Source organism: Neobacillus sp. 204, assembly GCF_046562815.1.
GTDB lineage: Bacteria > Bacillota > Bacilli > Bacillales > Cytobacillaceae > Neobacillus.
Map to the genome: position 1 here is coordinate 288358 of NZ_JBJORY010000005.1, position 90489 is coordinate 378846.

The following is a 90489-nucleotide window of genomic DNA, read 5'->3' on the forward strand; positions in this document are numbered from 1 at the left end:
CCTGACATTGCAATCCCCTAAACCACTTAAACGCAAACATCACAAAAAACAAATAAAGAAGATAATAAATCACGGTAATAAATTGATTCCACTTTTTAAAATTATACAACTCACTATTCAAATTAATTTTATCGATGCCGATGATAATTAGGCAGTACATCAAAACAAGTGCTAAAGCTTTTTTCAAAGTATTATTAGTAAGATGCAATGTAATATAGGAAACAAATAATGGGATAAAGAGGCTCCGAAAAAGGATAAATGCGATATATAATTTCGGAGTTGTTGTTGTTTTCAACCATTTAAATGTTTCAAAAAATCCTAAATAGGTATGAGTGTTAATCAAACAAGAAAGGAGGACAAGAAATAAAAGGTCGCTTCTCGAGATCTGGGAATCTTGGCGATTAAAAATAAGCAATCCCATCATTAGCCAACTTATAGTGAAATAAAAGGTAATTACCATGATATCTCCTCTTCTAAACCTCTCAGGGTTTGTTCCTTTCTCTATCTTTTCCTTCTTTTTCAAAAAATAGAATGATTTCATAATTTCAAACCTCTAAATATTAAATAAAAATGACGAGTGAATTGGTCATATCTAGAGTTATAAATAAACAGGCTATTTTATTAGGACTACAGCTCCCCATGAAGTTTTTTAAGATCCTCACGCTCAGCGGTTAGCAAATTAGTTGCATGAGGGGACCCTTTCAAGAAAAGCGCTTGATTGTGTCCCCTTATTGCATTCATATCAGATTGAATAATCACCCAAAATTTCCATGTAAGTTATGGTATACTTAACTATATTTATTTTTCTGATAATTCACTAAACAATCTGATAGTTTCATAGGAGGGGGGAAATTAATTTGAATTTTGACGTGATAGTGGTTGGCGCGGGCTTAGCTGGTTTAGTGGCAACAGCTGAACTTGCAGATGCAGGAAAAAGAGTTCTGCTTTTAGATCAAGAACCAGAAGCCTCTCTAGGTGGGCAAGCGTGGTGGTCATTTGGAGGTTTATTTCTCATCGATTCTCCCGAACAAAGAAGAATGGGGATCAAGGACTCACGTGAACTCGCCTGGCAGGACTGGTTAGGGGCTGCTGGATTTGACCGAGAAGATGATGAGGATTATTGGGGGAAAAAGTGGGCAGAGGCTTATGTTGATTTCGCCGCAGGTGAAAAACGTGAATGGCTACAAGGAATGGGAGTTCGATTTTTCCCTGTTGTAGGTTGGGCAGAGCGTGGCGGCTATACGGCTGAAGGACATGGAAATTCAGTACCCCGTTTCCATATTGTCTGGGGAACAGGCCCCGGTCTTGTTAAGCCATTTGAGGATCGAGTTCGTAAAGCGATAGAGAATGGACTTGTTGAGTATCGTCCCCGACATCGCGTAAATGAATTAATCAAGGAAAATGACGCTATTATCGGTGTTCGAGGTGACATCCTCATTCCAAGTACCGCGGCCCGTGGGGAAGCAAGCTCCCGCGAGGTAATCGGGGAATTTGAGTTTCATTCTTCGGCTGTAGCGGTTACAAGCGGCGGGATAGGTGGAAACCATGAGTTAATTAGAAAAAATTGGCCGGATCGGCTTGGTAAAGCTCCTCAAAATATGATCTCAGGAGTACCGGAACATGTGGATGGTAGAATGCTTGGCATAACGGAAAAAGCCGGCGGACGGATCGTCAATCGTGACCGAATGTGGCATTATACCGAAGGAATCAAAAACTGGGACCCAGTTTGGCCTAAACATGGTATTCGGATCCTGCCTGGTCCATCCTCGCTTTGGCTTGACGCAAAAGGGAAGCGTTTTCCCGCGCCAAACTTTCCCGGATTTGATACTTTAGGGACACTGGAAGCTATTATGAAGTCAGGATACGACTACTCTTGGTTCATTTTAACTCAGAAAATTATCGAAAAAGAGTTTGCCTTATCAGGATCAGAGCAAAATCCTGATTTAACCGGAAAAAGCATTAAAAAAGTGTTAGCCCGGGTCCTACCTGGTCCAACTGCACCTGTTAAGGCATTTATGGATAAAGGTGAGGATTTTGTTATTGCGAATACCCTGCCTGAACTTATAGATGGGATGAACAAAATTTCCGGTGATAACTTGTTATCGCTTGATGAGATTGAGCGCCAGATCCTTGCAAGAGACCGAGAAATAGAAAATAAATTTACAAAGGATCTGCAAATCACCGCCATGCGTGGAGCCAGAAATTATCTTGGTGACAAATTGATCAGAGTGGCTACCCCACATAGAATTCTCGATCCCAAAATGGGTCCATTAATTGCAGTTCGGTTAAACATTGTCAGTCGAAAAACACTTGGCGGACTGCAGACTGATTTATCCGGCAGAGTCCTTGATGCAGCTGGCAAACCAGTTCCAGGTCTTTACGCAGCTGGAGAAGTATCAGGTTTTGGCGGAGGCGGAATTCATGGCTATCGCTCGCTGGAAGGAACATTCGTCGGGGGCTGTCTATTTACTGGAAGGGAAGCTGGACGTGCAATCGCAAAAGAATTAATATAATGATTATAATGATGTGAACCTTAATTAAAGGAGGTGAAATAATGTCATCCTTAGTGTTCATGGCACTTTATCGTCCAAAACCGGGCAAAGAGGGAGAATTAAAAGAAGTCCTTAAAGTACATATCCCCACCCTCCGAGAAGAAGATTTAATCACAAATCGAGAATTATTGACGCTTCAAGCAGAGGATGGAACGATCATCGAGATTGCTGAGTGGAGGTCAACGGAGGCGATTGAAAAAGCACACCAATCCGCGAATGTAATGGCCGTTTGGGATAAAATTGGTTCCTTAGCGGAATTAACGAGTCTTTCCACACTCACTGAAGCCCAACACCCTTTTCCTAACTTTAGGCCATTATAAGGTTACAGATCGTTGAAAATACAAAAAGCAGTGAGATTTCAGATTAATGAAATCCACTGCTTTTTTGCGTTCGGGTAAGAGGGTCTCTTTCTTACCGTCAGACGCCTTTTTCCTGTTTAAGAGTAATTATAAGCTCCTCTTTCTTACCCGACGGCTCTTTTTTCATGCTCCAGGGTAATTATAAGCTCTTCTTTTTTACCCGACTGTCCTTTATTTCCACTCCAGGGGAATTATAAGCTCTTCTTTCTTACCCGCCTATCCTTTATTTCCACTTCTAGGGAATTATAAGCCTCTCTTTCTTACCGTATGGCTCTTTTTTTCTGCTCAAAGGGAAAATAAAACACTCAATACCCAAGATCTAAACTTTTACAAACTACTGAACCACTAATTTGTAAACACAAATTCCGTTCTACTTCCGGTCTGATCTGCCATGACTTCGAGTCTGATATCAATTCGCTCTTTCAACTCCGGAACATGAGAGATAATACCAACCAAGCGGCCGCTGCTTTGAATATCCATTAATGCTTCAATTGCCTGATCGAGTGACTCAGGATCCAGTGTACCAAAGCCCTCATCTATAAACATCGTTTCTAACGATACCCCGCCGGCATAATTTTGAACGACATCAGCCAGACCGAGGGCGAGTGATAAGGAAGCTTTAAAACTTTCTCCGCCCGATAAAGTTTTGACATGACGTTCTTGGCCCGTATACTGGTCAAACACGAGCAATTCCAAACCGCTTTGTGCATTTCCTTTGGACCGATCAGTTTTTCTAAGCAATTGAAAACGGCCGGAAGTCATTTTTCTGAGGCGACCATTTGCTTCTCGTAAAATATCATCCAGGAATGATGCTAGAACGTACCGTTCAAAGGTAATCCGGAAGTTATTTTGGCCTTTAGCAATTTCATAAAGATGTCCAATTAACTTGTACCGTTCTTCCATAACCTTCATTTGTTCATTCAAACTTACCACACGATTATATATTTCTTCGTTATCCCGCTTTTTAACAAATAGACTCGTGTGTTGTTGAGTAAGAGCCTCGATCTCTCTAGTCATTTTCACTAACTCAAGTTTCAATCCATCGACATCAGGTGTTTTTACGTCCATTAAACGATCTGTTAATTCTTTCAAACGGTCAGAAACCGATCGTAACTCTTCACGATAACTGCGGATCTCTGCTTCAAGACGGTTAATTTCTTCTTCCGTCCGTTTAGAATCAGCATAGGTGCCGTATTTTTCAAAGCCCTGCTCTGACAGTTTGTTAATAAAGATTTCTCTTTCCGATTTCAGTTCTTGTTTCTTGCTAGTATGGTGCTTCTGGGCATCTTGTAATCTCGCTGCTTCATTTGAAAGTTTTTCTTTCACATTCTGTAACCGCTGCTGAGCTTCTTCCAATTGTTTAACCAGCAGTTCCTGCTGGTTTTTAGCAATCAAGAGGGCTTTTTCGTATTCTACTTCCGAACGAAGATTCTCTGGAATGACTTTCATCATCCGTGCAAGATTGGTCTTCTTTTCAGTAAATTGTACCGTTAACTCATTTATCAGATCGGAAACCTGGAGAATCGTTTTTTGCGCCTTTTCTTTTTCAACTTCTCTGTTTTCAATTTCGCTCTTCACTTTATCGAGCATCTTAATCTGCTCCGCAAGCCTTGCTTGAGACTGAACAAGCTGGTTCATAGCAGTAACTGCCTCAATTTTTGCATTAGCTAATTGATCTGCTGTAAAATCTGCACGGTACAAACGAATTTCGTTAATGATCTCTTCAACAGCTTCCTTGTGTGTTGCCTCAGCTGACTGACTTTGGTAAAAAGCTGCTTCATCCGCTGACTTTTCTTTTTCCCACTTGGCACTTTGAGCCTTAGCCGCCTTCATTTCCTCTTCAGTCGGAATAGTGTCACCCTGTTGGACTGCTGGAGTTGGATGGTGTTCCGACCCACAAACAGGACAGGCTTCACCCGATTGGAGTCTTGCTGCTAATATGGACGCCTGACCATGCATCCATTTTCTCTCTAATTGTTCCACCAATGCTCTTGCGTCTGTAAATCTAGCAGTAGTATTTTCATATCTAGAAGTTATCGACCTTAGATTTTGCTCGGCTTTTTGATGACGGTCCAGCAACATTTCGTATTTTTCCAAGCGATCAAACTCAGACTTCAGTTTATCTATTTTACCTGCATTTTCTAGATAGAGGAGTTTCCCTTTCTCAATTTCTTCCTTTTGCCGTTTAAGGTCAACTATTTTCGCTTCTAGTTGTTCAAGGATTTGTTCTGCCTTTCTATGCTTTTGTTGCGCTGCTTTTAATTCAGCATCCTTGTTTTGTGTTTCTTTAAGCAGTGCGGAAAACGAATAGACATCCTCCCTCATATTGACTAATCGATTTACCTCATCAAGGGCTGTTTGACGTTCCCCTTCTCGTGCAAGTTCTTTTTCTAGATCTTGTTCATGTTGTTGTGCAAGTCCTGCCAATTTCTCTATTTCCGTCTGGATCGATTTTAAATTTCCATCAAGTTGATCTACCTCACGCTTTAAACGGTGGCATAGCTCTTCCTGTTTTGCTAAAAGGGCAGCCTTATGGGCACGTTGCACCTGCTTTTCTTTCTCAGAAATCACTTCTTCTTGAGATAAAAGTTGTGCCTTTTGCACTTTTAACTCCTCTTGCATTTGCAGCTGTTTTAACACTCCCTCTGCTTCAATCAGCTGGCCCTTTAATTTGTCCTGCTCCTGGCCCTTTTCTTTTAATTGGAGGTTCAATTGTTCTAACACTTCACCCATACCCATAATTTCTTTTTGTAAAAGCGGCAGGATGATCGTATCATTCAGACTATCTGCATCCAAATATTCTCGTAGTTCTTCATTGGTTACGGCCTGAATGCGTCGAATCTGCTCATTTCTTGCCTGGACCTTGTCCTCAACTGACTTTTTCAGGTCTATAGCCTCAGCTTTCAGTTTCTCTTCAACCATCTTATATAATTGTGTATGGAACAGCCGCTGTAAAATTACTTCTTTATCCTTACTATCTGAGGTGAGCAGTTTCCGGAATTCCCCCTGGGGAATCATTAATATTTGCCGGAACTGATTTGCATCAATCAGCATAATTTCCTTAATTTTTTCCTCAACATCATTGATTTTAGAAGCCAGCAGCTTCTTTTCGCCATTTTCTGTCCACATATATAACTCAGCTTTGGCACCTATTTGTGTATAGCCGTCACCTTTGTCTTTCTTCTTTAGTTGCTGCGGTGACCGTGTAATTGAATAAGCCTTGTTACGAAGGGAAAAATCAAGAGAAACCTCGGTTAATAACTCATCATTGGCAAACTGGCTGCGCAGATCGGGGCCATTGCGGTCCTCACCACTCGCTTTTCCATATATCGCATAACTGATTGCATCAAAAATGGTTGTTTTTCCGGAGCCGGTTTTACCGGAAATAACGAACATTGTCCGATTGCCTAGTGCGGTAAAGTCGATTTCTTCATGTCCGGCATAAGGTCCGAACGCTTGCATCGTCAGTTTTAACGGTTTCATTTCATTCCCTCCTCCCTCAGGACTTTTTCAATTACCTCTGTCATGGCCCCTTTTTTATCAAGCGAAAATTCCGAGGTTGTCATTTCAGTGTAAAATTGTTCAAACAACTCAATCTCGGACTTCTTCTCACTTCGAATCGATTTGAAAGATTGCTTTTTCTTTAAATCGGTAATATCGAGTTTTCGTTCCAGATGGAGGACGTTCGGATACACTTGACGCAGCTTATTTATTGGGTCGATCAAAGCCCCTTCATCAAGAAGAGTAATTTTTAAATAATCATGAACTGTTTCTTTTTCATAAAAAAAAGGGTCAAGTAATTCTTCTAGATGCCCTTCTAATTCACGCATATCATGTTTTGGCGTCAGCGAGCGGTAACGGTGCGTAAAGGTACCATTATCGTCCATTTCAATAATTGAAATCGACTTTTTTTGTTTAGCTTCCGAGAAAGAATATTTTAAGAGGGAACCTGAATACTTCACTTTGTCATGGTTAATGGCGTCCGGACTGTGTAAGTGACCAAGTGCTGTATAAGAAAAAGGTTCGAACAATTCAGCACCCACACAACCGGAACCTCCTACAGATAAGACTCGTTCAGAATCGGACGTTTGCCCTCCTAGTACAAAGGCATGTCCAACCAAAACATTGGGCTCGTTAGGATTAATAGTTTCCTCCATTTTTCCAACTAGTGCTTTCATCGCTTCTTGATGGGAATGGATGGAATCATCTTCGAGTAGTTGACGGACTACCCCTGGTTCTGCATAAGGAACCAGATAAAAATTAACCCCGTTTATTCGCACTGGAGTAAAATTGTTTGTTAATTTTCCTGATAAATAAAATTGGCTGTGCTTATACCAGGAACTGCCAAATGAAAGTCTCTCTGCACTATCATGGTTCCCAGCAATCGCCACTACCGGTGTTTTCAATTCCACATTAATTTTAAAGAGAATTTCATCGAGTAATTCCACGGCATCAGTTGGCGGCACCGAACGATCGTATAAGTCACCTGCAATAACAACAGCATCCGGCTTTTCTTCCGCGACGATGGCCACAAATTGCTCAAGTACTTCGCGCTGATTTTCTGTCATATAGACCCCATGAACTAGCTTCCCTAGATGCCAATCAGCTGTATGGATAAATTTCATCTGCTCACCCCAATTTATCATTCTGCATTTTTCTAATACTACTATTATAGCAAAATACAAATAGGAATGAGATTGGAAATGCAAGCAGATTACTGGAATATTGGGTATTTTATACTATAAAAAAGTTTAAAATAGCTATTAAAATACAAAAAACAGCCCGGAGCATAGTCCGGACTGTTATAGTAGATTACAAAATTATTTTTTAGTTACGTTAGCAGCTTGTGGTCCACGAGCTCCTTCAACAACTTCGAAAGATACTTCTTGACCTTCTTCTAAAGTTTTGAAACCTTCTGTTTGGATTGCAGAGTAATGAACGAATACGTCGTTACCGTCTTCAGCTTCGATGAATCCAAAACCTTTTTCTGAATTAAACCATTTTACTTTACCGTTTTTCATGAAAAAAAATCCTCCTATTGGCTTATAAATGTAAGCCATGTGTAAATTCACCAAATTACAACGTGATAGCTTTACCTTCATTTCCTCATCCAAACATCAGTTAAAACTTTGAACAAGCTTGTAACATAAATCTAATCTCGTGCAACGGCTGACTAAATTTTAGCACTCTTTTCGCTTAAATGTCAATAAAGGACAAACCAACATAAACCTACATATTTCTACATTCTCACACTGTTTTCATGGTTAATTCGACAAAAATCAACACCCTTCTTTTTGGGCCAATTTTATAAAAAACGATGCCTATTTATTCTCTGTTGTGCAATAAATTTGCTACTTTTTATTATTACTATTTTACGATGTTGGAAGAACTGCTGTATTCCGATAAATCTTTCCGATCCGACACTTTATCCCCTTAACAATATCCTTCACTAGTAATTCCAAACCGATATACGTTAAGGATGGAAAATCAGCAAACAGCTTTTTAACCTCCCACTTTAACTCATTTTTTCCGCAAATACTATGTCGATTAATTTTGTCGACTTCTTCTTTAATTTTGGCCATTTGAAGAATTTAATTCTTCGGCATCGACGGCTCTTCCTCATCTTCTTTAAATTTGTCTAATATCGTGATCGTATCCACAAGATGATTGTTAAAGATTTGTCTTGCAACGGCTAACAATTCGATAATCATCGGGTCCTTTAGTGTATAAATGACCTTGTTACCCTCTTTCGTTCCAGAGACAATATTCTTCGCTCTTAGGATGGTTAGCTGCTGTGAAACAGCCGACCCTTCACTGCCAACAATGGTTTGAATTTCATTGACATTCTTATCCCCTTCAGCTAAGAGTTCTAAAATACGGATTCTCAATGGATGTGCTAGTGCTTTGAAAAATTCCGCCTTAAATTGCTGCATTTCAAGATTCAATTTGTCCACTCCCATGCTTTTTAGAAAGTAGCAGTAAGCTTTGTCCTGCTGCCCTCTACTGCCTCTGCTGCGGATAGTTTTTTACATTCCCTAAAGGCGAAATGCTTACAACCGAGGCACTTATTTTTGTTAATATGCTCAAGGGCATATTGGATGGCTTCTCCGGTATGTTCAAAGAAATGTTCCTCGCCGATCATTTGATATAATCCTGTCTTTTTCAAGACACTTTCCGGCTGCGGATTTAAACCTGATATCATGATTATACCATTTTTCGAAAAATGGCGAACAATACTTGATAAAGTTGCTTCTCCCGTTGTATCCATTAATGGAACCTTACTCATGCGCAACAATAGAATCTTCGGCCGATAATTGATGGTGCTCATGATTGTTTTTTCAAACGTTTCCGCAGCCCCAAAAAATAATGGACCCTCTACATTGAAGATACTAATTTGGGGGCAATCATTTGTATCAGAGACTATTCCTGACTCTACCTTCTCATGTTTATGTTTTCTATTTGGTAATGCTTTTGCCGTAACCATAACGTCACTCATTCGTTTTGCAAAAAGAATCGCGGACATAACCAACCCAACTTCCACAGCCATGGTTAAATTCACGAAAACTGTTAATAAAAACGTAACCATTAAGACTAATGAATCTGTCGATTTTGTTTTTAAAATATGTGAAAAAACTTTTCTTTCACTCATATTCCATGCTACGACCATCAAAATTGGTGCCATACTAGCTAAAGGTATATAAGATGCATAGGGTGCAAAAAACATCAGGACTAACAAGACAACAACTCCATGGATTATTCCAGAGAACGGTGATATCGCTCCATTCTTAATATTTGTTGCTGTACGTGCGATGGCACCTGTTGCTGGAATTCCGCCAAATAAAGGGGTAATCATATTGGCAATACCTTGCCCGATTAACTCTTTATTACTGTTGTGCCTGCTATTCGTCATTCCGTCTGCGACAACGGCTGATAACAATGACTCAATCCCACCTAACATCGCAATGATAAATGCTGGCTTTAGCATTTTAACAATCATTTCTACATTCAGGTTGGGAATATGGAGTTCAGGTAATGTACTTGGAATTTGTCCATAGGCTGTTCCGATCGTCGCAATTTGTGTTGGATAAAACAAAGTTGCAATGACGGAGGAAACAACTAAGCCAATCAACGGGCCTGGAACTCTTGGTGCTATCCTTGGCGTGATGATGACAGTTCCTAGGCAAATGGCCGAAGTTAAAATACTAAACATATTAAAGGTGTCTAAATGAACAAAAATTTCTTGAACATTCCGAACAAATTCCTCGTGTTTTTTAATTCCTACTAAACCTAGGAAACTAGCAATTTGACCAGTAAATATCGTGACTGCAATGCCTGTGGTAAATCCAATCGTTACTGGTCTTGGAATATATTTAATTAAAGATCCAAGCCTGAAGATGCCCATCAACAACAGAATAACTCCGGCGAGAAAGCCAGCGATGAGGAGATTTTCATAGCCATAAGTCATCACAATACCAAATAAAATCGGAATAAACGCTCCGGTAGGTCCTCCGATTTGATACTTCGATCCACCAAATAAGGAGATAAGAATCCCTGCAACAACTGTTGTATAGATTCCATACTCTGGCTTCACCCCTGAAGCAATCGCAAACGCCATCCCAAGCGGAATCGCGATTACCCCGACAATCAATCCTGACAGGAGATCTTTTGGCACACTCCTTAAGGAATAATTATGGAATCTCTTATCCTTTAACATATTAACCCTTCTTATCTTCTTATTTTTGTATATCTGATTATTTGAATATATGGTAATTTATCTTCCAAATCAAGCATTTTGTTTAAAAATATATTTTTAAGAAATCACTTGTTAGATTGATGAGACCGTGTTACAATAGCTAAGCGATGAGCTGAGTTGTGTAAGTCGAGAAACATTCCTTTTGGAACGCACTATGTGGAGTGTGGTTTTTCGCCTCAATACGCGAAGGACGTCTGTGTAAACAGGCGTCCTTTTTTATTTTTGTTAAAATTAGCACTTTTTTCCTAAATTTTTTATAATATATATAGATTTGCCAATATTAAAAGTGGAGGGAAAAGTATGAATAACCACGAAATTGATTATAAAATCTATGGGGATGACATGCAGTTTGTTGAAATTGAGCTGGATCCACAAGAGACTGTCGTTGCTGAAGCAGGAAGTTTCATGATGATGGAAGATGACATACATATGGAGACGATATTTGGTGATGGAAGCGGCCCAGGTGGCGGAAGCGGGCTGATGGGCAAACTGTTTAGTGCCGGAAAGCGAGTGCTTACTGGTGAAAGCTTGTTTATGACAGCCTTTACTAATAATGGCATCGGCAAGAAGCGTGTTTCGTTTGCTTCCCCTTATCCTGGAAAGATCATTCCAATGGACTTAAGCCAATATGGAGGGAAAATAATCTGCCAAAAAGATGCCTTTCTGGCTGCGGCTAAAGGCGTTCAGGTTGGGATTGAATTCCAACGTAAAATTGGTGCCGGCTTCTTTGGCGGCGAGGGATTTATCATGCAAAAATTAGAAGGTGATGGTCTTGCTTTTGTTCACGCCGGCGGAACGATTATTAAAAAAGATCTCCTGCCTGGTCAGTCCTTGCGAGTGGATACAGGTTGTTTAGTGGCGATGACAAGTAGTGTTAATTACGATATTGAATTTGTAAAAGGAGTTAAAACAGCATTGTTTGGTGGTGAAGGCTTGTTTTTCGCGACACTGCGCGGACCAGGTTCCGTCTGGATTCAATCATTGCCATTTAGCCGTCTAGCCAGCCGGGTATTTGCTGCAGCGCCTTCTCGCGGCGGGGCAAAAGATGAAGGCAGTATTGCTCGAGGAATCTTTGATATGTTTAATGGGGACTGATTTTGGGGCGGGATCATTTGATCCTGCTTTTTTATTTGACCAAAAAAAAAACCGAGCAATTGCCCGGTTTCTCCGAAAAGCCAATTAACTTAAGATATTTTTCAACCAAAACAAAATGCCTATTACTTTTGAATAAACTCAAATTGATTAGAGGTATAAGTAAGCATTTTCGGATCTAGGGCCTTCTTCTTCCTCTTAACTGCCTTTATCTCATATAAATTTTCTTCTAATTCTTTCTTTATTACATTCACGATGACAATTACTACAAAAAAACCTATCACAGGACTTAAGATAGACCATGGAGCAGGAACAAATTCGCTGAAATTTTGACCAATTAAACCAGCCCATTCATTCGATATGGTAGCTGGCTTTGGCGGTTCATCATACCCCATTACCCCCGCTCTATTACTCCCTCCAAGAAACATCCCAAACAGACCAAGCTGCATCGTAATGTGGAGTGTACTAATAAATTGCTGAACAGTAAATAATATCCCGTAAGAACGGATATACGGCATCAATTGTTTTCTTATAATATGTAGTTTCCCTGCCCCCATTAACTTAGAGCTTTGCACAAAAGACGTTTTTAATAATTCATCGATTACATCTGAAGCGAAAATGGTCACAGAGGGAAATCCGATAAAAACAAGAATAATCATTTGACAGATAACAATGGAAGAAACGGCCACATCATTAAAATCACCCACAATCGGAAACATTAAAATGTAAGCAATCAAAATCGATGGGACGTAACGAAAAGTTAAGAAGAAGTCTTTCACATAACTTTTTAAGAAGGGAGCCCACAGAGATAGGAAAATACCAAAAATACCTCCAAGAACAACTCGTAAAAGCGCAACTCCAAGTGTGGAGACTAAAGTATATTTAGCCCCATATAGAAGGAGCCAGTGCATATCCTCACCATTTCGATTGGTACCCAATATATGCTGTTCTGATGGAGGAAATGGTGCCCTGCCGAGTATCTCGCCCTGTTCATTTTTTACAAGTACCTGATGATTAAAATCTTGGGGTCCATACAAAGGGTATAAAATACTCACTATTAATAGGAGCAATAGTAAAGTGGAGCCTATTATTGTTTTTTTATATTTTCTCATAGGCTTACTGCCTCCTTCCCTTTAATCAACTTAGAAATCAACCATCCTGCTGCCTCCATAACTAACAGTGGCATGGATAACATGAGCAAACAAGCAACAAGTGAAGGGAAATCTCCACCCATATTGACAATCTTAATAAATTGTTGATTAAACCCATTTATGTTAAACAAAACTTCTACTAGATAGATATTAGATAATAATACCCAAACGATGGTTCTAAACTGGAAGATTAAGAGCGGAACAATGTTTCTCATGATATGGACAAGCAGTGTTCTAATCCTCCCCATTCCCTTTGCCCTCGCATAAAGAACATACTGTTGAACTTGTTCCTCATCGATAACTTTGATTAGAAACTGCAGCAAAAAGAAAAAAGGCAGAAAAGAAACAGTCATGATTGGCACAAAATAAGGCTTATGGCCAAATAAACCATAGAGTTGTAAAAACTTTAAACCCGTAGATTTATATAGTGTGATAACAAAAAACTGAAATAAAAAGATTACTAGTAAATCAGGAACCGCTTCAAAAAAATTAATCCCGCTTTTTAAATGTTTTCTTACTTTTTCAGGAGAAATAATGATCAATACAGCCGAAACCGTGGCAAGACAACTGATAAAGAGGAGGCTGACCAGGAGAATAGTCATAGTGTATTGATAACTCTCGGCAATTTCTAATTTCTTGAAAAAATCTAAGTAACCAATCCCTTTAATATCCACTAATAAATGAAAATCCGCCTTTACATTGATCCAGAGTGTTTTGAAATTTAACACCACATGATTTTTTCCAATTCCTAATAAGGATGGAAGATTAAAAATAAAGAGAATGCCAGATACTATTAATATAATTCTGATAAAAACACGAAAAAACCGTTTCATTCTATCCCACCTACTCATTTTATCCGAAAAAATACAGTCCATTTCCTTTGTACCATTTAATTGCTATTTTAGCAAATTTTCCAATTTATTTAAAAATAAAAAACGATTCGGAGTTCCGAATCGTCTTTCAACTAATTAATATCCAACTTCCTAAGTTCAGAGAATGCCTGCTCTCGTTTAAGATTATAGGATTGCCATTGGCTGTCTTCAGCAAGTGCTTGCTGCTTTCGCTCGATGAGAATAGTTTTTAAATCCGGTATAGTCTGATCTTTATCATATAGATCGATTAATCCTAGAACTCCTGTATAAGACAAGTTATTGAGGTAGTGAACATCAATTTTCCCGCTCAGTTCGTACCGGTTCATATTTTCATTCACGACCATCTTATCTAAGTCAATCAACGTGATTGCTGTATAATAGATTAATGAGGTTATAAAATAAAAATGAAATAACGACAGTTTCTCAACCCAAATTTTCACCAGGGTGTACGTAAAAATGACAACAAGAAAAATCATAAACGAATGGACAAGAACTCTTGTGAACGTAAATCCGTATGCATCTTCATACATACCTAACCGCAGGAATGCGGACGTAAGCATAACAGAGCTTGCGAGGACGAGGATGGTTAACATCAATTGTGTTGCTCTTTGAATAAACCTTGTAGCACGATTTACGAAGGTTAACACGATTACTGTGATCGATAAATTGATTAGTGTAACAAAAAGGAGTTCAAAAAACCCCTTTCGTGCGTATTCTGCATAGGTAAAGTCCACTTGTAATGCTCCGCTGAAGAAATACCGAAATTGGACGAGAGTAAACAATAGATACACTACATTAATAATAACAAGAACGGTAATTGTGATAATCCCATCAATTTTATAGGGTTGCTCGTTTGCTTGCTGTTTTATCACGTTCGTATGTCTGCTGGAAAGGATTTGCAAAAAGCCAAAAAAGACTACAGTTAAGATTAGAATGACAATTACTCTCATGATCCGCTCAATATTAATGACTTGGAACCATTGTGGAATCCCGCCAATTAATTGTTCAAACTGAGAGTCTGCCGATATGAGTAAGTTTAAAACAACAAAAAGGATAGGCAGTGAGATCGCAATCCCGAGGATTATCTTTTTCCATATTAATAATTTGTCTTCATTGACGCCAGATTTAAAACTCTTCCCAAATAAGGTAACGAAGCCAATATTAAATTTAAGTGATTGGAGGAGACGCGTGAATATGAACTTTACAAATGCTAGTTTATTCCATTGAAGATTTTTGGGACTTGTGATTAACACTAAATGAAAGATTACCAACCCTGGTATTACCATGATATTTAAACCATAAAATAAAAAGTTATTATTTAGGAAGTAGTTGGCCGACATCAGCCAGATGCAACAGAGAATCAAGTATCCTAACCGTTGATGGGAAAATTGATAGCGGCGGTACCTCCAAAAAAATACCGAGTAAAAAGCAGAAATAAACACGAAGTAGGATATCCCTATCTCACTGCGAAAAAATGCCTCCTCCGCTAAGATCCCCAGTAATAAACATAACAATAAAAAGATCCAAGCAGATTTACCAATTTTCGTTTCTATTTTCGTTTCCATCTTCATCCCTCTTTCAGTATAGATTTTCTATATATATAGTTTTACTAGGTATATATCCAAAAAAAATGCTTATACCGAAGCTTTTCTCCCCCATCGATAGCCAATCCAACTGACCGGATATAAGATGATGGTAAAAATGATACAAGCAATTATAAACGTCTTCGTTAACAATGGGGCAAACCAGGAATGCGGAATAATTTGAAAAACCGTTAAGACCATTAATAATAAATTGGGAATAAGCGAAAGTAAAAACGTTTTATTAAGAAGCACCTTTCCGTTATGACCAAAGCCCTTTCCAATTTCATAGCCTAATAACGCCCAAAAAAACATATACAAACAGGCAATTAAGGTTGGAATTGCGGTTAAGTGATTCCAAGTAACCGAAAGCCATTCCCATTGATAGATATTATGTGCCAAGGTTAGTAAACTGCCCCCTCCAAAAAATAAAACATTTAAAAGGATAAACAGCCATTTCATATTGCTGGGGGTAACAGAAAACTCTTCTCTCCAAATTTGAATGATTTCTTCTGGACTGCCTAGGCGGGATACAATCAGATCATAAACTGTTTCCTCTTCCTGACTTTCCGATTCAATGAGAATTTCATCAATATGTGACTCATACTCACGGAGAATTTCCTCTTTATCTAACTGGTTTCCTAATCCCTTTGCCAACTCTTTAAGAAACCTATTCTTCGGCCGTTCCATGTTTCGATCTCCCTATCACTTTGTTCATTACTTTAACAAAGTCCTGCCATTCACGCGTTTTCTCACCCAATAATTCTTTTCCTGCTTTTGTGATCTTGTAATACTTACGGGCTGGGCCCTTTTCTTTTTCCTGCCAATAACATTCAATGTACTCTTGCTTTTCAAGCTTGTGAAGTGCTGGATACAAAGTTCCCTCTTTAACACTTAAATCATTATCACTGCGTTGTTCCAGTTCTTTCACTAATTCATAGCCATACATATCCCGTTCGTTTAATAACTGAAGGAGGATTAATGAAGTACTGCCTTTCACTAATTCACGGTTGAACATTTTCTCACCTACCTAGATATTTTAGGTACATAGAAATTCTATACCAAACACATTACATTGTAAATAGCTAAGGCTCTTTTCGTAAACTTTGTTGCATTTGGAGCTTAATAAGGGTCATTAACTAAGTTTCAATGCAATTTTCGCATAAGTTTTTACGAAAAGATGCCACGAAGAATATAGCTATACAGGTTGACTTATATGAAAAACAATAATCTATGCGAAAATAGCCATAGCGAATAAAAAATAGTGGCAATATTTTCATCGCCACTACCCTTTACTTTATTTTACCCGTCCATTATTTCTGAGCACCTTTATATTTTGATCACGCTCGCCACCGTCAGATAATTCCTCTGAAAACTCATGTTTTGCTTCGTTTCCAACTAATTCCCCTTGCTTGATGGTCCTCGCTGATAAATTGTTATTTGGTGCTGCTTGTTCATTCCATTTTCCCATTATAATCACCTCAGGTAGTAGTATTTGATTTTTGTTATTTCTTATCCACATACAAAAACGCATGGAAAAACCCATGCGTCTTCACAAAAATATTAGATAACCATTTTTTTATTTTCATGCAATTGTAATTCTTGCTCGGCTGTTCCATCTTCTTCGCGGTTCTTTTTTATTCTAAAATGATAAATTAAATAACAAATAGCTACAAACGGAACCCCAAGATATAGTGCCAAACGTTGTGCTGAATCAAAAGCTAAGCTCACGAGAACAAAACAGTTTAATGTTAATGCGATAATCGGAAGTGCAGGATACAGAGGTGTTCTGAATTTAAGATCTTCAACCTTGCCGCCTTCACGGATAAATTTTCTGCGGAAAGCCATTTGCGATGCTGTAATCGAAATCCAACCTACCTGAGCACCTAATCCCGCGACAGAAAGCAACCAAACAAAAACAGTTTCTTCGGCAAAGAATCCTGACAATAATGATAATAAAGCAATCCCCATTGTCAAAATTAATGAGTTGATTGGGACGCCTTGTTTATTTACTTTCCCAAGTGCAGGTCGAGTCATTTTCTCTTTAGACATGGCATATAACATCCGTGTAGCGGCATAAAGTCCAGAGTTTGCAACAGAAAGTAATGCTGTTAGGATAACAAAGTTCATAATGTCGGCTGCATATGGAATTCCGATACTATCAAAAACGACAACAAACGGACTTTCCACGACTCCAGCTTGTTTCATTGGGATTAAGCTAGCTAACACGAATATTGCTAAAACAAAGAAAAATAACGTACGCCAGACGGTTTGTTTGATTGATTTTGGAATCGTCTTCTCTGGATCTTCACTCTCACCAGCTGCTATCCCAATTAATTCTGTCCCCTGAAACGAAAAGTTAACAGCAATCATTGTAATAATTAAGGCTGTAAATCCATGTGGTAACAATCCATGTGCTGTGAAATTCGAGAAAAATGGTGCTGGTTGTCCACCTTTTAAGTGAATTAAACCAAACATCGCCGCTCCCCCAAGGACGATAAAGGCGATAATTGCGAAGATTTTAATACTAGAAAACCAAAATTCAGTTTCACCAAACGCACGGGCTGAAAGTGCATTAAGTGAAAATAAAACGATTGCAAAAATCGCACACCACATCCAAATAGGTGAACCCGGAAACCATCTTTGCATAAGCTGTCCTGCAGATAATAACTCCAATGCTACTGTTACGGACCAGCCTAACCAATAAAGCCAGCCAAGCGCAAATCCAGTTCCTGGGCCAATAAACTTCGTTGTGTATGTTTGAAATGAACCAGATACCGGCATTGCGACAGATAATTCACCGAGACATAGCATCGTTAAAAACATAATCAAACCGCCGACAATATAAGAAAGAATCGCACCAGTTGGTCCTGCTTGGCTAATCGTATAGCCAGAACCTAAGAAAAGACCTGACCCGATTACCCCCCCTAAAGAGATCATGAATAAATGTCTCGTCTTCATCGTTCGTTTTAATTCATGATTTGAATTGTTTTCCTGCAAATTCATTAAATTTCCCCCTTCTCCACCAAAAAAGAATACGCTTCCAGAACTTTTAGTGCCAAATAATAGGATAATTTTTTTAAAGGCTGCTGATGAAGAAACCTTCGCATTAGAAATTATACGGAAATAGTAGTCTATTAACAAGAAATAATAATTTCTAAATTATCACTATATTTTTAAAATATTAAAATGCAAGTTTCATGCCAAACTTAATTTGCTTATATGTGAACATTTTTTGAACAAAAAAGCAAAAAATCTTTGCATATTGAAAAATTATTTTGCACCTAAACTGCAAAAATACTTTTTCCACAAAAAAGGAAGAGTAATATTCTTCAAATTTATCTAAATAACGGTTTAATCTTTCTAATGCCAATTTTCTTTGCTAATTTCTATGTTATTTCGATAAAACTGCAAATTTTTTTTGCATTATTACGATTTTTTTGATTAAATAAGTGAATAAAGGATTAAACAAAGGGAATGAATCAAGAATGGAGAAAACAAATACAGTTAGTCATTTACAATTTCTAAATCAGATGTATAAGCGGATTTTAGACGAGGTCGATGTGGGTGTCCATGCCGTTGATGAAACCGGGAAAACGATTATTTATAATAAAAAAATGATGCAAATGGAGTCGATGGACCTTCAAGACGTCATTAATAAGAACCTTCTTGATGTGTTTATGTTTAAAGACGACCAATCTAGTACACTAGTAAAAGCGCTTCAGGAAGGCAAAGAAGCTAGTAACGTAAAACAAACTTATTTCAATAATAAGGGCCGTAAAATTACTACCATTAACAATACCATTCCTATTTATCAGAACGAAAAACTTCAGGGTGCTGTGGAGATAGCTAATGATGTTACTAAGCTGGAGCGACTCATTAAAGGTAATTTGAATAAGGGGACTACCCGATACACGTTTGATAAAATTATTGGGGATAGCCCCGCCATTAAAGAAGTGATTGAATCGGCTAAGCGAGCGACCCGAACCTCTTCTTATGTTCTGATCGTTGGAGATACCGGTACCGGGAAGGAACTTTTTGCTCAAAGTATTCACAATGGAAGTAATCGTTTATCTGCTCCGTTTATTTCACAAAACTGTGCGGCTTTACCTGATAATCTTATCGAAAGTCTACTGTTTGGTACAAAGCGCGGTGCCTTCACGGGGGCTGTTGATACCCCAGGCTTATTCGAACAGGCCAATGGTGGAACACTGCTTCTTGATGAGATTAACTCCTTGAATTTAAATCTTCAGGCAAAATTACTTCGTGTTCTTCAGGAAAAAACGATCAGACGAATCGGTGATACGAAGGATACCCCTGTAGATGTTCGAGTTATTGCCAATATGAATGAGGATCCAATCGATGCAATTGCCAATAATCGCATGCGCAAAGACTTATATTATCGACTTGGAGTCGTTACCATTTTTATTCCAGCGCTAAAAGACAGGAAAGAAGATATTCCATTATTAGTCCAGCGTTTTATTCAAAAATATAATGAGCTATTCCAAATGAATGTAAAAGGGTTGTCCGAGGAGGTTCAACAATCTTTCTTTGAATATGACTGGTTGGGGAATGTTCGGGAACTTGAGCATATTATTGAAGCAGCTATGAATATTATGATGGATGAAGAATTGATATTATACTCCCATTTACCCTATCAATATCGAAGCAAAATGCAGATGAAAGAGAGAATGATTCCCTTATCGACCGTTGACACTTTTATAAAGGAAAATTCGGATGTCGCTGTACCGCTAAAATATCAAATGGAATTATTTGAAAAATCCTATATTGATCATGTTTTATCTAAAAATGATTTTAATATTTCTCGAACGGCTAATCTCCTTGGACTGAGTCGACAAAGCCTGCAGTATCGAATGAAAAAATTGAACATGAATGGAAAATAAGATTTACGAGGATAAGAGTGGGAAGCGATTAAGCTTTCCGCTTTTTTTATTTGATTCAGCACAAAACGAAGAGAATTCACATAAAATTATTATAGAAAAGTAAATTAGTTTGATAAATGGAATCTTTTATTCCAACGATTTTCCCATAAGCAATTAAATAATACAAGCATAATAATTCCATTTTTTCTCCATACTAAGAAGAAAAAAGCTGAGGTGAATAAAATGGGACTACTCAATACTTTTAACCAATGGAAAGAGACAAAATACCAAAATCATGTCTCTAATATGAAAGACCAAGGCAAATGTCCTGATTGTCATGGTCGGGGCTATACCGTGTACCCTTATAATGAATTTGCCTACTTTAATTCGCTCGAATGTCCAGGGTGTCAAGGCACAGGTCAATATACAGATTGGGAAGAAATGCAGTAACAAAAAGCGGTGGCTCCCGTTTAGCGAGTCTGACTGAGCGCTCCAACAAATCCCTTTACAAAAATAATAAATCCCTTCATTATTACCGTAGATTCGGACAATGAAGGGATTGTTTTTATGGCATCATTTCATTTGGGAAATTCACAACTTACTAGTTAGATTCGTTTCTTAAGTTGACTTTGATAAGTTTTTGACGTTCTTACTTCAACCGTGAGTGACCCTCCGTTTACAATTGCTTTTAATAGTATAGGTACACCTGTCGTATTTTGAAACCTAAAATCTTTACCTCCATAAGAAACAGTCGCATCTCTGCCTTTTGGCACGTAACCCACCGTTAATGAATGATGATGTTTTTCGATATATTTTACTGCCAATTGATCGATAGCATTATACAAAGTAGAAGAAGTTTGGCAGATGCCTCCACCATAGCCCTCGACTAACTTCCCGTAATTGATCTCAGGGGCTTTTTGGTAGCCGTGCTCGGCATCACTCGGGCCAACGGTAGTATTATATGAGAAAGAATCATTCACGCCAAGGATGACATTATTTATCGCCTTTGCCGATAATTCAATATTTTTAGTTCTTCCCACCGTACTACTATTAAAATGAGTGGTATATGTGGCGACTACAACATCATCTAATTGGGATGCTTCCTCAGCCTGATATCCGCTTGCGTTCACATATAAAGGTAATTCCACATTGCCGCCTTTTTCTGATACCAACATAATTTTTTCAGCTAACTCTTCTTCATCAAGGATTTGTTGAGGAGTACCCTTGATAATCTCACCATTTTCATCGAGTTTATCAAGAACCATTCGTTTGTCGTAACCCGGTTTCGATTCGGTTCCCCGAGCCAATTCTCTTGTCAATTTGGCTATTTCATTTTTATAATCGTCAGAATTCGTTATATATCCTAAATCTTTCGTATTAAATGTTTTAATTATATCTTTCGTATTCGGATCAATAATATTTACGTATATAGGTCTTGCTTCTTCCCGTTTTCGTTCTTCCTCTTGTTTCTTTGCTTCTGCCAGTTTCTTTTCTTCTTGTAATTTTTTCTCTTTTTCGGTTTTTTGCTGCTGTTCGGCTGCCTTAGCTGCTTTTTCTTTTGCTGTAAGTTCCGTGCATCCAGTTCCAATTAAACAAATTGCGACTAATAGTAAAATTACCCAATTTCGTTTCGCCATTTTCTCCTACTTTACTCCTTTTTGTATAGCCCTATGCCCTTTTATATTGTTAGACGATATCCAATGATTTTTGTTTCATCTGACTCTATTATTCTATTCCACTTTTAAGTCCAATTTCCTGCAAAAAAATGGAAATCATTATTAAAAATAAAAAACAGAGTGCCTGACACCCAATACGTGGAAGTATCGGGTGTCAGGCACCACTTTAATATATTAATCTTTATCTAGAAGAGCCGCACCTGATATTCCTGGTTTGGTCATTTCATAGATATTTAAAATGATATCTAACTCTTCTTCGCTAAGAACATCATACTTTAAGCAAAGTTCGCGAACTGATTTCCCTGTTACCGTTGCTTCTCTTGCAATCCTCGCGGCCACTTCATAGCCGAGATGTGGATTAACCGCAGTTATAATCCCAACGCTCTTTTCGACATTTTCTTTTAAGCGTGCCTCATTTGCCTCAATACCTACTAAACAATGATCAGTAAAGGAACGGAAGCCGTTGTTCATAATACTAATAGATTGAAGTAAATTAAATACCAATACTGGTTCCATAACGTTTAATTCAAGTTGACCTGCTTCTGATGCGAGGCAAATGGTATGATCATTCCCGATTACTTGGAAGGCAATTTGATTAATCAATTCTGGCATGACAGGATTCACTTTCCCCGGCATAATGGATGAACCTGGCTGACGAGCTGGCAGTGAGATCTCCCCTAGTCCTGCACGTGGACCTGAGGCCATTAATCGAAGGTCATTGGCAATTTTTGACATATTCATCATACACACTTTAAGTGCAGCTGAAACCTCAGTATATGCATCCGTATTTTGAGTAGCATCCACTAAATGTTCTGCATTGACTAATGGTAGTCCACTTATGACTGCCAGTTGTTTGACGACATCTTCAATATATTTTGGATCTGCATTTAATCCAGTTCCTACCGCCGTTGCACCCATGTTAACTTCAAATAAATTTTCACGGGATAGATTGATTCGCTTAATATCACGTTCAAGGACACGGGAATAAGCTTCAAATTCTTGACCAAGACGAATGGGAACGGCATCCTGGAGATGGGTACGCCCCATTTTAATCACTTTTTCAAATTGCTTCGCTTTGTCCTTAAATACCTTATGCATATCCTTCATAGTCACTAGTAATTTTTCCAATAATCTTAGTGTTGCAATATGAATAGCTGTTGGAAATACATCATTGGTCGATTGCGACATATTTACATGTGTATTAGGACTCAAATGCAGATAGTCACCCTTTTCATGTCCAAGCAATTCTAGCCCTCTGTTGGCAATCACTTCGTTGGCGTTCATATTCATAGATGTTCCCGCTCCACCTTGGATTGGGTCAACGATGAACTGATCGTTCCATTTCCCTGCAATAATTTCATCCGCAGCCTCGCTAATTACGTTACCAAGGCCACTATACAACCTCTTCGTATTCATATTGGCAATCGCTGCTGCTTTTTTGATCATTGCAAGGGCGATTATCAATTCCTCATGGATTCGATAGCCTGTAATTGGAAAATTTTCCACTGCCCTTAGAGTTTGAATACCATAATAAGCATCTGCTGGTATCTCTTTTTTTCCTAAAAAGTCTTGTTCGATTCGTTTAGTGTCCATGATCATCTGTCTCCCACCCTTTTTAAAAACAGTCGATATAAAAATGTTTATTACACAAAGATAATACCAGTTTAGAGTACCAATGTCTCTCTTTTTAAAACGATTATTCTGTTGATATAATATTCACACAAAAACCCTTTCGATCCATACAAAAATGAAAACGAAAAATATCCAATCAAAAACTTACATTTTTTATAAGATTGGTAGACAAAGCCTGTTTAATCATCACTGTTTTCTGTTGACTTTTATTCGTTCCATGCCGAAAACGAAAAATATGAAGAAAATTGTCTTAAAATTTTGTCTTCTCTATCTTATATAAACAATCTATTCGTGTTATAATCTATCTTAATATTATTTTAATATTATAAATTTTATAATCATTTTGATTATGAAAGGAATTTAATCAAGATATACATACCATGGTATCTCTTGTCGTCCGGATTATTGAAGAGCGTAAATTAGGTGAGGACCCTGGGGCAGAGGACCTTCTTTCTCGAATGCTTAAAAGCGCAGATCCGGTAACAGGTGAAAAGTTGAGTGATGAAAATATCCGCTATCAAATAATTACCTTTTTAATTGCTGGGCATGAAACAACTAGCGGTTTACTCTCATTTGCTTTATATTTCCTAATGAAACATCCGGATAAGCTTGAAAAAGCCTATGCAGAGGTGGACCAGGTTCTAACGGATGCAATTCCAAGTTACCCTCAGGTTCGAAATCTAAAATACATTCGCATGATTCTGAATGAATCACTGCGACTATGGCCTACAGCCCCACTTTTTTCGCTATTTGCAAAGGAAGACACACTGCTAGCCGGAAAATATCCGCTTAAAAAGAGGGATGTTGTCAATGTGTTACTTCCTAAACTGCACCGCGATCGAAATGCTTGGGGAAATGACGTTGAAGAATTTAAGCCTGAGAGATTCGAGGATCCAAGCAATATCCCACACGATGCCTTCAAACCGTTTGGAAATGGACAGCGTGCGTGTATTGGGCAGCAATTCGCTATGCATGAAGCAACCTTACTAATTGGGATGATCCTTAAACACTTCCATCTTATTGACCATACAAATTATCATTTAAAAGTGAAGGAAACCTTAACCCTAAAACCAGACGGATTAAAAATGCAGGTTCGGCCCCGTGAGACTTTTAATAATGTTCCCCTTGTAATGAATGAAACAAGTACAACATTAGAGCCTACTAAAGAACAAGCATCACAGGGGAGTCCATCGATTATTGGTGCACATAACACACCACTTCTTGTCCTATACGGTTCTAATATGGGTACAGCAGAGGGCATCGCACGTGACTTGGCAGTAACCGCTCGGTTTAAAGGATTCCGAAGTGAAGTTGCACCATTAGATGAATTTGCAGGAGGACTACCAAAAGAGGGAGCAATCCTTATCATTACTTCCTCCTACAATGGGAATCCGCCAAAAAATGCCCGTAAATTTGTAAAATGGCTAAAGGAAGATGATGCGGATTCTTTGAATGGTGTCAAATTTGCTGTTTTTGGCTGTGGTGATACCAATTGGGCTAGTACGTACCAAGAGATTCCAACTTATATTGATGAAAAGCTTTGTGAAAGAGGTGCCACACGGTTGTTCCACAAGGGTCAAGGAGATGCGAGCAGTGAATTTGAGAAGCAGTACGAAGAATGGCATGCCCAGGTTTGGCCAAAGGTATTTGATGTTTTTGGGTTAAAGAGTATGAACCATAGTAGTTCAGTGCACAACACCTTAACGGTTCATTTTGTTAATGGTTTATCAGGTAGCCCGTTACCACGTGAAGAGGTTCCCAATCAAGAGGATTACACGATTGGATTCATTTCTCAGAATTCGGCAGAACTGGTTGAACGAGTCCTTAATCGTTATGGTCTTGATAGAAATACGCAAATTATCTTAAGCGGAAACCAGGTTGAAGTTAACCATCTTCCACTAGATTTTCCTGTTCGTGCGTGGGATTTACTAAGCTTTAGTGTCGACTTGGCGGATACTGTCACCCCTGACCAACTCCGTGTCCTTGCTGAATTTACCGTCTGTCCACCACACAAGCTGGAATTAGAGTCACTCCTTAGCAATGAAGCCTATCAATTGCAAATTGCTAGAAAAGGAATTTCGATGTTACATCTATTAGAAAAATACCCAGCCTGTGAACTTCCATTTGAGAGATTTATAGAACTTTTATCACCTTTGAAATCCCGATAAAAAAAGAGGTTGATCCAGAAAGTTGTTTTCACAACTTTTCGGATTACCTCTTTTTTTCCAATCCATATACAAGTTATCTAAATGACCGATTAAATTTCTTTAAAAGTTTCGCAAATTGTTCGCGGTCATCATCTGACCAATCTTCTACTAGTTCGGTAATTCTCTCTAAACGTGCCCGTTTATAATCGAACAATTCCTTTGTACCCTGTTCAGTTATCTCAAGATAGTATGCCCTCCCATCCAAAGGATCAGGGATTCTGTATAAATAACCTTTATGCTCTAAAGCGGCTGCTTGTCTACTAATTGTTGATATGTCTAACTGAAATTCTTCAGCCAACACTTTGACCCCTACTGCCCCTTTTTCGACGATTCGCCGAAGGATGAGATAAGCAGATCGATCAAGATTACCGAATTTTTTATTAATCGAATTTGAAGTGGTTCGGCGAATCAGAATGGCCAACTCCAGTTCGATCATCTCTAAGGAATATTTATCCATTTCTTTCCTTCCTCACTGTTAACCTAATTTCTTCATATATTTATGATAACATACGAACTTAATCAATTGTAAACACTGACATAGCCTTATTGCAAAAGGACTATTGACGTAGTGGAAATTGATTGTATAATACAATTATATACTTTCATCATACAACTAATTCAAAAAGTTGGAAAGACTCAGGAGGGATTGAAAAATTAATTGACCTCAAGAGAAATTTTACAAACAATAGGGGGAATTTAAATGTCAGCAACACCAGAATCTAATATTGGGACTCCACAACCGATATTGGAGATAGCCGATAAAAAGGCTGGTTTACTTAACCAACCCAAAGCAGTTTGGGCCGTTTTTTTTGCGAGTATTATTGCGTTCATGGGCTTGGGTCTTGTAGATCCTATTTTGCCGGCAATCGCACAACAATTAAATGCCTCTCATAGTGAAGTTACCTTGCTGTTTACTAGTTATAATGCTGTTATGGCAGTAGCCATGCTTATTACGGGAGTAATTTCGTCAAGACTTGGCATCAAATGGACATTACTCACTGGAATTGTGATTATTGCGATCTTTTCAGCCCTGGGCGGGTTTTCAAACGGGATTTGGACACTCGTTGGACTTCGAGGAGGCTGGGGCCTTGGGAATGCGTTGTTTGTAGCAACAGCTTTATCGGCAATCGTGTCACTTTCTAATAGCGGAACAGCAAAAGCGATCATTCTATATGAAGCAGCAATTGGTCTTGGAATTTCAGTGGGCCCACTATTAGGCGGCTGGCTTGGCGCAATTGTCTGGCGAGGTCCATTTCTTGGCGTTGCCACATTAATGATAATTGCCTTCATTGGTCTCTTCATCCTCATGCCAAAATCAACTGCTCCAAATGGGATAAAAACTCGATCTTCAGTATTGGATCCATTTCGCGCCTTAAAACATCGTTCTCTTCTTGTTTTCGGGATTGCAGCAGCACTCTATAACTTTGGCTTCTTTACCTTGCTGGCCTATGCACCATTCGTTATGGGCTTGGATGAACACGGTTTAGGCTTCGTATTCCTTGGCTGGGGAATCCTACTAGCTCTCACCTCTGTTTTTATGGCTCCAAAATTGACTGAATGGTTTGGAACCATAAAATCAATGTGTCTAATGTTAATTTTGTTTGCACTACTTTTGGTCGCTATGGGTGTATGGACCTCCACCCAATGGGTAATCATTGGAGCTGTTATTTTAGCCGGCGCCTTATTAGGAAATAACAATACCCTAATTACTACAGCCGTAATGAATGCAGCCCCGGTTGAACGATCGACGGCATCTGCTGCCTATAGCTTCCTCCGGTTTATTGGAGGTGCAATTGCACCATTTACAGCGGGAAAACTTACTGAAATATATAATCCAAGTGTTCCATTTCTCGTCGGAGCAGGTTTTGTCCTTATTTCGGTACTCTTTATCTGGGTTAACACGAAACATATAAGACATGTAGACAATCCCGGCCTGGGCCACTAATTTTGATAGAAGGATCTGTGATTAAAATGGCAGATCCTTTTTTCTGTTAATGGATGTCTTTTTTCTTAAATCGGCCTCCACGAACTTCTGATATGTCACCAATTGCTAAAAATGCAGAAGGATCTATATCTTGAACAATCGTGTTTAACTTAGACTCTTCCAACCTCGTAATAATACTGAAGATGACCTTTTTATTATCTCCAGTGAATGCACCTTGACCTTTAATGTATGTTACTCCCCTTCCGAGTCTAGCATTTATGGCATCTCCAATCTCCTCTGCTTCATCACTAATAATCCAAACAGATTTTGATTCTTCTAAACCAGCTACAACGGTATCAATAGCCTTTGAAGCAATAACATAGGCTAATAAGGAATACATTGCGCGATCCCAACTAAACACAAAACCTGCTGCTCCTAAGATAAAGATATTAATGAACATGATGATTTGCCCAACTGAAAATGGGACTTTTTTCGTTATCAAAAGTGCCAGGATTTCTGTTCCGTCCAGCGCACCGCCATTACGGATAACAACACCTACACCGGTTCCTAGGATCATCCCTCCAAAAACGGTTGCCAGAAGAATATCGTCGGTAAAAGCGGGAATGGGGTGAAAAAATGAAGTGAAAATCGATAAAACGATAATTCCATACACGGTTGATATAGCAAAGGTTTTTCCCAGCTGCTTATATCCCATATAAACAAATGGTAAGTTTAAAATGAGGAGGAAGAATCCTAATTTCCAACCTGTGATATGAGCAAGCATAATTGAAATACCGGTGATTCCACCATCAATTACATGGTTTGGAACTAGAAATATTTCTAACCCGGTTGCCATAAGAATGGCTCCAATGGTGATGGCGAATGCTCGGAGAATGATCTTCCTGAGTGGTAACTTTCGGTGTTGGACTTTTTCTTGAATGAATTCTGTCACATAATCACTTCTTTTCGTTAGAATTTAGCCATTAATTATTTCCGTTTGAATATAAAATAATCTATATCTATATGATAATTATTTCATTTTTACAACTAAAGATGAACTCAAGTTCATCTTTTTTATCATTACTTTGCTTAATCTCCCCATTTTTTCCAAAAAAATAGCTAAAATCATATTGATTTTAGCTAATGGTTAGAATTTATTCACTTTTTGTTGCTCGTTCAATGATAATATCTTCAATTACACGATGTTTGCTTAGCTGACCAGTGTGAATAATTTGCTGACCTAGTTCAAGTCTCTGTCTGACCATTTGGTCCACTTCCTTTAAAAGGAGACCGGAAAATAATAAATAGGGAATAACGATGATTTTTCCAGCAGCATGTTTTGAAATGGTTTCCACACCTTCTTGAAGCCGCGGCTCAGTTGCCGCTAAAAAACAAACCGCACAGTTTTCTATTTCAAGGCGTTCACTAATCCCTTGGGAAATCGCGGCGAAGGCAGAATGAATGCTCTTGTCACTACTGCCCCTTCCGACAATTAAAATCGAATCATGTGGCGATAGATCAAAGACCGTATTCCTAACCAACTCAGCAATCCCATCAAGAATTTTCCCCTGAACGCCAAATGGATCCCTTATATTTACATTGATATGCGGAAACCTCTTACAAAGGTGTGAAAGTGCTTGCGGAATATCCTCTTTAATATGACCAGCAGCTAACAAAAATAAGGGAACGACTGTAATTTCCGTCGCTCCCCTATCTACACAGCGCAGAAAGCCCTCTTCTATACCTGGCTTGGTCAGCTCGAGAAAACTGATTTCCTGAATCTCCACATCTATTCGTTCCATCACTCTATGTATAAAAGATTTGGCTTCTTCAGCCCCCTCTTTTGAACGTGTCCCATGGCCAATGTATAGAATTGCTCTCACCCTCACTGCTCCTTCCTAGATTTCTTTCAGATCCTTTACTAATCGCAACATCCCATACCATCTCTTCAAAGAAGAGATGGTACCACGATGAATTTAGATGATATTCTTCTCTCTTAAATAAGCAAAGACTTGTCCCACTGCTTCTTCCACTGTGACTTGATCAGAGTGAAGAGTAATTTCCGGCTGTTCTGGTGCTTCATAAGGAGAGTCGATTCCTGTGAAATCCTTGATCTCCCCACGGCGTGCTTTCGCATATAATTGCTTGGGATCACGACGTTCACATTCCTCGATTGGACATTGAACAAAGACTTCAATAAATTCACCGTCTTCAAACAAAGCGCGCACTTGATCTCGATCAGATCGGAAGGGAGAAATAAAGGCAGTCGTCACTACTTTTCCACTGTCAACAAACAATTTGGCTACTTCACCAATTCTACGGATATTTTCAGTTCGGTCAAAATCAGAAAAACCAAGATCCTTATTTAATCCGTGGCGAATGTTGTCCCCATCGAGAACATATTCACTGATTCCTTGTCGGAATAATTCGTGGGAAACAGCATTTGCGATGGTTGATTTACCAGACCCCGAGAGTCCAGTAAACCAAAGGGCGCAGCTTCCATGCCCATTTTTTTCACGTCGATTTTCTTTTGAAATCGATGTTTCATGCCATGTAATATTCGTTGGTTTCGTCATAGATTTATTTCCTCCTTACACGGTTGCTGTTTCTTTCATTCCTTCGATTAGTACTTCTACAACCTCTTTGCGGCTAAAAGTAGATGGTGGAAGTACGCCTGCGCGAAGCATCTCTCTTACCTTTGTGCCAGATAGGATTACCCTGTCTTCCTTGCTATGCGGGCAAGTTTTATCAGAAGCCATTCCTTCGCATTTAGTGCAATAGAAGCTATGTTCAAAGAACAACGGCTTAATTCCAAGCTCTTCTTCGGTAAAATTACTAAAAATGTGCTGTGCATCGTAAGTTCCATAATAGTTTCCTACTCCAGCATGATCACGGCCTACAATGAAATGGGTGCAGCCGAAATTCTTACGGGCAAGCGCATGGAAAATGGCTTCCCTTGGTCCTGCATAGCGCATTGCAGCTGGATAAACACCTAACTGGACGCGTTCGCTAGGGTAATAATTCTCAAGTAAAACACGGTAGCTTTTAAGACGAACATCCGCCGGAACATCATCAGACTTTGTTTCTCCAACAAGGGGGTTTACAAACAAGCCATCGACTGTTTCAAGAGCAGCTTTTTGAATGTATTCATGTGCGCGATGAATTGGATTTCTGGTTTGGAAGCCAACAACTGTCTTCCATCCCTTTTCTTCGAAAATAGCCCGAGTTTCCTTTGGCTCAAACCATACATCACCGAATACGCCTTTTTCTGATTTTTTTACTAACACGATTTCACCTGCCACATAGACAGGACCTCTTTCATAAAGTCGTTTCACACCTGGGTGGACAAGTTCTTCCGTCCTGTAGACTTCAAGTGCTTCCTTGTCTAAATCGGGTTCATACCACTCAGAAACCTTAATAACTCCATAAACCTCTTTGTTATGGACAAGTTTGAATTCTTCTCCAACAACTAGTGTACCAGCTACTTCATAAGAAACTGGGAGTGTTACTGGGATGGACCAAATCGTATTATCTGCTAAGCGCATATTGCTTACAACGGATTCATAATCAGCTTTGCCAAGAAACCCTTTTAAAGGACTAAATAGCCCGATTCCGATTAGTTCCAAGTCACTTAAGGCAATCGCATCAATTTCTAGTTCTTTTTCTACAGATGTTAGATCGTAATTAGGGTTAAACGCTTGAATAAGTTCTCCCCCATGTGGTTTTGGTAAGTATGACATATTTATCAACCTTTCTTTACTAGTTTTAATTCATTCGTAACCTTCGAGTTGGGTACTATTACCTTCGGAGGTGTTTTCTTCATTAAGAATAACACGCCAAAAACAGAGATTAGCACACCGGCCATTGCGATAATTGGATAAAAATTTCGTTCGATGACTAATTGGATGATGGTGTAAGAAAGAACCATCGATAAAACAGGTGATACAATCCAAACTGTTAACAACTGCACGACAATATCTTTTTTCAGTACTGCCTTCCCATATTTAGCAAAGCCAATTCCTATTATAGAGGAGGTGGTAATTTGCGTTAAAGGGACAGGAATACCAAAAATAGAGGCAGCTGTTACAATACTTGCTCCTGTACTAGAAATGATACAACCCTCTTCTAACTTGAGAGTAGTTATCTTTTTCCCATTTGTTTCAATGACACGATGGCCAAGAAAAAATGCACCTGCTGCAACGGCCAGACCGCCCCAAAGGACTGCATCTCCCTTATGCATTAATCCTGCTGCAACCAACGGCCCGACCGCGTTAGCCACATTGTTCATTCCTGCTGAGAAAGCCTCAAACATTCCCATGAAAACAACAATAATCACTAAAACAGGACCCGCTTTTGATTTCTCCATCCATGTTTTGATGATTGGCTGTTTCAAAAGTAATGCTGCTAAAATGGCAATTACAAATGCAACAAAAGGAGTGAGCAGCCAAAACATGGCAATCCACAAAATTTTTGAAAAAAATACTGATTGGTACACAACACCGGCACCAATAACAGAACCTACTGCCACTTCACTCGTAGAAAGAGGAATCCCAAAAATATTAGCTAGGAACAAAGATAATGCGGCTGAGGCTAAGACAATCAAAGCAATAGCAACAGTAAAGGTACTACTCGGGACAATCCCGCTCCCAATGGTTTTGACGACTTCCTCTCCTCCGAGCCAAGCTCCAAGGAAAACAGCAATCGCACAAAGTGCTAAGGCCCTTCTTTTCGTGATTACACCGGCTCCGTAGGATATTCCCATAGATGCAGCAGCTCCACTAGCCCCAATATTTACTGCAAAAAATAATCCTATTGAAACCGCAATGATTGTAAGCGTTGGAATGACCTCCTTTACTTAGAGTGCAATCCGCACTCTGTTTTACTACTGCCTGACCAACGTCCTTCGCGGGAATCACCATTAGTTCCAACCGCTTGAGTACAAGGAAAACAGCCAATACTTGGATAGTTTTGGTCATGTAATTGGTTATAAGGAAGATCTTTATCCCTGATATACTCCCAAACCTCATCCCAGGTCCAGTGAATTAAAGGACAGATTTTAATATTTTGAAATTTATCATCCCTGTTTATAAATTGAGTATCCTTTCTTGTTGGCGACTGCTCCCTGCGAAGACCTGAAATCCATGCCTCTCTTGGGGTTAGTGCCTCACGTAAAGGTATAACTTTTCTAATTTGACAGCATTGGTTAGGATCCCTTTTCCATAATGCTGAACCGTATTCCGCTGCTTGCTCGTCTAAACTCAAATTAGGTGTTTTTCGCTCAATTTGTAACTCTGGGAAACGTGCTTCAATTTGATCGATTACCTCATACGTTTCAGGAAAGTGAAGCCCTGTATCTAAAAAAACGATTTGCGCATCTTTTTTGACTTGATAAATTAAATCAATTAATACTATGGCTTCGGCACCAAAACTTGAGGCATAGATTATTTTCTCTTCAGGATACTGGCTGTATGCCCATTCTAAAACTGACAGTGCACCCTTTGTCTTGTCTTGAATGGAAAAAGTATCCGAAATTTGATTCCAATTTTCATAAGTTACAGCTTTTGTCATCCTATGGACCTCCTTTTAGTAAATGTGGCAGGCTTTCTTCCCGCTTAGGCGCAGACTGCCTCTAGTTTGTCTAGTCAGGATTTATATTTGATTGAAGACGAACTTTTTCGTTTATTTGATAAAATTAATCCTACCATACGCATAGGAATTGTCAAGATGATTTATTATAATATTTTAAAAAGTCTTGGAGAATTCAAAAAATTTAATCACTTGAGGAGAGGAATAACGAAACCAGGCAGACATTTTATCATGTCTGCCTGGTTTCGTTATTTTAGTTAAATTTTTAGTGCCTGACACCTTATACGGCTTTTTTCTTAATCAACATCATTGCAATGCATAGGAAAAATAGGGGAAAGGCAGCACCCATGATAATATTTATAGGTACGTAAGACTGGAACAGAAATTCATTTATCTCGGAATAGTTTTTTGCGAAAAAGAACGCTCCCACGCCGATTAACCATGCAAATGGGATGACAAAAGGTTTGTATGTATTTGTCTTAAAAAATTGTGCAGTCCCTAGACACAATCCGTAAAAGAATAATGAGATACGAATCATTAATCCCACAGTCCAAAAGAGAATGGCGATTGCATCAAAGCGATTAATTACATCACCCGCTTGAATATATCGTACTTCAGAAAAAGTAGGGAAGGCCATTTTAGCGGCTTCCTCTGGCCCAAATAAGGCAATAGGCCCTGTAATTGGCCCTAAAAAGAAAATCAACGTAATAAGCGCACTATAAATCCCCGTTTTAACTAACTTTGCAGGATGTTGAACATATGGCAATACCATGCCCATAATCGCAAATTCACCAAACCACCCCATAACTGCGAGTGCTCCTAACGACACAGGATATATTCCATTCCCGAAAAAAGGTAATAGATTAGAATAATCCTTCTTTTCATCCATAGTTAGGATCACAACAGCGATGGCGAAAAGGACTAAAACAGGTAACATCACTTGGTTCAATCTCCCGAGTGTTTCCAGACCGTTATAAACAATATAGATCGATAATAGAAGGATTACTGTTATCACAGCCCACATAGGTGTTTCCATCATTATTCTTTTATAAGCCTCAGCATAAAGTCTGGTTGCCAAACAGGCCATGATAAAAAAATAAACTAAATAGAGGATACCCACTAGTTTCCCAACCACTGAAAAATGTTTGAAGAGAATTTCAATTAAAGTTAACCCTGGAAACCTCTGAGACAACTTAACTAACGAGACTATTCCTATAAGCCCTAGTGCACTCCCGACTATTCCTGCAATCCACCCATCTTGCTTACTATGTGCCATCACAACCGTCAAAATAATTAAATGGCCGATGATCGTTAAAGAGGTGATCGCTAACATTGATGCTTGAATATTACTAATTCTTCCCTTTTCAATCATAGGAATTTCCCTCCAATTATTTTAAAACGGGCTGATTATGTTAAACATTTTTGATATAGAAGGAAGCTGGATTTCGTATATAAGCACACCGCCTAATACAATAGCTAAACTAAGGATACTAATTTGAATAAACATCACTTTTTTATCTTTCTTTTTCCAAGAAGAATATAGTTGAAAACTTGATGTTATACCTATGAGTAAGAGAAATAGTAAGAAGAATAACGTCTTCATTTTTGCCCTCTATTCTTATGTTGTTCCTTTCTGTAACCCAAATCTCGTCGTTGAAAAATCAATGGTAATATCAATGTCTGCATTTTTAAAACCATCCTTACTCCAGAACGAAGCCATATCCCGCCAATCTTCAGGATACTTACGGTTAATCCGTTCACCAAAACCAACTAAATCGGTATTCCAATCATATTTAATCTTCCTAAATAAAAGATCAATTTCAGTTCTTATATTGTCCTCAACCCGTCGATTAAGTTTTGCTAAATCACTACTTGATATGGAAGGCGTTGAACAAGTCATCTCACTTATTTCACCGTCCGCATGAATATCAACATGGAGGGTAATCTTAGAATCACTCTTTACAGGTGAAATTGTCGTGTTAACCTTTCTAATAATAAGACTCGTGTTTCCTTTACTTGAACCGTCGCCACAAGGAATTATAATAACCTCTTTAACCAACTCTCCTTTAAGCCAAAGCAATCCATTTGTTTCTTCCTTATCCAAGTATCCAACTAATTTTCCTTTTTTAAACACAGCAGTTTCATTTAAAATCAAGGAAGTCTCTACATTTTCCTGTGGTTCTATTTTACCGCTCTCTTTTTTAGATGTGCCTGAAGGTTCTTTGGGAACATCCTTATCTCTCCCGGAGGATGAAAGGACACCTGTATATGGGTCAGTTGAAACGTTGCTTAATGAATCTGAAAATTTACTTATGTCCTTTACCATGGCGGAGGAAACATAACGATTTGACTGAAACATGCCTCTTATCTCCAATCCAAGTGTAGGCTTTAATTCTGGTTTAGTTCTTACGATATCCTTTGCCTTCCCCTTGGTTACAAAAAGTTGAATATTTGGACGAAAATCATTTTCTCTTCTAAAAAAATCCAAACTTGACCTCATATCTTCCTCAACTGTAAAAGTGTTGCCTAAAACGAGAACATTCATATGGCCAAAGTACAGTCGTTTCGGTAGTGTGCTTGCTAATTTTGATATAGCTTCGCCAATACTTCTACCACTTGCAGAAATAATATAAGAATTCTCTCCCTTTCCATCTGAACTATTTTTCGATGTTAGCGAAAATATCTGGTATGTCTTTACAATGGATGCAGTCAGTTCATATTCTCCTTTTTCATTTTTATCAACTCCCATGATATCAATGACGGCATTCTCTTCGATCTCATGTGAACTCCAACAGGCTGTTAAGGAAAAAAGCATAAGAACATAAATAACGAGTTTTAATAAAAATTTATTCCGATTCATCTTCTTTTTTCTCCCGACTTCCTATAGAAAATGGAGGACCATCTCCACTTCTATGAAAATTGTTGATATTCATTCCTGGAATACGCGTCTTCATTCCCCACCACGGAGCCCGAATAAAGACATCCTTCCAGCCTTGATAGATAGCTGGAGATACAGGAGTAAAATAAGGTACACCAAATGAGCGCAAACTAATGATATGAGTTAGCCCGAACATCAGACCAATCAGAATGCCCATGAAACCAAATAAACCAGCCAATATAAGCAAAGGAAGGCCCAACATTCTTATCACTTGATGAAAAGCATAATTTGGCAAAATAAATGAAGTTAAAGCCGTAACTGAAACTACAATACTCAAAACAGAACCAACGATCCCAGCTTGCACAGCTGCCTGACCAATAATAACTAGTGCCAAAATGATAACAATGGGACTTCCAAAGGTTTTAGGCAACCTTAAACCGGCTTCACGAATCAGTTCAAACGTCATGATCATAAAGATTGCTTCAATTAGGACTGGGTACGGGAGACCTTCACGGCTGCCTGCAATCCTTAAAAGCGTTGTTGTTTGCAATAGATCGGGATGAAAGGTTGTCATTGCTACATAAAAGGCAGGAAGAATTAAGGTAACAAAAAGGCCTAAAAATCGAACCCAACGGATCATCGTTGCGGCGAGTGAATGATCATAATAATCTTGACTCGTATGGAGGAATTCTACAAACAGGGCAGGCGCGGTCAGAGCAAAGGGTGACCCATCCATGATAATGGCTACCTTTCCATCTAATAAATTACCACACACTTTATCAGTCCGATCGGTATTATAAATAGTTGGAAATGGAGAGTATTTAGAATCTTTAATAAAAGACTCGATATATTGACTCTCAAGTATTCCGTCGATATCGATTCTTGAAAGTCGTTCTTTGATTTCTTGTACAATATGTTCACTTGCAATGCCAGCCATGTATACAATCCCAACTTTTGTATTGGTCTGGCGTCCAAGTGTAAGAAAGTTTACTTTTAATTGTGGTGTTTGGATTCGTTTTCGAATAAGTGCTAGGTTTGTGTTTAAATCCTCGACAAACCCTTCTCGCGGCCCACGGACGGTTCGTTCTGTAACAGCCTCTTCAATAGCCCTTCCCGTATATTTTGCTGTTTGCAGTGAATATGCGTGGTCCTCATTATCTATTAGTAAAATCGTAGTCCCTGATAACAGCAATTTGACAATCGAATCAATACGATTCGTTTGTTTTACACCAAAGGGTGAAAAATTCTTTTTTAGAACATTTTGAGTGTCTTGTTCTGTTCGAATGGTTTGATGATTATTCATAGCTAGGACATGGCCTTCGATGTCGTTTAATAATCCTAAATCAATCATCTCTGGTAGATAAATTAAGCATCCCTCAACATTCGATATCTCAATAGTTTTATATTCCATATCTTCACAGGAGTCGAATAAACTCCGGATGGCGGCCATATTTTCTTCAAGTGAAGAAGACAAGAGACAATTATTACGATTGATTAGTAGTTGCTCACTTTCCACAAACTCCACCTCCATTAGTTACTAGTGTTTATTTTTGTTTAGATAATATACGCAAAAACTAATCCGGCAAATGAAAAAAGCTTATGTCCATAGATGAACCAAAGCTTAGAACTTTTATCTCGTCCTACGGAATAATCTTAGATGTTCTTGCCTTTTCTTCTGCTTGTTGAATCCGTTTACTTAATGGTTTTTTTAAAACTAGTGCTAAAAGGAGGCTTAATCCAATAAAGACCACCAAGGCAATACTATCTCTTATCACTACATCGACAATCATTCCTCCTACCGTTTCACGGAGCATACTCACTGCATAAGTAAATGGCATAAAAGGGTTAATCGTTTGAAAAAAAGGTGAGGTCAAGCTTACTGGAAACGTTGCACCAGAACTTGAGATTTGCAGAACTAAGAAAATGATCGCTAACCCTTTTCCAATATTGCCAAATACCGAGCACAAGGAATAAGTGATCGTGACAAATACCAGGCTGATAAACATACTCAATAGTACAAACCAGAGTTTGTCCACCGCATAGGTATGAATGAAAAACAAATCACCAATAGACACGATGGCAGCTTGAGATATTCCGATAGTTATAAACGTAAAAAGCCTTCCTAAAAAAAGCTGGTACCCTTTAAAACTAAGGTCCGGATTGTCCACATCCACTTTGAGTGAAGCAATTAAAAGTGTTGCCCCTACCCATAGTGCAAGTATGGTGTAAAACGGTGTCATTGCCGATCCATAGTTCGGAATAGGAAATAGCCGCTTAGTTTGTAATAAGATCGGATTCTCAAAGAAACTACTTTCCCTTTCTGGATCATGCTTTAGAAATTGGATTAAATCGTACATATTGACACTGCTCTCGAACTTTCTAATTTTATCAGCAGCACTCCTTACTTTCTCTTCAAATCCTGGTAAATCATTACGAGCCAGGTCTGCTGCTTTATGAACAGCTTTCACTAAGTCTGGAAGTCTTGTTCTAATTAACTCGGATCCTTTTCGAATGTCCTCTTCAAGAATTGGTAAATCGGTTCGCACGAAGTCAGCCGCTCTATGGATTTTATCCTCATAGTTTGCAAAATCGTTTTTAAAAAAATTGGCGGCCGAATTAATGTCCTTATTCATATTATCTACATTTTCTTGAAAATCTGACTGTGCTTCATTTACATTACGATGAATTTTTACTAATTCATCGTATAGCTGACTAAGCTGTTGTTGATTTCCTGAGAATCCACTCTGAGCTTCTGGTGCTTCCTTCATTTGGTTAAGTGTCTTTTGAATTTCGTTTTCAATTATAGATAAATTAGTGACACCGCCTGCGATCAGTTCCTTGGCTTCCTGCAGACTTAAAATTTTCTCTTGCACGGTTATTACTTGTTCGCCTGTTTCTTTAATAAGCGGTAAACGCTCTTCAACCTTTAGGATATTGGTACCAGCCTTCTGAATCTCTGGTATTCTCTGCTCCAACAGGATAATCTTCTGTCCTTTTTCCTGTATATCTGGTAACTTCCCCTCTAGTTCAATCGCTATTTTTCCAATTTTCTCAATCTCAGGCAAAGCCTTTTCTAGTTCAAAAATCTGTTTTTCTACATTATGTATGGATGGCAGTGCTTGCTCCAGTTCAATACCTGCTTTATAAAATCCTTTGAAAATTGCTTCACTGACTGTTTTTATAAATGCCTGGCTAATTTGGGTGGTTACGCTTGAGGCCCCTGAACTTGCTATTTTCGGAGCTACAGCATTGATTTTTTCATTTACAGCGAATTCGATTTCTGGTTTTCGGGGATTTACCTCTAAAATACTGGACAATTTCCTTGAAAAATCATTGGGAATGATGAGATAAGCATAATACCTTCCTCTTTCCACTCCACTTTCAGCTTCCTCCCGATTAACAAAGACCCAACCAAGCTGATGATTCTTTTTAAGGTTTTTGACCGTGTCATTACCTACATTTATTTTTTTCCCTCGTATTTGCGTTCCTTCATCCTCGTTACTAACAGCCACACGAATCCCTGATGTATTGCCGTAAGGGTCCCACATGGACTTAATGTTAATCCAAGCATAGGCAGAGGGCAGGACCATAAGTGCGCCCACTAACAACACAACAGTAGGAACACTAAAAATATTTTTCCAATCTCTTTTATAAACGTACCACACCTTCCAGATCATAATCCCCCCTATACAGACATCCCACTTCCTATATCTTTACACTATTTGAAAAGATTGATTCAAAGTGAATATGAGGATTAGATAAAAAGGTATATACAAAAAAACTGCCTGAGAAATTTTTCTCAGGCAGTTCATATTTTTAGATCTATTTTTTATCGCCACTATAGTTGTATTGTGAACGGTCAACTGGAGTAAAGTTTTCAGGTTTGTAGAAACGTAATAAATCTCCATTTACGACTTTATCTGAAAGCTTTAATTTATATTCAACGATTTTCTGATCTTTTTTAGCTTCTTGATTTTTAGCTGGATCTAATTTCATTCCCGTTTTGGAATCATAGAATTTCCCATCGATAGAAGTGATGGTGGAACTTACAAAGTCTCCATTTCTAAAAGGCACCAAATCATCATGTTGCTCAGATAATAGGTCCGTTCCAAATTGGACATACTCTTTGGTGTCTGTTCCTAGCAAGTGAAGAAGTGTTGGCAGAAGGTCGATTTGACCGCCGTATTCGTGGTTCACTCCACCTTCCATTCCTGGGACTCGAATAAATAATGGTACACGCTGCAAACCAGTATTTTCAAATGGTGTAATTTCTTTTCCCATTACCTGTTCCATTGCTTTATTATGATTTTCAGAAATTCCATAATGGTCACCGTACATGACGATAATGGAACGATCATATAAACCTGATTTTTTCAGGTAATCAAAGAATTGCTTCAATGCTTCGTCGGCATATCGTGCCGTTTGAAAATATCCATCGACGGATTTATCACCAGTTGTCCCTGGTGCAATCGTTGCGTCTTTTTCATTAATTGGATACGGATAATGATTAGATACAGTAATAAATTTGGTATAGAAAGGCTCTGGTAAGGATTCCAGAAGTGGAATGGATTGTTCATAGAATGGCTTATCCATTAGCCCATATTCAGCAAGATCTTTAGAATCTATATTATAGTAATTTGAGTCAAAGAACTTGTTGTAGCCAAATGATTTATAAATTTCGTTACGATTCCAGAAGCTTCCTGAATTTCCGTGGAACACTGCTGAAGTGTAGCCTTGCTGACCTAAAATTGCGGGAGCAGCTTCATACGTGTTTAGACCTTTTGTGGTATAGGCTGAACCTTGTGATAATCCATATAATGAATTTTCTAACATGAACTCAGCATCCGACGTTTTACCTTGTCCAGTTTGATGGAAGAAATTATCAAAGTAAAGCGTATTTTGATCCTTCGTTAATGAATTTAAAAATGGTGTTACCTCTTCCCCATGTAATTTGTAATTAATAAGGAAGTTTTGCATGGATTCCAGGTGTAAATAGATGACATTCATTCCTTTTCCAGCACCAAAATAAGCTGGGTTAGGCTCAGCATAATTAGATTTTGTATAGTTAATGACTTCAGTACTATCATCACTGCTGGCCATTACCCTTTGAGCTGATGCTTTCGTACTTTGAAAGGCATCATAAATAGTATAATTGTACATCCCTAAATATTTCACGATATAATTTCGGTCAAATCCTCTTGTTAATAATTGAGGCCGGTCTGTTTCAGCTAGTGCTAAATTTGCACTTGAAATCGCAAGCGCCATTGAAAATAGTGCCGCGACTTTTCTACGATTCATGTCATAAGTTTCGATTTTCACAAAACGAGTACCAAGCAACCCGATTAAAACAATGATGTCAAGGAAGAATAAAAAATCATATGGTCTTAATAAGGAAGTAATACTACCGCTAACATCGCCAAAGTTTTGTGTCTGTGTTAACGTTGGTAAGGTAATAAAATCACTAAAGAATCGGTAAAACAATACATTTGCATATAAAAGAAATGATAAAAGAAAATCTATGACAATCAGCCCAATATACTTTTTTCTTCCTTTAAGAAAGAAAGAAATACCTAAGAAAAGTAGGGCAGATCCAAGCGGATTGATAAATAATAGAAACTTCTGAAGAGAATTTTCTATTCCTAAGTTAAATTGCGTTAATTGAACGATATATGTTTTGATCCAAAGAAAAAATACTGTCAAAAAGAAAAAGCCAACATATTTATTAAAAATACTTTGACCTCTTTGTAATAAGTTATTCATAAAGCACCTACCTTGTAATCTAAGATTATATAATTTCAGTCATAATTTTTTTTAAATGATGGATACTGCTCTCATTAGACTAACATCAATAGTATCAATTAAATATGAACAATCTATGAATAATTCAAGAATAAATCAAAATAACCAACACAAGTATATTACTATACTCTTTTTTAAAAAAATGTCAAGGTCTCAAAAAAAATAAAAAAGCTGATTCTACAGTTAAAATGCTTTAACGCAGAATCAGCTTCTATTCATTTTATTTTACTTATAAAACTCTCTCTACCTGCTTTTTTTCTTTTCGCTTCATTTTCATAAGCGTTTCATAAACAATCGGTACGATGACTAAGGTAAGCAGTGTTGAACTTGTCAGTCCACCGATGACAGTGACACCCAATCCCTTCGAAATAAGTCCACTACCTTCCATCCCAATGGCAAGTGGGATAAGTGCACCTATGGTTGCAATGGCTGTCATAAGAATTGGACGAAGTCGTGTCCCCGCTGCCTCAAGAATGGCCTCTCTAGTTGATAATCCATCATTCTCTTTGTGAATTACACGATCAATGAGTACGATCGCATTCGTTACAACAATACCAATTAACATCAAGGCTCCAATCATTGCGGAGACACTTAGGGTTTCACCAGAGACTAATAAGCCTACTAATCCGCCGATGATTGTAAATGGTAAAGAGAATAGAATCGCTAGTGGAGCCAACCCTCCACCAAAAGTAATCACGAGAACTAAATAGACAATCGCAATCGCTGCAAGCATTGCTAAACCTAACTGTGTAAATGATTCTGCTATATCCTCCGATACCCCTCCGACTGATATGTCAACAGATGAAGGAAGTTTAAGTTTATCTACTTTCTTTTGAACTGCAGTTGAAACTTTTGAGACATCTTTGGTTGTAATTTCAGCACTTACACTTGCATAAATACGACCATCACGCCTTGTAATCGTATCCGAGGTATTCCCCTTTTTAATATCAATAACGTCCTTTATAGGGACTGACATACCCATAGGGGATTGGATTGTTTTATCCGTTAGTTCATTAATATCTTCATACTCATCTTTCTCGACCTCTAAATAGACATTCATTTCTTTGCCGTCATTCTCAATGGTGGTCAATACTTGACGTTGGCCATTACCAGCAAGCTCCATTCCAACTTGTGCAGCTGTAAGCCCTAATTGACTTAATTTTTCTTGATCAGCAACTAAGGTGTACTCCTCATAAGTATCAGCAATACTTGTCTTCACATTTCGAAGTGAATCATTCTTTTTGAAAATTCCCGCTATATTATTTACGACTGGTTCAATCTCATCCATATTGTCACCATAAACATTATACGAAAGAGCATTGGATGATCCCATACCTGAGAAGTCTTGACTTGCCCATTCACCCTTATCATTTCGTTTGTTTAAATCATTGATGACTCTTTCTGTTTCTTTTGAAAAGTTTTTGGTATCTTTATCATATTCAACAAAAAACATAGCCGAATTACTCTCCCCTGGATTCATTGGATTTTCTCCGCCGACAGAAAACTGAATTGTTTTTACGCCTTCTCTATTCTCAAAAAATTCCTCTGCTTCGGTTGCTATCCCTTCCACTTCATCCAAAGTTTGCCCTGGTGCAGGTTTATAAGTGGCAACCACCATTTTTTGTTCATCACTTGGAAGAAAACTTACCCCAATGACCGGAACAAGGAACAAGCTGCCCACTAATAAAAGAATAGCTAACCCGAAAGTTATGATTTTATGGTTTAATGACCAATTCAGAACCTTTTTATATCCCGATGCTAATTTACCTGGTTTATTTTCAACATGTTCTTGTTTTCCTGTAATGCCCTTTTTAAATAATGAATGGGCCATCATCGGAACAACAGTAATCGCTACTAATAGTGATGCCAGTAATGCAAATACGATTGTTAATGCAAAAGGTAAAAACATTTCTCCAACTGGACCTTTCACTAAACTTAGTGGAAGGAACACAGCTATTGTTACAATCGTGGAAGAAAAAATGGGCATAAACATTTCTCTTGTCGCGGCGACAATTAATTCTCTGCCACCTAATGTTTCATTTTTTAGAGACATCCTTCTAAAAATATTTTCGATAACAACAATCGAATCATCAATGACACGCCCGATAGCAACTGTCATTGCTCCAAGGGTCATCATATTAAGAGTAATATCCATTTGTTTAAGCAATAAAACCGCAATTAAAATGGATAATGGAATCGATATTACCGAAATGATAGTTGTGCGGAAATTTCTTAAGAATAGCAATATGATAATCATAGCGAATATCGCGCCGAAAATGGCTTTATTAAGCATCGTTGATACGGACTCTTCGATCGGTTTTCCCTGATCAAAAATGGTAGTAACCTTTAAACCATTAACCTGATCTTCAAAATCACTTAATTTTTCCTTAACAGCGTTCACAACGTCCACTGTATTTGCGTCTTGTGCACTGGTAATTTGCACTCCGATGGATTCTTCTTCATTTGTCCGCGAAATAGATTCTGCTTTTCCAACTACTTCAATTGTGGCAATATCTTTCAGTTCGACACTAGGGATAGCTGCAGTAGCCTGTGATGATGGTTTGCCTTGGATAACTTGGCCTCCGGTCATTCCTGGTTGTCCCTGGTTTTGTTGTGCGGCCGCCGCTCCTTGCTGCGATCCACTTGCAGATGGGATGACGGGAATTTTAATTGCTTTTAAGTCGTTTATCGTAGAAACATTACCATCAATGACAACGGATTTTTGTGTATCTTTGAACGTGTATAATCCTAATGGAATGGTAACATCTGAAGCTTTAATTAAATTCTTTACCGTTTCTTCAGATAGGCCATATTGCTTTAATTTCGTTTGATTAAATTTCAATTGAACTTCGTCAACTTGTTGACCGGAAATCTGAACGGTGGAGACTCCTTCGATCCCTTCAAGTTCTGGGACAATATCCTCCTCAGCCGTTTTGGTTAATTCAGCCAAAGATTGTTCAGAATTTGTCATACTTAATGACATGACTGGGAAGGCAGAAAAACTCAAGCGGGAAACTTGTGGTTCCTCTACTCCATCTGGAAGTTCAAGATTACTTAAGGCTTCCTTTACTTCATTTTGGGCTTTTTCCATATCTTTATCAAAACTATATTCTATTTGAATAGAAGAAGCGTTTTGAAACGAAGAGGAACTAACAACCGAAACCCCATCTAAATTCTCCACACGTTTTTCAATTGGTTCTGTCACTTTGTCAGCGACTTGTTCTGGTGTCGCACCTGGATAGACAGCCAAAACTGAAACAAGTGGTGTACTTATATTTGGAATGGTTTCAAGTTTCATGTTCATCCCTGAATACAATCCAGCAATGGTAACAATAATGGTTAACAACCATACAGCAAATTTGTTCTTTAATGAAAATTGAATGACTTTCTTCATATTTCCTCTCCTTCTTATACCTAGTTGACATTTTGGTCTGATTCGAATAGGATTGACTGTGCGGTCATAACAAATTTAATCATACTGACCAGCCAGTCATAAGTCAAGGATTATATATACAACATAGGTACATTTTGTAATGGAGGGTTTATGTTGACAGAAAAGGAGAAAGTAATTATTAAATCAGGGATGAAACTTTTTGCTCAAAAAGGTTTTTCCTCGACGTCGATCCAAGAGATTGCTACTGAAAGTAATATTTCTAAAGGAGCTTTCTATTTACATTTTAAGTCAAAAGATGAATTATTACTCTCAATTTTGGAATATATATTTGAAACGATTGAATCTAGTAGGTTAGCTTTTGAAAACCAAGATTTATCCCCTCGAGAAAAATTCATCAAGCAGATCACTGCTTTTTTCAGAACTTTTATTGGTCATAAAGAATTTATGATTATGCTCTCCAAAGAACAGGCGATCCCAAGGAATGAAGATATCAAAAAACTTTTCTTCAAAAAACGTTTTGAATCTCATTTATTACACCGCAAAGGATTAATTGCTATTTATGGTCAAAAAATGGAGCCTTTTTCGATTGATTTAGCCTTGATTCTTGAAGGGTTGTTTCAAACGTATGTAGGATTATTGATGCTCGAACCAGCAGAGTTTGAGATTGAGAAACTATCCCACTATTTAATGAGAAGGTTGGATAGTATCGTAAAAGAAATTGCAAGCGAAGAACCCTTCTTAACTGAGAAAAAGATGGAGAAAATAATAAAAAACTCCAAGCAATTTTTTGAACCTGCAAATGTTCATAACATTGTCCAACAAATGAGAACTGAAATAGATCAAATGGAAAATAGCGAAGCATTAGAAATCTCATTAGAGGTCCTTGAAGAGGAAATTAACAAACAAAGTCCTAGACTTCCTGTAATAAAAGGAATGCTTTCAAATTTTAATGGAATTGCAACACTTGAAAAATATGTAAAGGAATTGGCGACGTTTTATCAATTTGAAATATAAAGGATATCTTACCAAATATCCTTTACTATAAAAACGATTGACTGACCGGACAGTTATCATGTATATTTTATACCGGTACTTAATTAATAACATCTAGATAGGAGAAATAGATATGGTGATAGAAGAGAAACGGATAAACACAAAATTAGTCATAACTGGGCTGATTATCGGTATGTTTTTTAGTGCTTTAGAACAAACCATCGTGGGAACAGCCATGCCTACGATTATTTCAGAATTAAATGGCTTTACTATTTTTGCTTGGGTTACAACAGCCTATATGATTACCTCGACAACGGTTGTCCCGATTGTCGGAAAATTATCTGACCTTTACGGAAGAAGGTTCCTCTACTTACTCGGAACGATCATCTTTATTATAGGATCTGGTTTATGTGCAACTGCCACATCGATGGAACAGTTAGTCATCTATCGCGGTCTCCAAGGAATCGGAGGCGGAATGATTATGCCCCTGTCTCAAACTATTATCGGGGACATCTTTACCGCTGAACAACGAGCGAAATGGCAAGGTATTTTTGGTGGACTCTTTGGGTTAAGTTCCGTTATCGGACCTTTCTTAGGTGGAATTATTGTCGATAGCATTAGTTGGCACTGGATTTTCCTAATTAACGTTCCGTTTGGACTACTTTCCGCGATCTTAATCTTTATGGGATTGAAGCACGAAACAGTTGAAAGTAAAGGCAAAGTGAATATTGATTATTTAGGGATTATTACCTTAATTCCTGCGATTGTTTTATTATTGCTTGGTTTAACTTTCGGCGGGGATAAATTTGAATGGGCCTCGGCCACGTCTTTCCTTATTTTTGGAGGATCCATTGTGCTGCTTATTGTTTTTGGGTTTATCGAACGAAAAGCCGTGGAGCCAATCTTGGATCTTTCTTTTTTTAAAAATCGTATTTTTGCAACGATGAATGCCTTAGGCTTTTTACTTGGGCTTGGTATGTTCGGAGCGATTATGTTCGTGCCAATGTACATGCAAGGCATTCTTGGTGTTTCACCAACTCAAGCTGGTTCAACAATGACGCCAATGATGATAGCCATGATTGCAGCCAGTATCATTGGAGGGCAATTATTACTAAAATTTAGCTTCCGCTCAGTATTAACAGCAGGTATGCTTCTTGGCGCTTTAGGATTCTTTTTAATGAGTACAATGGGCATTGATTCAAATGAATATACTGCCTATGCATATATGGTTGTTCTTGGTTTAGGGATGGGTCTAGTTATGCCAACCTTAATGATTGCCATCCAAAATGAATTTCCGAAGTCTCAGCTTGGAACCGTCACATCAGCCTCCACCTTCTTTCGATCAATTGGTGGAACAATTGGGATTACGATTTTAAATTCAATCATGAACCATACACTAAAAGGGGAAATGATGAGTGCTGCAAATGGCGCTGAAAATCCAATCGCACATCAAGCATTAAAAGCTCTTTCAGAAAAAACGGATTCATTATTTAGTTTGCTGCTTAATCCGAGTCTTTTAAAAATGCCTGAAGACATTCAAAATAGTGTTATTCATTCCATTCAAATTGCATGGTCAGATTCATTTTCTACAGTTTTCTTGACAGGTCTCATTTTTATTGGAATCGGAGTCTTGGTCGCTTTAGCTGTAGGCAAAGGTCGTATAAAAAAAGATAACGAACTTAAAGAGGACAGCGAGAAAGAAATCACCACATTCGGACAGAATGCAATTGAATAATAAAAATCGATAATTGTAGAGGGATTCTTGGAATCCCTCTTTTTGCTATGAGAAATATTCTATTTTTGCATAAGGAAGAAGAATAAAATTTTGGATTTAAGGGAAATTTACTTTTACGTTTGTAAAATCTATCTAGGGGATGCTGCAATGGCAATTTTTGTTTATCAGACATTTGAAATTAAACAGGATAAATTTAAAGAAGGTATTGAAAATTTAAAGGAAATTAAGACATTCCGGAATGAAAATTATGATCATCATGTCGAGATTTTAACTCCCGTTTCCGGAGAAGATCATACATATTCCCTTCTAACCAAATATGAAGGCTTAGCTGAAATGGAATTACAAAACAAAAAAATGTTTGAGGATGAAGAATACCTAACATTGATCGGAGACTTTTTCCTTCAAAATATTGTTCAAGGCAGTATGTATACGCAAATCTATCGTGCTCTAAGTGAGAAGAAAACGGACAAAAAACAATCATAAATATTAGTAAAGGGGCCCAGTTAAGATACTAAACAAGAAAATGATATAAGAATAGATGTGTGAATGGTCACACGTCTTTTTCTAATTGTAATTTTTTAGGTATTTGCGCGTAAATTCAATTTGATGGTTAAAACCCCTATTGACTACCGTATCCTTTCCTTTTTCTCACTATCGGTAGTCAATAACCCCTATTGACTACCGTACCCTTTCTTTTTTCTCACTATCGGTAGTCAATAACCCCGATTGACTACCGTATCCTTTCCTTTTTCTCACTATCGGTAGTCAATAACCCCTATTGACTACCGTACCCTTTCTTTTTTCTCACTATCGGTAGTCAATAACCCCTATTGACTACCGTACCCTTTCTTTTTTCTCACTATCGGTAGTCAATAACCCCTATTGACTACCGTATCCTTTCTTTTTTCTCACTTCCGGTCGTTAATAACTTGGAACCTATTTTTCCCACTCAAACATCAGCAGTTTTCTCACTAAACATTCCAAGCAGATAGCCCACTATTAAACCAAGTAGAGCCGGGATGATCCATCCAATACCTTCCGTATAAAAGGGTAGAATTTCAAGTGCCCCACTCCATTGATTGGAGAGGAATGTTTTACTAATCGTATCTATAATACTAAAAAGAGCAACAAAGATGACTACAGTGATATAAATCGGCCGGGATTTCGAAAGAAAATTATCGACGAGGCCTAATAAGATCATCACAATCGCAATTGGATAGATCATGCCAAGGATTGGCACGGAGATTTGTAAGATTTGTGTTAATCCTAAATTAGCAATAGCCGTACTAAGAACTGCTAAGATCATTACCCATGTTTTATAATTAATTTTTGGAATGGCATTTGCGAAAAATTGACTGCAGGAAGTAACCAGACCAATCGATACACAAAAACAAGCAATTGTAAAAACTAATCCTAAAATAAAGGTCCCACTTTGACCAAACAAGTGAGTCATTACATTAGATAATATTTGTGCCCCATTCTCCGCTTGTCCTAAGGAGGAGCTTGCTGCTCCTAAATACCCGAGGATAAGGTAAATCACAGTTAATAGCAATCCTGCACCTAATCCGGCATACATCATATATACTGATCTTTTTTTGTGATCCAGTACCCCTTGTGATTTAAGTGTATTGGAAATGACAATCCCAAATGCTAAAGCCGCCAGCGCATCCATTGTTAAGTACCCATCTAAAAACCCTTGAAAGACAGGAGTTGAAACATAGTTTTCCTTTGCTGCTTCGAAGGAACCGATTGGGTCTATTAAGCTTTTCACAAAAATAATTGCTATTAGGGCCAATAGGATTGGCGTCAATAACTTCCCAAAAAGGTCGATTAGCTTTGAAGGATACATACATAACCAAGCTACTAATCCAAAAAAGACAATACTATAAACAAGCAATGACAGCGGACTACTGACCAAATTTTCTGGCAAAAAAGGAGCTAATCCCATTTCATATGCAAGACTTCCGGCACGGGGAATCGCCAGTCCAGGTCCGATCGCGATATAGATGAGAAATGGAAAGAGACTAGCAAAATAAGGATGGACCCGTTGGTTCAGCTCGTTAAAGCTGCCAGCCTTAGCCACCGCAATCACTCCTAAAATCGGCAGGCCAACGGCTGAAAGAATAAAACCTGCAAGAGCGGTCCAAAGATGATTCCCTGCGGCTTGCCCCAAAAATGGCGGAAATATCAGGTTTCCAGCACCGAAAAACATTGAAAATAACATAAAACTAATAAAGACAATCTGTTTTGCTGAAAAATTCATTAAAAATCTCCTTTTTATATTAAAATAGTATTCCATAATAATAAACCAGAATTACCCCATAATGGAATATTTATTTTAAACATTCAGTAATTAAATAATAAAAATTCCTCTTCCGAATTTCGAAAGAGGAAAAAAACGTCAAAAATAATCGGAGAAATAGGGTGTTTCCCGTTCAATTAAATTTTCTAATATTTCCACGGTTTGTTCATTACAGGAAAGCCGACCAATCGCCGCCAAATAGGACGGTCGTTTGTACCCCAGTAACATTGTTGTCAGTGTCTGGATAGTAATAGATATTTCTGGCTCCCCCTTACTAGGCAAAAACTTCCCTTCACCTACTGCAGATACTTGTAGTGTAAAGACCCCTTGATTCCACTCTAGGATTGGATCCTCAACCTTAAAGGTCATGTGAACTTCAGTGCCTGGTGCTCTGAATGGGAATTGGTCGATAAACTGTGTGACATCCACAATTCTTGCCATGAAATAAGGAGCAATGGTTTCTTTAATATCTCCGTCTTCTAACCAGAAGGACAAGGGATCATTTGTAAATATATTACCAACAACTTTAGTAACCATGGAGAAATGGGCACTAATAAAATTCCAAAGGCCATTTCGTGCCTCTTCATTCATATAGATCATTTCTTTGATGTGCAGTACATCTTGAGAAATCCAATATAATAGATACCCTTGGGGCTGATGGGACCCATCATAATATACTGCAGCGGTTAATTCATCTAAATCCCAACGCCAGAATTCATCCCAAGCTAGATTATTTCGAATCATCGCAACATGCCGTCTTCTAGAAAAAAGGTGATAAACAGTTTTAATATCTGGATGCTCTGTATTTAACCGATCAACATATCCTGAAACTTTCTTTACTTTTGGCAATTGATAGTCTTTGATTTCAAAGGTCATCTTATCCGAAATAATCTCCCAGCCCCTTTTTCGATAAAAAGGCAATGAATAAGGATATAAATATGAAATCGATTGTTTTCTATCCTTCATATCGGAAAGTGCTTGCCAAATCAACTTGTTCATCAATCCAAGATTAGCGTATTCTGGATAGGTGCCAACACCTGTCAATCCGCCCATCTCAAGGGTCCGTCCGAAAATATTTACTTGAAAAGGATAAACAGCTATTTGTGAGATAAGTTTTTCACCATCAAACCAGCCCAATACATCTGCCTGCTCCAAAACTGGCAGTTTTGCTAATGCGATTTCACGTTCCTCCCAGCCCACCGTTTGTAAGTCTTTTTTTGTCACCTGAAACACGTATCGTAATAACTCATTGAACTGCCGCCAATGTTTTGGTTCCACCTTCTCCATTTTGAGCCTGTCTAGTCGACTCATACAATTACCTCCAACAAATTTACAATCTATTTCTATATTCATGTATTTTGTGTAAATTTATGTAAACATATTAAAAAAAACAGATTCCAATCATAAAAAAGTTGCTCATCTATTTGAGCAACTTCAATGTCACTGTATTCTACTACTTAATTCCGAGCGCTTTTTTGGTTGCTGGACCAACAATCCCATCCGCTGTTAGTTTACGGGCTTTCTGAAATTTGCGGACTGCACTATCGGTGTTTACTCCAAAGACACCATCTACACCTTTTGTACTATAACCGAGGGAAGTCAACTTACGCTGAAGATCTTGGACGGCTGGACCCCGACTGCCTTTTTTAAGGATATCTCCAGTAGTACTAACCGGATCAGATGGTGCACTTGACCCGCCTTTTACCTTATACCCATTGGCCGCTGCAATCGCATTGAAAGACTTCCCTGATGATGTGATGATGACTGGGGTACCGGTTGGAACTTGATTATACAGCCATTCTACCTCATTATCATACATCCGAATACAGCCGCTGCTTACATACCCGCCAATGGAGCTAGGGTTGTTGTTTCCATGGATGGCATAGGTCGTTCCCCATGTTCCACGAGCATTTAAACCCAGCCAGCGGTTACCAAGTGGATTACGAGGGTCTCCACCAGGAATATGCCCCTTATAGTAAGGTCTGTATTTAATCTTAACAACAATCTTGAACTTGCCTTCTGGTGTATACGATTTCTGCCTCCCTGTGCCCACTTTAAATTGTTTTTTAAACACACCATTTTCAAAGTAAGCAAGTCGGTTGGTGGTCTTGTTAATAATAATTAACTTTCCACTAGAGGCTGCTGAACCTGTCGGGACACCAACAAAAAAACTAGTCAACATAAAAAAGGCAAAAACAAAAAGAATTAACCACCTTCTGGGCAATTGAACCCCTCCTATACGACATTAATAATCATCCGTGTATCCTATGTCGGAAGGGATTGTCCACATTACAATTTTATTAAAATTATTACAATTTGGGCTAAGAATGACCCCTTTATTTTAAAACCACAAAAAAACCGCATACCTCATTAAAATCAAGGTTTGCGGTCTTTTCTATCATTACAATCTATTTATAACTTTGTACGTAAACTCCACAGTTCAGGGAAAAATTGTTGGTCCAGTACTCTTTTTAAATAAGTCACACCAGACGACCCACCTGTCCCCTGCTTATGACCAATGATCCGTTCTACGGTACTCATATGGTTAAAGCGCCATAATTGCTGTTGATTGCCGATATCAACTAACTTCTCTGCCAACTCGTATAAGTCCCAGTATTGATCCACATTTCGATAAACGGTTAGCCAGGCTTCCTCGACACTTGCATTCGGCTCATAATTTTTGGATAGATCACGATGGCGAACTTCATGATCGACAGGTAATCCACGCGCAACAAGAGCTTGTATTGCAGCATCATAAATACTTGGTTGATGAAGAGCCGCTTGCATTTTTTCGTACAGCTCTGTTTGATGTTGATAGACTGCTAGTGTATGGGCATTTTTATTTCCTAAGGCAAATTCAATCAAACGATTCTGATATGACTGGAACCCGGACGATTGCCCTAATTTATCCCTAAACTCTAAGTATTCGGAAGGTGTCAACGTCGAAAGAACACTCCAAGACTGAATCAATTGCTGCTGTATTCTTGAAACACGCGACAGAATTTTGAATGATGGCTCCAAATCATTATTTTGTATACACCCAATTGCCGCTGACAATTCATGAATGATTAATTTCATCCATAATTCACTTGTTTGATGGATAACGATAAATAACATTTCATCATGGTGATCGGATACCCGATGCTGACTAGATAAAATTTTATCAAGTTGAAGATAGTCTCCATAAGACATCGATTTTTGAAAATCGGTTTGGATCGTTTTCTCTAGACCATTATTCGCGTTTTTTTCTTGTGAGTTCATAATATCCTCCCGCTGAATCCTATTTTAGTCTAAACTTACTTTACCCTTCTAATTGATCTTTTTGTTAAGAATAGCATCTGACTCATTCTTTTCAGGAATGTTTTTTCTTTTATTAAAAATATAATAAGCAGCAGTTAAAAATAGTAACCATGGTACACCGAATTGAAGCATAATTTTAAAACCTGTAAACCAGGTGGTGACCATTAAACTGAGCAGAAGTACTGCTCCTAATACCGTCAAATAAGGAAATCCGGGCATTTTAACTGGCAATTTCCGACCGCCTGATTTCTCCCACTTTTTTCTGAAAAACAAATGGGAAACAAACACCATAAACCAGGTGAAAATGGCGCCGAACATAGAAATACCCATCATAAAAGCATAGGACGAATCAGGTAACAATGCATTTACAGCTGCAGCAAGAAAGATCCCTAAAGTAGATATCGCAAGAGCACTTAACGGTACACCTTTTTTGCTTAATTTACCTAAAAAGGCAGGAGCATAGTTTCCTCGTGAAAGTGAAAACATCATTCGTGTCGATGCATATAGCTGACTGTTCATTGCCGATAGTGCGGCTGTTAAAATAATAAAATTCATAATACCGGATGCGCCAGGAATATTTAAGAGTTCCATCACTTTTACGAAAGGACTTTCCTCCACTCCAGCAGATTTCCACGGAACAATCATTAACATGATACCAATAGTAATAATATAAAATGTCGATAACCGGAAGACGGTTGCTTTCAAAGCTTTTGGTACTGCAACATCTGGATCTTTCGCTTCTCCAGCAGTAACGGCGATTAATTCCGTCCCTAAAAAGCTAAATAGTGAAATAAAGATAGCGACCCACATACCCCACATGCCGAACGGTAAGAAACCACCTTCATTAACGATGTTCTCAGGTCCCATTTCCGGCTTAGCCGACCCTCCAATGAAAACATATGCTCCAAGAAGAATAAATCCAACGATGGCACTAATTTTGATCATCGAAAACCAATACTCAAAGGTTGCAAATGTATTGACACTTGTTGCATTTACATAAATAAGGACAGCGGCGAACAATAAAATCCAGACAAACCCTGGCACATCTGAAAACCAATACTTCATATATACCGCAATCGCACTTACTTCTACCCCTACTGCTAGAACGTTGGCAATCCAATAGGAATAGCGTACCAGATAACCTGCGAACGGGCTTATATATTTCTCAGATATCGTTCCAAACGACCCTGAGGTTGGATGGGCCACCGTCATTTCTGATAAACATCCCATTAATAGTAAAACAATGAAGGCACCTATCGCATAACTGATTAATACGCTTGGGCCAGCTGTACTGATTGCAAGTCCGCTTCCCAGGAAAAGTCCTGTTCCGATTGCACACCCCATCGCAATCATGGTCAGTTGATTGGTCTTTAACTCACGTTTTAACCCTGATCCATTTCCATTTTTCAAATGATTGTCCGCCATATAATTCCACCTCGTTTGATTAGATTAAGCAACGACTTCACGTTCATTTTTAAACTTTTCATATTGCTTTTCTGTCATAATCTTCTTTAGAATTTGGACAACTTCCCAAACTTCTGTGTACGAGGTATAGAGCGCAACAGGAGCAAGACGAATGATGTTTGGAGCTCGGAAATCCGGAATGATCCCATTTTCTTTCAACGCTTTACAAATTCGTGCAGCTTCTTTATGCTCTAAACTTACATGACCCCCACGACGGAAATCTTCAACAGGGTTTCCAATCATAAATCCCATATTTGCTACCTCTTGTTCCAATAGGTCCATTAAAAATTGATTAATCTTTAATGATTTTACACGAATATTTTCAATTCCTGCGTCTGTAAAAATTTCCAGCGCGCCAAGTAATGGGGCTAGACTCAGTACATGTGGTGTCCCGATTTGATAGGCTCCAGCGGAATCAGCTGGTGTTAAAGCGTGTTCCATATCGAATTGTTTCTCTTTTTTCGAACCGAACCAGCCAGCCAGGCCAGGGGCTGTACCAAAATGTTTAGAATTGACAAATAATCCGCCAACACTTCCCGGTCCACCATTTAAATGTTTATAATTGCACCAATACGCAAAATCAACGCCCCATTCACTAAACGAATGTGGAATCGCTCCAATCGAATGACATCCATCAAAACCAATGAGGATTCCTCGTTGGTTCGCTTCTGCTGTTAAGCGTTTCATATCTAATATTTGCCCACTACGATAGAGGACGGTTGGTAAAATGATGAGGGCAATTTCATCGGTCATCGCGTTAATAATATCTTCTTCTTCTAAAAAACGCCCATCCCGGCTTTTTACACGAACTAGATGTGTCTCTGGATCAAATCCGTGAATGCGAAGCTGACTTTGCAGTGCATAAATATCTGATGGAAAAGTTAATTCATCCGCTAAAATTTTTGTCCGTGTCCCTTCTGGCTTATAAAAAGTAGCCACTAACTGATGCAAATTGACCGTTGTGGAACCCGTTACAATGACTTCATTTGCTTGAGCACCTACTAATGGAGCCAACATCTCACCCAATTTTTCTGATAAAAAAAACCATGGGTGCCTCCCGGTTGTCCAGCCGTCAATTCCATGCTCTTTCCAATCATTTAAGGACTCCAAGAGCGTCCGCTCTGCTCTTTTCGAAAGAAGCCCCAATGAATTCCCGTCCATATAAATAGAATTCGGCTTTAAGTAAAATTCATCGCGAAATCGATGAAGGCTATCTTTTTTGTCCATTAATTGTGCATCCTCTAAAGTTAAAAGCATATGGATCCTCCAATCTCCCTGTAATTTTTATTATGTATTTGGGTTATTTGCTAGAGAAAGAAACACTGCCCAGCTCTGCAAAATGTGCCGAAATGGTATCACCAGCTTGAAAACTAATCGCTTCTGTGATGGCACCGCTAAGAATAATCTCACCTTTCTTTAAGCCCCGTCCTGTTTCTCCAAGCTTGTTAACAGCCCAAGCAACGGCTGCAGCCGGATCTCCTAATACAGCAGCACTGGTCCCAGTTGTTGCAACCTCTGAATTCTTAGACAGGTAGACACCAATTTCTTTCAGGTTTATCTTTTCCGCCGATACCCATTTGTTACCGACAATAAATTTGGAGGAAGAACAATTATCCGCCACTACATCTACGAGAGTGAACTTGAAATCTAAATACCGGCTGTCAATGATTTCAATCGCTGGAGCAATATATTTCGTCACCTTTAAAATATCTTCTGTGGTAACACTAGTTCCTTGAATATCTTCATTAATCAAGAAAGCAATTTCTGGCTCTGCCTTCGGATGAATGAAATGACTATGTTGAACTGGTTCCCATTCAGGTGCCAGCATGTCATCCATTAAATACCCGTAAATCGCTTCATGGACACCCATCATCTCTTGCTTTGCCTTACTGGTTAAACCGAGTTTCACCCCAATTCGGCGCAGTCCCTCTTGCTCCTTTCTCTCGATTAACTTTTGTTGGATCTCATAGGCTTGAACAAAGGTGAGATCTGGAAGACGTGTGGTAATTTTTTCGACCTCCCGTTTTTCCTTTTCAGCTGTTAAAAGGTACGTAACAATTTCTTGGTCTGTTCCTTGCATCAGTTGCATATTTAAACCTCCCTCTTTTTTTACTCGAATGTGACTGAAACCTTACCTAATTGGCCGAAATGTGCGGAAATCGTATCGCCAGCTTTAACTGCAACAGCACTGGAAAGTGACCCAGGAAGGATTAACTCCCCAGCTTTAAGCATCATCCCAAATTCAGATAATTTATTGGCTAACCACGCCACTGCTTGTGCTGGATGTCCGAGGGCTGCTGTTCCTGCTCCGGTAGCCACTGGCACCTCGTTTTGATATAGAACCATACCCTGAGTTCGCAAATCTAAGCCCGCAATGGTGCTGAGTTTTTTCCCGACGACAACTCTTGCAGAGGAGCCATTATCAGCCACGGTATCAACCAATTTGATATTCCAATCAGAAATACGACTGTCAATAATTTCAATCGTTGGGACGACATATTTCGTTGCCATTAACACATCAAGATAGTTCACATTGGGTCCAACTAAGTCTTGTTCCAATATAAAGCCGATTTCTGCCTCAACCCTGGGATTGATGAATTCAGCAACTTTCACCGTTGCTTGATCGTCAATCTTCATATCTGTTAACAAGTGACCATAATCAGGCTCATCCACTCCAAGCATTTGCTGCATTGCTTTGCTTGTTAAGCCTACTTTTTTCCCAATCACTGCATGTCCTTCTTTTAGCTTTTTCCTGATTACTTCAAGTTGAATTTGGTAAGCATCACTCACAGTCAATCCAGAATAACGTGCGGTCAACGGTTCAACGGGGGATTGATGACTTTCTGCTTTGATTAATTCTTCCACAATTCGTTCTACTGCTGCATCCATATTTCCTACACCTGCCCTTTACAATATGAATAGATAAAAAGTGGCCAAGTAGCCACCTTATCTATTATTTTATAATTTCATTGTGATCGTCTTGGCTTCTGTGTAAAATTCAAAACTATGACGTCCACCTTCCCGGCCAATACCGCTTGCTTTTGAACCACCAAAAGGAGTTCTTAAATCACGATAATACCAACAATTGATCCAGAATAGGCCTGAATCGATTTGAGATGCTACACGATGAGCACGTCTTAAATCATTCGACCAAACAACTCCAGCCAAACCATAAATCGAATCGTTGGCGATTTGAATAGCTTCCTCTTCCGTTTTAAATGGAATGACAACTAAAACCGGTCCAAAGATTTCTTCTTGTGCGACTCTCATTTTGTTATTTACATCATAAAGGACGGTCGGTTCGTAAAAGTTTCCTTGTGACAATCCTGCCACACGTTTACCACCCGCAGCAAGTTTCGCCCCTTCAGAAATTCCAATTTGCACATAGTTGTCAACCGTTTCTAGATGACCTTTGGATATAAGCGCCCCCATATCCGTAGTTTCATCCAATGGGTCTCCCACTTTGATGTTCTTTGTAGCATTAACAAATTTTTCGAGGAATTTATCATAAACTGATTCTTGCACCAATAATCGTGAGCCAGCTAAACAGATTTCCCCTTGATTTCTAAAAATCGCTTCAATTGAGCCCGCGACAGCTTCATCTAAGTCGGCATCCTCAAATACGATATTGGCGGATTTACCACCTAATTCTAATGATACCGGAATTAACTGGGATGCTGCATTTCTCATAACTGTTTTACCTGTGGAACTCTCCCCGACAAAAGAAATCCTGCGAACGTATGGATGAGTGGTCATTGCCGTTCCTACTGTTCCACCCGGACCTGTTAGTATATTCAACACGCCTGGCGGTAATCCTGCTTCGTTGGCAATTTCACCTAACAGGACCGCACTTAGTGGTGTATAGGAAGCAGGCTTAACGATCACGGTATTACCAGCAGCTAACGCAGCAGAAGCTTTCCATGTCATTTGCATGAATGGTAAATTCCAAGGAATGATCAAACTTGTGACACCTGCTGGTGCATATTTGGTATAGCTCATATGCTTGGATTGTTCGTAATGCTCGTGATTAATGTATTTTGCCATTTCTGCAAAGAATCTTAAGTTTGATGCTGCACGCGGGATATCAAAATCTCTGCTTTCTCTAATGGGCTTACCCACATCTAATGTTTCAATTAGCGCTAACTCCTCGACTCGTTCCATGACAAGATCTGCCATTCTGCACAGGATCTTTGCTCTTTCTTCTACTGGAATTTTACTCCAAATACCACTATCATAGGTACGCTTTGCGACCTGAATCGCTCTTTCTACATCTTTCTCACTTGCACTAGCGACAGCAGCTAATTTTTGATTTGTTGCTGGATTAAGAGTGTCAAAGGTTTCACCTGAAATAGCGCTTACATATTCTCCATTAATAAACAGCTTGGCATCGTTAATTTGAAGTTGTTTTTCTAGGACATTACTCATTAATATCACCATCCTCAACTTCTACAATCATTTCAACCTCAACAGCATTATTGTGGGGCAGCTGTGACATACCTACTGCTGATCTCGCATGCCTTCCCTTTTCACCAAACACTTCCACCAATAAATCAGAGGAACCATTCATGACTTTAGGTTGGTCTTTAAAATCAGGAGAGCTGTTGACCATACCAAGTATTTTGACAATCCGTTTCACTTTGTTGAGGTCACCGAGTTCATTTTTGACTACTGCTAATAGATTAAGCATGCATTCCCTTGCTGCCTGATAGCCTACTTCTACGGATACATCCTCACCAAGCTTCCCACGGTATTCATCTGTACCCTGTCCTGATGTGAAAAGTAGATTCCCAGTCCGAACACAGCTAACGTAATTACCAGATGCAGGGCGGAGGGGCGGCAACTGCAATCCAAGTTCCTTTAATCTCTCTTCTGGAGTTATCACCTTGTCTATCATTTTCTCATCTCTTTTCCGATTAAATTAGTAGATTTACAGGGATATTTAAAAATCTAAGTGCATTTTCTCCTAGCATGGCTCGTTTATCATCTTCTGATAATGTTAATGTGTCATCAATAATCTTCCCTGGTGGAGTTTCGCGCAGTAAGAATGGGTAATCCGACCCCATGATGACTTGTTCAGCACCAAATTTTTCGACTAAGAATTTAATATTTACAGGGTTATTTACGATCGAATCATAGAAAAATTTCTTTGCATAGAAACTTGGTGGATTCTCGGTTAGCCTTAATTGTGGCCATACATTCCAACCATGATCAAGCCTTGGTAAAATATAAGGAAGGGACCCGCCACCATGAGAAAAACAAATTTTAAGTCCTGGAAATTTCTCGATGACACCGCCTAGAATTAAACTTGCTACAGCTAAAGCCGTTTCACTTGGCATCCCCACCGTGTACATTAAGTTATGGGAAGTAAATCGATCACTGCCTAACGTTTCCCATGGATGAACAAAGATCGGTACATTCCACTTCGCGCACATCGCAAAGAATTCAGTTAACGAATTATCGTCTAAATTCCTACCATTAATGTTTGTGCCAATCTCGATCCCCTTTAAACCGAGCACATGGATACATCGATCGAGCTCACGAATCGCAGCCTCAACATTTTGAAGCGGCACTGTCCCTAACCCAATAAATTTTGTCGGATGCTGAGCAACTGTTTCTGCGATGAAATCATTTTGAAATCTAGCCATAGCTACCGCTTCTTCTGTCGGTGCCCAATAGGAAAACGTTACAGGAATTGGCGATAAAACTTGTATGTCTACATTTTCTTTTTCCATATCGTGAATCCGTTTTTCTGGACTCCAAACCTGGTCTGTCACTTCTCGAAAAACCTTCCCAGCTACCATAATATTAGCACCACAAGAGCAGGTTGGCTGGAGAACCGGCCACTTGTCATTTTGGTACTTTTTCGCAAAATCAGGGAAATTCTCTGGGATGATATGAGTATGAAAATCTACTCGCATTTCCATTCACTCGCTTCTTCTGGCATAATATGTCCACAGTTCTTACAAGACCGGAGCTCTAAATTACTGTTAAATCCGTTAATCGCCTCTTTTACCTGCACTTCAATATTCGTCAATTGGACGGTAACGCGGTGCATTTCATGATCACATTCATCACAGAACCAAACAAAATCCTCTAATTCACCATCTGCTCTATCACGTTCAATTACGATTCCGATTGTATCAGCGACCCGATGTGGAGAGTGGGGTACATTTGGAGGGAGATGAAATACTTCTCCTTCTTTCACCGTAATTACTTCTCTTTTACCCTCAGCATTAATAATCTCAACGTAACAATCACCTTTTAATTGATAAAAAATCTCTTCTGATGGGTCAACATGAAAATCACGCCGTTTGTTTGGACCACCGAGGACCATGAACAGTAGTTCGGAATCCTTCCAAACTACTTTATTATTTACTGGCGGCTTTAGTAGATCCTTGTTTTCTTCGATAAATCCCCAAAGGTTAATTGGTTTTAAAGAGTTTGTCATATCCATCTTCTCCTCTCAACTTTTAAGCTTATCCATTTACTGTTGCAAATTTTTCCTCCGATGATTTTAAGGCTTCCTGCATGAAAACCACTTCTTTGGCTAAGGCAGTTATTCTAGTAAGAACCTCAGCATCGATAATTTCATTTTCTTTGCTAAAATGATCGTTATTAACATAGACATAACCAGGGGCGACAAAGGCTCGGAAAAATCCGGCGATTGGCTTCAATTGATTTTCGATCACCAGGTAATGCTGGTATGTTCCACCAGTAGCAACAAAACCGATTACTTTGTTGCGAATATCCTTTGGATTGATTAAATCAAACAAATTTTTGAGTGGGCCTGATAAAGAACCCTGGAATATCGGTGTTCCGATAATATAGAAGTCAGCAGAATTAACAATATCAAGAACTTTTTTCGTGTCACCTGTATAGCTTGAAGGATTACGGCCATCACAAAACTGAACATCATAATCTCTTAAATCCAATAGTTCTACTTCAACGTTGGGATGATGTTTCTTTACTTCTTCCAATACCTTTGAAACAACGATACTAGTCTTTGCTCCAATAATTGTGCCTGAAATTCCTAATAACTTCATAGAGTGAACATCCTTTCTATTACGGATAAATGTTTATATGCTTGTAACCTCATTTTTCAGAGTAAATATTTTCATGGCTTCGTCGGCTAGCTCAAAAGAATTTTTCCTTTTGTGGTTGTTATAGAAAATCGCTCTTTTACGGATTGGATCTCCAGTATAATAGCGTTCATATTGAAGAACTCTCTGTCCAAATGCCTCACCACATAAATCCCATGCTAGCTTAAAGAGATGGACGCGCTCTTGTGCTGAAACTCCCTCTCTTCCCACATAATACTTCTCTAAATCCTCTCTCAATTCCGGATTCTCGAAATCGGCTTCTGTCGGAGACATTAGGAGTCCACCTGCACCAATGATTTGGATTACCTCAATTGCCCGAGGGTACATCTTTGGCAGCAAGCCTCTAATGGTTTCAAGTGGCGCATAGGCTGGCATCACTTCGCCTGTAGCAGTTACTTCATGTTCATATTCAGAAATTCGGAGCAATGCTCGAATCGATTCTACTGATTGGATTAATTCTCCTAAATCATTTTGTACATTTAGGTATCCATCCACACCGATGGAGTCGGCGATTTTACACGCGACTTCGGTTGCAAATTGTAATTTGATTAACCCTCTCACACCAGACTGGTGGGCTGGCTGCTGAGCGATTCCTGTTTTCGGATAGAGTAAATTGGCTGCTTCGACATTGTTATAAAGGAATACACGATCCCAAGGTACTAAAACATCATTGAAGACTAGAACCGCATCCATTTCTTCAAATCTTGATGCTAATGGATGATCATAAACAGAACGTTGTCCATCCTGCATGGCTTCACGACAGATAATACGTAGACCCGGCGTATCAAGTGGAAGGGCAAATGCAAGGGCATAGCGCTCATCACCAGGCTTAAAACCAGGAAAAGAATATACTATTACTTCGTCAGTGATTGGTGCAAGAGTAGCTAGCATTTTCGCTCCTCTTACAATTAAACCATCAGGTGTTTCTTTTACAGTACCAAGATGGGTAAACATGTCTTGTTGTTCGTGTGATGATTTGCTGCGGTCATTTTGCGGATTGATGATGGCATGAGTTAAAAATAAGTCATTATCGCGGATATGCTTAAAATATGAACGAATGTTTTTTCCCCATTCTGGATTGTATTTGTCCAAGAACTCGGAATTGCTCGCCATTGAAGTTACCACGACATTCAAGAAATCAGGAGTTCTGCCCATTAAACCAAATGTCGCTTTAGCGAACTCTTCAAACGTTCTTCTCCGTGCTTGTAGATCCTGATAGCTTTTCGGAACCAAGAATGCATTCGATATTCTTTCTCCCGTTTCTTTACAAATATAGGTAATGTCCTCTTGAAACTTGGAGTCATGCTGCAGATCATATAGCTTGGCAATTTGAAGAATTGGCTGATGAAAAACTGGCTCTTCAAAGATATTTTTTACTTTTTTACCTGATAACCAAACTTCTGGATTTCGGGATTTTAACGCCTCGATATACTGTGCTCCTGTACGAATTCCCATAAAACATCCCCCTTTTCATTCATATTTTCATTATAAATTTGAATTTTTTGTGTCATTGTAGTCTGATTAACATTTTTTCTAAAAAGTTGCATTTTTCAATCTATTTTTATTTGATAATGATCAATATTTGATTTTACATCTGGAATCTTTTACACTATTGTTAAGCGGTTAACATATTTAATATTTTTTTACATAAAAATGTAAGCGCTAACAAAAAATTGCATTTAATTAACTTAGATTTTTCTTAGATTCATATTTTTGTATTAAATCTCACTTAGGAGTTGATTAGTTGGCAATCTTGTTTGACAATGATATCAATTGGGAATCATGCTTACAGTTTGGTACTAGACAATTCTTCAAGGAAAAAACAACTATTTACCAGCAAGGAACAATGGGAGATGGGTTTTATTATATCCACAAGGGATTAGTAAAAGTGACAACAACCACTCCCATTGGTAAAGAACGCTTGTTGAACATCGCCATTCCTAGGCAGCTATTGGGGGTTCAAGCGATGGATCGACAACCGCATTTTACGACGGCAACGGCGGTTAATGAATCTATACTTTATTATTTTTCTTGTGAACATTTTCAAACATTAATCAAGGCCCAACCATCCATCCTTAACATGTTTATCAAAACTGTGATTCATAAAATGCACATCCTAGCGGATAAAATTTATTTGGATACCCTTACACCAGAACAACAATTGTCTGCCATTCTATTAAATATTTGTTATGAATTTAAGAAATACGAAGTACCTCTTACACAGCAGGACCTGACAAAATGCACAGGCTTAACGAGAATCACCTTATATAAGATATTAAAACAATGGAAAGAAGAAGAAATCATAGAGATGCATGGGAAAAAGTTTTTAATAAAGAAACCCGGAGAATTAAAAAAGCTGCTCGGTAAGGGGTTGATATGAAAAATCTTCGCTATTCGTGGCGTCCCTTTTTAAACTATGGAAAAAGACTTGTGATTGAGGAAAATTCAGCCGTTTACCATCAGGGAGGTGAAGGCAAGGGCTTTTTCTACCTATCTAAGGGTGGGATAAAGATCACACTCCTCTCTAGCGAAGGAGTGGAGCGAACGGTGAATTATGTACCAGAAGGTATGTTGTTTGGAGAACACGGTGTTAGAAATGAACCCTATTTAACCTCTGCCATTTCGAGCTGTTTATCTGAGATCTATTTTTTCTCTGATGAAGCGCTAGGAATGATTTGTGAGAAACATCCTGAAGCCGCATGCATTTTCACCAATTCGCTTATCTATAAATTTAGGATTTTGGCAGAAATTATTGCCTTTCTCAATTCCCCTGTTGAACAACAAATGGCCCACTTCCTTTTAAAACTGATAAACGAAAATGGGAAAGTATCCATCGATCAAACATCGTTTGCCCGCTATATAGGGACCTCTCGGATTACAGTAAATAAAATACTTAATAAGTGGAAAAACCAAAAATGGATCCAAATATCAAACCGTAATATAAGCATCCTTGATATTAATAGCTTAAAGGAAATCCGTGACTCTGGTGCGATAAACATTTCCAACTTGGATGTATTAATGTTATCCAAGGTAAATTAAAAGAAGCTGGAGCCATTACGGTCTCCTGCTTCTCTTTTCCAATTCGCCTATAAATTCACTTTTATCTTTTTCACCACATAAATTTCACCTTTTTGCTTGTACTTTAGGACAAACCCCGCTGGGACACAGTTGTGAGTGAGAGTTAATCCTACATTCGCGACCAATTGATTGCCCTCAACCTTCCAGTTTACGGATTGATAAAAGGGGAATCGGTGGCGATAATACGTCTTGCCACAAGAATTTTCCGCGTTCCAAATATGTCCTCTCCCTTTTACCTGAATTGTTTTATTGGTAGCAGTAATCTTGAAATCACGCTCTATCGTGTGGACAGGGTTTTCAATGTCCATTTCCTCATACACTTTTCCATCTATTGTTTCTACTTGTTGGATAATATGCGCTTCTTTCTGAACTACCCATGTACCAGTACCAATAGTAATTATAACTACGATTTCTTTTTGTCCATCCTTATTAAGATCGACCACGTGTAATTCAGGCTTTCGTTCTTCTCTCATGGGAGCATTCCAGCCATAGGTTTCGAATATTTCTTTCCCAATCCTTACTTCAAAATCCGTAAACAATTCGTCTTTTGGATTTGGTGTCGCGTAAAGGTAAACCCCTTCTTTCTCATTTCCTTCAACTAGGATCTGTTTTTGTTCGGTTAATTCTTCAGCTAAGACAACATTAGTTGAAAAAAATAATATAAAAGATAAGCTTATTATTATCCTTTTCAGTGCTTTCCCTTCTTTCAATTCATGTTCCTTTAGTTTGTGGCTTAATAATTTTTTCATTCTTCTCCCAAGTTAAGAAGATAAAGAAAGATGGCAGCTATGTTCAGCTGCCATCTCTCACCTGCTTTTTACTAGATTGTTTCTGACTATAATGGTCCTCACCAGATTAAAATAAAATGGTCGATAAAAATACAACCGTAGTTACTGTAACCATGCTTAGTATAGTAGACAGCAAAACAACTTGTGCTGCGTATTCTGGATAATTTCCATATTCTAATGCAAAAAGAGCACTGTTTCTTGATGTAGGAAATGAGCTTGCAATAAACAACGCTTGTGCCGTAGTACCTTCCAAATTTAAAGTTAAAATAATGATAAAAGCTACTGCAGGAGATAAGATGAGACGTCCAAATAGGCTAAAAAACAGTGGCAAAGAGAATCGAGTTATTTTTATGTATGCACTTTGTGCACCCAGCGTAACTAGCGCCACTGCCAAAAAAGCATTTGAAGTATTTTTTATTGGAGTCCATAAAAATGTTGGGATTTTTATCTGTAAAGTGTGGAGAATCAATCCTAGTATAAAAGCATAAATGACTGGGTTTTTTAGAAACTCTTTCATTGCTTTTATTCCACGTTGATCAACGGAAACAGAATTCAGTAAACCATACGTGTAGGTAAGCAAATTCTGAAAAATCATGACGACAATCTGAATGGATGCACCCAAAGGGTTATGTTGAAAAACGAGTTGACTCACAGGTAACCCAAAGTTTCCAGAATTATTTAGGACCACACTATTTTTAAATGTTGAAGAAAGACCTTTATCAAATTTTGCTATTTTTGAAATGATGGCACTTAAGATCATTAAGCAAGAACATTGTATAACTAAGAAGCCAATGATGTGCAACAGTGTTTCACCGCCAACATTATTCTGGTAAATGTTTACAAATCCTACACATGGCATAAGAAAATATGTATTTAGCTTTGATAAAGTGTTCATATCAAACTTAAATTTCCGATGGAGAAATACACCAGCCCCTATTAAAACAAATACCGGTAAAATGACATTCAATAAGATAAGAAAGAATACTTCCATAAAATCTCCTTTTTTACTCCATTAAAATTAAAAGTAGTCCAAAAACTCTGGTAACGAGTCTTTGGACTATATACGAGCAGTTAGATTGGAATGATGGACAAAATAAGTGCAACTAAAATCATCACCGCTGTTGAACCGCTTGCCCATTTCAGAAAAGTGCGCTGCAGGTCTCCGAAATCTTCTCCAACCATGCCGACTAATAAGTACGTGGAGGGTACTAAAGGGCTTAATAAATGGACTGGTAATCCCATTAGTGATGCTCTTCCAATCATAGCGGGGTCAATTCCATACCCACTAGCTGCCTTAGCAAGCAAAGGAAGTACACCGTAGTAAAATGCATCATTAGACATGAAGAACGTGAATGGAGCACTAATAATTGCTGTGATAAGAGCAAAATGGGAGCCTAGTCCATCTGGAATATGAGTAATCATCGTATGTGCCATCGCATCGACCATTTTCGTCCCTGAAAGAATACCTGTAAAAATACCTGCAGCAAACACCATTGAGACGACCGATAATGCATTATCCGCATAGTGCATAATCCGTTCTTTTTGTTCATTTATATTAGGGTAATTAATTGTAATCGCAATGGCAAAACCAACCATAAACAATACGGTGGTAGGCAGCAATTCTTGTATTAGAGCAACTAAAAGTAGAATGGTTAATAGATAGTTTACAAGAATTAATTTGGGACGTTTAAGGAAGGCTTCCTCTGATGTGGCTGCCATCATGGCCATCGTGCTATAATCAATTTCCAATACTCCGATCCGTTTGCGCTCGTTTCTACCAAGACAATATGCCATGAACAATACAAACAACACTCCCCCTATCATACTAGGGATTACGGGAGTAAAGATATCCCCCATCTCCAGATGTAATGCTGTCATAGCTCTAGCAGTAGGACCCCCCCATGGAAGAAGGTTCATAACACCTGAAGAAGATACAGCAATTCCAGCTAGAACCAAAGGTTTCATGCCTATTCGTTTATATAAAGGAAGCATGGCTGAAATGGTGATCATATATGTAGTGGTTCCATCACCATCAAGGGAGATTAATAATGCAAGTACGGCTGTTCCAATTGCAATTTTTACAGGATCCCCTTTTACCACATTCAAGATTGTCGAGATGATCGGATCAAATACACCTGCATCAATCATTATTCCGAAAAAGAGAATCGCAAAAAGGATCATAATTCCTGTTGGTGCTACGCTTTTTATCCCCTCAAGCGCCATAGGTCCCATTTCTTTTCCAAATCCACCTATTAATGCAAATACAATCGGAATCACCATTAAAGCAATCATCGCTGATAGACGCTTTGTCATAATTAATATCATAAAAATAAAGATCATTAAAAATCCTAAAATTGCTAGCATTATCTTCACCCCTTTTGTTAGTAAATTAATAATAATCTAAATACTCTAGAGTGAAAACGTTTTCAAAATAAAGTTATTATCGTACATTATTTACTATTTTGTACATATTGTTCACGACAAAATTATTTCTTTTAATACATTGTGGTAGATTACAAAATAAAGAAAGGATGCCGTTTGGCAACCTCACTAGACAGGATAATATTTTCGTTCTGGCCTCCCGACAATTCCATAAACTACTTCTGCTTTTGCTTCCTTAATAGATGATAGATATTCTAAATACCTGCGTGCAGTAATCCTTGACGCGCCAATTTCCTTCCCTACTTCTTCAGCAGAAAGTCCTTGGTTTTTCACCTGTAGCGCGTTTTTCACCTTTCCGAGAGTAATTTCATCAATTCCCTTAGGCAGTCCTGCAATCTTTTCCGTCTTTTTATTACCAAAAAGAAGGTCAACATAATTCTGGTCTACATCTTGAGTAGAAGTTAGGAGGGAGTGCTTTTTTATATATTCTAAAATGACTTCGTCAAATCTCTCTCTATTTACCGGTTTAATCAAATAATTCTCCACACCGTAGCTTAGTGCTTTTTCAAGGAAAACTTTATCGGTTGCTGCAGTTATCATGATAATACTTACTTTTGGAAAACGCTCACGGATGATTGGAAGCAAATCAGATCCGAGCATATCAGGCATATACACATCCAATATTACTAAATCGGGGGTATTCTCAGTCAGAATTTGAAGAGTTTGTTCCCCATTTAAAGATTTTCCAATCACTTCGATTTCCTTAAATTTTTTTAAAAACTTTTCATGGATATCTGCAACTCGGAAATCATCCTCTGCGATGGCTACTTTTATCCTACTCATGCTTTTTGGCCCCTCTCGTATTCCTTAGGGAGATACACGGTAAAGACAGTTCCACTTTCCGGGGTACTTTGCACCTCAATCATCCCATTCATTTCTACCACTGCAGCTTCAGCATTTGCTAGGCCAAACCCTCTCGGCTCAGCTCCATTTTTAGAAGTAAATCCCCTCGCAAATAGAAGCGGAATTTCTGTATCACTAATTCCCTTCCCATTATCTGCAATCTCAAAAATGATATCACTACCAATATCAGTAGCGAAAAATTTCACAATAGGAAAATCTGACCCAGTGACAGCTTCAAAGGCATTGTCAATTAAGTTTCCAATAATCACAATTAGGTTGGAAATCTTAAAATGAGCAGGCAATTCCTTTAAATAGCTATCAGATACGATTTCAAACTTTATTTTCTTCTCAGAAGCTTTTCCTAATTTCCCTAAAAGGATGGCTTGGACTTTCGTATCTTCGATATGGTTAAAAACAATAGAATTCTGAAATTGTAATACCTCTGTTTCAGATTGGATCATCTCGATCGCCTGTTCATATTCTTCTAACTGAAGAAGACCTAATAAGACATACAATTTATTCGTGTATTCATGTGTTTGCGCTCGGAGATCTTCTGAATACCTATTTACTTCAGATAGGGTGTTTAACATTTGCTCAATTTCTGTTTTATCACGAAAAGATGCAACTACACCACTTACCTTGGAATCATCATCAAAGAGTGGAATACAGTTGACGATAACGGTTTTATCTTTCCAAACCATTTCTTTATCAACTTGTGGAATTCCTGATGTTACTACTTCATATAAATAGTCAGATGGAAAGAGCCCATCTACTTTTACATGTCGGACGGATCCATTAATATGTAATAATCTTTTGGCGGGCTGATTCATCATGGTAATATAGCCTTCCTTATCTATGGCTAAAATCCCTTCCTTAACTCCATGGAGGACAGCATTCTTTTCTTTATAAAGTGCGGCAATTTCATAGGGTTCAAGCCCCATCGTATCTCTACGGATATTCCGGCCAAGAAGGATACTACCGATAAGTGATATCAAAAGGGCAAAGAGTGAAACTAGAAGAACCTTGGTGACATTTTTCATGATTTGCTGATGGACATCTTCGAGAAGAAAACCGACTGAAACGATTCCAATTACCTCTCCCTCTTTGTTTAAAATAGGAGATTTCCCTCTTATCGATGGCCCAAGCGACCCCTTTGCCTTCGATACATAATACTCCTTATTTTTTATAGCCCTTTCATTATCTCCGCCCTTCATTTTCTTCCCAATCAGTGATTTTAATGGATGCGAATACCTGGTGCCATCTTTGTTTCCTATGACAACAAATTCAGCGCCCGTTTCTTTGCGGATCGTCTCGGCAATGGGCTGTATTGTTTTCGATGGATCATTTGTTTGAAACGCAGCAATTATGGTTGGAATGAAGGATACTGTTTTCGAGATTTCCAGCGCCATCCTGCCCCGGTTTTCCTCAATTTGTTTACTTTCCCTATATCCGAAAAATATTGTCAGCAGTAGAATCAACAATAATCCCAATAATAGAACTAGCCCAAATATTTTTGTCTGTAGTGTTATTTTTTTGGTTTTCAGGCAGTAGCCCTCCTTGTTGATTCGCATGGATTTATTCAAAATATATTATAACCTTTACTAATCGTCATTTCTTTGTTCATGCTTTGCATTTTAAGAAAAAAAAGAAACTATCACAAAGATAGTTCCAGAAATACTAAACGAATCAAGGTAGTTAAAATTATTTCAAAATGTGGTTACGAAGTGGAACCAAGTTTAATTCCTCAACGCCAACAAGCACAAGACGAGAGATCTTCTCCGCTCCTGCTTTTTGAAAATGTGTATTATCATGGACACCCTTTGGATATTTCTCTTTTTCTCCGGCATCAAGCCACAGGAAAACATCCTTAGTCTTTTCTGGCCCAAGTTCTTGGAACAAGTTCTTACTTTTAGCAGTAAGGTCAATAACAGGTACATGTTCTTCCAATCCAAGTTCCTTCATAGCATTAGGATACTCGCCATGTGTATTTCGTGCTATTCCTTCATTTGTGAAAGATCTTCGTTCAACAGGTGTCACAAGAACAGGAATGGCTTGTTTAGCACGGGCCCCGTCAATATATTGTTTTAAATATCTTTTGTAGGAAGAATAAGGCTCCGTAAAACGGTTTGGATCCTTTCTTATTTGGTCATTATGACCAAATTGAATGAATAGATAATCCCCTTTCTCAATCTGTTTTAAGATTGATTTGAGCCTTCCTTCTTTAATAAAACTTTTTGAGCTTCTGCCAGCTTTGGCCTCGTTTATCACTACAACGGTATTATCGAAATAACGATTAAAAACTTGTCCCCAGCCGGCCCGAGGGGCGAACGAACTTGAATAACTAGCAGCAGTCGAGTCTCCAGCCAGATAAACCGTTATCCCGTTATTTTGGGTTTGTTCACCATTCGCCTTATTTGTAAAGCCATTTCTAGCAATCAATCCGAAAACTAATAAACATAAGGTTACCATTAACATTTTTCCTTTAACATTTTTCCTCATATGACTCCGCCTTTTTGCTAACCGTTTTTTTTATTATACTTGTGACTACTTGCTCTTTATACAGCATGTTTATTATTTTGATTATTTATTTGAAATATTTATGCCTTTTGTTCAAAATTACGCTGTCATTTACCAACCAAATAACGATTTGATGGTATATGAATAATCGAAATAGGTCCTTATTCACATTAAAAAATCCCTTTAGTAACGTGGTTAAGGATTTCCCCTAACTCTCATTACCAAAAGGATTAGATATTGTATAAATTTAGTGCATAGGTGCAAGTGAATCAATTGAAATTATTTCATATTGATGCTATTTCTAAATTGATCATAATCAGTTTTAATGAAATGAAATGCAGCCGCATTGCCGCCGTGATCGGGGTGTGTTATTTTTAATAGATTTTTATACTTTGTTAAGACTTCCTTATCACTCGCCCCTTTGGAAAGTCCTAATTTTTGACGATAATCCTTCGTTTTAGAAGGAGGAGGAGCAGCTGCAGCTTCAGCCCTATCAACGTCACTTTTGTTTCCTTTAGAAAGCTCTTCTTTTAATTTTATTAATTCATTATGTAGACTAATATTTTCTTTTAATAACTTCATTGTTTCCTTTTGTAATTCACTTTTCTCTTTTTCTAGGTTAACAATCTCTTTATTCAATAGATCTCTTTGCTGACTTAAAGAAGCTACTGAGGTTTGATGAAGGTGTTCGATTCCTTTTATATGCTCATCCTGTGCCTTTATTTTTACTTTTAATTGGTGGACGAACTGATCCTGATTGGAAGAACGATTAACTAACCGCTTGGCTGTTTCATTTGGCGGATTGTTAGCTTTCTGATTTCCAGTACCCACGCTTCTAATCTTTCCTTCACGCAATAAACGACGGACGATTTGAACAGCTGTATCCTCGGCTACGCCTGCATCCTCCAACAAATAAAAAGCTTGATCTGTACTTCCAAGAATGTAACCGGCGCCCTTTGGACCTGCTCCTTTATAGCTAATCTTTCTTTCACGATACCAGCGTCTAACTGTTTGAATACTAGCTTCTTCTGTGATTCCGGCTTCCATTAACAAGTCAAAAGCTTCATCTGTGTTCAAAATGTTCTTTCATTCCCTCTTTTTATTCATTATTTTATATGAGTAACTAGTTAAAGGGAATGGATAAAAAAGACTATCATAGAAGCTTTCTTTTGAATGGAATTTGGGAGAAAAAATACTTTGTCAGTACCAAATTACTAGGTGAATGATCTACAGCAACTAGATCGTTTAATTTACAAGCAAAAAGGAAGTTGCCTTCCAATTCGGCAACTTCTAAATATACAATATGGCAATACTCCTAATGGTCACGGTTCACAATATAATTTAATAAGTGCTTTAGGAAAGGAATATTACGTGGCACACCTTGCAAAGATTCCATGGCAAGACAGTAATGTTCCCACATTTGTTTTCTAGCACCATCAGAACCTAGGATTGACACAAAAGTCGAATTGTTGTTTTCGGCATCTTGACCAATTGGTTTCCCCAGTAAGACTAAGTCTCCTTCAACATCAAGCAGATCATCCTTTATCTGGAAGGCAATCCCAGCATGATGGGCGAATTTTTTCAAAGCTTCTATTTCAGATTCCTTTGCACGGGCAAGGAGCGCAGGCATGATGAGCGAAGCTTCGAAAGCTATTCCGGTTTTATAAAAGCACATCGTATTCAATTGTTCTAGTGTCAATTGTTTCCCTTTAGAATCTAAGTCCATCGCCTGACCCTTACACATAACTGCTGTCATTTGAGCCGAATAGTGGATCAATTGAAGCACAGTTTTTGAATCGAAATGGCCCAATGATGCTTGTTCCTCGATCGCCTTCTGGGTGAGAAGGAGACCAGTTAATTCCGCTATAGAAACGTTAAACACCTGATGAAGGGTCGGACGCCCCCTGCGGGTAGAGGCATTATCCTGGGATGGCAGATCATCGAAGATTAAGGATGCCGTATGCATATATTCCAATGATTTGAGGAGAGGTACGATGGCAGACTTATTTAGTCCATACTCGTTCACACCCATGACCCAAGTCATGATCGGCCTCAGTCGCTTTCCATCACCTTCCAGACTGTAATTTGCTGCATCTATTAGTGGCTCTACATTGTCGATTTTAGGGATTTTTAAGATGTGGTTAATCTCTTTGCGAATCGTTTCAACCGTGTCTAAAAAAACTTCCCTCTCTTTCCGTTCTTTCTTTAAAGTAGTAATCATATGGTCCCTTAGTAATTTATCAAAGAAATCCACATCATCAGCTTTCCGTACCATATTTTGAATAACACGATTGAATTTAGGATCTCCAGCAGCAAAAAGCTTCATCACTTCATTGTATTTAACTGTACCCATGCGTTCTTTGTATCGCTTAAGGCCATTTATTGCCCGATCAAGAATCACCTCACAGGCCTTTCGATCTGAGTGGTACACATGATGGATTAAATTAGAGATTACTGTCCAGTATAATTCAAAGGGATTAATAAGATCGCTGCGCTCATGATGATATTTTAAATAATAGGTATAAGGTGTGACCCTTCCATCTTTCAAGTCATCATACATATCAGTAAAATCATCAGCGAGTTGATTGTAAATACCGTAAAAGAATGTTCGATTGTCGAAGCCTTCATCTTCAGGAGCACTGATTACAGACCGGACAATCAATCGGGAGGAAGAAGATTTTAAGATGACGGGTATGTATAACTCTTCCATTGTGTAATTCGGATTGGATAGATCTTTTAGGCGGTCCACTTCTTGTGAATTAAAAAACACATAGGCTTGTTCGAAAAATCTTTTTTTCGTCTCTGGTCGTAATTGTGACTTAATATATTGAAAAGCCTCACGAAGTTCGGAATGAATATAACGGATTAGGTTTAGGTTATTCCCAGTCCATTCACCCAATTCCGGTACTGTTCCAGAGATAAGAGTTGTACGAATCAAATCGGAATATTGTTTTTCCTCTTTAGAAGTTAAGACTTTTGCATCGAGAAGATCATCTATGAATGGATAGGTCAGACCATAGGAATATCCCAGCCTAATCGCTGCATCAAGTTTATGTGTCCGTTCTTCAGGTGCTAACTCACTGCCCATTTCTTCAATCTCATTCATGAGTACCCCAGCAATGATTTTAATGAGCTTTCGCTGGGCATTTTCTGCATCCATCTCTTTTGGAATTTTTTCAGATACAATCTTTAGTTTGTTCAATACCCAGATCATTGTGGATTCGACGCCTTTCTTCTGTGCGATCCGGTACAACCCAGCCATGCTGAATGGCTCAGTTTTGACACTCCGATCTACTGCTTTTGACTCAGTCAGATGTTTTTTTAAATCGTCAACGACTCGCCGTATCCTTGTCTGTGTCTCAGGCGAATCGAGGGCTTTGCCTAGATCGCGCATGAAAATATAAGAGATGCTTCGATCCAGGTAATTATCTAGCTTACCTGTGTAATCAAGCCATTGGATATAATTATGATACGCTTGAGAATCAGGTTTTCCCTTATGACGCGAAAAAAAGGATAAAAAGGAATAGTGATGGATATGGTTATGTTTCCACGTTTGGATATCTTTTGTTATAGACTGGGAATAGGTCTTTTCCACCACCTGCCTAGAAAGTGATTTAAAATAATGAGCAGCCTTCTGCTCAGCCAGCTGGTAGCTTGCATCGGCATTTTTAATTAACTCCTCATTCATACTACACATTACCTCTTCTTAAGGTTGTCTTATATATGATTTGCAATATAATTCAAACCAAATTATTAGTAAAAGACCTTGAAAAAGGTCCAAAAGCAACAAAGTTTACGAAAAGAGCCTTTATAATATAATTCCTCTAAATCCTAATAATCCCTTCATCATTCTATTCATTTTAAAAAATAAAAAGTACCTCCATCGATAGAGGTACTTGAGCAATTTAAACTATTTTAAAGCTGTAGCCACTGTACTTTCGGGTGATGTTACTTTGTCATAAAAATCTACAAATTTATCACGGTCGGCACTATCTCGGTAAGCCATGGCCACACGTGGATGTTCATTCAGTACTCCTGAAATCATATAAGGAATGATATAGCCCCATTCCCACTTTTCACGCATTTCGAGCATATGTTCTTCAATCACTCTAAGAACTGGCTTTAGCTCATAGCTTGGTTTTTGAATGTAGCTAACGAGAAGTTCTGTGTTACAGTTACCTGCTGCACGGCCCATGCCATAAACAGACGAATCAAGGTATGTAACCCCATTTCGCAGCGCCGTTAAGGTATTGGCGAATGCTAATTGCATATTGTTATGCGTATGAATCCCCAGCTGTTTGTTAGGAATCATTTCATTGAACTTTTTCACTTGGTGCTCAATATCAACAGGTTCTAAGCTGCCGAAAGAGTCTACAATATAGACTACATCTACAGGGCTTGCCTTCACCAATTCAAACGCTTTAATCAGCTGTTGTTCAGGAACACTTGATAATGCCATAATGTTTAGGGAAGTTTCATAACCCAAATCATGGAACATTTGGACAAGTTCTAATCCTTTATCAACTTCACGGATATAACATGCCACTCGAATCATATCTAAAACACTTTGCTCACGAGGTAGGATGTCATTGGGATCGACACGCCCAATATCTACTAAAGCAGACAATTTCGTAAACTTTTTCACAGGGATTATTTCTTTTAGGAAGTTATCGTCAAGAAATCTCCATGGATTGGGCTCAGTCGCCTTAAGAAGCTTAGGAGAATTTTTGTAGCCAATCTCCATGTATTCAACACCCGCTTCACTTAGGCCTTCATACAAGTCTTGAACAAATTTAACACTGAAATCCCAATTGTTAACTAATCCTCCATCACGAATAGTACAGTCAATAATTTTGCTACGATGTCCCATGAGTATTTCCCCCTGTTTAGTACGCATTTATCAATATTAATTAATGCTTTTACGCTTTTAAGCGCTAAAATTTCTTATTGTGTTTATATCATGGTTGGGTTGAAGGTGTCAACTTATTTTTCCGAAAATTCATTTTATCGACCGATTTGAAGATATGTTTTGCATTCATTATAGATTTATTATTTCAGTGGATTTCATAAATATTTATTACTCATTATTACTCATTTCCTCTGTTTTTACAAACAATTCACAATTTCCTGCAAAATCTACAAAAAATTTCTATTAACCGTGAAACTATGTCAAAAAGTCACCTATGAATTTTATAGGTGACTTAGAAAAAAGCGATGATAACTCCGTTTACATTAAGATCGTGTTTTGGGGTAAATTTACTGAAGTCAGAATTTCTAGCTCTGTTAATCTCTGATAAGTATAAGATGACCCATGTAAAAGGTTATTATCTAGGTATGCTGGGTGACACATCACTTCAACTGTCATACCAGCTTTAAAACGTTCATTCAATTTTGTAAAATAATCTGGTTTAACACCTTCGCCATAGAAATCGAACAATGATACGTCAGAGAAGGATTTCACACCATCAATGGATTTGAATCCATTCTTCCTTACCGGCAGTCTGAATTTTATAGATAAATTCTTAACAACAGGATTCAGTTCTGTCAATGTATGAACATGGTGATGGCTATCAAGATGGGTGGGTGTAAGTCCTGCATTGATAAATCGTTCGATTTGAGCAGTCCACTCTCTTTCCAGTTCCTCCAATGAGATAACTTTTGGATCAAATGTAGACAAGGATTTAAAATGGCCATTATTATCAACCAATGATGGTACATGATCGACTAATGGTTTCCCACATGTTAGAACGAGATGAATTCCTACCCGCAATTTAGGATATCTTTTGGCCAATAGGATGGCATGTTCGGTCCCAGCCATTGTCATCATCATCGTAGTTGAATTGACAATTCCATACAAATAACTGTCGATGATCCCATGGTTTACTCCATGGCTAAACCCAAAGTCATCCGCGTTAACGATTAATTTAATCATGATTTAATCACCTTTTATCAGACAAGAAGGTTGTCATTTTTGGAAAAATATTTCCTTTCAAATCAATTTATTCTATAATAAAGCTCAACCATTTCTGCAGCCAAATCCTTCACTGTCATCGCATTCATTAAATGATCTTGTGCGTGAACCATTAGCAAAGAGACCGCTGTTGTTTCTCCTCTTATCTCCCCTTGGATGAGAGATGTCTGAATATGGTGGGCCTCATTTAATGCGTTTTCTGCTTCCTTTAATTTTTCTCTTGCTCCTTCAAAGTCACCTTGCTTTGCTGCGAACAGTGCTTCCATCGCAGTGCTTCGGCCATTACCGCCATGGAGAATAATTTGAAAGATTACTTGTTCTAAATTTTCCATTCTGTTTCCTCACCTATTTTAAATTAAAAAACTGTGGTAAATATTCCTTATGTGCTTCGAGCATTTCGTCTAAAATGATTTTTGCTACGCGATCGCTTGGTACGAAAGGATTTATTGTCATGGCCAATAACGCTGTTGCATAATCTCCGCTGATTGCCGCTTCAATTGCTACCCTTTCAAATGATTTCACTTGTTGAACAAGTCCTCGGACTTGTATAGGTAAATTGCCCACCGCGATAGGTTTCGGCCCATCTTTTGTAATGATACAGCTGAGTTCTATAGCAGAATCAAATGGGAGACTTGAGATTGCTCCCTTATTTAGGGTGTTAACTGCCTGGATGTCGCATTTGTCAGTATACATCGAGTGGATGAGCCTTACAGCTGCATCACTATAATAGGCGCCGCCTCTCTTCTCTAATTGAGGAGGCTTAATGGCCAAATGAGGGTCTCTATATAACTCAAACAGCTCTTCTTCTAGCTTTTTAACGACCTCAGCACGTGTTCCGCCTTCTTGATAATTTTTCAATTCTTTTTCAAGCATGTCTCCAGATTTATAATAGTAATTATGATATGGACATGGAAAAACATCTAACGCCCTCAAGAACTCAGGCTCCCAACCCATGGCATGAATGTTTTGCATTGTGATGCTTTTCTCTGGATCATTAATTAAGGAAATCACTTGATCCTTAACGGATTCACCATCGACATAAACATTTAATCCGTACACCATGTGGTTTAATCCTGCAAAATCAATTCTTACCCGGTGTGGGTCTACTTCTAATAGTTTTGCAACGCCCATTTCCATTCCAATTGGCACATTACACAATCCAACAACTCTATCAATATTACTGTAACGAAGGACAGCCTCTGTGACCATCCCAGCAGGATTTGTAAAATTTATAAGCCAGGCATATGGACAAACCTCTTCCATTTCCCGGCAAATATCAAGGATAACAGGAATGGTCCTAAGTGCTTTAAATAAGCCTCCAGGTCCATTGGTTTCCTGACCAAGAACACCATGTTTCAATGGAATACTCTCATCTTTCTTACGCGCTTCCAGCAAACCTACGCGAAATTGAGTGGTTACGAAATCTGCTGACTTTAACGCTTCTTTTCGGTCTAAGGTCAAATAGATTTTAATCGGAACTCCTGCCTTTTCTACCATTCTTTTGGCAAGATTACCGACAATTTCAAGCTTTTCCTTTCCTTCTTCAACATCGACCAACCATAATTCACGGACTGGCAGTTCGCTATGATATTTAATAAAGCCTTCAATAAGTTCAGGGGTATAGCTCGAACCCCCGCCTATTGTTACAATTTTTAAACCCTCTTTCATTTTTTCACACCTCTGGATGATCGATTATTTATTGGTTGCAAACTTTAAATCCATACCCTATTACATATTTAGGGTATCAGTAGCTTGGGATGATGTTTCTCCCTTTTCTCTTCTTGCCTCTATTCGTCCCTGAGCGATAACAAATGGAAGATAAATAGCAACAGAAATGATTAAATTCACTAACGCTAAAATTGCACCTGAAACATGCCCGCCAGTTGCCAGTAATCCTCCTACAATCGCCGGAGTCACCCAAGGAATATCAGCAACAACTGGATGAACCAGACCTAAACTAATAGATGTATAGGCTACAATGGTCATGATTATTGGTCCTAGTATGAACGGAATGAACCAAATGGGATTCAATACAATTGGCAATCCGAAAAGAATGGGTTCATTAATTTGAAATACCCCAGGAGGAGTGCCTAACGCTATTAATTGCTTATTTCGTTTGCGACCGGAGATAAACATTGCTACCAATAAACCTAAAGTGGCACCAGAACCCCCAAGATACACAAATGCATCCAAGAAGGATCCTGAAAGAATGTGGTATTTTCCTAAATCCTGTACACCTTGTGCATACATATTTACATTTTCTTGTCCTAGTTTGGTCATTAAAGGAGTTGTAATTCCTCCTAGTATGTTTGGACCGTGAAGACCGAGAATCCAAAATCCATGTACCAAAAATACGATTAAAATAGCAAACAGCATCGAGTCTACTGCACCCGTAAGAGGTGAAACTAGTACTTTATTAATCCAATCGTTTAAATAAGCGCCATCACTAATAAATTTACGTAAAATAAGTCCAAACAACCCAATTGTAAAAATGGTTGCCATTCCTGGAAGGAGCTTTGCAAATGAACGAGATACCGCTGGCGGAACTCCATCCGGCAATTTAATCACTAAAAATTTGATTTTAGCTAAGCGAACAAAAATTTCAGTCGCGACAATCGCCACAATAATACCAGTGAAAAGGGCTGTGGCATTGAAATAATTCCAGCCAATAAATCCCCACTCGCCACCGGTAACTGCCTCTCCTCCCTCTGGAGTAATCGATACGTTGGCAACTTGAGGAATCAGAACAAAGAAGGCAGCACCAGCTACTAGCATCGCTTCAAACCCATCGTCCCCGTAAGACTTTGCCAATTTATTCGCAATCCCGAAAACCGCAAATATGGTCATGAAGGCAAGGGTGCCCCACCAAATATCTCCACCCAATGTTGTCCACGTTTCCCCGAAAAGAGATATCATAAATTTTTTGTAATATTTTCCAATACCTGGTACATTTCCAAGATTGTTCAAAAGGACTGCTAACGAACCAATCATGGTAATCGCGATCATTCCCACCAAAGCATCACGGATGGCAAGAAGATGTCTATTGTTACCAAGCTTATTTGCAAAAGGCATAATAAATTTATCAATAAAATTCATCATGTTATCTACTCCCCTTTAATTAGATTAATCGCTTGCTTCAAAACCTCTTCTCCATTGCAAAGCCCATAATGCTGCGGGTTAATAGCCTCTACCGGAATACCCTTCTTTTCTCCAGCCTTTTTAAGCTGAGGAAGCATATAGCGAACTTGTGGACCAAGGAGCAGCACGTCAGCCTTGTTAATCTGGTCATTTATTTCAGTAGTACCTACTGCCCAAATTTCACAATCAATCCCTTGAGATTTGGCACTTCCCTCCATTTTAGAAACCAATAGACTCGTAGACATACCTGCGGAACAACATAATAAAATCTTCATTCATATCCCCCTTAAGAAAGCGATTACATTTTATAACCTTATTGTAATTACAATTCAGAATATTTACAATACAATTTTATTAATTTGTTACTAATTTTTAAATTTGTTATTACAAATATAAAAAATTGTATTTTTACAGTACATTTAAGAGCCTTTTTTTGATAATCTATAAGTATTGAGGGGGAAGTCCATTATGATAGAAGAAGCGAAAGACGGAAGTGCTCTACACCTTAAGGTAAAGGATGCTATTATTCAATTGATTAACGACGGGGAATATAAACCGGACTCCCAATTGCCGACTGAGGCTGAATTTTGCGAGAAATATGGAGTAAGCAGGACAACCGTACGAACTGCCTTACAACAACTTACCATGGAAGGTTACGTCTATCGCAAACGGGGAAGTGGAACCTTTGTGTCCGCAAATAAAGTAAAACAAATTTTAACAACGACAGTGGACCACTTTTCGAGTCAAATTTCGATGCAAGGAAAGAAACCATCAATTAAAGTAATACAATTAGAAGTTATCCCTGCCGATGAGTATCTTAGTGAACAATTAAAGATTCAAGAAGGAGAACCGGTTAATGCGCTCGAGAGGATCCGTTATGTTAATGAAGAACCAATCCAGTTTGAAACAGCCTATTTACCCTGGTATAAAACCCCGGCTTTAAATAAACCGGGTTGTGAAAATTCATTATATAAACTTTTGGAAACCCAATTTGGTTTAAAAATAAACAAGACCGTTGAAACGCTTGAATTGTTTATTGCCGATCAGGAGGCAGCTGACAAACTTCATATCAGTGTTGGTGACCCCTGCTTTGCACTTGATACATTTGCCTATCTTCTTGATGGTTCAATCATTGAATATTCAAAAACAATCTATCGTGGGGATTTGGCCCATTTTGTCATTGAAAGAAATTACTAAAGAGGAAAATTAAATACAGCAGGTATATGTACCTGCTGTGTTCTAATAACTATTAAAATTCCAGGACATTTTGACCGCTATGTTTCAGTTGGTGATTTAAATGATTGGTATAATAGGGAGTCTGTTGGGAGAATGACTTACATTTTCTAAGCACCTGTGATGGGTGGAGATATAAATAAAGTTTGGCATATGTCCTCTCACATTAGGTTATCTGGGGTAATAGAATAATAAATTCTGTCCCCATATCCTTTTCACTGTTCACTCGTATTTTGCCTTTGAAAGAACGGACTATTTGAAAACTTACCATCATTCCTAGTCCGGTCCCACTTTCCTTTAAGGAATAAAACGGAGATCCAAGCCTATTAATTTGTTCTCTTGTCATACCAATTCCTTGGTCCTTTATGCTAATCTTTATATATCCATCATCAGTTGAAGTACATCTAATCCAAACCATTCCACCATTCGGCATAGACTCTATTGCATTTTTCAAAATATTGATCAAAGACTGATTTAATTTTTGAGGATTTGCATATATCCAACAGTTATCCAAAAAATCAGTTTTGATCTCAACATTATGGTTCAAGGAGTAGCTTTGAATGATATTCACTATGCGATGTAACTGATAACCTACGTCGATTCTTCCATAGTTATTCATTGAGGGTTTTCCAAAAGATAAAAAATCATTAATAATTTCATTGGCGCGATCTAGTTCTTCAATGGATAATTGGATATATTCCTTCTTTTTACTTGGCAAGTCAGGCTCGTTTAGAAGTTGCAGAAAGCCACGCGTCACTTGCATCGGATTTCTAATTTCATGAGCGAAAACACTTGTTAACTCACTTATCACTCGTAATTTCTCCGAGTTTTCCATCTCTAATCGCAACTTGTGAATCTCTCTGATTGTTTCAGTTAAAATAGTGAAGAACCAAGTAACTACCACCGCGAAGACAAGATGAATGATCTGTACTTTCAAATACTCTATGGAAAAACCTCTTAGAATACCAAAAAAAGTAAGGCCAATAAGACAGTAGTAAAAGGCTAGACCAACTGCAATTTTAACCCTTTTATCTTTTTTCGAACTTGCAAACGATTTTTGAAAAAACAAGATAACTGGCAGTGAGAATAATAAGACAAGCAAAGTATTATAAAATCCTACACTGATCCCAAAATAAAGTCGATAAAGGATGATAAGAGCCGATAGGAAGATGCCGGGCCAAACTCCTCCGTATAGGGTCCCTAATAAGAGAGGAATAATTCTTAACTCTAAACGAGCATTTTCACCAAATTCTACTGGAAAGGACATGCAAAATATTATGGATATTCCCCACAAAATAGACATGATTACGTTCCTATTTTTACTACTCTTTACCCACTCCGTAATAAAAGTATAGTAAGTAAATATGGGTAAGACCATAAGTGTTAGTTGCAGCAAAAAATCCTTTATTATATTCATCTTTTTTACCTTTCATATTCGAATCTATGTCTGAATCCAGAAATATAAGGAAGAGAATCATGACCATTATTTTTATGACTGTTCCATACAAACATCTACATTTTAAGTAAGCGCAGAATTAAATTAGTAATTATTCCATATTATACTTTAATGTTGGAATAATTTTTCGACTTTTGTTTTCTACTTTAAAGTACACTGTAAATAAGGTCATTTGCAAGCAGTCATTTTGAACAAATTCTGTCAGTTTACTCCATAAGAAAAAGGATCGCCGTAGCAACCCTTCTGGAACTCAAGCAGCCGTTAGTGAAAAACAAACTGAACCGGCTTTTTTATTTCTTATTTTCCCACTTTGGGAGAATAATTTAATCATTTTGAAACTGTTACTGTCCTTGTTGCACTTACATTACCTTTTGTATCTTTCGCATACACATATAATTTTCTACCTGCCCGCTGCTTCGGTAACTTCACTTTAAAATCCCCGGAAACATTTGCTTTTTTTGTGTATTTTTTCGTTCCGATTTTTATTGTTACGGTTGCATATTTCTCGGTTTTTCCATAGACAGTTGTAGAATTGTTGCGGACCTTTTTAACTATAGGTTGGTTCGGTGCCACTTTTACGACTGATATTATCCTAGCTTTACTTCCATTTCCCTTGCTGTCTTTTGCGGTGACTGAAAATTTGGTTCCTGCATTTTGTGCCGGTATGGTTACTTTGTAGTTACCATACTTATCAGCTTTTCCTCTATATGTTTTACCTGCTATTACTACAGACACAGTTGCGTATGCTTCAGTTTTCCCCGTCACAGTCACTGCCTTGTTCGTTAACTTGTTGACACTCGGTACTTTCGGCGCAGTTTTATCTAATACTACGATTCTTGTATAAGGACTTAGTGCATTCAATTTATCTTTATAGGCAACCGTCAGTTGTGTCCCTGCTTTTTGTGCAGGAATATTCGCCTTGAAGTTCCCAATTGTATTAGATACGGTGCTGCTAATCAACTTAGTCCCTTTCATTATTTGAACTCTAACATTCCCAGCCGTTTTTCCAGATATAGATAAGTCATTATCATCGACAGTGCTGACAATAGGAGCATCTAACTTTTTTATAATATAAGCAGAGGAAACATAACCTGCTAATTTTTGATCTGTAGTTTTGACACGATACCAGACAAATTGGTTTACCTTGTCTAAAGTTTGATCGTATCCAAAATCCCCTTCAATGATTAGTGGTGTACCCTTTGCAAATTGTTTTAAACTTGAGGATGAACTACTTGGTTTGGACCTTAATTTTAAACCATCTACTGTTACCGCTAACTTATTTCCCTTATGAAAAAGTTGGGTTGAAGCATGCATCTGGGTAGTAAGTGTATATTCCATCTTCTTAAATACAATATTATTGTCGCTGTTTGGATCATAATAAAACTCAGCTGTTTTGAAAGGAAATTGCCCTAAGTAAGTACCACCTAAAAAGCTGTCTTGTTGAATCCGAGTAAAGACACTTTCCTGATAGGCATTCGTGTTTTTCTTACCGGTAGATTGAAATAGTGGACTGTTTACAGGCTTAGTTCCGTTATAAGCCATTACTGGGAAGTACCAATTTTCAATCACCTCTGGTCCGATCCCCTTTATTTTTGGCAGGTCGGAGCGATGAAACATACCATTAAGAATTTCAACACCGGCTTGGATATTATAGGTAATATCATCTTTCAATTTCTGAGGATTATAGCTTGCTTGATTCGTAATTTGCATGATACCAATTCCGTTATCATCTGAGATAAACGGTTTCCCATCCTTAAACTGTCGCCAATCACTTTCTTGTGCAGCTACAGCTTTTACCACTTCGGGAGGAATTTTTGCCGCTAAAGCAGCGTTTGTGAGCATGCAGTTGATCTGCTGTGGAGAAGGGTTTTGATTTGGTTTAACTACACCCAAGGATGTACATTTGGCAGGCCAGGTCATCTCAGCAGAAACTTCATTATATGACAACCCCAAGAGTATTAAACAAGTCAAAAGTACTGCTTTTATAATGCTTGATTTCATTCTTTTATTCTCCCAACTTATTTATTTCCAATATTTTATAATTACATTTTACCATGCTAGATTCATATTTTTCCATAATATACTACTTTTCCACCAAAAACAAAAAAAAGAAAAGACAAGCAAAATGCTAGTCTTCTCTCTTTAATTATGCGTTAATTTTCAACTGTTTTAGAAAATGATTGGTTGTACTCTTGAGTAGTTTTTCCTTTTTTCAAACTAACCATTGCGATAAAGGAGATACAGTAGAGTAATGCTAGATACCCCATTGCTACTGAAACGTTTGCATTCTGCAGGATATATCCTACTAAAATAGGAGATAATCCGCCTAAGGCTCTACCAAAGTTAAAGATGGTGTTGGTTGCTGTACTGCGAACTTCGATTGGCCTGCTACTGATGCGACTACTGTTTTTTTACGATAATCCATTTCTGTCGTTCTCCTTTCAAGCCTCACAGGACTATGATTAAAAGATAGTTGGCAAAAATAAAATGCCCCTTCATCCAAAGGACAAAAGAGCATTCATATACGTAATAAAGTATATATGAAGTTTACTTTCGCCTTTTTGGCCTCTCTGGACCAATTTAAAGGAATTTAATTTCATCTAATAGTAACATGACAAAATTAAGGTGACAATAAGAAATAGCTAGTAACAACTTTTTAAGGAAGAATCCGTTTCACATTATTCCATTCTAGTAAATGATTCACTAAGGCTCTTTAACGTGTAAAGTCTGCCTGTTAACAGAAATAAATCATCATAATTATTTTTAACATATTCCTCAATGATCTTGAGCCCTTCTTTAAATTGATCCACTAAATAATGCGTATACTTTCCATCCCAATCAAACTGATTAATTCTATTAAGTTCATCTGCTAGGATCTGAAACTTATATTCTTCATTAAGAAGTTTTATTTGATACAATTTATCCGGTGTAAATCTGGTGCTGTTATTATTGGCATGGCTTTTTTGAACATATTTTATAAAACCATTGATATTTTCAGCAAGCAAATTCGCCTTTTGCATCTCAAATTTCATTTCGCCATCTCCTCACTGTCTAAAATCTAAAACATCATTATGAAGAGTGTATGTTTTGAGACGTTAGGATAACACCCAACCTATGAAACCTTACTCTGTTTTATCGTAAAAAGGGACGTATTCAAGATTGACGATTATGCAGATATTCTTAGATCTTTTTCCTTTTTCCTTCGAACTGAATAAAATGTCAATAAAAGTATGAACCATACTGGTGTCAATAATAAAGCGACACGAGTGGCTTCTGCAAAAAGCATAATAATAAGAATCAGTGCAAATAACGTGAGGACAACATAATTTATAAATGGTGTAAATGGAGCTTTAAATATCGACGTTTCACGTAAATCTGGGCGTGATTTCTGATAGCGCAAATGACAAATTAAAATAATGCTCCAAACCCATATAAAGCAAATCGCACTAATTGTTGTCACGATACCAAAAGCTTGCTCTGGAACCAGCTTACTTAACAGAGCACCAGTTGAAAGTACAAAAGCAGATATAAATAATGCATTACTTGGTACATGATTTTTATTTAATTTGGCAAATTTTGCTGGTCCCTGTTTATGACCACTTAAATTAAATAAAATTCGGCTTGTTGAAAACAATCCACTGTTACAGGCAGATGCTGCTGATGTTAAGACAACAAAATTAATAATTCCTGCCGCGATTGGAATTCCTACTAGGCTAAACGTCTTTACAAATGGACTATTTGCTGCATTCAGTTGCGTCCAAGGATTGATACATAAAAGGATGATCAGGGCGCCCACATAGAAAAATAGAATTCGTAAAGGTATTTTATTAATCGCAGATGGAATATTTTTTCGTGGATTGGATGTTTCCGCTGCCGAAACACCTACTAATTCAACACCTACAAAGGCAAAAACAACCATCTGAAAAGATAAGAAGAAACCTGAAATCCCATTCGGAAACAGACCACCATGTCCCCACAGATTTTTTACTGTAACCGTTCCAGCATCCGTTTGAAACCCAATCACTAGTAATATGACCCCTATTATGATTAAAGCAAGAATGGTAATCACTTTGATTAAGGCAAACCAAAACTCTAACTCTCCAAACAGTTTTACAGTAAGTAAATTCAAACCCAATAAGACAATTAAACAAACTAAAGCAGGGATCCATTGTGGAATATCGAACCAATATTGCACGTATACACCAACGGCAATAATATCAGCCATGGCAGTCATGATCCAACAAAACCAATACGTCCATCCGGTTACATAACCTGCCCACGGTCCTATGTACTCTTCTGCAAAATCCGTAAATGATTGATAGCCAGCATTTGATAGCAGTAGCTCTCCAAGTGCCCTCATAACAAAAAAACAGGCAATACCTACAATTAAATAAGTAAATATGATCGATGGTCCTGCTAACTGTATTGCTTTTCCCGAACCTAGGAATAAACCTGTACCAATCGTACCTCCAATCGCGATCAGTTGTACGTGCCGATCTTTTAAATCTCTTTTTAATTCTTGTTGTGCCACTTTCATTTCCTCCTTGTTTATGGGTTATTTCACTTGTGAATAGATGAAAACAAAAGGTTAAAGACCATAAAAAAAGAGATTGGATTAGCTCCAATCTCAAGGTTATAAGAATAACAAATAATATTTATTACTCTTTTGTCAGAATAACAAATAAAATACGTACTCTTCTGTCCTTTTGCCTGAGATTGTGAACCCTTCGGCGCCGCAGATTTCCTGCGGTCTCTCCAGAAGCTGCTCCTGCTATAGTTTGACCCATAGCAATCATAGCTTGCTTATTATTAAATTTTGTATCGAAGAACCAATAGGTCCATATCCCCCGCTAAAAAAACTATACACCAAAGCATAAAATCTCACAAACTAAATTATTGTTAAATAATTTTTAATTTTAGTAGTATTCAATAACTTTGTCAATAGAAAATTCAAGAATAATGAGGGGACGAAAAATGACCCTATCTCTAAGGAGCGGGGGTCATTTTTATAGTATCGTTAATCTCCAAGTACCAAAAAATATTGAATTTCATTTGCTGAAATAGGAGTAATCGCCATAAGACGATAACCGATACTTAGTAATTGTGACAATGTTTCTGCACAATTTTGACGTGGAGGTTCAATTGGTGCATGAAAACTTTTATAAAGATTAATAAATTGATTATTATTTGTACAGTGAAGCAAGATCACATGTCTGCCGGTCCATGCTTGACCAATCATTGTTTGTGGAGGAGCTTGTATTTGCCTATCAATTCTCATAATGAACACCCTCATGTATTGATACAATAGAGTATGGAAAAAACCTTGTCCAATGTTCCTGAAAAAATCAGGAAAATGACAGTATTTAAAATATCACGAAAAAGATCGTGGTTCTTAATTTTATAAAGGTAAAAATTAACACTACTCCTTGTTTATAATTTTTCGATTTTACTTACATTTTACTTAACATTCACAATCAATCAACATTTATTCTCTATTATTAACCTGTACATTACTATGTTAGAATGGAGGTTCTTTTTTATGAATAATGTAGATTCACAAATTGGTATAGATAGACGGGACTTTATTAAAAAGGGTGGTTTAGGTGCACTTGCCCTTACTGCTGCAACAGCGGGAATTCCGGTCGATTTATTTAGCAGCACGGTTCATGCAGAAAAATTGGAGCATAATGTCACACTCCAATTTAAACCGGATGGAAAGTTCAAAATTGTTCAGTTTAATGATACACAAGATGATGAACGCATTGATCGACGCACCATTCAGCTGATGGAGAAAGTCCTCGATACCGAAAAACCCGACTTTGTAGTGCTTAATGGAGATAACATTTCTGGTGGTTGCGCTACTCCCTTGGAGATGAAACAAGCGATTAACAATGTTGCCCAACCGATGGAAAAAAGAGGTATCAAGTGGGCGGTTACATTCGGGAACCACGATGAAGATTCTACCCCTCAAAGTGGGCTCAATGAAGAAGACATGTTGAGAATTTACATGTCCTATAAATATAATATGAATCAGCCAGGGCCAAAAGGAGTTACTGGAACTGGGAACATGAACCTTATCATCAAGAACTCTAGTGGTAACAAAGCAGCTTTCAATCTCTGGCTGTTTGATAGTGGTAGGTATGCGCCAACAACCATTGCTGGTCAGGATTTTAAAGGATACCCCTCATGGGATTGGCTCCGCTTTAATCAGGTAAGCTGGTATTATGAAACATCAAAGAGAATTGAGAAGCAATGGGGATATAAAGTTCCTTCGCTCGTGTTCATACATATCCCTCTTTGGGAACATCGATATATGTGGTACGCAAGCGTTGATGAGAGAACTGATGCTAACCATGCCCTTGCTGTTAAAAAGCACAATATAGTAGGAGAAAGAAATGAAGAGGAATGCCCAGGACCAGTCAACAGTGGTTTGTTTTCGGCTATGCTAGAGAGAGGCGATGTAAAGGGCGTCTTTTGCGGTCATGATCATGTCAATAACTATATGGGTAATTATTATGGAATTTTACTTGGCTACTCCAGTAGCACAGGGTTTGGCGCATATGGTTTACCAGGATCTGAAAGAAATAGACTTCGAGGAGCCAGAGTATTCAACTTAGATGAAAATACAGAAGGCACTCTTAGTGAAACCCACATGGTTTTCGCTAAGGATTTTGGAATTGACTTAACAGCAAATGATCAAAGTGTTGATCCTGAGCCACTACAGGAAATGGGAAAAAATATTGAGGTCAAAAGCTAAAAACATTGGTTCTCGTAATTGCATTTTCTAGCAA

Annotated in this window: 76 protein-coding genes, 1 pseudogene and 1 riboswitch (1 of these 78 only partly in view); of the genes and pseudogenes, 14 read left to right on the forward strand and 63 right to left on the reverse strand. The window is 38.2% G+C overall.

Annotated elements, in window-relative coordinates; translation table 11 throughout:
* Positions 1 to 460: the 5' portion of a hypothetical protein gene (locus ACJ004_RS12805; protein WP_410893405.1), read on the reverse strand. The gene continues 35 nt to the left of window position 1, outside the view; the window shows 460 of its 495 coding nt (coding positions 1-460); it begins with the start codon at positions 458 to 460; the stop codon falls past the left edge of the window.
* A 397-nt stretch (positions 461 to 857) separates the two neighbouring features.
* Between ACJ004_RS12805 and ACJ004_RS12810 the strand changes: the two genes are divergently transcribed.
* Both ACJ004_RS12810 and ACJ004_RS12815 read left to right on the forward strand, forming a co-directional pair.
* Positions 858 to 2513, forward strand: coding sequence for an FAD-binding dehydrogenase (locus ACJ004_RS12810; RefSeq protein WP_410893406.1), 1656 nt, complete (start codon positions 858 to 860; stop codon positions 2511 to 2513).
* Between the two features lie 41 nt (positions 2514 to 2554).
* Entirely contained in the window at positions 2555 to 2872 is a 318-nt protein-coding gene (locus ACJ004_RS12815) for a putative quinol monooxygenase (protein ID WP_410893408.1), read from the forward strand.
* A 384-nt stretch (positions 2873 to 3256) separates the two neighbouring features.
* Here the strand turns inward: ACJ004_RS12815 and ACJ004_RS12820 are convergent, their stop codons facing one another.
* From ACJ004_RS12820 to ACJ004_RS12845, 6 genes are all read right to left on the reverse strand, one after another.
* Entirely contained in the window at positions 3257 to 6394 is a 3138-nt protein-coding gene (locus tag ACJ004_RS12820; protein ID WP_410893409.1) for an AAA family ATPase, read from the reverse strand.
* Complete coding sequence (locus ACJ004_RS12825) at positions 6391 to 7536, reverse strand: exonuclease SbcCD subunit D (RefSeq protein ID WP_410893410.1); 1146 nt, start codon at positions 7534 to 7536, stop codon at positions 6391 to 6393. Before ACJ004_RS12825 ends, ACJ004_RS12820 begins: the two co-directional genes overlap by 4 nt.
* Before the next feature lie 195 nt (positions 7537 to 7731).
* A complete protein-coding gene (locus ACJ004_RS12830; RefSeq protein ID WP_007083969.1) occupies positions 7732 to 7932 on the reverse strand; it encodes a cold-shock protein in 201 nt (66 codons plus the stop codon).
* A gap of 351 nt (positions 7933 to 8283) precedes the next feature.
* Positions 8284 to 8493: a hypothetical protein gene (locus ACJ004_RS12835; protein WP_410893411.1), complete on the reverse strand. Its 210-nt coding sequence runs from the start codon at positions 8491 to 8493 to the stop codon at positions 8284 to 8286.
* 9 nt (positions 8494 to 8502) lie between these two features.
* On the reverse strand, positions 8503 to 8856 hold the full coding sequence (locus tag ACJ004_RS12840) for an ArsR/SmtB family transcription factor (RefSeq protein ID WP_410893412.1): 354 nt from the start codon (positions 8854 to 8856) through the stop codon (positions 8503 to 8505).
* A 20-nt stretch (positions 8857 to 8876) separates the two neighbouring features.
* Entirely contained in the window at positions 8877 to 10625 is a 1749-nt protein-coding gene (locus ACJ004_RS12845) for a SulP family inorganic anion transporter (protein WP_410893414.1), read from the reverse strand.
* A 339-nt stretch (positions 10626 to 10964) separates the two neighbouring features.
* Between ACJ004_RS12845 and ACJ004_RS12850 the strand changes: the two genes are divergently transcribed.
* A complete protein-coding gene (locus ACJ004_RS12850; RefSeq protein WP_410893416.1) occupies positions 10965 to 11759 on the forward strand; it encodes a TIGR00266 family protein in 795 nt (264 codons plus the stop codon).
* Positions 11760 to 11881: 122 nt separating this feature from the next.
* Here the strand turns inward: ACJ004_RS12850 and ACJ004_RS12855 are convergent, their stop codons facing one another.
* From ACJ004_RS12855 to ACJ004_RS12885, 7 genes are all read right to left on the reverse strand, one after another.
* Complete coding sequence (locus ACJ004_RS12855) at positions 11882 to 12868, reverse strand: ABC transporter permease subunit (protein ID WP_410893417.1); 987 nt, start codon at positions 12866 to 12868, stop codon at positions 11882 to 11884.
* Positions 12865 to 13740, reverse strand: coding sequence for an ABC transporter permease subunit (locus ACJ004_RS12860; protein ID WP_410893418.1), 876 nt, complete (start codon positions 13738 to 13740; stop codon positions 12865 to 12867). Before ACJ004_RS12860 ends, ACJ004_RS12855 begins: the two co-directional genes overlap by 4 nt.
* 131 nt (positions 13741 to 13871) lie before the next feature.
* On the reverse strand, positions 13872 to 15344 hold the full coding sequence (locus ACJ004_RS12865; RefSeq protein WP_410893419.1) for a DUF4153 domain-containing protein: 1473 nt from the start codon (positions 15342 to 15344) through the stop codon (positions 13872 to 13874).
* Between the two features lie 69 nt (positions 15345 to 15413).
* Positions 15414 to 16049 (reverse strand): HAAS signaling domain-containing protein, encoded by a 636-nt coding sequence (locus tag ACJ004_RS12870; protein WP_410893420.1) that lies wholly within the window; start codon positions 16047 to 16049, stop codon positions 15414 to 15416.
* On the reverse strand, positions 16030 to 16377 hold the full coding sequence (locus ACJ004_RS12875) for a PadR family transcriptional regulator (protein ID WP_410893421.1): 348 nt from the start codon (positions 16375 to 16377) through the stop codon (positions 16030 to 16032). Before ACJ004_RS12875 ends, ACJ004_RS12870 begins: the two co-directional genes overlap by 20 nt.
* A gap of 279 nt (positions 16378 to 16656) precedes the next feature.
* Positions 16657 to 16830, reverse strand: coding sequence for a hypothetical protein (locus tag ACJ004_RS12880; RefSeq protein WP_410893422.1), 174 nt, complete (start codon positions 16828 to 16830; stop codon positions 16657 to 16659).
* A gap of 92 nt (positions 16831 to 16922) precedes the next feature.
* Positions 16923 to 18365, reverse strand: a complete 1443-nt coding sequence (locus tag ACJ004_RS12885) for an amino acid permease (protein ID WP_410893423.1) — start codon at positions 18363 to 18365, stop codon at positions 16923 to 16925.
* A 482-nt stretch (positions 18366 to 18847) separates the two neighbouring features.
* On the opposite strand from ACJ004_RS12885, the gene ACJ004_RS12890 reads away from it, so the two are divergent.
* Both ACJ004_RS12890 and ACJ004_RS12895 read left to right on the forward strand, forming a co-directional pair.
* The gene (locus ACJ004_RS12890) at positions 18848 to 20263 is read left to right on the forward strand and encodes a sigma-54 interaction domain-containing protein (RefSeq protein WP_410893424.1); all 1416 of its coding nucleotides are present in this window, start codon (positions 18848 to 18850) and stop codon (positions 20261 to 20263) included.
* 222 nt (positions 20264 to 20485) lie between these two features.
* Positions 20486 to 20692 carry a methionine aminopeptidase gene (locus ACJ004_RS12895; RefSeq protein WP_410893425.1) on the forward strand — a complete coding sequence of 69 codons (207 nt, stop codon included), beginning with the start codon at positions 20486 to 20488 and terminating at the stop codon, positions 20690 to 20692.
* A 155-nt stretch (positions 20693 to 20847) separates the two neighbouring features.
* Here ACJ004_RS12895 and ACJ004_RS12900 read toward each other — a convergent pair whose 3' ends face one another.
* Both ACJ004_RS12900 and aspA read right to left on the reverse strand, forming a co-directional pair.
* Entirely contained in the window at positions 20848 to 21879 is a 1032-nt protein-coding gene (locus ACJ004_RS12900) for a VanW family protein (protein ID WP_410893426.1), read from the reverse strand.
* Positions 21880 to 22092: 213 nt separating this feature from the next.
* Complete coding sequence (gene aspA / locus ACJ004_RS12905; protein WP_410893427.1) at positions 22093 to 23517, reverse strand: aspartate ammonia-lyase; 1425 nt, start codon at positions 23515 to 23517, stop codon at positions 22093 to 22095.
* A gap of 413 nt (positions 23518 to 23930) precedes the next feature.
* On the opposite strand from aspA, the gene ACJ004_RS12910 reads away from it, so the two are divergent.
* Complete coding sequence (locus tag ACJ004_RS12910) at positions 23931 to 25718, forward strand: cytochrome P450 (protein ID WP_410893428.1); 1788 nt, start codon at positions 23931 to 23933, stop codon at positions 25716 to 25718.
* A gap of 73 nt (positions 25719 to 25791) precedes the next feature.
* Here ACJ004_RS12910 and ACJ004_RS12915 read toward each other — a convergent pair whose 3' ends face one another.
* Entirely contained in the window at positions 25792 to 26214 is a 423-nt protein-coding gene (locus ACJ004_RS12915; RefSeq protein ID WP_410893429.1) for a MarR family winged helix-turn-helix transcriptional regulator, read from the reverse strand.
* A 243-nt stretch (positions 26215 to 26457) separates the two neighbouring features.
* Between ACJ004_RS12915 and ACJ004_RS12920 the strand changes: the two genes are divergently transcribed.
* On the forward strand, positions 26458 to 27702 hold the full coding sequence (locus tag ACJ004_RS12920; protein WP_410893430.1) for an MFS transporter: 1245 nt from the start codon (positions 26458 to 26460) through the stop codon (positions 27700 to 27702).
* A gap of 46 nt (positions 27703 to 27748) precedes the next feature.
* Here the strand turns inward: ACJ004_RS12920 and ACJ004_RS12925 are convergent, their stop codons facing one another.
* The 12 genes from ACJ004_RS12925 to ACJ004_RS12980 all read right to left on the reverse strand — a co-directional run bounded on the left by ACJ004_RS12925 (position 27749) and on the right by ACJ004_RS12980 (position 45338).
* Positions 27749 to 28633: a YitT family protein gene (locus tag ACJ004_RS12925; RefSeq protein ID WP_410893431.1), complete on the reverse strand. Its 885-nt coding sequence runs from the start codon at positions 28631 to 28633 to the stop codon at positions 27749 to 27751.
* A 202-nt stretch (positions 28634 to 28835) separates the two neighbouring features.
* Positions 28836 to 29564 carry a sirohydrochlorin chelatase gene (locus ACJ004_RS12930; RefSeq protein ID WP_410893432.1) on the reverse strand — a complete coding sequence of 243 codons (729 nt, stop codon included), beginning with the start codon at positions 29562 to 29564 and terminating at the stop codon, positions 28836 to 28838.
* Between the two features lie 93 nt (positions 29565 to 29657).
* Positions 29658 to 30257: an adenylyl-sulfate kinase gene (gene cysC, locus ACJ004_RS12935; protein ID WP_410893433.1), complete on the reverse strand. Its 600-nt coding sequence runs from the start codon at positions 30255 to 30257 to the stop codon at positions 29658 to 29660.
* Between the two features lie 15 nt (positions 30258 to 30272).
* Positions 30273 to 31421, reverse strand: coding sequence for a sulfate adenylyltransferase (gene sat / locus ACJ004_RS12940; protein ID WP_410893434.1), 1149 nt, complete (start codon positions 31419 to 31421; stop codon positions 30273 to 30275).
* A 5-nt stretch (positions 31422 to 31426) separates the two neighbouring features.
* Positions 31427 to 32524 carry a sulfate permease gene (gene cysP, locus ACJ004_RS12945; protein WP_410893495.1) on the reverse strand — a complete coding sequence of 366 codons (1098 nt, stop codon included), beginning with the start codon at positions 32522 to 32524 and terminating at the stop codon, positions 31427 to 31429.
* A gap of 8 nt (positions 32525 to 32532) precedes the next feature.
* A complete protein-coding gene (locus ACJ004_RS12950) occupies positions 32533 to 33249 on the reverse strand; it encodes a phosphoadenylyl-sulfate reductase (protein ID WP_410893435.1) in 717 nt (238 codons plus the stop codon).
* A gap of 298 nt (positions 33250 to 33547) precedes the next feature.
* The gene (locus tag ACJ004_RS12955; RefSeq protein ID WP_410893436.1) at positions 33548 to 34639 is read right to left on the reverse strand and encodes a GerAB/ArcD/ProY family transporter; all 1092 of its coding nucleotides are present in this window, start codon (positions 34637 to 34639) and stop codon (positions 33548 to 33550) included.
* Between the two features lie 246 nt (positions 34640 to 34885).
* Positions 34886 to 36127 (reverse strand): Ger(x)C family spore germination protein, encoded by a 1242-nt coding sequence (locus tag ACJ004_RS12960; protein WP_410893437.1) that lies wholly within the window; start codon positions 36125 to 36127, stop codon positions 34886 to 34888.
* Complete coding sequence (locus ACJ004_RS12965) at positions 36114 to 37661, reverse strand: spore germination protein (RefSeq protein ID WP_410893438.1); 1548 nt, start codon at positions 37659 to 37661, stop codon at positions 36114 to 36116. The genes ACJ004_RS12960 and ACJ004_RS12965 overlap by 14 nt, the downstream gene beginning before the upstream one ends.
* 124 nt (positions 37662 to 37785) lie before the next feature.
* The gene (locus tag ACJ004_RS12970; RefSeq protein ID WP_410893439.1) at positions 37786 to 39822 is read right to left on the reverse strand and encodes a YhgE/Pip family protein; all 2037 of its coding nucleotides are present in this window, start codon (positions 39820 to 39822) and stop codon (positions 37786 to 37788) included.
* A 145-nt stretch (positions 39823 to 39967) separates the two neighbouring features.
* Positions 39968 to 41905: a lipoteichoic acid synthase gene (gene ltaS / locus ACJ004_RS12975; RefSeq protein WP_410893440.1), complete on the reverse strand. Its 1938-nt coding sequence runs from the start codon at positions 41903 to 41905 to the stop codon at positions 39968 to 39970.
* A 268-nt stretch (positions 41906 to 42173) separates the two neighbouring features.
* Positions 42174 to 45338, reverse strand: a complete 3165-nt coding sequence (locus ACJ004_RS12980; RefSeq protein WP_410893441.1) for an efflux RND transporter permease subunit — start codon at positions 45336 to 45338, stop codon at positions 42174 to 42176.
* A 153-nt stretch (positions 45339 to 45491) separates the two neighbouring features.
* Here ACJ004_RS12980 and ACJ004_RS12985 point away from each other — a divergent pair, with 153 nt between their 5' ends.
* The 3 genes from ACJ004_RS12985 (at position 45492) to ACJ004_RS12995 (ending at position 48549) form a co-directional block, all read left to right on the forward strand.
* Entirely contained in the window at positions 45492 to 46352 is an 861-nt protein-coding gene (locus ACJ004_RS12985; RefSeq protein ID WP_410893442.1) for a TetR/AcrR family transcriptional regulator, read from the forward strand.
* 112 nt (positions 46353 to 46464) lie between these two features.
* Positions 46465 to 48066 (forward strand): MDR family MFS transporter, encoded by a 1602-nt coding sequence (locus ACJ004_RS12990; RefSeq protein WP_410893444.1) that lies wholly within the window; start codon positions 46465 to 46467, stop codon positions 48064 to 48066.
* 147 nt (positions 48067 to 48213) lie between these two features.
* Entirely contained in the window at positions 48214 to 48549 is a 336-nt protein-coding gene (locus ACJ004_RS12995; protein WP_410893445.1) for a hypothetical protein, read from the forward strand.
* 466 nt (positions 48550 to 49015) lie between these two features.
* On the opposite strand, the gene brnQ is transcribed toward ACJ004_RS12995, so the two are convergent.
* From brnQ to ACJ004_RS13065, 14 genes are all read right to left on the reverse strand, one after another.
* Complete coding sequence (gene brnQ, locus ACJ004_RS13000) at positions 49016 to 50329, reverse strand: branched-chain amino acid transport system II carrier protein (RefSeq protein WP_410893446.1); 1314 nt, start codon at positions 50327 to 50329, stop codon at positions 49016 to 49018.
* Between the two features lie 138 nt (positions 50330 to 50467).
* Positions 50468 to 51679 carry a GNAT family N-acetyltransferase gene (locus ACJ004_RS13005; protein ID WP_410893447.1) on the reverse strand — a complete coding sequence of 404 codons (1212 nt, stop codon included), beginning with the start codon at positions 51677 to 51679 and terminating at the stop codon, positions 50468 to 50470.
* 142 nt (positions 51680 to 51821) lie between these two features.
* On the reverse strand, positions 51822 to 52592 hold the full coding sequence (locus ACJ004_RS13010; RefSeq protein ID WP_410893449.1) for a L,D-transpeptidase family protein: 771 nt from the start codon (positions 52590 to 52592) through the stop codon (positions 51822 to 51824).
* 188 nt (positions 52593 to 52780) lie between these two features.
* Positions 52781 to 53629, reverse strand: a complete 849-nt coding sequence (gene kynA / locus ACJ004_RS13015) for a tryptophan 2,3-dioxygenase (protein WP_410893450.1) — start codon at positions 53627 to 53629, stop codon at positions 52781 to 52783.
* Between the two features lie 48 nt (positions 53630 to 53677).
* Positions 53678 to 55093, reverse strand: coding sequence for an amino acid permease (locus tag ACJ004_RS13020; protein WP_410893451.1), 1416 nt, complete (start codon positions 55091 to 55093; stop codon positions 53678 to 53680).
* 24 nt (positions 55094 to 55117) lie between these two features.
* Complete coding sequence (gene kynU / locus ACJ004_RS13025) at positions 55118 to 56389, reverse strand: kynureninase (protein ID WP_410893453.1); 1272 nt, start codon at positions 56387 to 56389, stop codon at positions 55118 to 55120.
* A gap of 43 nt (positions 56390 to 56432) precedes the next feature.
* On the reverse strand, positions 56433 to 57221 hold the full coding sequence (locus tag ACJ004_RS13030; protein WP_410893455.1) for a 2-keto-4-pentenoate hydratase: 789 nt from the start codon (positions 57219 to 57221) through the stop codon (positions 56433 to 56435).
* Positions 57222 to 57241: 20 nt separating this feature from the next.
* Positions 57242 to 58021, reverse strand: coding sequence for a 2-keto-4-pentenoate hydratase (locus ACJ004_RS13035; protein WP_410893456.1), 780 nt, complete (start codon positions 58019 to 58021; stop codon positions 57242 to 57244).
* Between the two features lie 69 nt (positions 58022 to 58090).
* Positions 58091 to 59557: an aldehyde dehydrogenase gene (locus tag ACJ004_RS13040; protein WP_410893457.1), complete on the reverse strand. Its 1467-nt coding sequence runs from the start codon at positions 59555 to 59557 to the stop codon at positions 58091 to 58093.
* Positions 59550 to 60023, reverse strand: a complete 474-nt coding sequence (locus ACJ004_RS13045) for a RidA family protein (RefSeq protein ID WP_410893496.1) — start codon at positions 60021 to 60023, stop codon at positions 59550 to 59552. Before ACJ004_RS13045 ends, ACJ004_RS13040 begins: the two co-directional genes overlap by 8 nt.
* Positions 60024 to 60045: 22 nt before the next feature.
* Entirely contained in the window at positions 60046 to 61056 is a 1011-nt protein-coding gene (locus tag ACJ004_RS13050) for an amidohydrolase family protein (RefSeq protein ID WP_410893459.1), read from the reverse strand.
* Entirely contained in the window at positions 61041 to 61580 is a 540-nt protein-coding gene (locus ACJ004_RS13055; protein WP_410893460.1) for a 3-hydroxyanthranilate 3,4-dioxygenase, read from the reverse strand. The genes ACJ004_RS13050 and ACJ004_RS13055 overlap by 16 nt, the downstream gene beginning before the upstream one ends.
* A gap of 28 nt (positions 61581 to 61608) precedes the next feature.
* Positions 61609 to 62175, reverse strand: coding sequence for an NADPH-dependent FMN reductase (locus ACJ004_RS13060; protein ID WP_410893461.1), 567 nt, complete (start codon positions 62173 to 62175; stop codon positions 61609 to 61611).
* A 33-nt stretch (positions 62176 to 62208) separates the two neighbouring features.
* Positions 62209 to 63687, reverse strand: a complete 1479-nt coding sequence (locus ACJ004_RS13065) for a 4-hydroxyphenylacetate 3-hydroxylase family protein (protein WP_410893462.1) — start codon at positions 63685 to 63687, stop codon at positions 62209 to 62211.
* A gap of 289 nt (positions 63688 to 63976) precedes the next feature.
* Between ACJ004_RS13065 and ACJ004_RS13070 the strand changes: the two genes are divergently transcribed.
* Together ACJ004_RS13070 and ACJ004_RS13075 are read left to right on the forward strand one after the other, a co-directional pair.
* A complete protein-coding gene (locus ACJ004_RS13070; protein ID WP_410893463.1) occupies positions 63977 to 64612 on the forward strand; it encodes a Crp/Fnr family transcriptional regulator in 636 nt (211 codons plus the stop codon).
* Positions 64609 to 65271 (forward strand): Crp/Fnr family transcriptional regulator, encoded by a 663-nt coding sequence (locus ACJ004_RS13075; RefSeq protein WP_410893464.1) that lies wholly within the window; start codon positions 64609 to 64611, stop codon positions 65269 to 65271. The genes ACJ004_RS13070 and ACJ004_RS13075 overlap by 4 nt, the downstream gene beginning before the upstream one ends.
* A 47-nt stretch (positions 65272 to 65318) precedes the next feature.
* On the opposite strand, the gene ACJ004_RS13080 is transcribed toward ACJ004_RS13075, so the two are convergent.
* The 14 genes from ACJ004_RS13080 to ACJ004_RS13145 form a co-directional block, all read right to left on the reverse strand.
* Positions 65319 to 66059, reverse strand: coding sequence for a hypothetical protein (locus tag ACJ004_RS13080; RefSeq protein ID WP_410893465.1), 741 nt, complete (start codon positions 66057 to 66059; stop codon positions 65319 to 65321).
* Between the two features lie 106 nt (positions 66060 to 66165).
* Positions 66166 to 67089, reverse strand: coding sequence for an AEC family transporter (locus ACJ004_RS13085; RefSeq protein ID WP_410893466.1), 924 nt, complete (start codon positions 67087 to 67089; stop codon positions 66166 to 66168).
* A gap of 80 nt (positions 67090 to 67169) precedes the next feature.
* Entirely contained in the window at positions 67170 to 68492 is a 1323-nt protein-coding gene (locus tag ACJ004_RS13090) for a CitMHS family transporter (protein WP_410893497.1), read from the reverse strand.
* Positions 68493 to 68648: 156 nt separating this feature from the next.
* A complete protein-coding gene (locus ACJ004_RS13095; protein WP_410893467.1) occupies positions 68649 to 69323 on the reverse strand; it encodes a response regulator in 675 nt (224 codons plus the stop codon).
* Positions 69320 to 70954, reverse strand: a complete 1635-nt coding sequence (locus tag ACJ004_RS13100) for an ATP-binding protein (protein ID WP_410893498.1) — start codon at positions 70952 to 70954, stop codon at positions 69320 to 69322. Before ACJ004_RS13100 ends, ACJ004_RS13095 begins: the two co-directional genes overlap by 4 nt.
* Positions 70955 to 71084: 130 nt before the next feature.
* Positions 71085 to 71882: a rhamnogalacturonan acetylesterase gene (locus ACJ004_RS13105; protein WP_410893468.1), complete on the reverse strand. Its 798-nt coding sequence runs from the start codon at positions 71880 to 71882 to the stop codon at positions 71085 to 71087.
* 297 nt (positions 71883 to 72179) lie between these two features.
* The gene (locus ACJ004_RS13110; protein ID WP_410893469.1) at positions 72180 to 72947 is read right to left on the reverse strand and encodes a hypothetical protein; all 768 of its coding nucleotides are present in this window, start codon (positions 72945 to 72947) and stop codon (positions 72180 to 72182) included.
* 268 nt (positions 72948 to 73215) lie between these two features.
* On the reverse strand, positions 73216 to 75597 hold the full coding sequence (locus ACJ004_RS13115) for a polyprenyl synthetase family protein (protein ID WP_410893470.1): 2382 nt from the start codon (positions 75595 to 75597) through the stop codon (positions 73216 to 73218).
* A 213-nt stretch (positions 75598 to 75810) separates the two neighbouring features.
* Complete coding sequence (locus tag ACJ004_RS13120; RefSeq protein WP_410893471.1) at positions 75811 to 76770, reverse strand: aldolase catalytic domain-containing protein; 960 nt, start codon at positions 76768 to 76770, stop codon at positions 75811 to 75813.
* Positions 76771 to 77127: 357 nt separating this feature from the next.
* Positions 77128 to 77832, reverse strand: a complete 705-nt coding sequence (chbG, locus tag ACJ004_RS13125) for a chitin disaccharide deacetylase (protein ID WP_410893472.1) — start codon at positions 77830 to 77832, stop codon at positions 77128 to 77130.
* Between the two features lie 62 nt (positions 77833 to 77894).
* Positions 77895 to 78203 (reverse strand): PTS sugar transporter subunit IIA, encoded by a 309-nt coding sequence (locus ACJ004_RS13130; protein ID WP_410893473.1) that lies wholly within the window; start codon positions 78201 to 78203, stop codon positions 77895 to 77897.
* 13 nt (positions 78204 to 78216) lie between these two features.
* Positions 78217 to 79539 (reverse strand): 6-phospho-beta-glucosidase, encoded by a 1323-nt coding sequence (locus tag ACJ004_RS13135; protein ID WP_410893474.1) that lies wholly within the window; start codon positions 79537 to 79539, stop codon positions 78217 to 78219.
* A 60-nt stretch (positions 79540 to 79599) separates the two neighbouring features.
* Complete coding sequence (locus ACJ004_RS13140) at positions 79600 to 80970, reverse strand: PTS sugar transporter subunit IIC (protein ID WP_410893475.1); 1371 nt, start codon at positions 80968 to 80970, stop codon at positions 79600 to 79602.
* Positions 80971 to 80975: 5 nt separating this feature from the next.
* Positions 80976 to 81284: a PTS sugar transporter subunit IIB gene (locus tag ACJ004_RS13145; protein WP_410893476.1), complete on the reverse strand. Its 309-nt coding sequence runs from the start codon at positions 81282 to 81284 to the stop codon at positions 80976 to 80978.
* A gap of 193 nt (positions 81285 to 81477) precedes the next feature.
* Between ACJ004_RS13145 and ACJ004_RS13150 the strand changes: the two genes are divergently transcribed.
* The gene (locus ACJ004_RS13150) at positions 81478 to 82206 is read left to right on the forward strand and encodes a GntR family transcriptional regulator (RefSeq protein WP_410893477.1); all 729 of its coding nucleotides are present in this window, start codon (positions 81478 to 81480) and stop codon (positions 82204 to 82206) included.
* Between the two features lie 202 nt (positions 82207 to 82408).
* Here ACJ004_RS13150 and ACJ004_RS13155 read toward each other — a convergent pair whose 3' ends face one another.
* The 6 genes and pseudogenes from ACJ004_RS13155 to ACJ004_RS13180 all read right to left on the reverse strand — a co-directional run bounded on the left by ACJ004_RS13155 (position 82409) and on the right by ACJ004_RS13180 (position 88976).
* A complete protein-coding gene (locus tag ACJ004_RS13155) occupies positions 82409 to 83659 on the reverse strand; it encodes an ATP-binding protein (protein ID WP_410893478.1) in 1251 nt (416 codons plus the stop codon).
* 366 nt (positions 83660 to 84025) lie between these two features.
* A complete protein-coding gene (locus ACJ004_RS13160; protein WP_410893479.1) occupies positions 84026 to 85699 on the reverse strand; it encodes an Ig-like domain-containing protein in 1674 nt (557 codons plus the stop codon).
* A 152-nt stretch (positions 85700 to 85851) separates the two neighbouring features.
* Positions 85852 to 86082, reverse strand: a pseudogene (locus ACJ004_RS13165) (MFS transporter); the annotation flags it as partial.
* A gap of 294 nt (positions 86083 to 86376) precedes the next feature.
* A complete protein-coding gene (locus ACJ004_RS13170; RefSeq protein ID WP_410893480.1) occupies positions 86377 to 86730 on the reverse strand; it encodes a hypothetical protein in 354 nt (117 codons plus the stop codon).
* Between the two features lie 134 nt (positions 86731 to 86864).
* Positions 86865 to 88229: an amino acid permease gene (locus ACJ004_RS13175; RefSeq protein WP_410893481.1), complete on the reverse strand. Its 1365-nt coding sequence runs from the start codon at positions 88227 to 88229 to the stop codon at positions 86865 to 86867.
* 157 nt (positions 88230 to 88386) lie between these two features.
* Positions 88387 to 88467, reverse strand: a riboswitch (glycine riboswitch).
* A gap of 248 nt (positions 88468 to 88715) precedes the next feature.
* Positions 88716 to 88976 (reverse strand): hypothetical protein, encoded by a 261-nt coding sequence (locus tag ACJ004_RS13180; RefSeq protein ID WP_410893482.1) that lies wholly within the window; start codon positions 88974 to 88976, stop codon positions 88716 to 88718.
* A gap of 261 nt (positions 88977 to 89237) precedes the next feature.
* On the opposite strand from ACJ004_RS13180, the gene ACJ004_RS13185 reads away from it, so the two are divergent.
* Complete coding sequence (locus ACJ004_RS13185) at positions 89238 to 90455, forward strand: metallophosphoesterase family protein (RefSeq protein ID WP_410893483.1); 1218 nt, start codon at positions 89238 to 89240, stop codon at positions 90453 to 90455.
* Positions 90456 to 90489: the final 34 nt, after the last annotated feature.

What these genes read in the sequence shown, in the direction of transcription:
- ACJ004_RS12815 (WP_410893408.1), top strand. Translation starts at nt 2,555, where the DNA reads ATGTCATCCTTAGTGTTCATGGCACTTTATCGTCCAAAACCGGGCAAA.
- ACJ004_RS12820 (WP_410893409.1), bottom strand. Translation starts at nt 6,394, where the DNA reads ATGAAACCGTTAAAACTGACGATGCAAGCGTTCGGACCTTATGCCGGA.
- ACJ004_RS12825 (WP_410893410.1), bottom strand. Translation starts at nt 7,536, where the DNA reads ATGAAATTTATCCATACAGCTGATTGGCATCTAGGGAAGCTAGTTCAT.
- ACJ004_RS12830 (WP_007083969.1), bottom strand. Translation starts at nt 7,932, where the DNA reads ATGAAAAACGGTAAAGTAAAATGGTTTAATTCAGAAAAAGGTTTTGGA.
- ACJ004_RS12835 (WP_410893411.1), bottom strand. Translation starts at nt 8,493, where the DNA reads ATGGCCAAAATTAAAGAAGAAGTCGACAAAATTAATCGACATAGTATT.
- ACJ004_RS12845 (WP_410893414.1), bottom strand. Translation starts at nt 10,625, where the DNA reads ATGTTAAAGGATAAGAGATTCCATAATTATTCCTTAAGGAGTGTGCCA.
- ACJ004_RS12850 (WP_410893416.1), top strand. Translation starts at nt 10,965, where the DNA reads ATGAATAACCACGAAATTGATTATAAAATCTATGGGGATGACATGCAG.
- ACJ004_RS12855 (WP_410893417.1), bottom strand. Translation starts at nt 12,868, where the DNA reads ATGAGAAAATATAAAAAAACAATAATAGGCTCCACTTTACTATTGCTC.
- ACJ004_RS12860 (WP_410893418.1), bottom strand. Translation starts at nt 13,740, where the DNA reads ATGAAACGGTTTTTTCGTGTTTTTATCAGAATTATATTAATAGTATCT.
- ACJ004_RS12865 (WP_410893419.1), bottom strand. Translation starts at nt 15,344, where the DNA reads ATGGAAACGAAAATAGAAACGAAAATTGGTAAATCTGCTTGGATCTTT.
- ACJ004_RS12870 (WP_410893420.1), bottom strand. Translation starts at nt 16,049, where the DNA reads ATGGAACGGCCGAAGAATAGGTTTCTTAAAGAGTTGGCAAAGGGATTA.
- ACJ004_RS12875 (WP_410893421.1), bottom strand. Translation starts at nt 16,377, where the DNA reads ATGTTCAACCGTGAATTAGTGAAAGGCAGTACTTCATTAATCCTCCTT.
- ACJ004_RS12880 (WP_410893422.1), bottom strand. Translation starts at nt 16,830, where the DNA reads ATGGGAAAATGGAATGAACAAGCAGCACCAAATAACAATTTATCAGCG.
- ACJ004_RS12885 (WP_410893423.1), bottom strand. Translation starts at nt 18,365, where the DNA reads ATGAATTTGCAGGAAAACAATTCAAATCATGAATTAAAACGAACGATG.
- ACJ004_RS12890 (WP_410893424.1), top strand. Translation starts at nt 18,848, where the DNA reads ATGGAGAAAACAAATACAGTTAGTCATTTACAATTTCTAAATCAGATG.
- ACJ004_RS12895 (WP_410893425.1), top strand. Translation starts at nt 20,486, where the DNA reads ATGGGACTACTCAATACTTTTAACCAATGGAAAGAGACAAAATACCAA.
- ACJ004_RS12900 (WP_410893426.1), bottom strand. Translation starts at nt 21,879, where the DNA reads ATGGCGAAACGAAATTGGGTAATTTTACTATTAGTCGCAATTTGTTTA.
- aspA (WP_410893427.1), bottom strand. Translation starts at nt 23,517, where the DNA reads ATGATCATGGACACTAAACGAATCGAACAAGACTTTTTAGGAAAAAAA.
- ACJ004_RS12910 (WP_410893428.1), top strand. Translation starts at nt 23,931, where the DNA reads ATGGTATCTCTTGTCGTCCGGATTATTGAAGAGCGTAAATTAGGTGAG.
- ACJ004_RS12915 (WP_410893429.1), bottom strand. Translation starts at nt 26,214, where the DNA reads ATGGATAAATATTCCTTAGAGATGATCGAACTGGAGTTGGCCATTCTG.
- ACJ004_RS12920 (WP_410893430.1), top strand. Translation starts at nt 26,458, where the DNA reads ATGTCAGCAACACCAGAATCTAATATTGGGACTCCACAACCGATATTG.
- cysC (WP_410893433.1), bottom strand. Translation starts at nt 30,257, where the DNA reads ATGACGAAACCAACGAATATTACATGGCATGAAACATCGATTTCAAAA.
- sat (WP_410893434.1), bottom strand. Translation starts at nt 31,421, where the DNA reads ATGTCATACTTACCAAAACCACATGGGGGAGAACTTATTCAAGCGTTT.
- ACJ004_RS12950 (WP_410893435.1), bottom strand. Translation starts at nt 33,249, where the DNA reads ATGACAAAAGCTGTAACTTATGAAAATTGGAATCAAATTTCGGATACT.
- ACJ004_RS12955 (WP_410893436.1), bottom strand. Translation starts at nt 34,639, where the DNA reads ATGATTGAAAAGGGAAGAATTAGTAATATTCAAGCATCAATGTTAGCG.
- ACJ004_RS12960 (WP_410893437.1), bottom strand. Translation starts at nt 36,127, where the DNA reads ATGAATCGGAATAAATTTTTATTAAAACTCGTTATTTATGTTCTTATG.
- ACJ004_RS12970 (WP_410893439.1), bottom strand. Translation starts at nt 39,822, where the DNA reads ATGATCTGGAAGGTGTGGTACGTTTATAAAAGAGATTGGAAAAATATT.
- ltaS (WP_410893440.1), bottom strand. Translation starts at nt 41,905, where the DNA reads ATGAATAACTTATTACAAAGAGGTCAAAGTATTTTTAATAAATATGTT.
- ACJ004_RS12980 (WP_410893441.1), bottom strand. Translation starts at nt 45,338, where the DNA reads ATGAAGAAAGTCATTCAATTTTCATTAAAGAACAAATTTGCTGTATGG.
- ACJ004_RS12990 (WP_410893444.1), top strand. Translation starts at nt 46,465, where the DNA reads ATGGTGATAGAAGAGAAACGGATAAACACAAAATTAGTCATAACTGGG.
- ACJ004_RS12995 (WP_410893445.1), top strand. Translation starts at nt 48,214, where the DNA reads ATGGCAATTTTTGTTTATCAGACATTTGAAATTAAACAGGATAAATTT.
- brnQ (WP_410893446.1), bottom strand. Translation starts at nt 50,329, where the DNA reads ATGAATTTTTCAGCAAAACAGATTGTCTTTATTAGTTTTATGTTATTT.
- ACJ004_RS13005 (WP_410893447.1), bottom strand. Translation starts at nt 51,679, where the DNA reads ATGAGTCGACTAGACAGGCTCAAAATGGAGAAGGTGGAACCAAAACAT.
- kynA (WP_410893450.1), bottom strand. Translation starts at nt 53,629, where the DNA reads ATGAACTCACAAGAAAAAAACGCGAATAATGGTCTAGAGAAAACGATC.
- ACJ004_RS13020 (WP_410893451.1), bottom strand. Translation starts at nt 55,093, where the DNA reads ATGGCGGACAATCATTTGAAAAATGGAAATGGATCAGGGTTAAAACGT.
- kynU (WP_410893453.1), bottom strand. Translation starts at nt 56,389, where the DNA reads ATGCTTTTAACTTTAGAGGATGCACAATTAATGGACAAAAAAGATAGC.
- ACJ004_RS13030 (WP_410893455.1), bottom strand. Translation starts at nt 57,221, where the DNA reads ATGCAACTGATGCAAGGAACAGACCAAGAAATTGTTACGTACCTTTTA.
- ACJ004_RS13035 (WP_410893456.1), bottom strand. Translation starts at nt 58,021, where the DNA reads ATGGATGCAGCAGTAGAACGAATTGTGGAAGAATTAATCAAAGCAGAA.
- ACJ004_RS13040 (WP_410893457.1), bottom strand. Translation starts at nt 59,557, where the DNA reads ATGAGTAATGTCCTAGAAAAACAACTTCAAATTAACGATGCCAAGCTG.
- ACJ004_RS13050 (WP_410893459.1), bottom strand. Translation starts at nt 61,056, where the DNA reads ATGGAAATGCGAGTAGATTTTCATACTCATATCATCCCAGAGAATTTC.
- ACJ004_RS13055 (WP_410893460.1), bottom strand. Translation starts at nt 61,580, where the DNA reads ATGACAAACTCTTTAAAACCAATTAACCTTTGGGGATTTATCGAAGAA.
- ACJ004_RS13060 (WP_410893461.1), bottom strand. Translation starts at nt 62,175, where the DNA reads ATGAAGTTATTAGGAATTTCAGGCACAATTATTGGAGCAAAGACTAGT.
- ACJ004_RS13065 (WP_410893462.1), bottom strand. Translation starts at nt 63,687, where the DNA reads ATGGGAATTCGTACAGGAGCACAGTATATCGAGGCGTTAAAATCCCGA.
- ACJ004_RS13075 (WP_410893464.1), top strand. Translation starts at nt 64,609, where the DNA reads ATGAAAAATCTTCGCTATTCGTGGCGTCCCTTTTTAAACTATGGAAAA.
- ACJ004_RS13080 (WP_410893465.1), bottom strand. Translation starts at nt 66,059, where the DNA reads ATGAAAAAATTATTAAGCCACAAACTAAAGGAACATGAATTGAAAGAA.
- ACJ004_RS13085 (WP_410893466.1), bottom strand. Translation starts at nt 67,089, where the DNA reads ATGGAAGTATTCTTTCTTATCTTATTGAATGTCATTTTACCGGTATTT.
- ACJ004_RS13095 (WP_410893467.1), bottom strand. Translation starts at nt 69,323, where the DNA reads ATGAGTAGGATAAAAGTAGCCATCGCAGAGGATGATTTCCGAGTTGCA.
- ACJ004_RS13100 (WP_410893498.1), bottom strand. Translation starts at nt 70,954, where the DNA reads ATGCGAATCAACAAGGAGGGCTACTGCCTGAAAACCAAAAAAATAACA.
- ACJ004_RS13105 (WP_410893468.1), bottom strand. Translation starts at nt 71,882, where the DNA reads ATGAGGAAAAATGTTAAAGGAAAAATGTTAATGGTAACCTTATGTTTA.
- ACJ004_RS13110 (WP_410893469.1), bottom strand. Translation starts at nt 72,947, where the DNA reads ATGGAAGCCGGAATCACAGAAGAAGCTAGTATTCAAACAGTTAGACGC.
- ACJ004_RS13115 (WP_410893470.1), bottom strand. Translation starts at nt 75,597, where the DNA reads ATGTGTAGTATGAATGAGGAGTTAATTAAAAATGCCGATGCAAGCTAC.
- ACJ004_RS13120 (WP_410893471.1), bottom strand. Translation starts at nt 76,770, where the DNA reads ATGGGACATCGTAGCAAAATTATTGACTGTACTATTCGTGATGGAGGA.
- chbG (WP_410893472.1), bottom strand. Translation starts at nt 77,832, where the DNA reads ATGATTAAATTAATCGTTAACGCGGATGACTTTGGGTTTAGCCATGGA.
- ACJ004_RS13130 (WP_410893473.1), bottom strand. Translation starts at nt 78,203, where the DNA reads ATGGAAAATTTAGAACAAGTAATCTTTCAAATTATTCTCCATGGCGGT.
- ACJ004_RS13135 (WP_410893474.1), bottom strand. Translation starts at nt 79,539, where the DNA reads ATGAAAGAGGGTTTAAAAATTGTAACAATAGGCGGGGGTTCGAGCTAT.
- ACJ004_RS13140 (WP_410893475.1), bottom strand. Translation starts at nt 80,970, where the DNA reads ATGATGAATTTTATTGATAAATTTATTATGCCTTTTGCAAATAAGCTT.
- ACJ004_RS13145 (WP_410893476.1), bottom strand. Translation starts at nt 81,284, where the DNA reads ATGAAGATTTTATTATGTTGTTCCGCAGGTATGTCTACGAGTCTATTG.
- ACJ004_RS13150 (WP_410893477.1), top strand. Translation starts at nt 81,478, where the DNA reads ATGATAGAAGAAGCGAAAGACGGAAGTGCTCTACACCTTAAGGTAAAG.
- ACJ004_RS13155 (WP_410893478.1), bottom strand. Translation starts at nt 83,659, where the DNA reads ATGAATATAATAAAGGATTTTTTGCTGCAACTAACACTTATGGTCTTA.
- ACJ004_RS13160 (WP_410893479.1), bottom strand. Translation starts at nt 85,699, where the DNA reads ATGAAATCAAGCATTATAAAAGCAGTACTTTTGACTTGTTTAATACTC.
- ACJ004_RS13170 (WP_410893480.1), bottom strand. Translation starts at nt 86,730, where the DNA reads ATGAAATTTGAGATGCAAAAGGCGAATTTGCTTGCTGAAAATATCAAT.
- ACJ004_RS13180 (WP_410893482.1), bottom strand. Translation starts at nt 88,976, where the DNA reads ATGAGAATTGATAGGCAAATACAAGCTCCTCCACAAACAATGATTGGT.
- ACJ004_RS13185 (WP_410893483.1), top strand. Translation starts at nt 89,238, where the DNA reads ATGAATAATGTAGATTCACAAATTGGTATAGATAGACGGGACTTTATT.